General features: G+C 33.4%; 117 protein-coding genes and 3 pseudogenes (2 of these 120 cut by a window edge). 28 read left to right on the top strand and 92 right to left on the bottom strand.

From position 1 onward, the window contains the following. The 53 genes and pseudogenes from GQR94_RS20800 to GQR94_RS22525 form a co-directional block, all read right to left on the bottom strand. Positions 1-30: the start of a CHAP domain-containing protein gene (locus GQR94_RS20800; protein ID WP_158978832.1), read on the bottom strand. Its footprint begins 1,218 nt before the window's first position; the window shows 30 of its 1,248 coding nt (coding positions 1-30); the start codon lies at positions 28-30; its stop codon lies beyond the left edge, outside the window. A gap of 61 nt (positions 31-91) precedes the next feature. After that, positions 92-967 (bottom strand): hypothetical protein, encoded by an 876-nt coding sequence (locus tag GQR94_RS20795; RefSeq protein ID WP_158978830.1) that lies wholly within the window; start codon positions 965-967, stop codon positions 92-94. A gap of 64 nt (positions 968-1,031) precedes the next feature. Beyond that, the gene (locus GQR94_RS20790) at positions 1,032-1,655 is read right to left on the bottom strand and encodes a TIGR02594 family protein (protein ID WP_158978828.1); all 624 of its coding nucleotides are present in this window, start codon (positions 1,653-1,655) and stop codon (positions 1,032-1,034) included. A 158-nt stretch (positions 1,656-1,813) separates the two neighbouring features. Continuing rightward, complete coding sequence (locus GQR94_RS20785; protein WP_158978826.1) at positions 1,814-2,239, bottom strand: hypothetical protein; 426 nt, start codon at positions 2,237-2,239, stop codon at positions 1,814-1,816. Next, positions 2,240-2,659, bottom strand: coding sequence for a hypothetical protein (locus GQR94_RS20780; RefSeq protein ID WP_158978824.1), 420 nt, complete (start codon positions 2,657-2,659; stop codon positions 2,240-2,242). It abuts the gene before it with no gap. Between the two features lie 533 nt (positions 2,660-3,192). Beyond that, on the bottom strand, positions 3,193-4,206 hold the full coding sequence (locus GQR94_RS20775) for a hypothetical protein (protein ID WP_158978822.1): 1,014 nt from the start codon (positions 4,204-4,206) through the stop codon (positions 3,193-3,195). Positions 4,207-4,210: 4 nt separating this feature from the next. Beyond that, positions 4,211-4,750 (bottom strand): hypothetical protein, encoded by a 540-nt coding sequence (locus GQR94_RS22540; RefSeq protein WP_199271503.1) that lies wholly within the window; start codon positions 4,748-4,750, stop codon positions 4,211-4,213. Between the two features lie 92 nt (positions 4,751-4,842). After that, positions 4,843-5,226, bottom strand: coding sequence for a hypothetical protein (locus GQR94_RS20765; RefSeq protein ID WP_158978820.1), 384 nt, complete (start codon positions 5,224-5,226; stop codon positions 4,843-4,845). Positions 5,227-5,571: 345 nt separating this feature from the next. Then, positions 5,572-6,102: pseudogene (locus GQR94_RS23005) on the bottom strand (SH3 domain-containing protein); the annotation flags it as partial. A gap of 21 nt (positions 6,103-6,123) precedes the next feature. Beyond that, entirely contained in the window at positions 6,124-6,495 is a 372-nt protein-coding gene (locus GQR94_RS20755; protein ID WP_158978818.1) for a hypothetical protein, read from the bottom strand. A 435-nt stretch (positions 6,496-6,930) separates the two neighbouring features. Further along, positions 6,931-7,806: a DUF3828 domain-containing protein gene (locus tag GQR94_RS20750; RefSeq protein ID WP_158978816.1), complete on the bottom strand. Its 876-nt coding sequence runs from the start codon at positions 7,804-7,806 to the stop codon at positions 6,931-6,933. Between the two features lie 343 nt (positions 7,807-8,149). Further along, the gene (locus GQR94_RS20745; RefSeq protein WP_158978814.1) at positions 8,150-8,926 is read right to left on the bottom strand and encodes an SH3 domain-containing protein; all 777 of its coding nucleotides are present in this window, start codon (positions 8,924-8,926) and stop codon (positions 8,150-8,152) included. Positions 8,927-8,994: 68 nt separating this feature from the next. Next, on the bottom strand, positions 8,995-10,128 hold the full coding sequence (locus tag GQR94_RS20740; protein ID WP_158978812.1) for an Imm5 family immunity protein: 1,134 nt from the start codon (positions 10,126-10,128) through the stop codon (positions 8,995-8,997). Positions 10,129-10,295: 167 nt separating this feature from the next. Beyond that, positions 10,296-10,595 (bottom strand): hypothetical protein, encoded by a 300-nt coding sequence (locus GQR94_RS20735; protein ID WP_158978810.1) that lies wholly within the window; start codon positions 10,593-10,595, stop codon positions 10,296-10,298. A 56-nt stretch (positions 10,596-10,651) separates the two neighbouring features. After that, positions 10,652-11,293 (bottom strand): hypothetical protein, encoded by a 642-nt coding sequence (locus GQR94_RS20730; protein ID WP_158978808.1) that lies wholly within the window; start codon positions 11,291-11,293, stop codon positions 10,652-10,654. A 215-nt stretch (positions 11,294-11,508) separates the two neighbouring features. Beyond that, a complete protein-coding gene (locus GQR94_RS20725) occupies positions 11,509-12,075 on the bottom strand; it encodes a T6SS immunity protein Tdi1 domain-containing protein (RefSeq protein ID WP_158978806.1) in 567 nt (188 codons plus the stop codon). A 296-nt stretch (positions 12,076-12,371) separates the two neighbouring features. Next, positions 12,372-13,121 (bottom strand): hypothetical protein, encoded by a 750-nt coding sequence (locus GQR94_RS20720; RefSeq protein ID WP_158978804.1) that lies wholly within the window; start codon positions 13,119-13,121, stop codon positions 12,372-12,374. Positions 13,122-13,129: 8 nt separating this feature from the next. After that, positions 13,130-13,651 carry an SMI1/KNR4 family protein gene (locus tag GQR94_RS20715; protein WP_158978803.1) on the bottom strand — a complete coding sequence of 174 codons (522 nt, stop codon included), beginning with the start codon at positions 13,649-13,651 and terminating at the stop codon, positions 13,130-13,132. A gap of 1 nt (position 13,652) precedes the next feature. Next, a pseudogene (locus GQR94_RS20705) lies at positions 13,653-14,195 on the bottom strand (RHS repeat-associated core domain-containing protein). Between the two features lie 138 nt (positions 14,196-14,333). Then, positions 14,334-14,858: a hypothetical protein gene (locus GQR94_RS20700; RefSeq protein WP_158978800.1), complete on the bottom strand. Its 525-nt coding sequence runs from the start codon at positions 14,856-14,858 to the stop codon at positions 14,334-14,336. Next, positions 14,855-15,235 carry a hypothetical protein gene (locus GQR94_RS20695; protein WP_199271502.1) on the bottom strand — a complete coding sequence of 127 codons (381 nt, stop codon included), beginning with the start codon at positions 15,233-15,235 and terminating at the stop codon, positions 14,855-14,857. The genes GQR94_RS20700 and GQR94_RS20695 overlap by 4 nt, the downstream gene beginning before the upstream one ends. Positions 15,236-15,255: 20 nt before the next feature. Beyond that, the gene (locus GQR94_RS20690) at positions 15,256-15,771 is read right to left on the bottom strand and encodes an RHS repeat-associated core domain-containing protein (RefSeq protein WP_158978799.1); all 516 of its coding nucleotides are present in this window, start codon (positions 15,769-15,771) and stop codon (positions 15,256-15,258) included. A 263-nt stretch (positions 15,772-16,034) separates the two neighbouring features. Continuing rightward, the gene (locus tag GQR94_RS20685) at positions 16,035-16,466 is read right to left on the bottom strand and encodes a hypothetical protein (RefSeq protein ID WP_158978788.1); all 432 of its coding nucleotides are present in this window, start codon (positions 16,464-16,466) and stop codon (positions 16,035-16,037) included. A gap of 2 nt (positions 16,467-16,468) precedes the next feature. Further along, positions 16,469-16,993, bottom strand: coding sequence for an RHS repeat-associated core domain-containing protein (locus GQR94_RS22775; protein WP_158979739.1), 525 nt, complete (start codon positions 16,991-16,993; stop codon positions 16,469-16,471). Between the two features lie 215 nt (positions 16,994-17,208). Then, positions 17,209-17,727, bottom strand: coding sequence for an Imm26 family immunity protein (locus tag GQR94_RS20675; RefSeq protein ID WP_158978798.1), 519 nt, complete (start codon positions 17,725-17,727; stop codon positions 17,209-17,211). A 6-nt stretch (positions 17,728-17,733) separates the two neighbouring features. Next, complete coding sequence (locus GQR94_RS20670; RefSeq protein ID WP_199271501.1) at positions 17,734-18,303, bottom strand: RHS repeat-associated core domain-containing protein; 570 nt, start codon at positions 18,301-18,303, stop codon at positions 17,734-17,736. Between the two features lie 215 nt (positions 18,304-18,518). Then, complete coding sequence (locus tag GQR94_RS20665) at positions 18,519-19,145, bottom strand: hypothetical protein (RefSeq protein WP_158978797.1); 627 nt, start codon at positions 19,143-19,145, stop codon at positions 18,519-18,521. A gap of 2 nt (positions 19,146-19,147) precedes the next feature. After that, entirely contained in the window at positions 19,148-20,311 is a 1,164-nt protein-coding gene (locus GQR94_RS20660) for an RHS repeat domain-containing protein (protein WP_255451574.1), read from the bottom strand. A gap of 641 nt (positions 20,312-20,952) precedes the next feature. Next, the gene (locus GQR94_RS20655; RefSeq protein WP_084470753.1) at positions 20,953-21,561 is read right to left on the bottom strand and encodes a pentapeptide repeat-containing protein; all 609 of its coding nucleotides are present in this window, start codon (positions 21,559-21,561) and stop codon (positions 20,953-20,955) included. A 3-nt stretch (positions 21,562-21,564) separates the two neighbouring features. Further along, entirely contained in the window at positions 21,565-22,152 is a 588-nt protein-coding gene (locus GQR94_RS20650) for an RHS repeat-associated core domain-containing protein (protein WP_233268525.1), read from the bottom strand. Positions 22,153-22,450: 298 nt separating this feature from the next. Further along, entirely contained in the window at positions 22,451-22,930 is a 480-nt protein-coding gene (locus GQR94_RS20645; RefSeq protein ID WP_158978795.1) for an SMI1/KNR4 family protein, read from the bottom strand. A gap of 11 nt (positions 22,931-22,941) precedes the next feature. Then, positions 22,942-23,490, bottom strand: a complete 549-nt coding sequence (locus tag GQR94_RS20640) for an RHS repeat-associated core domain-containing protein (RefSeq protein ID WP_158979733.1) — start codon at positions 23,488-23,490, stop codon at positions 22,942-22,944. A 169-nt stretch (positions 23,491-23,659) separates the two neighbouring features. Then, on the bottom strand, positions 23,660-24,244 hold the full coding sequence (locus GQR94_RS20635) for a hypothetical protein (RefSeq protein WP_158978794.1): 585 nt from the start codon (positions 24,242-24,244) through the stop codon (positions 23,660-23,662). Between the two features lie 4 nt (positions 24,245-24,248). Continuing rightward, positions 24,249-24,887, bottom strand: coding sequence for an RHS repeat domain-containing protein (locus tag GQR94_RS22855; protein WP_255451529.1), 639 nt, complete (start codon positions 24,885-24,887; stop codon positions 24,249-24,251). A 341-nt stretch (positions 24,888-25,228) separates the two neighbouring features. Next, the gene (locus tag GQR94_RS20625) at positions 25,229-25,549 is read right to left on the bottom strand and encodes a hypothetical protein (protein WP_158978793.1); all 321 of its coding nucleotides are present in this window, start codon (positions 25,547-25,549) and stop codon (positions 25,229-25,231) included. Then, on the bottom strand, positions 25,550-26,173 hold the full coding sequence (locus GQR94_RS22530; protein WP_255451573.1) for an RHS repeat-associated core domain-containing protein: 624 nt from the start codon (positions 26,171-26,173) through the stop codon (positions 25,550-25,552). A 174-nt stretch (positions 26,174-26,347) separates the two neighbouring features. Then, the gene (locus GQR94_RS20615) at positions 26,348-26,938 is read right to left on the bottom strand and encodes a hypothetical protein (protein ID WP_158978792.1); all 591 of its coding nucleotides are present in this window, start codon (positions 26,936-26,938) and stop codon (positions 26,348-26,350) included. Then, on the bottom strand, positions 26,938-27,477 hold the full coding sequence (locus GQR94_RS20610; protein WP_158978790.1) for an RHS repeat domain-containing protein: 540 nt from the start codon (positions 27,475-27,477) through the stop codon (positions 26,938-26,940). The genes GQR94_RS20615 and GQR94_RS20610 overlap by 1 nt, the downstream gene beginning before the upstream one ends. Positions 27,478-27,740: 263 nt before the next feature. Next, entirely contained in the window at positions 27,741-28,172 is a 432-nt protein-coding gene (locus tag GQR94_RS20605; protein ID WP_158978788.1) for a hypothetical protein, read from the bottom strand. A 2-nt stretch (positions 28,173-28,174) separates the two neighbouring features. Beyond that, complete coding sequence (locus GQR94_RS20600) at positions 28,175-29,194, bottom strand: RHS repeat-associated core domain-containing protein (protein WP_158978786.1); 1,020 nt, start codon at positions 29,192-29,194, stop codon at positions 28,175-28,177. Positions 29,195-29,888: 694 nt separating this feature from the next. Next, positions 29,889-30,569 (bottom strand): hypothetical protein, encoded by a 681-nt coding sequence (locus GQR94_RS20595; protein ID WP_158978784.1) that lies wholly within the window; start codon positions 30,567-30,569, stop codon positions 29,889-29,891. Between the two features lie 34 nt (positions 30,570-30,603). Next, the gene (locus tag GQR94_RS20590) at positions 30,604-31,149 is read right to left on the bottom strand and encodes an RHS repeat-associated core domain-containing protein (RefSeq protein WP_158978782.1); all 546 of its coding nucleotides are present in this window, start codon (positions 31,147-31,149) and stop codon (positions 30,604-30,606) included. Positions 31,150-31,371: 222 nt separating this feature from the next. Next, positions 31,372-31,800 (bottom strand): hypothetical protein, encoded by a 429-nt coding sequence (locus GQR94_RS20585; protein ID WP_158978780.1) that lies wholly within the window; start codon positions 31,798-31,800, stop codon positions 31,372-31,374. Positions 31,801-31,812: 12 nt separating this feature from the next. Continuing rightward, the gene (locus GQR94_RS20580; RefSeq protein ID WP_158979729.1) at positions 31,813-32,337 is read right to left on the bottom strand and encodes an RHS repeat-associated core domain-containing protein; all 525 of its coding nucleotides are present in this window, start codon (positions 32,335-32,337) and stop codon (positions 31,813-31,815) included. Positions 32,338-32,598: 261 nt separating this feature from the next. Beyond that, complete coding sequence (locus GQR94_RS20575) at positions 32,599-33,078, bottom strand: SMI1/KNR4 family protein (RefSeq protein ID WP_158978778.1); 480 nt, start codon at positions 33,076-33,078, stop codon at positions 32,599-32,601. 11 nt (positions 33,079-33,089) lie between these two features. Beyond that, positions 33,090-33,602 (bottom strand): RHS repeat-associated core domain-containing protein, encoded by a 513-nt coding sequence (locus GQR94_RS20570; protein WP_233268519.1) that lies wholly within the window; start codon positions 33,600-33,602, stop codon positions 33,090-33,092. A gap of 181 nt (positions 33,603-33,783) precedes the next feature. Further along, a complete protein-coding gene (locus tag GQR94_RS20565) occupies positions 33,784-34,443 on the bottom strand; it encodes a hypothetical protein (RefSeq protein WP_158978776.1) in 660 nt (219 codons plus the stop codon). 15 nt (positions 34,444-34,458) lie between these two features. After that, positions 34,459-38,571 (bottom strand): RHS repeat-associated core domain-containing protein, encoded by a 4,113-nt coding sequence (locus tag GQR94_RS20560; protein WP_158978774.1) that lies wholly within the window; start codon positions 38,569-38,571, stop codon positions 34,459-34,461. A 15-nt stretch (positions 38,572-38,586) separates the two neighbouring features. Continuing rightward, positions 38,587-38,970 carry a hypothetical protein gene (locus GQR94_RS20555; protein ID WP_158978772.1) on the bottom strand — a complete coding sequence of 128 codons (384 nt, stop codon included), beginning with the start codon at positions 38,968-38,970 and terminating at the stop codon, positions 38,587-38,589. A 377-nt stretch (positions 38,971-39,347) separates the two neighbouring features. Beyond that, complete coding sequence (locus GQR94_RS20550) at positions 39,348-40,304, bottom strand: SH3 domain-containing protein (RefSeq protein WP_158978770.1); 957 nt, start codon at positions 40,302-40,304, stop codon at positions 39,348-39,350. A gap of 2 nt (positions 40,305-40,306) precedes the next feature. Further along, positions 40,307-40,885 (bottom strand): hypothetical protein, encoded by a 579-nt coding sequence (locus GQR94_RS20545; protein WP_158978768.1) that lies wholly within the window; start codon positions 40,883-40,885, stop codon positions 40,307-40,309. Between the two features lie 101 nt (positions 40,886-40,986). Beyond that, positions 40,987-41,745, bottom strand: a complete 759-nt coding sequence (locus tag GQR94_RS20540; RefSeq protein ID WP_158978766.1) for a YARHG domain-containing protein — start codon at positions 41,743-41,745, stop codon at positions 40,987-40,989. After that, entirely contained in the window at positions 41,745-42,419 is a 675-nt protein-coding gene (locus GQR94_RS22525) for a transposase (protein ID WP_199271499.1), read from the bottom strand. The genes GQR94_RS20540 and GQR94_RS22525 overlap by 1 nt, the downstream gene beginning before the upstream one ends. A 232-nt stretch (positions 42,420-42,651) precedes the next feature. On the opposite strand from GQR94_RS22525, the pseudogene GQR94_RS23000 reads away from it, so the two are divergent. Both GQR94_RS23000 and GQR94_RS20525 read left to right on the top strand, forming a co-directional pair. Next, positions 42,652-42,906, top strand: a pseudogene (locus GQR94_RS23000) (helix-turn-helix domain-containing protein); the annotation flags it as partial. A gap of 12 nt (positions 42,907-42,918) precedes the next feature. Continuing rightward, positions 42,919-43,239 carry a hypothetical protein gene (locus GQR94_RS20525; protein ID WP_158978764.1) on the top strand — a complete coding sequence of 107 codons (321 nt, stop codon included), beginning with the start codon at positions 42,919-42,921 and terminating at the stop codon, positions 43,237-43,239. Positions 43,240-43,344: 105 nt separating this feature from the next. Here the strand turns inward: GQR94_RS20525 and GQR94_RS20520 are convergent, their stop codons facing one another. From GQR94_RS20520 to GQR94_RS20490, 8 genes are all read right to left on the bottom strand, one after another. Beyond that, positions 43,345-44,268, bottom strand: coding sequence for a hypothetical protein (locus tag GQR94_RS20520; RefSeq protein WP_158978762.1), 924 nt, complete (start codon positions 44,266-44,268; stop codon positions 43,345-43,347). Positions 44,269-44,857: 589 nt separating this feature from the next. Further along, entirely contained in the window at positions 44,858-45,181 is a 324-nt protein-coding gene (locus GQR94_RS22765; protein WP_233268517.1) for a hypothetical protein, read from the bottom strand. A 15-nt stretch (positions 45,182-45,196) separates the two neighbouring features. Further along, complete coding sequence (locus GQR94_RS22760) at positions 45,197-45,415, bottom strand: hypothetical protein (RefSeq protein WP_233268515.1); 219 nt, start codon at positions 45,413-45,415, stop codon at positions 45,197-45,199. A gap of 120 nt (positions 45,416-45,535) precedes the next feature. Beyond that, a complete protein-coding gene (locus GQR94_RS20510; protein ID WP_074538135.1) occupies positions 45,536-46,414 on the bottom strand; it encodes an SH3 domain-containing protein in 879 nt (292 codons plus the stop codon). Positions 46,415-46,418: 4 nt separating this feature from the next. Further along, complete coding sequence (locus tag GQR94_RS20505) at positions 46,419-49,331, bottom strand: L,D-transpeptidase (protein ID WP_158978760.1); 2,913 nt, start codon at positions 49,329-49,331, stop codon at positions 46,419-46,421. A gap of 2 nt (positions 49,332-49,333) precedes the next feature. Further along, on the bottom strand, positions 49,334-49,798 hold the full coding sequence (locus GQR94_RS22995; RefSeq protein ID WP_158978758.1) for a PAAR domain-containing protein: 465 nt from the start codon (positions 49,796-49,798) through the stop codon (positions 49,334-49,336). A 12-nt stretch (positions 49,799-49,810) separates the two neighbouring features. Continuing rightward, complete coding sequence (locus GQR94_RS20495) at positions 49,811-51,643, bottom strand: type VI secretion system Vgr family protein (protein ID WP_158978756.1); 1,833 nt, start codon at positions 51,641-51,643, stop codon at positions 49,811-49,813. A 265-nt stretch (positions 51,644-51,908) separates the two neighbouring features. After that, positions 51,909-52,499, bottom strand: a complete 591-nt coding sequence (locus GQR94_RS20490) for a DUF4494 domain-containing protein (RefSeq protein WP_158978754.1) — start codon at positions 52,497-52,499, stop codon at positions 51,909-51,911. 233 nt (positions 52,500-52,732) lie between these two features. Here GQR94_RS20490 and GQR94_RS20485 point away from each other — a divergent pair, with 233 nt between their 5' ends. The 3 genes from GQR94_RS20485 to GQR94_RS20475 all read left to right on the top strand — a co-directional run bounded on the left by GQR94_RS20485 (position 52,733) and on the right by GQR94_RS20475 (position 54,571). Then, entirely contained in the window at positions 52,733-53,314 is a 582-nt protein-coding gene (locus GQR94_RS20485; protein ID WP_158978752.1) for a DUF6515 family protein, read from the top strand. Positions 53,315-53,441: 127 nt separating this feature from the next. Further along, positions 53,442-54,071, top strand: coding sequence for a TetR/AcrR family transcriptional regulator (locus tag GQR94_RS20480; protein WP_158978750.1), 630 nt, complete (start codon positions 53,442-53,444; stop codon positions 54,069-54,071). Between the two features lie 14 nt (positions 54,072-54,085). Further along, positions 54,086-54,571 (top strand): DUF962 domain-containing protein, encoded by a 486-nt coding sequence (locus tag GQR94_RS20475; RefSeq protein ID WP_158978748.1) that lies wholly within the window; start codon positions 54,086-54,088, stop codon positions 54,569-54,571. A 62-nt stretch (positions 54,572-54,633) separates the two neighbouring features. Here the strand turns inward: GQR94_RS20475 and GQR94_RS20470 are convergent, their stop codons facing one another. Both GQR94_RS20470 and GQR94_RS20465 read right to left on the bottom strand, forming a co-directional pair. Beyond that, complete coding sequence (locus GQR94_RS20470; protein WP_158978746.1) at positions 54,634-54,900, bottom strand: protealysin inhibitor emfourin; 267 nt, start codon at positions 54,898-54,900, stop codon at positions 54,634-54,636. After that, a complete protein-coding gene (locus GQR94_RS20465; RefSeq protein WP_158978744.1) occupies positions 54,897-55,916 on the bottom strand; it encodes a M4 family metallopeptidase in 1,020 nt (339 codons plus the stop codon). The genes GQR94_RS20470 and GQR94_RS20465 overlap by 4 nt, the downstream gene beginning before the upstream one ends. A gap of 221 nt (positions 55,917-56,137) precedes the next feature. Here GQR94_RS20465 and GQR94_RS20460 point away from each other — a divergent pair, with 221 nt between their 5' ends. Together GQR94_RS20460 and GQR94_RS20455 are read left to right on the top strand one after the other, a co-directional pair. Further along, positions 56,138-57,589, top strand: a complete 1,452-nt coding sequence (locus tag GQR94_RS20460; RefSeq protein WP_158978742.1) for a CotH kinase family protein — start codon at positions 56,138-56,140, stop codon at positions 57,587-57,589. A 236-nt stretch (positions 57,590-57,825) separates the two neighbouring features. Continuing rightward, positions 57,826-59,652, top strand: coding sequence for a monovalent cation:proton antiporter-2 (CPA2) family protein (locus GQR94_RS20455; protein ID WP_158978740.1), 1,827 nt, complete (start codon positions 57,826-57,828; stop codon positions 59,650-59,652). A 140-nt stretch (positions 59,653-59,792) separates the two neighbouring features. Here the strand turns inward: GQR94_RS20455 and GQR94_RS20450 are convergent, their stop codons facing one another. The 3 genes from GQR94_RS20450 to GQR94_RS20440 all read right to left on the bottom strand — a co-directional run bounded on the left by GQR94_RS20450 (position 59,793) and on the right by GQR94_RS20440 (position 63,128). Continuing rightward, entirely contained in the window at positions 59,793-61,190 is a 1,398-nt protein-coding gene (locus GQR94_RS20450; RefSeq protein ID WP_158978738.1) for an NAD-dependent succinate-semialdehyde dehydrogenase, read from the bottom strand. A 25-nt stretch (positions 61,191-61,215) separates the two neighbouring features. Next, positions 61,216-61,956: an SDR family oxidoreductase gene (locus GQR94_RS20445; protein ID WP_158978736.1), complete on the bottom strand. Its 741-nt coding sequence runs from the start codon at positions 61,954-61,956 to the stop codon at positions 61,216-61,218. Between the two features lie 287 nt (positions 61,957-62,243). Continuing rightward, positions 62,244-63,128, bottom strand: a complete 885-nt coding sequence (locus tag GQR94_RS20440; protein ID WP_158978734.1) for an AraC family transcriptional regulator — start codon at positions 63,126-63,128, stop codon at positions 62,244-62,246. A gap of 273 nt (positions 63,129-63,401) precedes the next feature. Between GQR94_RS20440 and GQR94_RS20435 the strand changes: the two genes are divergently transcribed. From GQR94_RS20435 to GQR94_RS20415, 5 genes are all read left to right on the top strand, one after another. Beyond that, complete coding sequence (locus GQR94_RS20435) at positions 63,402-64,769, top strand: NAD-dependent succinate-semialdehyde dehydrogenase (protein ID WP_158978732.1); 1,368 nt, start codon at positions 63,402-63,404, stop codon at positions 64,767-64,769. Positions 64,770-64,813: 44 nt separating this feature from the next. Further along, on the top strand, positions 64,814-65,446 hold the full coding sequence (locus GQR94_RS20430) for an alpha-ketoglutarate-dependent dioxygenase AlkB (protein WP_158978730.1): 633 nt from the start codon (positions 64,814-64,816) through the stop codon (positions 65,444-65,446). A gap of 214 nt (positions 65,447-65,660) precedes the next feature. Further along, positions 65,661-66,320: an oxygen-insensitive NAD(P)H nitroreductase gene (nfsB, locus tag GQR94_RS20425; protein WP_158978728.1), complete on the top strand. Its 660-nt coding sequence runs from the start codon at positions 65,661-65,663 to the stop codon at positions 66,318-66,320. A gap of 15 nt (positions 66,321-66,335) precedes the next feature. Next, positions 66,336-67,343: a zinc-binding alcohol dehydrogenase family protein gene (locus GQR94_RS20420; RefSeq protein WP_158978726.1), complete on the top strand. Its 1,008-nt coding sequence runs from the start codon at positions 66,336-66,338 to the stop codon at positions 67,341-67,343. Positions 67,344-67,469: 126 nt separating this feature from the next. Beyond that, entirely contained in the window at positions 67,470-68,681 is a 1,212-nt protein-coding gene (locus GQR94_RS20415) for a winged helix-turn-helix domain-containing protein (RefSeq protein ID WP_158978724.1), read from the top strand. On the opposite strand, the gene GQR94_RS20410 is transcribed toward GQR94_RS20415, so the two are convergent. Further along, a complete protein-coding gene (locus tag GQR94_RS20410) occupies positions 68,667-69,194 on the bottom strand; it encodes a glycosyl hydrolase family 28-related protein (protein WP_233268513.1) in 528 nt (175 codons plus the stop codon). The genes GQR94_RS20415 and GQR94_RS20410 overlap by 15 nt on opposite strands. Positions 69,195-69,531: 337 nt before the next feature. Here GQR94_RS20410 and GQR94_RS20405 point away from each other — a divergent pair, with 337 nt between their 5' ends. Next, entirely contained in the window at positions 69,532-70,305 is a 774-nt protein-coding gene (locus tag GQR94_RS20405; protein WP_158978722.1) for a polysaccharide lyase family 7 protein, read from the top strand. Between the two features lie 76 nt (positions 70,306-70,381). On the opposite strand, the gene GQR94_RS20400 is transcribed toward GQR94_RS20405, so the two are convergent. The 5 genes from GQR94_RS20400 to GQR94_RS20385 form a co-directional block, all read right to left on the bottom strand. Continuing rightward, complete coding sequence (locus GQR94_RS20400) at positions 70,382-70,936, bottom strand: heavy metal-binding domain-containing protein (protein WP_158978720.1); 555 nt, start codon at positions 70,934-70,936, stop codon at positions 70,382-70,384. A 110-nt stretch (positions 70,937-71,046) separates the two neighbouring features. Beyond that, entirely contained in the window at positions 71,047-71,652 is a 606-nt protein-coding gene (locus GQR94_RS20395) for a hypothetical protein (protein WP_158978718.1), read from the bottom strand. A gap of 4 nt (positions 71,653-71,656) precedes the next feature. Continuing rightward, positions 71,657-71,848: a YHYH protein gene (locus GQR94_RS22750; RefSeq protein ID WP_233268510.1), complete on the bottom strand. Its 192-nt coding sequence runs from the start codon at positions 71,846-71,848 to the stop codon at positions 71,657-71,659. Further along, positions 71,793-72,644 carry a YHYH protein gene (locus GQR94_RS20390; RefSeq protein ID WP_233268508.1) on the bottom strand — a complete coding sequence of 284 codons (852 nt, stop codon included), beginning with the start codon at positions 72,642-72,644 and terminating at the stop codon, positions 71,793-71,795. Before GQR94_RS20390 ends, GQR94_RS22750 begins: the two co-directional genes overlap by 56 nt. A 417-nt stretch (positions 72,645-73,061) precedes the next feature. Continuing rightward, on the bottom strand, positions 73,062-73,961 hold the full coding sequence (locus GQR94_RS20385; protein ID WP_158978716.1) for a DMT family transporter: 900 nt from the start codon (positions 73,959-73,961) through the stop codon (positions 73,062-73,064). Positions 73,962-74,749: 788 nt separating this feature from the next. Here GQR94_RS20385 and GQR94_RS20380 point away from each other — a divergent pair. Beyond that, complete coding sequence (locus GQR94_RS20380) at positions 74,750-76,369, top strand: thiol-activated cytolysin family protein (RefSeq protein WP_158978714.1); 1,620 nt, start codon at positions 74,750-74,752, stop codon at positions 76,367-76,369. 392 nt (positions 76,370-76,761) lie between these two features. Next, positions 76,762-78,021 carry a DUF2130 domain-containing protein gene (locus tag GQR94_RS20375; protein WP_158978713.1) on the top strand — a complete coding sequence of 420 codons (1,260 nt, stop codon included), beginning with the start codon at positions 76,762-76,764 and terminating at the stop codon, positions 78,019-78,021. A 126-nt stretch (positions 78,022-78,147) separates the two neighbouring features. Here GQR94_RS20375 and GQR94_RS20370 read toward each other — a convergent pair whose 3' ends face one another. The 6 genes from GQR94_RS20370 to GQR94_RS20345 form a co-directional block, all read right to left on the bottom strand. After that, entirely contained in the window at positions 78,148-79,116 is a 969-nt protein-coding gene (locus GQR94_RS20370) for an ornithine cyclodeaminase family protein (protein WP_158978711.1), read from the bottom strand. A 214-nt stretch (positions 79,117-79,330) separates the two neighbouring features. After that, positions 79,331-80,602 (bottom strand): cytosine permease, encoded by a 1,272-nt coding sequence (locus GQR94_RS20365; RefSeq protein WP_158978709.1) that lies wholly within the window; start codon positions 80,600-80,602, stop codon positions 79,331-79,333. A gap of 6 nt (positions 80,603-80,608) precedes the next feature. Next, a complete protein-coding gene (locus tag GQR94_RS20360; RefSeq protein ID WP_158978707.1) occupies positions 80,609-82,054 on the bottom strand; it encodes an aminoacyl-histidine dipeptidase in 1,446 nt (481 codons plus the stop codon). After that, complete coding sequence (locus GQR94_RS20355) at positions 82,055-83,323, bottom strand: cytosine permease (RefSeq protein ID WP_158978705.1); 1,269 nt, start codon at positions 83,321-83,323, stop codon at positions 82,055-82,057. After that, positions 83,323-84,378, bottom strand: coding sequence for a hypothetical protein (locus tag GQR94_RS20350; RefSeq protein WP_158978703.1), 1,056 nt, complete (start codon positions 84,376-84,378; stop codon positions 83,323-83,325). The genes GQR94_RS20355 and GQR94_RS20350 overlap by 1 nt, the downstream gene beginning before the upstream one ends. A gap of 67 nt (positions 84,379-84,445) precedes the next feature. Beyond that, positions 84,446-86,803 (bottom strand): TonB-dependent receptor, encoded by a 2,358-nt coding sequence (locus tag GQR94_RS20345; RefSeq protein WP_158978701.1) that lies wholly within the window; start codon positions 86,801-86,803, stop codon positions 84,446-84,448. Positions 86,804-86,936: 133 nt separating this feature from the next. Here GQR94_RS20345 and GQR94_RS20340 point away from each other — a divergent pair, with 133 nt between their 5' ends. Continuing rightward, complete coding sequence (locus GQR94_RS20340; protein WP_158978699.1) at positions 86,937-88,172, top strand: hypothetical protein; 1,236 nt, start codon at positions 86,937-86,939, stop codon at positions 88,170-88,172. Positions 88,173-88,204: 32 nt separating this feature from the next. Here the strand turns inward: GQR94_RS20340 and GQR94_RS20335 are convergent, their stop codons facing one another. The 9 genes from GQR94_RS20335 to GQR94_RS20295 all read right to left on the bottom strand — a co-directional run bounded on the left by GQR94_RS20335 (position 88,205) and on the right by GQR94_RS20295 (position 95,983). Further along, positions 88,205-89,326, bottom strand: a complete 1,122-nt coding sequence (locus GQR94_RS20335) for an ABC transporter permease (protein WP_158978697.1) — start codon at positions 89,324-89,326, stop codon at positions 88,205-88,207. An 85-nt stretch (positions 89,327-89,411) separates the two neighbouring features. Beyond that, a complete protein-coding gene (locus GQR94_RS20330; protein WP_158978695.1) occupies positions 89,412-90,518 on the bottom strand; it encodes an ABC transporter permease in 1,107 nt (368 codons plus the stop codon). Between the two features lie 89 nt (positions 90,519-90,607). Further along, positions 90,608-91,342, bottom strand: a complete 735-nt coding sequence (locus tag GQR94_RS20325) for an ABC transporter ATP-binding protein (RefSeq protein ID WP_158978693.1) — start codon at positions 91,340-91,342, stop codon at positions 90,608-90,610. After that, positions 91,339-92,244 (bottom strand): ABC transporter ATP-binding protein, encoded by a 906-nt coding sequence (locus GQR94_RS20320; RefSeq protein ID WP_158978691.1) that lies wholly within the window; start codon positions 92,242-92,244, stop codon positions 91,339-91,341. The genes GQR94_RS20325 and GQR94_RS20320 overlap by 4 nt, the downstream gene beginning before the upstream one ends. A 6-nt stretch (positions 92,245-92,250) precedes the next feature. Beyond that, positions 92,251-92,709, bottom strand: coding sequence for an OsmC family protein (locus tag GQR94_RS20315; RefSeq protein ID WP_158978689.1), 459 nt, complete (start codon positions 92,707-92,709; stop codon positions 92,251-92,253). Positions 92,710-92,728: 19 nt separating this feature from the next. Next, positions 92,729-93,199 carry a hypothetical protein gene (locus GQR94_RS20310; protein ID WP_158978687.1) on the bottom strand — a complete coding sequence of 157 codons (471 nt, stop codon included), beginning with the start codon at positions 93,197-93,199 and terminating at the stop codon, positions 92,729-92,731. Between the two features lie 10 nt (positions 93,200-93,209). After that, a complete protein-coding gene (locus GQR94_RS20305; protein WP_158978685.1) occupies positions 93,210-94,112 on the bottom strand; it encodes an HlyD family secretion protein in 903 nt (300 codons plus the stop codon). Between the two features lie 10 nt (positions 94,113-94,122). Further along, positions 94,123-95,367 carry a TolC family protein gene (locus tag GQR94_RS20300; protein WP_158978683.1) on the bottom strand — a complete coding sequence of 415 codons (1,245 nt, stop codon included), beginning with the start codon at positions 95,365-95,367 and terminating at the stop codon, positions 94,123-94,125. 1 nt (position 95,368) lies between these two features. After that, complete coding sequence (locus GQR94_RS20295; RefSeq protein ID WP_158978681.1) at positions 95,369-95,983, bottom strand: TetR/AcrR family transcriptional regulator; 615 nt, start codon at positions 95,981-95,983, stop codon at positions 95,369-95,371. A 298-nt stretch (positions 95,984-96,281) separates the two neighbouring features. On the opposite strand from GQR94_RS20295, the gene GQR94_RS20290 reads away from it, so the two are divergent. Further along, positions 96,282-96,659, top strand: a complete 378-nt coding sequence (locus GQR94_RS20290) for a DoxX family protein (protein ID WP_158978679.1) — start codon at positions 96,282-96,284, stop codon at positions 96,657-96,659. Here GQR94_RS20290 and GQR94_RS20285 read toward each other — a convergent pair. Continuing rightward, the gene (locus GQR94_RS20285) at positions 96,656-97,006 is read right to left on the bottom strand and encodes a DoxX family protein (protein WP_158978677.1); all 351 of its coding nucleotides are present in this window, start codon (positions 97,004-97,006) and stop codon (positions 96,656-96,658) included. The genes GQR94_RS20290 and GQR94_RS20285 overlap by 4 nt on opposite strands. Positions 97,007-97,311: 305 nt before the next feature. On the opposite strand from GQR94_RS20285, the gene GQR94_RS20280 reads away from it, so the two are divergent. After that, a complete protein-coding gene (locus GQR94_RS20280) occupies positions 97,312-98,463 on the top strand; it encodes an esterase-like activity of phytase family protein (RefSeq protein ID WP_158978675.1) in 1,152 nt (383 codons plus the stop codon). A gap of 110 nt (positions 98,464-98,573) precedes the next feature. On the opposite strand, the gene GQR94_RS20275 is transcribed toward GQR94_RS20280, so the two are convergent. After that, positions 98,574-99,416 (bottom strand): helix-turn-helix domain-containing protein, encoded by an 843-nt coding sequence (locus GQR94_RS20275; RefSeq protein WP_158978673.1) that lies wholly within the window; start codon positions 99,414-99,416, stop codon positions 98,574-98,576. A 225-nt stretch (positions 99,417-99,641) separates the two neighbouring features. Here GQR94_RS20275 and hxlB point away from each other — a divergent pair, with 225 nt between their 5' ends. Together hxlB and hxlA are read left to right on the top strand one after the other, a co-directional pair. Next, positions 99,642-100,226, top strand: a complete 585-nt coding sequence (gene hxlB / locus GQR94_RS20270; RefSeq protein ID WP_158978671.1) for a 6-phospho-3-hexuloisomerase — start codon at positions 99,642-99,644, stop codon at positions 100,224-100,226. A 47-nt stretch (positions 100,227-100,273) separates the two neighbouring features. Continuing rightward, positions 100,274-100,903, top strand: a complete 630-nt coding sequence (gene hxlA, locus GQR94_RS20265; protein ID WP_158978669.1) for a 3-hexulose-6-phosphate synthase — start codon at positions 100,274-100,276, stop codon at positions 100,901-100,903. A 72-nt stretch (positions 100,904-100,975) separates the two neighbouring features. Here the strand turns inward: hxlA and GQR94_RS20260 are convergent, their stop codons facing one another. Both GQR94_RS20260 and GQR94_RS20255 read right to left on the bottom strand, forming a co-directional pair. Further along, the gene (locus GQR94_RS20260; RefSeq protein ID WP_158978667.1) at positions 100,976-101,836 is read right to left on the bottom strand and encodes an RNA polymerase sigma factor RpoD/SigA; all 861 of its coding nucleotides are present in this window, start codon (positions 101,834-101,836) and stop codon (positions 100,976-100,978) included. A gap of 340 nt (positions 101,837-102,176) precedes the next feature. Then, positions 102,177-103,553, bottom strand: a complete 1,377-nt coding sequence (locus GQR94_RS20255; protein WP_158978665.1) for a right-handed parallel beta-helix repeat-containing protein — start codon at positions 103,551-103,553, stop codon at positions 102,177-102,179. Between the two features lie 308 nt (positions 103,554-103,861). Here GQR94_RS20255 and GQR94_RS20250 point away from each other — a divergent pair, with 308 nt between their 5' ends. The 6 genes from GQR94_RS20250 to GQR94_RS20225 all read left to right on the top strand — a co-directional run bounded on the left by GQR94_RS20250 (position 103,862) and on the right by GQR94_RS20225 (position 110,865). Continuing rightward, entirely contained in the window at positions 103,862-106,771 is a 2,910-nt protein-coding gene (locus GQR94_RS20250; RefSeq protein ID WP_158978663.1) for a DEAD/DEAH box helicase, read from the top strand. Between the two features lie 80 nt (positions 106,772-106,851). Then, complete coding sequence (locus GQR94_RS20245) at positions 106,852-107,283, top strand: Rrf2 family transcriptional regulator (RefSeq protein ID WP_158978661.1); 432 nt, start codon at positions 106,852-106,854, stop codon at positions 107,281-107,283. Between the two features lie 41 nt (positions 107,284-107,324). Beyond that, positions 107,325-107,771, top strand: coding sequence for a hypothetical protein (locus tag GQR94_RS20240; protein WP_158978659.1), 447 nt, complete (start codon positions 107,325-107,327; stop codon positions 107,769-107,771). Positions 107,772-107,832: 61 nt separating this feature from the next. Further along, a complete protein-coding gene (locus tag GQR94_RS20235) occupies positions 107,833-108,171 on the top strand; it encodes a cupin domain-containing protein (protein WP_158978657.1) in 339 nt (112 codons plus the stop codon). A gap of 20 nt (positions 108,172-108,191) precedes the next feature. After that, on the top strand, positions 108,192-110,411 hold the full coding sequence (locus tag GQR94_RS20230) for a nitric-oxide reductase large subunit (protein WP_158978655.1): 2,220 nt from the start codon (positions 108,192-108,194) through the stop codon (positions 110,409-110,411). 55 nt (positions 110,412-110,466) lie between these two features. Beyond that, complete coding sequence (locus GQR94_RS20225) at positions 110,467-110,865, top strand: group III truncated hemoglobin (protein WP_158978653.1); 399 nt, start codon at positions 110,467-110,469, stop codon at positions 110,863-110,865. 103 nt (positions 110,866-110,968) lie between these two features. On the opposite strand, the gene GQR94_RS20220 is transcribed toward GQR94_RS20225, so the two are convergent. Then, entirely contained in the window at positions 110,969-112,276 is a 1,308-nt protein-coding gene (locus GQR94_RS20220) for a hypothetical protein (RefSeq protein ID WP_158978651.1), read from the bottom strand. Between the two features lie 419 nt (positions 112,277-112,695). Between GQR94_RS20220 and GQR94_RS20215 the strand changes: the two genes are divergently transcribed. After that, entirely contained in the window at positions 112,696-113,511 is an 816-nt protein-coding gene (locus tag GQR94_RS20215) for a transglutaminase family protein (protein ID WP_158978649.1), read from the top strand. Positions 113,512-113,681: 170 nt separating this feature from the next. Beyond that, positions 113,682-115,343, top strand: the start of a protein-coding gene (locus GQR94_RS20210; protein WP_158978647.1) for a DUF2126 domain-containing protein. It continues 1,695 nt past the right edge of the window; the window shows 1,662 of its 3,357 coding nt (coding positions 1-1,662); its start codon is at positions 113,682-113,684; the stop codon falls past the right edge of the window.

Below are 115,343 nucleotides of genomic sequence, written 5' to 3'. Positions count from 1 at the left end.
AAAACATTCGCCAGTAGGTTCCTTACTCAATTTGGCACTCGTTACAAACGAGCGCTCATAAAACCATAAAATTGATTTTAGTACGATCGTGTTATCTACCTGAAGACTCTAATTTGTAAAGAGATATTTTACCTCGATGCTTTTTGAAATATAAATATAATATTTCTTCACCTAGTTCGCCTTCATCCAATTCTTCACTGGTTCTATTAAAAGAACAATATATTTCACATTTTAAATTGTCTGTACAATCAAGAATATTACTAAATGAAATTGTTTTTTTACACTTTACATCTTTTATATAATTCGAAATGACATCTATATTTATGTCATTATCGATATTAAAAATATCTTTTTCCTCACCATTTTCCGCGAAATCTTTGATCGCTTTAATATCTATTTTATTAAAACATTTTGAATTTGAAACTATAGGTGTTGCTTTTGATAAATTGTATTTATCAAATTTTACATCAACTAAACGTTCTATAATTTCAAAAGTAAATTTTTTAATATTATCTGATTTAAAATCAATGTCAGAAATATCAGTTGTAAAATTTATTTCTTCTTCTGAATTTTCAAAATAAACAGGCACTTCTATTTTGTGGATTGTCTTTTGATTATTCCAAATATTAATATTTAGTTGATATGGCTCTTCTCCATCACAACTATCTATTAATGCGAAAAATAAAGATTGATTTTTCTTTCCCTCGCTATCTATAACTTTAATGTTTTCCATTGGTAGTTTTAAATCACATAAAATACTTTGATTTTTAAAACTATATTTATCTAATAAATTACCTTTATTCAATATTAATACTTCAATGTTTTTTTTAAAACCATTATCTCCTAAAACCCCTTTCGTGTTTTTTGTAAAAACTGCTGTAAGTTTTCTGGAGTTATTTTGAAAAGTAATCTCTTTAAAAACGTTGTTTGTATCGTATGAATATGCTTCTTCTTTTTCTATATTCAAACTCAAATTACTTTTCTCGTCATTACTTTTTTTATTATTACAAGATGTAATTAAAAGTAAAGTACTAACGAGTAGTAGATAGAGATTCAAAGCCTTGAGATGTTGTCTTAATGTCATCATATATATAATCATTTTCTTTTGGTTCATAATTTGTTGGGATTCTAAAATAGTCTATTACGGATTTATCATATTTCCCAATACAAACTTTTCCTTTTGTGTTTTTTTTGTCGCCACCTGTTTGGTTACCTCCAAGTAAGTAAACACTATTGCCATCAACATTAACAACGAATCCTACGTGTCCTTTTCCATTATCGTTTTCTCCCCAATCAATTACAGCTAAAGCACCATACATTGGTTTCTCTTTTGAATCTTCTTTTCCCCAATTTTGCCAATTAGTCGCTTTTGCTGTGATTTTACCCGTATATTCTTTTGAGTTTTTGAATACCCAACAAGCAAAAGAGGAACACCAAGGCCAATCTCCATCATCGGTGATATGTGATTGGGTAAGTCCTGCTGATGCGTGATATTCAAGAACTCGTGGATTGTGATTTGATCCTACAATTTCTTCTGTCCATAATTCTCCATAGGCTATCGCTATCCATGATGCTCTTTCCTTCGAATCATAAGTGTTCGGATTGTTAACACATTCTGTATTAAATCTAAAAATAGCAGATAATTTGTTAAACATTTTTTTTCTGTGAACCCAACCATTGGGGTCGACTTCTAAATAATGTTTCTTAGAATAACCATTTAGTATTTTTGATTGTAACCAAAAATACTTAGAATCTTGATTAATAAGTGAAGCTAATTCTAATAATGTTTTGCCTAATCCTTCACTAAAATGGGCTACTTTCTTTTTTCTTCATTATCTGGTTCATAATGTTGACCAGAGACAGCTAAGATCTGCAAAACTTTGTTTTCTTTTACGGAAGTTAAAGATATTCCTCCAAAATCGCCACAAACTTGTTCACTAACAACAATTAGGCGATTATCTTTTAAAAGTAAATAATAATCAGGAATTATTTTATCACATATATATAAATCAATATTAGTAGGAATATCTTTTTTTTCAAGTTTTATCTTTTTTAATTTCGCTTTATAATTTTCATTAGTAACTATTATTTTAAGTTGGCTATTTGCAATACTTTCTTTTGATGCAGGAATATTATCAATCTCTAAAGTTATGTCATTAGAAGTCTGCTTTTGTTTGTTTTCTTGTGTTTGATTACATGAAAATAAAAAAGTAAAAATGATTAGGATTAGTGTTTTCATTTAAATTATATTAATTTTTTTTTCGCCTAAAAAGTCTTTTTCATTTTTGATAAAAAAAGAGTCTTTCTGATAAATAGACTCAAATTCTCTAACATCTACATGAACCCAAGAAATGGCTCCTGACCTACCATTATTTTGTATTTTAGGTTCCAAGCCAAAATGATTTTTCTTCCAACCATAACCATGTGTTTGGCCGGCCTCCTGCAACTCGTTTTCTTGAGAACTAATAATAAGATGAATATGACTACTCATATATACGTACGCATGTACGGTTAATCCTTTGTTTGCCATACAATAATTTAGAGAATCATCTAATATTTTAAAATAGGTTGGTCGAATAAATAAATCTACCCAATCAATTATTGTTATTGTCACAAATGTTGGAACGGTACTATCTATAACTTTATATCTCTGAGACATTGTTTAAAGAAATTGCATTGCAAATATTAAAGAAAATTAGACACACTTCACAGAAGTGCGCCAGGGTTGCGGATATGTCCCGCGAGGGGGTTAAACTCATCAAATAATTGTTCGCTATCAATCGTGCGAATATCCATATTCAAATTATCCATTATACAATATTTGTTACGCCCCAATGTATCCTGTTTAAAAGGAAAAAAAACATTGAGCTTTTTTAGGTATAGAATTTTTCTATTTTTGTCAAATTTAAAAAACATAGAAATATGATTTCCATAATGATCTTGTGTCGGTAACGAGCGAGACGCTTGCACCAGCTGGGGCATAAACGATATAGTTTCCTTACCTGAAAAAGATAAAGAACACATATTATACGCTCTTGATAGCTTATTACAAAACGTAAAAGCTAAACAAGCGTTCTCTTAAAAACAAAAAAAACCACAACACTAATGCTGTGGATTTTCATTATATTATATTTTACCGCTTACTCTGTGTAGGCACGGATTACAAATCCGCGCTATCGGGTTGGTAATCCTTTAAATTTCATTGTTTGAGTCATATACTTCATCATAAAACTTGTCAGAATCTATCTCTTTTATATCATAATTAATATTTTCTAGACGGTACTTAGTGATTTTTCCATAATCATATGATTGAGCTTCTGATTTAAATAATATTAATGTTTTTTTATTTTCATCTAAATACCAATAGGTTACCACATAGCTATTCTTACTATCTGAGTTTGTTAATTTAATGATTTTATTATCAATCAATTTTATTTTATGGTGATCTGTTTGAATAGCTGGATTCTTAAATTTAAAATCTAAACCATTAACTGTGATTAAATTTATAAATTCACCATCATTACCGTTAAGTCTAATTTCCTTGATAGATGTCGTCGATATCTTATCAAAATCAACAGAATTCGACTTTTCATTAGTTATTTTTCCTTCTTCAATTTCAGTAATCTTGATTTTAGAATTTAAACTATTAATAGGTAACTTATCTTCAAAGGAATATCTATGCCATTTTTTTTCTAATTCTTTTATGAATTTATCAGGTATATTATTACTTATTTCTATTATTCTACCTTTAGAATTCTTATCAAGAACTTGATCAAAATGATTTACACCAATGCCATCTGCAAAATAATTTACTTTTGTTTTAGTATCATAAAAAATTACTTTCAAGTTTTTAGCAAGCTCTTCTGATTTTGCATAATACTGGTAAGCGAATTGAATTTCTGCAAAAGAGTCATTGTTAATATCTGATATTTCGAAAGAACCATTTAAATAATCTATACCACATAAGGTTTCATTATTATTACAATCTGAATATGGAATAATAATTTCTATACTGTCAATGTATTTTTTGTTCTCTAAAATTTTAAAAACTGACTTTTCAGCATACCCTAATTTTCTGTTTTTTTTATACTTAACAATTTCAATATTAAATTCTCCTGTATTATTTACCACATTTTTTTCTTTTTTCTGACCATTACAACCCAGAAAACTTACTAATGAAATATAAATGATTAATTTTATCTGCATATTTTTATCTAAGAGAAGAAAATGTTTCTTCAGGATTATTAACATTAATAATTGGAAGATTGCTTTCATTTAATTCTTCCGTAACAACAAACTCTTTTGGTTTCATATAAAACGCAATACTACTTTTAGTATATGCTGAAAAACATACACTTTCATCACCGCCTGCTCCTTTTTCTTGATTTCCTATAACTCCATTTTGATTACCACCTAATAACACAATTCTTCCGCTAGAAGTTTTGCCAACAACAAAAGCAACATGGCTAGTTGAGATTACTGCTAATGCTCCCAAAAAAGGTTTTCCATAATCTTCCCCTTCTTTCCAACCTCCAATGTTTTTCCTTTTTGGATTTATATACCTATTGTTAAAAGGTCCCCATTCAAACGCTCTTACTTGAATGTCCTGCAACTCGTTTTCTTGAGAACTAATAATAAGATGAATATGACTACTCATATATACGTACGCATGTACGGTTAATCCTTTGTTTGCATTACAATAATTTAAAGAATCATCTAATATTTTAAAATAGGATAAATTGCATTGCAAATACTAAAGAAAATTAGACACACTTCACAGAAGTGCGCCAGGGTTGCGGATATGTCGCGCTAAGGGGGGTATAGCTTATTAAGGTTATTTTTCTATTCATTTGGTGAGTCACCCATTAGCTTTTTTTTACGAATCAGATAGTATATTCCATAGATTAAAATTAAAGAAAATTCGAATATTAGTATTAATAATATGGAACCGGTGTTAAATGAAATTTCTTTTCTAATAGCCCAAAAGAAATAAAAATTATAAAAACAGAAAGTTGCTACAAAAAAATATTTTATACTTTTCTTATTTTTAAAGCAGAAAGAAAAAGCGATATTTAAAAATATACTTGCAAGCATTAATAAAAAGCCAGGCCCAGGATCCCTTTTGTTAAAGGCTTCAACTGATTTCATTATAATTAATGAAGATATCATTATTATAAGTATAGAAATTAGAATATCTGTAATGTTATTTTCCGTTTTTTTTGACATATTATCTGTTAAATTTATTGCGATAAGTTATCGAATAGAAGGTTTAATTGAAAAATTAATGGTAATAAATGTATAAACCTATTGAATATCCGTATTATGTACCTAAGATAATACTAACACGTTATATTTTCTATTAATTAATTGTAATTCATTGTTTTGTATAATTTCTGGGTCTAAAATATCCTATCCAACCTCCCTGAATAAAAATCATTACGTAAGTGCGTGCATTACGCTCGTTACCAATTGAGTAAGATACATAAGAAGAAAAGAAATGAGTGATGAATATTATTATTAAAGCAGTAACGGCACAAGCGAGACGCTTGCGGGGGTATATTTGTAAAATATTTATTTATCACACTTGTATAGAAAAACTGGGTTTTGATTACTGATTAATGCTTCTGAATATTGTCTTTGACCATTTACCTTATTATAATAACCTAACCAATTTAATTTAATCTTAAAATTGTCTTTTCTCTCTAAGGTTACTACCGCACTATCATTTATATATGCTTTTGAAAAAATATCCTCACCAACAGACCCCGTTATACTTTTTAATCTATAGCTAATAATATCGTCATTACTATTTACTTTGGTTAAATAAATATAATACTGATTTGGCTCAACACAAATAATCAATTCTTTATTCTTCTTTATTTCGATACCAATTGGGTTTTCACATTCTGAATCAGCATTCCATTTCCCTAAAATTGACTCCTTCCCGTTTTTGTACCTAATCCTTGAATTATGTACATAACCTAATTTTCCTTCTTTTGTTTCTACTAAAAACCACTTGTCAGTATTGTCTATGATATCAATCTCTTCACCATTATTTATCGTTGTTATTATTTTAGAATTCGTGCTTTTTTCTCTTCTTAAATTTGTGTATCCATCAGAATCTTATATAAAACTTTTTTTTATTTTTCTGTTTAATTTTTCATTAATTAAATTGTAGATATTTTTATCTTGTCTAAAGAAAATAACAACATTTTCATCAATTTTTTTATTGTTGATATTTAAAAATTTTAAAAGCTCCTCCGTATCATAAATGATTGCATTTTTATATATCTCAGTGTAAAGTTCGGCATCTGCGCCATCGGTAACATTTTTTAGAGAATCTAGACTCTTATATGTCTTTTCATTGGTAGAGTTATTTTCAATTTCATTTTGAATTAAATTTAACTTCTCAAAGTTTGATATTGTTTTACTCACTTGTGAATTGCACGATATTAAATTAATCAGTGAGATTATCAGTATAATGATTTGTTTCATTTCTATATGCTTTTTTATGTATTATACTCTCGCTAGCGCTCATTTGTAACGAGTGTCGCCCTTAGTTATTGTAAGGAACCAATATCGTCAATATTTAGTTTTGTATAATCATTTTCAAAATTGTAGCCTGGTTATAGTTCTAATTTGTAGCGTTGCTAATAGGATAATAAAATAGACTTGCCATGTAAATACATATATCCAATATGCAGTTGCAAAAGAAACAAAAAATACAACCCTTGGATTATGAGATTTATGCTTTCTACTCATTACTTAAAAGTACAAAAGCTAACTAAAACATTTATAATTTTAATTGATGTTTTCTTACGCGATGCGGCACTCGTTACAAATGAGCGCTAGCGGGGGCGATTTGAAAATTCCTTAACTTAATGACATTTAATGAGCGCTAGCGGGGTTTATTTACAAATGCCTCTTAATCTATTCATCTTTAGAATAAAACACATCCATAAATGGTTTATTATTTATTTTCTTTTTGTATGAATCTACCCATTCTTTATAATAATAAGTTACAGTGACAACTTCTTTTTCTAATGAGTATTTTGCAAATGGTTTCCCTTTTTGAGGAATAAGTTCTTTAGACAAACCAAATGTTTCATTAAACTGCATATCATTAACACAATCCATCCCTATTTCTCCCCATATGAGTTCTACCTCAGTATCGTTTACTATTTTTATCGAAAAGGCATATATGCATTGCCCGTTGAATAAATATGTTAGATTATCAGTTGTTATGTGTATCTCAATATGATCATTTTGCCAACTATCTATAATTGCTTTTGATTTTGTTTTATTATTAGTAATATTATTTTTAAAATTCAAATATTCATCATTAAGAATGCTGTAAATTAATAGTTTGCCTTCACTATTGTTTTTTAATAACAAATCTATGTTTGTTCTTTTCTCATCACTATTAGCAAATCTAAAAAAGCTTACCCTATATTCATCCCTGTTTTTTAAAGGTTTTATTTCTATAGATTTCATAAGTATATTTTCATCCCAATCTTGCCCATAAATAAAAGGGTCATAATCTAACATAAGATTATCCTCTATAGTTAGACTATCCATTCTTTTTAAAATACGAGATGACACATACTCTTCTATACCTTCTCTATCTCTATATTCGCCATAATACTTTTTGTAGAATTCTGTTAAAATAACGACACCATCTTTATTGTTAGTAATGACAGAATCTATTTGGGCAGTTGAGTTTTGAATACTATCAGTATTCTTATTCGCTTCTTTACAGCTAATCAGTAATAATAATAAAGGGATGTACAAATTAAAATATTTCATTATTATTATTATTATTATTATTTATCTACGTTATTGCCATCTGAAAACATGATAATCTTTTTCATTATAATCAGTATGAACTATGATTGAATTTTGTTTAAAATCTGAAACCCACTAACTACCTGTCCACATGGAAATATGACCCCACTTTCTATCACCAGTTTTATCAAAAACTACAATATCCCTCAGCTAGTGCGAGTGTGAAGCTCGTAACAGAGTGAGTAAGATACAAAAGAGTAAAAGAAATGAGTAATGAAAATTATTATTAGCAAAGCAATAACGGCACAAGAGGGGTGCTGTGTTAGCATTCCAATACTGTGTTTTTTTTGTAGCAGAAAGTTGTTTACTTCACAAAGTCTTTACTAACATAACCTTCTTTACCATTTATCTCTATCTTAACCCAAGAATCTAAAACTTCTAAAACTCTTAAAGCATCTTTTGGGTAAGCTTTTTCTATAATATCGCTATCGCTATTGGGTATTGACCTTACATTCAAATAAGTTTCTACTTGTGCGTAGACAGTTGAACCTAACAAAAAAGGATTTTTTTTAATTTCTTCTTCTTTAATTTTTATATACTCTCCAATAGATGAAATTGAATATGTTGTTATTTTTTTATTTGTAATTTTTCCATATTCAGTAGTTACATCAGTTACAAATATATTATAGTTATTATCAATTGTAAATGAGGTCACTACTTTATATTCTTCTTCATTATCTGGTTCATAATGTAGACCAGAGACAGCTAAGATCTGCAAAACTTTGTTTTCTTTTATGGAAGTTAAAGATATTCCTCCAAAATCGCCACAAACTTGTTCACTAACAACAATTAGGCGATTATCTTTTAAAAGTAAATAATAATCAGGAATTATTTTATCACATATATATAAATCAATATTAGTAGGAATATCTTTTTTTTCAAGTTTTATCTTTTTTAATTTCGCTTTATAATTTTCATTAGTAACTATTATTTTAAGTTGGTTATTTGCAATACTTTCTTTTGATGCAGGAGTATTATCAATCTCTAAAGTTATGTCATTAGAAGTCTGCTTTTGTTTGTTTTCTTGTGTTTGATTACATGAAAATAAAAAAGTAAAAATGATTAGGATTAGTGTTTTCATTTAAATTATATTAATTATTTTTTTCGCATAAAAAGTCTTTTTCATTTTTGATAAAAAAAGAGTCATTTCTATTCAATAAATATTGTTTTCGAATTTTTTAATAATTTTCTCCACCATTCAGGGGTGTATTCTTTTGATCTTGGATAACTTTCAAATTCTGCTATAAAATTATCTGGCTGCTGCTTAGGCTCTGGAAGTAATTTTATAAGATCATAATTGAATCTATAACTATATGAATCATCGTTTTGTACCTCAATTTCATAACTAAGCCAAGCTCCATTGCGAGTTTCTTGTTTATACATTATATCTTTCAATTGTTCCATTAAGAAAACACTTGATTTTTCACCTGAATGTAAAAAGAAAGTTAATGGAATTTTTTGTTTATCAGAGCCCTTAAAATAATAAGCTCTCATTGATTTTCCTGTTTTTAATACTTCACCTTCTATTTGAATTTTATCCCATTTAGGATCATTCTTGATGTCTTTTTTAACGAGCTCAATGACACTTTTTAGTTTGTTTTCAATTATATCTTTTAAATCTGGAGCTATATTTCTTTTTATAATTTCTTGTTCATTAAAATCTACTTTTTTTAATTTAATAGAAGTGAAAATTTCATTTGGATTTTGTTTCATTGAACTTATAATGTCCAAATAGTTGAACCAAAATTCTTTCCTTTTCTTTTTATCACCTTCATTTAAAAATGGATTACCGCCTGAATATACATTGGATAATAAGAAATCAGGATTCCATTCCTCCCAATCAAAATCATTATCATCTTCACCTTCATAATTTTCTATATCTAGAATTAAGGCAGCATCGTATGTTAAGTTACTAAATAAAGATAAAACGCTCAGCATAATACCAGAAGTTGGCTGACTATCTATCGTTTCAAAATAGTTTCTGTATTTTTTTATAACCTTTTTGAAATCAACCTCCTTATCATTATATAAAAATTCTTCAGCTAGAAATAGTCCTTCATTAATAAAATCGTCATTGATTTTAAATTTCAAATATGCTCTTTTGCAACATTCTAAAAAAACTTTATTTATTGACTTAAACCCTAATGTTTTGGCAATTTCTACTCTTTCTTTTAATGGTAAATGAGAGTTAGATGATTTTTCAATTATTTTTTTGTAGCCACTAATCATTTTTCTTTGATAAATTAACTGTGTATAATTCTCTACATATTGAGATAGATTCAATAGTTTTTACTTAATTTCTAGGGTAACACTCAGATATGCTTTAAACATTATATTTTCTAATAAAAACAGATGTCAATTCCTATAAAAAACGAATACTATCAAAAGGAAGGATATTAATATTGAGATATTTAGAAGTGTGGTTTAGATAGTACTTTTCATATTTTCAGTTAAATACTTACCTTCTTTAAGCCTTCTATCCTTGTAGGAGAAAAACCAGAATACATTTGTTTTATTATCTCTACGCACTCATTATATGAAGCATATTTTTGTAATGTCAATCTATTTTTAATATCATAAGGAATATCTACAAGCCATTTATCTCGGGTTTCGTAAGCAAATTGTATGGGTTCTTTTTCAGTTTTAACACCAAAAAAAGAACCTTCTTCCTCCGAAATTTTATAGAATTCAGATAAAGCTTTTTTAAGATTTAATTCTTTGTCCTGAAACTCGTTTGAAAATATTTTCATTACGATGATATTTTTAGTGACTCTGTTGTTATAGCCGGAATTGAGATTCAGAAATGTTATATATTATAATATTTTCCCTTGATTGCCATTCCAGCAGCTTTAGTTAGTGGCTGATAATCAGACTCTTCTAGGCTTTTGGATAAAAACTCATGTACTTCCGGCAAACCTAACCAACCAGCACATGCAACTGCTAGTCCAACTCTAACATCAGAATATCCAATTTCTCGCTTAGGAGTGAAGCTATTAATAATACTGATGATTTCTATTTTTTCTTTATCCTTCGGAATTACTTTATCTATTGCTAATGATTTTAATGCGCCATTAACTACAGCGAAATTACCAAATGAAAGTAAATGTAGAACAGGCTTTACATCATTTTTATTGTTTTTTACAATTCTACAATATGCCGCAGCAGCACTTGCTGTTATCATATCGTGCTCTAAGTTTTTTTTGCAAATGTCATATAGAAAATCTTTTGATTTTACATAATTTATATCACCTAAAGTATTCGTGCAAGCCACTATCAATTGCCAGGATTTTCCTTTTTCATATTCTTTATTTAATAAATTAAATAAATCATCCCCTAATTCTGTTATTTTATTCCTTTGGATAATTTTTACAGCCTTATTTCTATCTGCTATTTTAGTTGACTTTAACAGTTCTTTCAGCTTATCTGTACTTACTTCAATTTTTGCCATTGTTCAATTTTTGATTTGGGGTAATATTTATTTCCACTCTTAACATCTGGTATATCTTATAATGTAATACCAAAATCTATCATAGACTCAAGTGATACTAGTTTAGCATGTTTTAACCTTATTAGCTTCTAAGAATAATTCGATATTAGCTCTTAAAAAACCAAAACCCTATGATTTTAATTCATAGGGGTTGACAATTATAAATTTATATAAAATTAATCTATTTTACCAGTGAATTGCGTAATTATGCTAAGGTGTTCAATAATATTTACTTTTTCTACATTTTCAACTTTTTCAGCACCACCTGCCGCTAATATAGGGACATAACCATAACATTCATCAAAGGCTAAACTTCCTAAGCGAGAAAATGTCTCTTTATATATTTGAATTTTAAATATATCATTAGCATAAGCATCATCAGCCAAATCCATATCAAAAAACCATGTCATGTCATCATCATTCTCTATAATATTATAGCTACCATACCTAAATTTAATCAGTCGAATGGCATCACCGGTCCACACTAAGTAATCTCCAAAAGCTGTAATGGCGAAAACTATTTCTGCGTTATTGGGATTAAGATAATTTTCATTAAGTGAACCTTGATAATTATTCGGATTAATAATTTTTAGAAATTCATCCATATATACACCAAAACCAAACTCAGCCCAAAATTTTAATAACTCGTCGGGTAATTTACCTTCAAAATCAGATATTAATTTTTCATAAACTTTTTGCTCAATCTTAAAATTAGGATACTTTGCGAAGAATACTTTAAACATTTGTGTGATACTAATTATTTAAAAAATTAATTATTTGCAGGAAGAATTATAGTTCTAAAAACATGCCTTTTAATTAAAAGATATTATTTTTTTATAGTCAACATAGATTTTTCGTTGCAAATAAAATAGATCAAGTTCTCCGTATATTTAGGTAGATTTAATGATATTTACTTAATTTATATTGGCACGAGTTACAATCTAGACCTAGTAAAGGCGACATTTATAAGTTTGCTATTATTTAAAATTTTGAGCAAGTGGATTATTTTTGACTATATCATTAACTGTTATAGGATAGTTTATTGCTGTATTTTTAAAAAATCGTTAACACTTAAAATTTGTTTTATGTTATTAGCTGTTTCTATGATATTTTCATCATTACCTTTTGGTTTATTTTCTATTAAACTGAAACATGTACCTTTATTTATTTTTTCTTTTTTGATGTTTTGATCTAATAAATCATATATATGTAAGTTTTTTAGATAAGTAATCCATCCTATCGTATAATGACCTCTCTGTCTTAATTTTCTGAAAATGTCGCTTGAAATTGCATTTGCAAATTTAACATCTACTGTTTTTGTTAATTCGTTAAATAATTTAAAAATATAATCCTGTATTAATTTATCTTGACTCTCTTGAGAATACTCAATTTTTATTGAAGATGTCATTTCTTCATAGCTTCCTTGTGTTATAAAGAGTGTGACATTTGGGTTATTTTCAATATTTAAATTGGAATTAAAAAAAAGAATGGATGAAAAACCAGACCATGACATAGAATTTTCAGATAATTCTTTATTTTTTATATCTGAGTTTTTATATGCAATATCTTTTTCTTCGTTAATTATTTTTTTTAAATTTTTTGAAGTAAAATCAGATAATTCATTATTAAATAAATAGCTTTTTTCTTTTTCAATGTCAAAGACATTTGGCGAATTAAATATTGAATCAAATGATTGTAATTGAAGAATTATTTTTTTACTAAAAAGAATGTATTCTTTTGCAGTCATTGTTTCTGTTTTGATAAAAAAATTTAATTTAATATTATCCATTAAATCACTTATTTAGAAGTTACGATTATATCAAAATCATCATAGGCATCTCCGTAAGGTTCAAAATCTTCTAGCCAATACCAGTTATAGCCACCTGATTCATATAGTCTTTCCAAAAGTTCTGTAAAACTCTTTGCAATAATAGCACTGTCTTCTGGGTTTGCATGAGTTTCCAAAAAGCTATCATAGCAATACCCGAAATTTCTATCCGATAAATCAATACTTATGTATTGACTTAATTGCTCGGAAGAAGCAATTAAGAACCAGTAATTACTTATGTCTCCCTCTAATTCTTCCCAAATAACATCATCTTCAGGAAATAATTTTTTATTTGTTGGAATTAATTCATCTAATGAACTGATTTTAATAGCATAAGATTTATTACTAAATAACTCTAAACTTTCATATTTCTCATAGAAGTACTTTAGATCATCAGGTAGGTTTATTTTATTTTCATTAGTATTCATTTTTGGCACAAGGTTGCAATTAGCATCCTTTCCAATTAATTCTAAAATATCTTGTATATTCATTTTATCCACATTTAGTATATGCGTACTTGTTGAACTGTTTATAAAATTCTCTTCTTTTGGCTTCGGGTACATTAGCAGCATCAAACATAACCTCTGAAAGTTCTTGCATTTGTTTAGAAGTCATGTCTTTTCAATTACCTCTGACTTTGCCAAAGGTATCCTTCATCCATTGTCTTTCTACTGTATGAGCTGCATCATGTAAATCTTTAGTTAATTGTATAGTTGGTTGTACAGATTGTCTACTAACATAGCCGGGTATATTATTTTTTGCCCAAGCATCCATTATATTATGGAGATTGAATAGGTCAGGACTTTTATTACCATAATTGACTATGTCATAAAGATTTCCTTGTAAACCGACAGGGTCAACCCAAATATTAGTATCATGTACATAAGAATATAGTCTTTCTCCAGCAGCAAGTCTAATCGGATCGTGATTTAAGCAAATACCTTCATCAGGAGAGTAGTATCTAAACCTGTTATAATACAGCCCAGTTTCTACATCCTCGTAATGTCCTTGATACCTAAAAGGGCAATCTGCCAATGAACCTGTTACAAGTTTACGTACTTTTTAGTAAATATCATAAATCAATAAATTTTCAAACAATAAAACAAAAACCACAACGATAGCTGTGGTTTTTGTTTTATTAGATGTGTTTCAGTTTCTTACTCAAATAGCAATTCAACCAAATGCATATACAGGTCTCATATTTATATCCGATTCATTTTCGTGTTTAGATAGCCTTATCCTTAATAATTCGTTATTCTCTGTTATTATTAATTCATATCTCAAATTAAGGTATTCAAATACAATTTGCTTTATTGTTTTTAAATCACTTATTTTATAAAAAACTCTAATATGTGAATAAGGTGCTAATTGTTTTTTAATCGAATTTAGATTAGAAAAGTCTTGATTAATATCAATTTTCTTTTCAAGGTAATTTATGCTATTAGGATTATTTTTTATATTTAAATCAATATACTCTATCCTTGGTGGAACTTTGATAGTTTCTGCACCAAAACCAATCATAATTCCTTTATCATCGATATCAATTGGATACTCATCTATTTCATCAAGCTCATAGTCTGCTAAAACTTCATCCAAATTTATTGCTAAAGAAATATTAATTAGTTTTTTAAAACTATTATCTCTTATATCTTTTAGAAATAAATCTGACGTTATTTTTTTTGAATTTCCCTTTGTCATAATAGATTGTTTTCTCTCAGTGAATCGTAGTAGTCACCGTCACTTTCTAATTTTTCTATAATCTTTTTTGAGACTTCATCAACCGACAATGTCGGTACTTCTTCTCTTTTGACTGGATGAATAGAAAAGTGATGATTAGAATTACTTGATTTTATAAATTTCAAAAATTCTATAGTGTCTATTTTGCTTAGAATGATATCCTTTCCAGAGAATTTTAAATATTCTTCCATATAATATTCATCCTGCCATAACATTAAAGTATCACTTTTGTCATTGCCTACAATCAATTGAAAAGTAGATTCAGATGTCACTGACTTGATAAAATTGCTCTCTCTTTTTTGATATTCTGAAGTTTGAATTTTTTGTTTTGCAATCATTTCCAAATAAATTTAAGAGTTTAATTACACTTTATTTTTCCTTTCTTTTTGCCCTTTTTAGATATACTCTCTCCTTTTTTATTCTTGGCTCCATAATCATCATACTTATGCTGTAATTTATGGTTTGCTTCTAAATTTAATTCTGAATACCTGTAATCATAACCTTTAGCACTTTCATAACCTCTAAAATGAGCGCGATCATAACCCGGTGGAACAGTCATTTTACTAAATGGGACAGCATTATTATATTGTTGTTTGAACCAACCCCTAATATGACTAGGTTGTTTTGGGTCATTCATTATTCCTTTGTGCAGAGCGGCTTTTCCTGCATTAGACCTTGCTAAACCAAATGGGTCTACCCAAGCATTACTATCATGCACATAACTATACAAATTAGGCATTCCACCTGCAAGCCCAATCGGGTCTTGTGAAATATATACACCTTCATCAGGAGAGTAATACCTAAACCTATTATAGTATAGCCCAGTTTCTACATCCTCGTACTGTCCTTGATACCTAAAAGGGCAATCTGCCAATGAACCTGTTACAAGTTTACGTACTTTTTAGAGAAAATTTTATTTTGCATGGCAAATTTGGACCTCTTTATTTCGCGCCAGTTGGTGATTGAGAATACAAAAGCTATCTAAATGTTTAGATAGCTTATATTATTATTACTTACTCGATATGGCACTCGTTTTAAACGGCGGTAGCAGGGTCGCTATTATCTTTCATTTCTAAGCATTCCAAATTTTCAAAACTTAAATAATTATAATGTTTTTGTTTATGGATTATAACTTTTTTATTCAGGATAATCTAAATCTTTTGAATAATCGACCTCTTCTTCTAACCAACCAATTTCATTACACCAATTTTTTATATCGGATAGTAATTCTTTTGAATCAATTTCTTTGAACTTATATTTTTTTAAGGAATCTTCTAAATAATTGTAAAAGGTATGACCTAAATCATGGCGTATTTCTGTCTTATACATCTTTTTATATTTTTCATAACTTGTGGCTATGTCTAAAGTCAAATAGGCATCATCTTTATCAAATCTTCTAAATGTTTTACGCCCAATTTCATCGGGTAAACATCTAAAAGCAAAACCAATTGTATTTGGTTCTTTAATATTCTTATATTTCTCATTTATTTTATCCCAAACAACTTCAAGTTCTTTTCTTAACTCAATAATAAAAGTTAGGTAAGTATCACAATTTACTGATATTCTCATAATTAATGACAAGCTTTATTTCCTGCTGGTAAAAATCCTTTCCAAGCTAAGTAGCCTTTTAATTTCATTCTTTCAAGCATTTGCATTAATTTTTTAGGCCCATTATGAGTTCCTACTTTCTCTAAATTCATTTTTTCTAACCATTTTAGGGAGTATCTTGTTTTTGGATTTTTTGTTTCTCCTAGCTTCCATAACTCACCCTCTTTCAAAAACATTTCGCCAATTGGCTGTTTTTTACCCCATTCCATAACTGGATACCAACCATCTTTTTTGGCTAATAAAGCATATAATTCTTTTAATCCAAAAGGGTCAATAAATGAATTCGAATCGTGTACGTAAGCATATATATTTGGATTAGCACTTTGTATACCTAATGGATCTTGACTTATATACGTTCCACTATCAGGCGAGTAATACCTAAACCTGTTATAGTACAGCCTAGTTTCTACATCCTCGTACTGTCCTTGATACCTGAAAGGGCAATCTGCCAATGAACCTATTACAAGTTTACGTACTTTTCCGTAAATATTTTATTTTGCCTGGCAAGTTTTTGACTTCTTTATATCGCGCTAGTCAATTTTTGAAAACAAAAAAGCTATCTAAATGTTTAGATAGCTTTTTTGTTTTTCTTATTAGGAATGATACAAACTTTGCAGAGCTGGCAGAATGTAAAAGAAATTCGTTTTATAAAAAATAAAAAGTCACTCCCTATAAAAAAAGAAAGTGACTCTGTTATATCTGATTAATTCACAAACAATTCTTTAATAATACGCTTTTCTAGTTGATTTGGTTGCCATACCTTCCAAGCTTCATATTGTTCAGCTTCTTTCTCAGATATTTCAGTTTCCTTATTAGCATAAAGGTTTTTTACTCTTAAATCATCATAAGTTCCAATAACAAGGTTAATTTGTTTGTAATCAGAGTCATTAATTTTGTCATAATCTTGATCTGAACTTACTAGTCTCCATCTTTTTTTTGTAAACTCAAGACCAGAAGTTGTAACTGGTGGAAATAATCTTCCCGATTCTTTAACTAAATCTTGATTATAATCTTTAAGAGTCATTGTTTTTTCAAACACTTCAACTAAAACACCGCCGCCAGCTCGATCTTCTATAAATCTTCCAAAAGCATATTGTTTATCTTCAGGATATTTTACACGAGTATAACTCTTAGTAGCTTTTTCTTTAGGGTCTATAAATAAGGGTATACAGAAGATATCACCTGCTTTTAGTATTCCTTTATAGTTATCGTTTCCTTTCATATTATTTTATCCACATTTAACTTTTGATTTACCTTTTCCTTTAGCGTTATCGTATTCTGCTTTTAACTTTTTACCTCTAGCATCGGTACGATTTTTATCAAATGAATTTATCTTATTACCTTTGTTATTTGGGCCAATTTCTTCACCAATAGTACCTGTTTTTGTACCGTGTTTTTCTATTAAGTGTTGTTCATTACCTCTTGCTTCAGCAAAAGTTAAATCATCTTTTAAAACTTTTAATTCTGTATCTACATCTGCTCGACCCGTATCAATATGCTCTCCTAAACGTCGGTTAGAATCATTACAAATACCTATGTAATATGGTTCTTTAGCACCTTCTTCAAATAAACCATATACGGAGAATCCACCTTGATCTAACGGGGTCAATCCCATTGGATCAACCAATAAATTAACATCTTTGGTATATGCATATAGATTGTCACCACCACTAAGTTTTATAGGATCGTGATTTAAGCAAATACCTTCATCCGGCGCATAATATCTTCGTCGTTTATAGTACAGCCCAGTTTCTACATCCTCGTACTGTCCTTGATACCTAAAAGGGCAATCAGCCAATGAACCTATTACAAGTTTACGTACTTTTTAGAGAATATTTTATTGTGCTTGGCAAGTTTTTGACTTCTTTATCTCACGCTAGTTGGTGTTTGAGAATACAAAAGCTATCTAAATGTTTAGATAGCTTATATTATTATTTCTTACTCGATATGGCACTCGTTACGGACGAGTGCTAGCGAAGGTTTAGGGCTAGAAAGCAACTTTTAGGTTGCTTTCTATTCAATAAGTAAATCGTAAAAATCTTTTAAATCCTTTTTAAGATGTTCTATATAGTCTTTGCTAATTTCTTGAACAACTTTAAATGCTTCTTCCAAACTTTCATCATTTATGTATGCAATACACATATACATTCGTAAATGATATTCTGTATAATTGTCTAGTAGATATTCCTTTAAAATTTCTGTATTCTGCAATTTGTTTTTTAATTCAATTGCTAAATCAGTAAAACGCAAATACTTCTCCCTATTTTCTTCAACTTCTTCAACGTTATCATAAGATTTAAACCAAAATCCAGTAATATCTATGTTGTGTTTGTTTAGTATTTTTTTCCAATCGGTTATTAAAAGTGCAGGTCGACTAAAATCTAATACCATATTCCCTTTTTTTTCTCTCAATTTATTATCAAATTTTTTAAATATTTTATCCAACTGTTTATTAGTGAATTCATATTTAATATGTTGAAAGCAACTATTACCTCTATTCTTTACATCAAAAACAAAATCTGCACGATAATCCTTGTCGTTATACTTATATAGACTAAGTGCCTTATTAGGTTTAAAACCATTTTTGTTTAAATTATCGCCTACTATTGATTGTATTTTTTCTAAAATGTCGTTTTTCATTTTTATCCTTTGGGATTTAGTACAATTGTCGTTATTCCATCTGTAGAAGTTCCTTTCAAATCTTTTGGCACAGAATCTCCAGTTCCAAAAGTTCCCTGACCACTATCAATAAGAGCATCTTTGTCTCTCTGTAAAGGACTTCTTCTTGCAGAATTACCTTTAACCTCTCCGTGATAAACTTTACCTGTTCTATTATTTCTGAACAGCGTATCCATATATCTGTCTCCTTTGGAAGTTTTTACGTGTATTTGAGTGCGAATTAAATCAACTTTAGGATTTTTTTCTAATTTATCCGCAATAATTTTCTCAAAGTCTTTTCCAGGCATTGAGTCATCTCCCCCTTTTTTCATAAACTTACCTTTAGAGTCTCTTGGTTGGCAATCCAAACCAAAAACATCTACCAAACGGTTAGGGTCTCCTACAAAGGCATAAAAATTAAATTCACCAGAATGTAACCCAATCGGATCTTGAGATATATAAATACCTTGATCAGGTGCGTAATACCTAAACCTGTTATAATACAACCCAGTTTCTACATCCTCGTACTGTCCTTGATACCTAAAAGGGCAATCTGCCAATGAACCTGTTACAAGTTTACGTACTTTTCCGTAAATATCATATTCAACTTGCCAAGTTTTTTCACCTTTACTATTGTACATTTCTACAGGTGTCCCTAAATAATCTGTAATAATAGAGTAGGTGTCTTCTTCTGTAATTTTGGCTGCGGGTTTAAAGCTATTTTCATCAAAAACCCATGTAATTAAATTTTGAATGGGTTCTGGTTTGCTTGTGCTCAGTAACCCAAATTCATCTACCACTAAATCTGGTCTGATTTTTAGTTTGTAGTGCCATTCGTGCAACGGTACATTACCATCCCAAACAAAACGGGTAATTGTACCTTGATTGCCAAATTTAGGCTGATCAATTTTAGCGGTTCTTCTGCCTAAAGCATCATACTCAAAACTTATTGTTTGTTGGTCTGGGCGTTCTACAGCTTTAAGCATTCCGTTGCCATACCATTGGTACTTATAAGTGCCTTTCGGGGTTCGTTTTATGACAAGGTTACCCTCTTCATCATAATGGTATTTGGTTCCATTAGCTTCTGCTAATTGCCCGCCCGCATTGTATTTACGGTCTGTTTGGTTTTTGTTTACGTTGCAAACGATTCATTTTTTGCCTTAAAATCCAATATTTTTTGTTGCAATTCTAAACTCGATTTTTTAAGTATTTAATGTTCGTTTTATTAGAATTTTACAGCGTTTTTAAATGATGGACTTATTAATAATTACGCCATTTTGGGGGGCTGTTTTTATTGCGATTTTCAATCTGATATTTGCATTTTTTAAATGTAATTTTTGACTATTATTTGAGTTTGTAAAAGTCATTATTTCTATAAAACGAAACGCTTTTTTAGATTTTCTTTTTAAACCGCTTTAGCGGTTTGGGGCTTTTTCTTGTTTGTAGTCTGTTTTTTTTGATATTATGTAGGCTTCCTTTTTTACTCGTTTTGGGGTTTCTGTTCGGTTTTTTTGTCTTTTTTTTGGGGCTTTTTTTTGTGTTCTTTTGGGACTTTTTTTGTGATGTTTTTGCCCACCAAAAAACCGCCTAAATACTACGAATACTGGGCAGAAAAAGAAAAAGGGGCAAAAATGGGCGGAAACGCCCTAAAATAAAAGGATTGAGAAAAAAGAGGTAAATATTAATAACTTTCTTTAAAATGGCTGAAAACAAAGTTTTTGAGTATAAAAAAGCAACCGTTTTGGTTGCCTTTTTATGATTTTTCCTTAAAATTGTTTTAGAAGTATTGTCAGAATTGAGGAACATCCATTTTTTCAAACTGCTCATCTTTGGGTTTGTTTCCCTCAATTTTAATTCCTCTTAAATCACAATTAACGAATTTTGTGTTAGTAAAATTGCAATTGTAAAATCGAGAAGCTCTAAATTCTTGATTTCGGAATACAGCATCTGTAAAATCACAGTTGTAGAACTTGGTTCTTCTTCCTCCGTACTCGTAGCCATAAGTTCCAATCCCTAATTTTGCATTTACAAAACTACAATTTTCAAATATTGTATCGTCTGCATTGATTACTAATTTTGCTTCTTGAAAATTACATTCTTTGATTTGAGATTTATTTATTGAACATCTGTCCAATTTTGCTTTCGTTAGAATTACTTTTCGCCAATCGCTTTGATTTGCTGAACCTGAAATAGTAGAATAAGATAAATCAACATTTAATAATTTTGATTCAAATAAATAAGACTTTCTTAATTGTTCTACTGGCGATTTGTTGTCTATTACAATTCCTGACAAGTCCGTATTACTTATTTGTGCTCCTTTTTCAGTTAGTTTAGTAATAACCTTACTCATTTCTACTAAAAACTCTTCATCTAACCACTTTTCTTTTGTTTTCTTCATTCTTTACCAAATTATAGGTTCTACAATATCTGCTAAACCATCGTATTTTCCTATTCCAGTTGTCTTTGATGAACCACCGATATCAAATATGGCAGATTGACCATCTAAATCAGGAAAGTAAGCATCGGGTCTCATTCTTCCAGAACCTGGAATTGTTTTATCAAAACTTGAAACTGGAAACAAATCTTCATATTTCCCTTTCATCCACTTATTCATTCTTCGGTCAATAACTCTACCTTTTATCAACTTGGCAAAATTGGGGTTTGTACCAGCAAAGTGTCTGTAGGCTTTAGCCCATTTAGTATCACTTGATTTTAACCACCGAGTTACAGCAGCCGAGACTGATGAAGTTTTTTGAGATATTTCGTTTTGAATTTTTTTGGCTTTAGAACAATCCAACCCAAAAGGGTCAACTTCGGAATTGCTATCAAAAGTGTACGCATAGAGATTCGGATTGTTTCCAGCAAGCCCAATCGGGTCTTGAGATATATAAATACCTTGATCAGGTGCGTAATACCTAAACCTGTTATAGTACAGCCCAGTTTCTACATCCTCGTACTGTCCTTGATACCTGAAAGGGCAATCTGCCAATGAACCTGTTACAAGTTTACGTACTTTTCCGTAAATATTTTATTTGGCTAGTTTTTGACCTCTTTACCTTGTGCTAGTTGGTGTTTGAAATTAAAAAGCTATCTAAATGCTTAGATAGCTTTTTTGTTGTTTCTTACTTTATATGGCATTCGTTGCAAACGAGCTAGCAGGAGAAGTTTTCATCATAAAAAAATCCAAAATATTTTTATATTTATAGCTTTATAATTTTCTTATTTATATTGCCATTAATTACAAACTAGTAATAGAGCCATACTATATGGTAAAGCGGGCTCATATACTATCTCATCTCTTCTTGAATTTTATTACAAAAATCTAAAAATGATGGTGCAACATTGGTTATATTTTTTGGGTTCTCGTGTTGGATATAAACAACAACACCAGTTTTTGACTCAATACAGAACAAATTTCCACTAGAATCATTACCAAAAGGTAAGTATTTAGAACTGATATCTTTTGCTCTCAAATCTGCCTTAAATGATTCCCACATTTTTAATATAGAGTTTTCCGAGTTAGAAATCTCAAAAAAAGCTCCTACGTCCAACAAATTATATTCATCCCTCCTAACTTCATAAAAAGAATCTCTATAAAAAAATGCTCCAAATGGAAAGACAACACCATTATATTGAGTGTAAAATAAAATAAAGTCTTTTTTTCCTTCAAAATCAAAAGGAATGCTCTCTACAATATCCTCTTCAACTAAAGTTGACTTAGTTTCATTAAATGTTAAATTAGGGTCGGTAAAAAATTTACTTTTCATTCTTTATAATTTTATTTGCAAGCTTTGGCAATTTTAGATGCATCATCTGTATTATATTTTACTTTGTGATGATTTTCAAAATCATTAACACCACCTATGTGACTTTTTTTATGTGCTTCAAGTGAAACTAATTGCATTCTCATGTCACCAGTATCTGGGTTATAACTTACATGGTGAGAAATCCATTTACTTGAATCAAAGCTTTCCTTTAATCCTGCTGATTTATATAAGGCTACTTTGTCTGCATGATGGTAACCTGTCGCTTTAACCGTAAAAGTCCCTTGTGCTTTGGGATGTAAAGATTCATTCGGAAAAGTTATATGTTCAGCCAATCCAAAAGGATCTATCCAACCGTTAGAATTGTGCACATAGCTGTACATATTGGGCATTTCACCTTCAAGCCCAATCGGGTCTTGGGATATATAAATGCCTTCTTCAGGAGAATAATACCTAAACCTGTTATAATACAACCCAGTTTCTACATCCTCGTACTGTCCTTGATACCTAAAAGGGCAATCTGCCAATGAACCTGTTACAAGTTTACGTACTTTTCCGTAAATATTTTATTGTGCTTGCCAAGTTTTTGGCCTCTTTATCTCACGCTATTTGGTGTTTAAAAACACAAAAGCTACCTAAATGTTTAGATAGCTTTCAATGTATTTTCTTATTTAGACATATTACTCGTTTGCAACGAGTACTAGAGATGCAATTAATTAAATTATTCCATGTTTACATCTCAGCAATGTTAAAATCATATTTATCATCTTCTCTAGGGTCTTTATATCCAAATAATTCTTCCACTTCTTTTAAAATAAAGGAAAAACCAAAGTTAGCATTAGGATATTCTAACTCTTCTTTGCGCTTGTAACCTATTACATCTACTAAATATTTTCCTTTGGTGATATCAAATCTAAGAGAACCATAACACAATTCTCCATCTAAGGTTTCATAGGAATTAAAATCTTTATCGCTTGTGTAATCTTTTGACTCCCAATTATGGAGATTACTCAATGAACCTACCCATAAACTATTATCTTCTCCAACTTCTAAGTTAAACCCTTCTATCCTATGAACTTCAATCCAATCTTTATTTAATGTTTTGTTAATTTCAATTGTGTATTCTACAGAATCTATAGGTAAAATTGGAAGCCAAGCACCTTGCCCTATTGACTTCAGATACTTATTATGATTATTTTGGAAGAAACTTAAAATTTTTTTACTTCTTATTTTTTCTTCTTTTAAAAATGAATTTATCTTATCTGTTGAAGAAAGATACAATCCATAATCGCTTACTTCTAATTGTCTATTTTTCATATTATCATTTACAAGGGATTTTAGCTTTTTTATGTAATTCTTGTAATTTCTCTATTCCCTCTAAAGGTGTTACATTTTTAAGTAGTTTGTTATCTGTGCCAGGTATTTTCATAAAACCTTTTATATTAATATCCTTGTATGCTTTTTTAGCAGCTTCAAAAAATTCGTCTACACTTCCTTTAAACTTACTTCCATGATAAGGTATTCCTTCATCAATTAATTTCCTGTGAAGTTGTTTATGTAAATCTGCTGTTCCAGCACCTTTATTAGGAAACCAAGAGATAGCTTTATTGGGAGATAACTCTCCTATTCCAAGACTTTTTGCTATACTTCTAGGCATTAAATGGTGCCCCAATCCTGAACCTAGTAAATCTGAATACAGTCCAAATTGGTCAACCCAAGCATTGCTGTCGTGAACATACGCATATATATTTGGCATTCCACCAGCCAACCCAATTGGATCCTGACTGATATACGTTCCACTATCAGGTGAATAATACCTAAACCTGTTATAATACAGCCCAGTTTCTACATCCTCGTACTGTCCTTGATACCTAAAAGGGCAATCTGCCAATGAACCTGTTACAAGTTTACGTACTTTTCCGTAAATATCATAGAGTAATAAATTTTTGAAACAATACAATAAAAACTGCAGCTGTTGCTGTGGTTTTTGTTGTATTAGTTGTGTTTCTTACTCATGCTTGTCACAAGCAAGATGCTTGCGCTAGCGGTGGAATACTACAATGTTAATAACTTTTAGGTTTATAGCTAAATACAACGTTTTTGAGCAATAAAAAAACCACAACGCTTACGCTGTGGTTTTTTCTGTTTTGTTATTTCTTACTCTTACGGGCACGGATTACAAATCCGCGCTAGCGGGGCAACTAAAAATCACAACTTTTACATTTTAGATTTGCTCTAAGTGTTTTTTTAATCTATGACCTAATTTAGGGCATTATCTCCTTTACCCTTTGCGTAGTTGATTCATTCCCATCTACGAACAGCTGTATTATCGTAAAAATAATTTAATTGTTTTTCATCAATATATTTATTATCATGTAAATAATTAATTATATCATCTGCGATTTCTTGGTCTTCTGCACACCCTGTAGATTTTGCTAAAACTAATAATGCTTTATTTATAGCATCATTATTTAACTTATTTAAATCTATAATTAAGTGTTTAATTTTTTCCTTGATAAGTTTATTTGTTTTGTAATCATCATTACCTTCTTCAAAAGAATTTTCATAGTAATTTTGAACTTCTTTTTCTATTGCTTCAATTTTTTTAAAATAATCTTCCATCTATTTACAAATTTTATATGCTCCTTTTGGTATAGCTCCTTCAACTAATACTTCTGCATCCTTAGTGGCATATCTTAATGCAGGCATTTTTAACTTTTTACCTGTTTGAGGGTCAACCCCACTAGACATGTCAAAAACTTTTGATGAGCTTAACTTATCTGTATCTATGGCAATTATAGTACTAGGGTTTACTTTACCTCTTTTAGGGTTTGGTTTTGCATAAAATTCAGCAGTCCCTTTTTTCTTGGTAGTAGATATGTATTTAGTTTGTAGACTTCCATCGTCTATATGCTGTTGTATAGTATGTGTTGAACTAAGGCTCTTAGGCTGAATAGCTTCCCCTGCCAAGGCACTAGCTTCTTGACCACCATTTAATGCTCTAAAAATAATTATTAAACCAAAGGGATCAATTTGAGAGTTACTATCAAAAGTATACGCATAAAAATTCGGATTATTTCCTGCTAATCCAATTGGGTCTTGTGAAATATATACACCTTCATCAGGTGCGTAATACCTAAATCGATTATAATACAACCCAGTTTCTACATCCTCGTACTGTCCTTGATACCTAAAAGGGCAATCTGCCAATGAACCTGTTACAAGTTTACGTACTTTTCCGTTAATATTGTATTTTGCTTGGCAAGTTTTTGACTTCTTTATCTCTCATTAGTCAATTCTTAAAACACAAAAGCTACCTAAATATTTAGATAGCTTTTATTATTGTTTCTTACTGTGTACGGCACTCGTTGCAAACGAGCACTAGCAAGGGTTTTCAATATTTCAAATAACCTTTGATTATTAAAACGTTTGAATTTCTATAAACTTCAACGTATCTATTCCTTCGGATTCGATTACTTTTTTAAACTTCTCTGACACTATTATGCGATTCATATTGCTAGGTATAAATAAATCTATATCTATAGGATTCTCTAACTTATAAATAGAATCTTCACTTTTTATTAAATCGATTGTTGCTTCTTTTATTTTGATGCTATAAAATACACTTAATTCATTGTGTAGATTAGTATCGTCCTCTCCGTCTTCTATATAATCAATCGGCTCGCCTGTTTCAGGAAAAAAGGCAGGGTCTTCATGTTTTTGATTCCAAGATTTCCAATCAATATTGACTATCTTTTTAAATATTGTATAATGAAATTTATCTATTCCAGTAATATTGTTTTTAAGTAAAACAATTTTAACGTTTTCTGATAAGACGAGATTAGTGGAATTTACACAATATATTTCTGGAATGTATGAACCAGTTCTTTCTATTTCGTGAATATCAATATCATTATAATCGTCATCCATAACGGTTAAAAGGCCAGAAAAAAGAATATCGCCATAATCGCCCCAAGGCATTTCTCTATTTTTTAAAATATAGTATTTCATTATCCTTTACACTTAAATTTTGTTTTTGTTTTACGTTTATATTTTCTAGCAAAATTCCTTGAAGATTTAGGAATATTATTATCTTTCATCATCTTCTTTAATTGGTTTTGAAGCGATTTTTTATTGAATTTTTTATTGTCAGCTGCCCAATCCTTAAATGTATCATTCCATTTTCCACCTCCAGCACCTTTATGAATTGCTTTGTGTAAACTTTCTTCAACAAAAGCTCCTTGTCTGTGAATATAATTTTTAGCGTTGCCTCCAGTTATCTGGTTTAATTGTTTCATAAAAGAAGGATCCTTAAACATTTCTTGTGGAATCAAATGATGCCAAGGCATTCCAGCTTCTCCAAATGGGTCAATCTCGCTATTGCTATCTCTTACATAAGAATAAAAATTAGGTTCTCCACTCTCAAGCCTTATCGGGTCTTGACTTATGAATACCCCTTCCTCAGCATTATAATATCTAAATCTATTATAAAACAGTCCAGTTTCTACATCCTCGTACTGTCCTTGATACCTAAAAGGGCAATCTGCCAATGAACCTGTTACAAGTTTACGTACTTTTTAGAGAAAATTTTATTTTGCATGGCAAATTTGGACCTCTTTATTTCGCGCCAGTTGGTGATTGAGAATACAAAAGCTATCTAAATGTTTAGATAGCTTATATTATTATTACTTACTCGATATGGCACTCGTTTTAAACGGCGGTAGCAGGGTCGCTATTATCTTTCATTTCTAAGCATTCCAAATTTTCAAAACTTAAATAATTATAATGTTTTTGTTTATGGATTATAACTTTTTTATTCAGGATAATCTAAATCTTTTGAATAATCGACCTCTTCTTCTAACCAACCAATTTCATTACACCAATTTTTTATATCGGATAGTAATTCTTTTGAATCAATTTCTTTGAACTTATATTTTTTTAAGGAATCTTCTAAATAATTGTAAAAGGTATGACCTAAATCGTGGCGTATTTCTGTCTTATACATCTTTTTATATTTTTCATAACTTGTGGCTATGTCTAAAGTCAAATAGGCATCATCTTTATCAAATCTTCTAAATGTTTTACGCCCAATTTCATCGGGTAAACATCTAAAAGCAAAACCGATTGTATTTGGTTCTTTAATATTTTTATATTTCTCATTTATTTTATCCCAAACAACTTCAAGTTCTTTTCTTAACTCAATAATAAAAGTTAGGTAAGTATCACAATTTACTGATATTCTCATAATTAATGACAAGCTTTATTTCCTGCTGGTAAAAATCCTTTCCAAGCTAAGTAGCCTTTTAATTTCATTCTTTCAAGCATTTGCATTAATTTTTTAGGCCCATTATGAGTTCCTACTTTCTCTAAATTCATTTTTTCTAACCATTTTAGGGAGTATCTTGTTTTTGGATTTTTTGTTTCTCCTAGCTTCCATAACTCACCCTCTTTCAAAAACATTTCGCCAATTGGCTGTTTTTTACCCCATTCCATAACTGGATACCAACCATCTTTTTTGGCTAATAAAGCATATAATTCTTTTAATCCAAAAGGGTCAATAAATGAGTTAGAATCGTGTACGTATGCGTATATATTTGGATTAGCACTTTGTATACCTAATGGATCTTGACTTATGAATACCCCTTCCTCAGCATTATAATATCTAAATCTATTATAAAACAGTCCAGTTTCTACATCCTCGTACTGTCCTTGATACCTATAAGGGCAATCTGCCAATGAACCTATTACAAGTTTACGTACTTTTCCGTAAATATCATACTCAACTTTCCAAGTTTTTTCACCTTTACTATTGTACATTTCTACAGGTGTCCCTAAATAATCTGTAATAATAGAGTAGGTATCTTCTTCTGTAATTTTACCTGCGGGTTTAAAGCTATTTTCATCAAAAACCCACGTAATTAAATTTTCAATGGGTTCTGGTTTGCTTGTGCTCAGTAACCCAAATTCATCTACCACTAAATCTGGTCTGCTTTTTAGTTTGTAGCGCCATTCGTGCAACGGTACATTACCATCCCAAACAAAACGGGTAATTATACCTTGATTGCCAAATCTAGGCTGATCAATTTTAGCGTTACGCCTACCTAGGGCATCATACTCAAAACTTATTGTTTGTTGGTTTGGGCGTTCTACGGCTTTAAGCATTCCGTTGCCATACCATTGGTACTTATAAGTGCCTTTCGGGGTGTATTTTACGACAAGGTTACCCTCTTCATCATAATGGTATGTGGTTCCATTAGCTTCTGCCAATTGCCCGCCCGCATTGTATTTACGGTCTGTTTGGTTTTTGTTTACGTTGCAAACGATTCATTTTTTGCCTTAAAATCCAATATTTTTTTGTTGCAATTCTAAACTCGATTTTTTAAGTATTTAATGTTCGTTTTATTAGAATTTTACAGCGTTTTTAAATGATGGACTTATTAATAATTACGCCATTTTGGGGGGCTGTTTTTATTGCGATTTTCAATCTGATATTTGCATTTTTTAAATGTAATTTTTGACTATTATTTGAGTTTGTAAAAGTCATTATTTCTATAAAACGAAACGCTTTTTTAGATTTTCTTTTTAAACCGCTTTAGCGGTTTGGGGCTTTTTCTTGTTTGTAGTCTGTTTTTTTTGATATTAGGCTTCCTTTTTTACTCGTTTTGGGGTTTCTGTTCGGTTTTTTTGTCTTTTTTTTGGGGCTTTTTTCTGCTTTCTTTCTGCTTTCTTTTTGGTTTTTTTGTGGTTGTTTTTACCACTTCAAAACCGCCTAAATACTACGAATACTGGGCAAAAAAGAATAAGGCGGAAAAGGGCGAAAACACCCGAAAATAAAAGGATTGAGAAAAAAGAGGTAAATGTTAATAACTTTATTTAAAATAGCTAAAAGCGAAGTTTTTGAGCAGAAAAAAAGCCAATCTTATAACAAATTGACTTTCTAAATTCTGTTTATTTGATATTTTCACCTAAAATAAGTATCCAATATTTTCTCTTTATTCTCTTTTCCGCCACCACCCGACATAATCTCAATGGCGATTTTATAATCTTTAGGGATTTCTCGATTAAATTTCAAATCTTTAGTTGGGTCTACATTTTTTCCTGCCTTATAGCATAAATATAAACGTTCATTTGTTAAAGGGAACACCGCTAATCCCATTGTTTCGTGATTATCTATAATATCATCCGCATTTAATGGAATATCTTCAACAATAACTTTATCAAAAAGACCGCTTGGGTGATTGTAAATACCTCCTTTGTTTAAATCCATTTCAACTAAGCTTCCTCCAGCTTTTGAACCTAGAATATAAAACTCTTTTTCATATTCCTTACCAATCCAAGTTTTAACTTTACGATTTCCTGAATGTCCTTTTATCCATATATCAGAATCTTCCCTGTCTAAATCAGGTATAGCTGTTTTTATTACCGAAGTATTACTATGCTTTAAAAATACTCCTGTAACTGCTTTAGTAAAAAGCGTTTCAAAAATACCAACATCAACTTTCCCCCAGTTTTCATCTTCTCTAAAGGCATTATAGAACCTTAAAAAAGGAGATTTTAACATTTGTGCCAACACAAATACTCCTTTACGTGTTTCTATACTTATTATTTTACCTTCTTTCCAAGGCGTTGCTCTTTTAGCCATATATTTTATCAATTTATTTTAACCGCTACAGCCTTTAACTTTCATTTTTATTATGGGCATCTGCTTTATCTAAATAATTTTGTCTATTCTTATTATTTGGACCAACAGGATTTTGTGCATTAGAAGTTCCTTTTAAACTTCCATCAGCTTCAAAACCTCTTTGTTCTAATCCTCGTGCAGTTTGTTTTCCGTCAACACCTTTTCCTATATAATCAGGTTCAGGCGCAACATCAAAGTCATCAAAGTTATTCCCATAACGTCTTTTTATAATAGCTTGAGCAGATAAATTATCTTTTGTTGGCGCACTTGCATAGCCGTGATAAGGCTTACCGTCTTTAATTCCTGAATATTTTACGTGTGTACGCCCTGAACCTGTGGCAACATCATTAAGTCCAAATGGGTCTATCCAACTATTTGTATCTGGAACATAGCTGTAAAAATTTGCCCCACCTTCAAGTCCAATCGGGTCTTGACTTATATATGTCCCGCTCTCGGGCGAATAATATCTAAACCTGTTATAGTATAGCCCAGTTTCTACATCCTCGTACTGTCCTTGATACCTAAAAGGGCAATCTGCCAATGAACCTGTTACAAGTTTACGTACTTTTTAGAGAAAATTTTATTTTACTTGGCAAGTTTTTGACTTCTTAATCTTGAGACAGCTAGTGCTTAAAAACACAAAAGCCATCTAATTTTAGATAGCTTTCATTGTTGTTCTTAAAAGATACTAGCGCTAGCGTGTGCTATTACCTTTCATTTCTAACCATTATAAATATTTAAAACTCAAATAATTATAACTTTTTTATTCAGGATAATCTAAATCTTTTGAATAATCGACCTCTTCTTCTAACCAACCAATTTCATTACACCAATTTTTTATATCGGATAGTAATTCTTTTGTATTAATTTCTTTGAATTTGTATTTTTTTAAAGACTCTTCTAAATAATTATAAAAAGTATGACCTAAAGCGTGACGTATTTCTGTTTTGTACATTTTCTTATACTCTTCATAACTTACCGTTATATCAAGTGTCAATTCTTTATCCTTATCGTATCGTCTAAATGTTTTTCTGCCAATTTCGATAGGTAAACATCTGAAAGCAAAACCAATTATTTTTGGCTCATTTATACCTTTATATTTATTATTTACCTTATCCAATACTACTTCAAGTTCATCACTTAATTCAATTATGTAAGTTAAATAAGTATCGCAAACTATTGAAATTTCCATATTTATTTTATTCTAATGACAAGCTTTGTTTCCTGGTGGTAAGAAACCTTTCCAAGCTAAATATCCTTTTAATTTCATTCCTTCAAGCATTTGCATTAGTTTTTTAGGACCATTATGCGTTGCTACTTTTCTTAAGTTCATTTTTCTTAACCATTTTTGAGTATACCTTGTTTTTGGGTTTTTCGTTTCTCCTAATTTCCACAGCTCTCCTTTCTTTAAAAACATTTCTCCAATTGGATTTTTCTTTCCCCATTCCATAACTGGATACCAACCGTCTTTTTTGGCTAATAAAGCATAAAGTTCTTTAAGTCCAAATGGGTCTATAAATGAGTTAGAATCGTGTACGTATGCGTATATATTTGGATTGGTACTTTCTATACCTAAAGGGTCTTGGGAAATATACATCCCACTATCAGGTGAATAATACCTAAACCTGTTATAGTACAGCCCAGTTTTTACATTCTCGTACTGTCCTTGATACCTGAAAGGGCAATCTGCCAATGAACCTGTTACAAGTTTACGTACTTTTCCGTAAATATTTTATTTGGCTAGTTTTTGACCTCTTTACCTTGTGCTAGTTGGTGTTTGAAATTAAAAAGCTATCTAAATGCTTAGATAGCTTTTTTGTTGTTTCTTACTTTATATGGCATTCGTTGCAAACGAGCTAGCAGGAGAAGTTTTCATCATAAAAAATCCAAAATATTTTTATATTTATAGCTTTATAATTTTCTTATTTATATTGCCATTAATTACAAACTAGTAATAGAGCCATACTATATGGTAAAGCGGGCTCATATTCTATCTCATCTCTTCTTGAATTTTATTACAAAAATCTAAAAATGATGGTGCAACATTGGTTATATTTTTTGGGTTCTCGTGTTGGATATAAACAACAACACCAGTTTTTGACTCAATACAGAACAAATTTCCACTAGAATCATTACCAAAAGGTAAGTATTTAGAACTGATATCTTTTGCTCTCAAATCTGCCTTAAATGATTCCCACATTTTTAATATAGAGTTTTCCGAGTTAGAAATCTCAAAAAAAGCTCCTATGTCCAACAAATTATATTCATCCCTCCTAACTTCATAAAAAGAATCTCTATAAAAAAATGCTCCAAATGGAAAGACAACACCATTATATTGAGTGTAAAATAAAATAAAGTCTTTTTTTCCTTCAAAATCAAAAGGAATGCTCTTTACAATATCCTCTTCAACTAAAGTTGACTTAGTTTCATTAAATGTTAAATTAGGGTCGGTAAAAAATTTACTTTTCATTCTTTATAATTTTATTTGCAAGCTTTGGCAATTTTAGATGCATCATCTGTATTATATTTTACTTTGGGATGATTTTCAAAATCATTAACACCACCTATGTGACTTTTTTTATGTGCTTCAAGTGAAACTAATTGCATTCTCATGTCACCAGTATCTGGGTTATAACTTACATGGTGAGAAATCCATTTACTTGAATCAAAGCTTTCCTTTAATCCTGCTGATTTATATAAGGCTACTTTGTCTGCATGATGGTAACCTGTCGCTTTAACCGTAAAAGTCCCTTGTGCTTTGGGATGTAAAGATTCATTCGGAAAAGTTATATGTTCAGCCAATCCAAAAGGATCTATCCAACCGTTAGAATTGTGCACATTGCTGTACATATTGGGCATTTCACCTGCAAGCCCAATCGGGTCTTGGGATATATAAATACCTTGATCAGGTGCGTAGTATCTAAACCTATTATAGTATAGCCCAGTTTCTACATCCTCGTACTGTCCTTGATACCTATAAGGGCAATCTGCCAATGAACCTATTACAAGTTTACGTACTTTTCCGTTAATATTGTATTTTGCTTGGCAAGTTTTTGACTTCTTTATCTTGCGCCAGTTGGTGCTTGAAAATAAAAAAGCTATCTAAATTTTAGATAGCTTTTTAGTTGTTTTTTAGTGTGTAGGGCACTCGTTGCAAACGAGTGCTAGCAGGGTTTTAAGTATTTTGTATAAAAAATAAACCTGCTTCATCACCTGATTTAAGCTTTTTTATGCTTTTATCGACATAAAAATAACCTATTCCTGTTTGGAAAATTTTAAAATCCTTTTCAATATCTTCTTCTAAGAGTTGTAAGTAAAATTGATATTTAGGGCTAGGATTAATAATATCTTGTTCAAAGTAAGGAATACTTTGTAGTTTTGAAATATCTAACCCCATTCCATTCTCTTCAAAGAATACGTGTTCTTTCTCCATGTATTCTTCAGTGTCTGGTATAATCTCAAAAAACTTTTTCTTCAGAACTATTTCCGATAAATTTAATTCTTCATCATTCGTATGGTCGTAAATTAAAACTTTGCTATAACCTTCTTTTAAAATTGCTAAGTCATTTTTTTGATTAACTGTATATTTCGATGTTAAAGAATCCTTTACACCTCCTAAAAAATGGTTTTCGAGTGAAATAAAAATAGAAATATTTTTATTTTCTGCTAGACTTCCATTTCTGAAAAAATTAGAGAAAAATGTACATAAATGTGTCTGATTTATATTTGTATCCGGAATTTTAGGCCAAATATTATTGGGCATTTGAATACTTCCTCCACCAACAAAACCTATACTATTTTCTGTTTTATGGTCAGTAAAAATTAATTGTGACATTTTAAATATATTATTTTAGTGACAGCCTTTTGACTTAGCAAACTTTTCAGCCTGTCGTTTCATATTTCTTAATTGCTCTTGACTAATTACACCTCCATCTACTAAGACCTCTTGCATAGCTTGATACATAACCCTTATATTATGTTTTGCTCTTTTAAAATATTGATTTCTCCCCATTCCTTTAGCTGCTTTTATTCTTGCTTCAGCATCATGCACCGCTCTATGCAAAGATTTATCTAAAGCCATTGCAGGATTGCCTTTTGCACCTGCTCTAGTAGTAATATCTGTTAAAGGACTATCTTTTAAGAATGCATTTCTTAACATTTCGTGAGCGTCTAAACCGTCACCTACGTGCGCTTTTGAACCATAACCGGCAACTTCTCCGATACCTAATAGTCCTAATGGGTCTATCCAAGTATTAGAATCACTCACATAAGCGTATAAGTTAGGTTCGCCACTCATCAACCCAATTGGATCTTGACTTATATAATTCCCAACCTCCGCATCATAGTACCTAAACCTGTTATAGTACAGCCTAGTTTCTACATCCTCGTACTGTCCTTGATACCTATAAGGGCAATCTGCCAATGAACCTATTACAAGTTTACGTACTTTTCCGTAAATATCATATTCAACTTGCCAAGTTTTTTCACCTTTACTATTGTACATTTCTACAGGTGTCCCTAAATAATCTGTAATAATAGAGTAGGTGTCTTCTTCTGTAATTTTAGCTGAGGGTTTAAAGCTATTTTCATCAAAAACCCACGTAATTAAATTTTCAATGGGTTCTGGCTTGCTTGTGCTCAGTAAACCAAATTCATCTACCACTAAATCTGGTCTGCTTTTTAGTTTGTAGCGCCATTCGTGCAACGGTACATTACCATCCCAAACAAAACGGGTAATTGTACCTTGACTGCCAAATTTAGGCTGATCAATTTTAGCGGTTCTTCTGCCTAATGCATCATACTCAAAACTTATTGTTTGTTGGTCTGGGCGTTCTACGGCTTTAAGCATTCCATTGCCATACCATTGGTACTTATAAGTGCCTTTCGGGGTTTGTTTTATGACAAGGTTACCCTCTTCATCATAATGGTATTTGGTTCCATTAGCTTCTGCCAATTGCCCGCCCGCATTGTATTTACGGTCTGTTTGGTTTTTGTTACGGTATAAATTACCTACTTCATCGGGTAATTTATAATCCATATCATGGTTTTCATATTTAGCTGTTGCTAAACTTCCAAAATTGTCATAGCTGTAGGTAACTTGGCCTTGTGTTAGTTGGTTGACCATTCTGCTAAGTCTATCATTAGCATTCCACGCATAAGTACGGTGTCGCATTTCATTACGCCCACGCTTTACAACATGTTGTATGGGCCTGCCTGCTTCATCGTATTTTTTTGTGGCTTTAATACCGCCAGGCAACATCCGTTCTACTTCCATACCTACAGAATTGTAAGCAAAATTAGCGGTCCATGGCGTTGCTACTTTTGTAGTATTGGGTGCTACATTAGCCTCTTCAGGTACATTTAATTGGGCATTCATAGCTTCAATTTGCCCAATTTTATTTCTGTCAATAGTTATATCAGCCCCTAGGCTACTGCTTATTTTTGTACGGTTGCCTAAATTATCATAGGTACTTTTTACCAAATGCCCATCTTGGTATTCGGCTACTATCGCTCCACTAGCGTTCCGAATAAATTGAACTTTAGTATTTAGGTTTACAGCTTCAATTAATTGTCCGTTTTGGTTGTAACTATACGTTTCCCAAGTACCATCGCTATGTTCTGCTCTGGTAATTCGGGCGTTATTGTCATATTCATAATCGGTAAATCTACCTTCGGGCCTGTTTATGCGTTGTACTTTACCTGCACGGTCGCGTTGGTAAATTCTGGTTAAGCCATCAAAACCAATTTCTTGAACTATAGCGCCATTTGCATTTCGTTTAAAACGGTAGCGTTCGCCATGTTCATTATCTATATAACGTAATTGCTCTTCGGTATCATAATTAAAAAACACTTTTCTGCCTCGTTCTTCACGCATTTTTAAACTCCCCATGGGAGTGTATTCAAACCTTACCTTGCCATTGCGTTGGTGCATTTCGGTTACTTCATCGTAGGCGTTGTATTTTAACAGAATTTGGTTGTGGTCTGGTTCTACCACTTGGCGTACTCTATCTAAATCGTCATACACAAAGCTCTCTTCGTAACCTTCGGCATTTACTATTCTAATACAACGCCCCCATGCATCATATTCCCACTCGGCAACTGCTTCATTGGGCAAATGCATTTGTGCCAAATTATAATCTGCATCATAGACTAACTCTGAAATATTTCCGGCATTATCGCGCACCTCTTTAATTAATCCTTTGTTATTATAATCAAAAGAAGTTACCCCTCCATCAGTACCTATTACGGCATGTAATTTATCTTTTTTATACGAACGAACTATGGCGCCACCTACGGGGTATTTGGTAAGTACTAATCTATCTTTTTCATCATAAACAAATGTGACTACAGCCCCGTCTGGTTGGTGAATACTGGTAAGGTTTCCTTTCTGGTCGTAACTGTAGCCTGTAATATTCCCTTCTTCGTCAATATCACGATAAGGCTCCATAAACTCAGTATATTCATGAAAAATATGTCCACCTAGAGGACCTGTAACTTGTGTACACAGGTTTAAATTATTAAAATAATAAATTGTTTGAGCCCCCAAAGAATTGGTTATGATATTGTAATTTTTTCTGTACTCCAAAGTTCCAGACAGAATATCACCGTCTCCCCAAGTTTCGATACATTTTGCACCTGTTTTTTTACCATCGTATTTCCAATAGAATGCTTGACCATTTCTATCGGTTTTTTTAACCATAAGATGGTTCTCATACTCCATAAGCGTATGTTGGTCTACTGCGTCAGTAATTCTTATTAAATCACCTTCTTTATTATAACCATACGATAGTAATTGCCTTACTTTGCCCTTATGTGTAATTTGTATGTTTGTAACTCTTTTGTATTGATCTAAAGCCAACTCTAAAACACGACCAACACTATCTTGAATAGCGGTAAGCGTATTGGCACTGTTGTATTCTAAGGCTAATTTAAAGCCATCAGCATTTATAATTTCAGTTGGTTTGTAAAGATTGGGGGTACGCCTTTTATACACATACGTTAGTGATGTGTTTTTATCTTCAAGCTCATAGGTGTATTTATCTACATAGCGCAATGTTAGCTTTTCTTGCCGATTATAATATTCTTCTTCTGGAATATGAAGCATTGGCATTGCGGTAACGCGCCCGTCAGGTAGTCGTAACACTATGGTATCTTCTTCGGGTACTAGATGCAAAGAAAGATCGTAATTGCTATGAAAGCCATGACCCATTAGTCCTTCATAACCAGAATCTGAATACCAATTACGTTCCCATTGAATAGGGATAGGTCCTGGAATGCTAAAGTCTTCACCATCATACACCATACGCCCTGTAATTAAATCTACGGGCTCAAAGCCCATTTTGCAGAATTTTTTACTTAAACCCTCTGTTGATTTAAATTTTTTGAGCACGCCATGATTAAATTTTTTTAAAGCTTTGCCTCCTAATTTCATTAAAGACCCAAAACCATAACTCATAACAAGCCCCATTAAAAGCCCCATAAGATCGGGAGCGTAAGGACCACCCACCATAACTGTTTTACCCATAGGTAAGGGTATACTCATAGAAGTGGGTAAATACATACTAGGTATTGGTCGCATTTTTTTACCCGGAGTTAGTGATAATGGCATCCCTATATCACTACAAGTCATTAGCATATGCCCAGACGGTGAAAAATAATTGTCTTCAGCATTCACTGTTGTACTTCCAAAAAAGTTCATAGAATCATGACCAATCATTGGAGCCATTAAAAATGGTCCGCCCATAGGAATATGAAAAAAAGTACCCAACATGCCTGCTGTTTGGCTATTGCCTTTTGGTACACTATTTACATTTACTGTAGAACCTATAAAAGGAATATAGTCCATAGGATCCATTACCATCCCAATAAACGGATGCGGTAAAGGTGTAGGTACTCCTAAGAGTACTACAATATGTATGTCTATTCCTAAAACTGGTGTAAAATGCTTGTTAGCTAATAACATACGTTTATATTTTTTTTAAACTACAATTCCTCTTTTAAAATTTGCTTGCTCTGTTTTTAATTTTTCTTTCCAATCTTTGCCTTCTAAATGAGTCATAAACTCATCTATAGAGAATTGAATTTTTTTATCAGAAAAATTATAATATTCTAAAGCAATAATATTTAAGGAGCTTGTTTTTAGTTGTTCTATGCTAAGGGTTTTTCCAAATTCGTAAGCCTGTTGAACTATTTCTTTATACCGCTTTTTTAATTTCTTTTGAATCAAAGTGTATGCAGTAATATATGCCGCCAATGCTTGTTGTACCATTTGAAATGAGATAGCTAACTCTGCTTGCTTACAAAACAAATCAGCAGCAGCATCTAGTTTTTTCTGAAGTTGCATATGTTCTACAAACGCCATTGGATGAAAGTGCAAAACATTTTTTTGTGAAGTTTTAAAATTTCTTATATTTTTTTTATCTGCTTCTTTTTTTTCATCTTTTGTATAATAACTATAGACAATAATAGCTAAAAATGCCCCTGCTGTTAAATTAGAAAAAGAGTTTTTGTTTTCTTGTTCTCCTTTTTCTACCTTATCCCAAAAACAGGTGTTTTTTACACGTTTTTTTAATAAAGCTATATTTTCATCCTGTTTTTTCTCTAGATTTTTCTTCTTATCTCCAGTAGCTTGATTTAATCCTATTTTATAATATTCTTTTATTTATTTTTCAATTTCGGACTCAGTATAGCACGAGTAGCTGAGTGGCAATGCTATGTTTTATTTAAACAGAAAGTTCTTTACCTAACAAAATCTTTACTAACATAACCTTCTTTACCATTTAACGCTATCTTAACCCAACCCTCTAAAACTTCTAAAACCGTTAATTCATCTGTTGGGTAAGCTTTCCCTACTTTCGCGGCTGTTGCATTAGGCAGCGCTCTTAAGTTTAAATACGTTTTTACTTGAGCATAGACTGTTGAACCTACTTCTAAAGTACTGTTTTTCTTCTCTGAAATTGTACCATTGTATAATACAGTATACTTATATAACTCTGAAAAGGTCTCTTTTATATTTCCGTCTTCACCCTCTTTATTCCTGTAATAATTAGTGTAAATATTTAGATTTTCATCTAAATAAAATAGTTTTACGAAACTCTTTGTTTCTGTTTCATAAAAAAAACTAAGAGTGAATTCATTCAAAATATTTAAATTTTCATCAAAAGAAACTAAATACCTGATAGGTTTAATAAAATTCTCATATTCTTTATCATAATTAAAATTCACAAAAAAAACACATAAGTATACCCCATCTTTATTTTTTATAATATTTTCTAGTCCTGAAGATTTAATACCTACTTTTTGAATATAATCTTTATCATCATATAAAGGATATTTATCTTCTTCAACTGATGATAAAGTTGTCGGCTTATAAAAGTTATGGAAATAATCTTTTAAAATTTCACCTTTTGAAGAATAAATAAATTCATTATTTAATTCTATATCTGTTCCTTTTTTAATATAAAAGCTATTTTTATTTCTAAACTCTTTATCAGTAATCTTATCATTTCCTAATGGTAACTGACTTAAGTTGAAATTAGATAATTGTTTTACTCTTAACGAGGTGCTATCTGTTAATTCTACTTTTATTTCTACTAAGTTATTATCTTTTAATTTTTTTTCGCTATTTCTAGATTCAAAACAACTAGTCAATAAACCTAATATACAAAATATTTGTATTAACATTAATTTATACATTTCTATTTATATTTTGGTTTTAACACTCCTGAATACAGATGCGAATTGTGATGAGATTTAGCAGTCATATGATCAAACTTCTTCTTTGCATGACCTCTAAGCTGACCGTCAAATCCAAATTTATTCATAGCATTTATAAAGTTTTGTTCTCTAGTATCATCATCTAAATAACTAGTATCAACACTTTGACCATTATTGTGTGATATACTAGGAAAGCATGTTCCGTCCTCTTCACACATTCCTCCTGAAACAATATCAGTATACCCCACTTCTGTTAAAGCACCTATAAAACAAGCAAAATGTTCGGGTCCACAATATGTTCTTGCTGTAGATGTAAATGCAAATTTCACAGATTTATTATTTACTTTTTTATTTAGTCCATTAGGAAGTTTAACTATGTGTTTCTTTCCTGCACCTTTATTATAAACAACTCGCCTAAATTCCCCATCATATTTCCCATAAGTTCTAATGGTTCCATCTGGATAAGTGTATTTTTTACGAGAAGATGCGTGTGCATAAGTAACAATATTATTAGCATCATATCCTGATTTAACAGTATGAGATTTATGCTTTCTACTCATTACTTAAAAGTACAAAAGCTAACTAAAACATTTATAATTTTAATTGATGTTTTCTTACTCGATATGGCACTTGTTACAAACGAGCGCTAGAGAGTAAAAATTTACAACTTAACTAAACCTGTATCTGTAAGCTTGTATTTTTCAACCTTAGTTGATACTTTTTTGTCTCGTTCCCAATCTTCTATAGTAATTTCTAAATCCTTGTGATTTAATACAAAATCATATTCTTTATGATTGTCATAAGGACCAAAACTACCATAAAGTTTTTTGATTTCAATCAAGTCACCAATAACTAAATATGAGTGTAGGTTTTGATTTGGATATGCTGTAATTATAAATCTATATTTGTTAGGGTTTAGACAATCAAGATTAAAAATAGATCCATCAAACAAAATTTCTTTTATTTGCGGTTTAAGGCTGTTATGACTTAATTCAATATCAATTAGTCCGTTTGGAAGTTCATCATTTTCTATTCTAGAACCCGACAAGGGGTATACCTTTGAATTATTATGATCATAATAATTAATACAATTAACTATTGAGTAATCATTTTCTACCTCTTCTAAAGTCTTTATTTTAGAGGTATAACTACTTTCTTTTTCAGTAAATGATAAAGAAATATTTGGATTAGGTTTATACCAAGCTTTTTTATTGAAATATTCAATTAAATCTTCACTTTTAAAAACATGTCCTTTTCTAGCAAAAACTTCATTTCTAAGTAAACGTAATTCTTTTTTAGATTTTGTTTTTAATATTTCTTCTGTTAAATACTCAAATGATGAAACTACTTCTTTCGATTCTGTTTGTCCTTTACAGGACAAAATACTAAATAGTAATATAAATAATATAAATTTTTTCATTATAATTGTTTTACGTAATTTTTAGGTCTAAAATATCCTTTCCAACCAGCATGACTGGCTAAAGCTCCACCATTTTTTTGATATACAGAAGTACGGGTACAATTATATCCTTCATAGCCTTCATTTTCGTTATTATAGTTTTCATCCGAAGAACCATTCATTCCAATAGATTCTACTCGTGCCACATCTATAATCACAGAACCTCGCGCGCTTTTGTAAAGCGTGACTAATTGTTTTCCTATTTCAAATGACCATAGAGGGTGTGCTTTAACCGAAGGGATTTCTGAATTGTCTTCTTCATAGATTGCATAGCTACTGTTTTTCCAATCTCTTTCATGATAAACTAATTCTGAAGCCACAGAATTATAATGTATATAATTTATACGTTGTTCTATTTTTTTGCTAGTATCTAAAATTACGGGATGATACCCATCTTTCCAAACCTTATAACTAACACCTTTCTTTACACGCTTTGCTGCATAATTAAATTTAGCTAAAAGCCATTCCCTTCTACTTTCAGGAAGTTCTTTTATCACTTTTATAAATTCCTTAGAGGTGTGTTTTTTCAAATCGCGAATAATGTCCTGCAACTCGTTTTCTTGAGAACTAATAATAAGATGAATATGACTACTCATATATACGTACGCATGTACGGTTAATCCTTTGTTTGCCATACAATAATTTAGAGAATCATCTAATATTTTAAAATAGGTTGGTCGAATAAATAAATCTACCCAATCAATTATTGTTATTGTCACAAATGTTGGAACGGCACTATCTATGACTTTATATCTCTGAGACCTTGTTTAAACATTATAAATTGCATTGCAAATACTAAAGAAAATTAGACACACTTCACAGAAGTGCGCCAGGGTTGCGGATATGTCGCGCTAGGGGCTTCATCCTTCTATTATTGGACGCTACGAAAGAGAACAAGCTAAACCAACGATTGATGTTGTTAAAAATATTGCTAAAGCATTAGATACAACTGTAGGGTATTTATTAGGTGAAAATGAAGATGCAAATCTTTTAAAAGATACCGCAATGCTTAAACGTTTACAGCAACTTAGTAAACTGCCTGAACACGACAAAAACTGTATTTTATATACTATTGATAGCTTATTACAAAACGTAAAAACTAAACAAGCTTTTGCTAAATAAATTATAAAACTTATGAGCTATTTTTTTCTTATTCTTAATACTATTACCCGTCTGGTTCAATTGAGCTTTGACCTCCATAAAAACCCGAAAAAAGCTAAAACTTATAGCCATTTAATTACCTATAAATATTCTCCTTTTACTATTGCTGCTTTTATGCTTATAACAACAGTCTTACTTGTGGGTATTTCTCCAATTTCTTTTTATACAAAAGCTAAAATTGGTGGTATTGGTTATGGGTATTTTGCTTTTAGTATGGCTATAAGTATGGCCATTATATGTTTTCTTTTTGCAAGACATTATTATAATGAGTTTAAAAACTATAAACCTCTTTAAAAACTAAAAAACCACAGCGTTTTAAACTGTGGCTTTTCTTATATGTTTTTATAGCTTACTCTTAATTGCCACTAGTTACAAACTAGCGGGAGCGGGGCTGGGAACTTATTCTACTTTATAAACATTAAATTTCTTTAAATCTAAAAAATTAAAATCACCCAATTCTTTAGTTATTTCATCATCTGAATCTAATTTCCCAAAGTTTTTGGTCACTTTTTGTAGTTTCATTCCTTCTTCGTTATTTTTAAAAATGTATGTATTTGTATCCCATTCGTTTAAGTTGTTATTTGTTCTGTTTGTTGAAAATGATAAAGTTCCATTATCTAACTTTAAATCATAATACGAATAGTCAGCGTCACTATTCCATTCCTCACAATTTAAACATGGTAATATTGAACTAGATTCAAAAAATAATTTATAAAGACCTTTTTTTGATGACTGCAATAGTATTGTTAATAGATAATGCTCTGAATTATTATTCTTATCTCCTATGTCAGTAACTATTATAGCATCTTCTAAAGCATCGTTGTTAAAATCTCCTTTTATAGTTTCTAATGTTTTTTTATCTTTATAGATGAACTCCTCAAGAGCTAATTCATTATTTTGTTTTCTCAACAAATCACATTCTTCCTCTGAAAAACATTCAGAGCAAGGTTCTTGTATTTTTTCTATTGTATTTGAAAACTTATTTTCTACATAAATACGTTCATTAATTTTCCAATAATGTTTTTTTGAATCAATTAATTCAAAAGTATAATTATTATCATTTTTTAATTTAAAGTTGATAACATTTTTTTTTATTTTTTTGTTTAAAATCTCTGCTCTAATTGTTTCTTGACCAGTAATTTCTTCAATAAAGCCGCCAGTTAATACTATTGTGTTTATGCTTGCGGAACAAGGATATAATAATATGTCTTTTTCATTTATTTTTGATACTTCTATAAAAGTCCCTTCATTTAGTTTAATGTCTTGACCTGTGCAACTACACAAAAAAAACAGTAAGAAAAAATAGTTAAAAAATTTAATCATTGTCATTATTATTTGTTTTTTCTTACTTGTGTAACTGTTAATACTGTGTTTTTTTTATCTTCAGGTTTAATGCCTACTAATGTGTTATCTTCTTTTAAATATAATTTATTTTTAGTTGTAACTCCTTTTAGTACTTTATTACTCTCAAATGTACCAACTTCAAAGTATCTATAGTAGATTTTACCATTTTCACATTTTCTCCCGGTGATTACGAAGAAATGTTCTGTACTGTTATCTTTATTGTAAGTCTTATTTTTACCTTTATCAACACCAACTAATACAGGTTTCTTTTTAGATAATTGACTGTCAATATATCTAACGCCTAAAAGCTCATCTCCTGTTTTCTTAAGAGAGCCATCAGTTAAGTTAATGACAGTTTGAATAACATTACTGTATTTATAGGTTCCATTATCATATGTCTCAGGAAGTTTATTACCTAAACTTCCGCCTTGAACTTCATAATTTTTAAGAACCTTAACACTTGTTCTCCAACTAAAATAGTATTTCCTTTTTCTACTCGGGCCACATCTATAATCGCAGAACCTGGCGCGCTTTTGTAAAGCGTGACTAATTGTTTTTCTATTTCAAATTACCATAGAGGACGTACTTTAACCGAAGGGATTTCTATATTGTCCTCTTCATAGATTGCATAGCTACTGTTTTTCCAATCTCTTCTTTCATGATAAACTAATTCTGAAGCCACAGGATTATAATGTATATAATTTATACGTTGTTCTATTTTTTTGCTAGTATCTAAAATTACGGGATGATACCCATCTTTCCAAACCTTATAACTAACACCTTTCTTTACACGCTTTGCTGCATAATCAAATTTAGCTAAAAGCCACTCCCTTCTACTTTCAGGAAGTTCTTTTATCGCTTTTATAAATTCCTTAGAGGTGTGTTTTTTCAAATCGCGAATAATGTCCTACAACTCGTTTTCTTGCGAACTAATAATAAGATGTATATGACTACTCATATATACGTACGCATGTACGGTTAATCCTTTGTTTACAATACAATAATTTAGAGAATCATCCAATATTTTAAAATAGGTTGGTCGGATAAATAAATCTACCCAATCAATTATTGTTATTGTCACAAATGTTGGAACGGTACTATCTATAACTTTATATCTCTGAGACATAGTTTCAAGATAATAAATTGCATCGCAAATACTAAAGAAAATTAGACACACTTCACAGAAGTGCGCCAGGGTTGCGGATATGTCGCGCTAGGGGGTTACGCGCTATCGGATTATAATAAATCAAAAACCTAAATAAACATATTTTTTCAATAATTCTCCTTTATCTAAAACAAATAGCACGTTATAGTTTTCGGAAGCATTATTATCTGCTCCTGTCATTGAAATAATTATTTGTTTATTACTTTTTTTGTAAACAATGACTTTCTCAAAACTAGGGTCTAATAAATTATAGAATTCTTTTGATGATATATTAAAGACTTCTTTATAAAGCGTAATAACAATACTTTGTATTATATATTTAGGATTTGCATATCCACCATATACACCGTCTCCTTCTTTTGTTTTTACAGATAGATTACCTCCATCATTAACAACATTATAATCATCTAAATTAAATTCATTTTTAGATATTTCTATTTTAATATCCTCTTCGGAAAAAAGAATTGTATTGTCACTTTTTTCTTGTTGATTTAATCTAGGGTAAATTAATTCTTTAATCAAAAAAGGTGTCTTTTTATTTAAAGAATTAATATTAACAATAGTGTCTTTGTCATACGAAGAGTCTGATGGGTCAATACTATTTATAGTAGCACAAATCTGCTTATTATTATTAGCATTATTTATTCTGCTTTTGTGCACATAACCCTTTAATCCCTTTAATGTTTTTACAGAATACCAATTGCTATTAGATATTGTATAAAAAAAATATTCATTTTTAGAAATAGTACCAACGACAAGAGATTCAGAGTCTGGTTTTAATCTAACGTTAGTATATCCATCTGGATCATTAATTAAACCTATTTTAGTAGTATATTCTTCATTATTAGGAGAATAGTATTTTGTGTCTTCAACATGTACTACATTATTTACTTTGCTTACTTCTTTATCTTTACATGAAAAAAAAGCAAGGAATATATATATAAATACCATTCTTGTCATAACATTATTGATTAGCGGATCTAGCTCCTCTTGATTTGTCTTTTATATCTCTCTTTAAATCATAAAATTTATAAACATCATTAATATCTCCATCATGGTCTTCTATATAACAATAGATTTTTTTTCCTTGACTTTTTAAATCAGAATATAATTCTCCTAATTTTTTCATTTCATTATTATAAACTCTTATGCATCCATGTGTACCCATTAATTTACCTATATCTTCTAGTGATTTTTTATAATACCCAGAAGTGTGACCACAATGAATAGCTATACCAGCTCTTCCATTACTAGTAGCTTTTTTAAATTCACCTTCTAAACCTATCAAATCTATTAAACCATAATTACCATAACTGTATTCTCCTTTATGTCTTATTGAGTCATAGGAAGTGCTGGCTTTTCCTGTTGGAGTATCACCATTACCACCACCTGTAAATCTATCACTGCTAGATCCTCTACATAATGAATGTGTTTTAAATAATATGCCTGAACTATCGAATACCACCAAAGGGCCTTCTAAATCTCTACCTTTTGGAGTTATAACATTAATATAAACTTCATTTCCTGTAGCCTTATACTTATTATCAAATGTATGATTAACACCTCCGGTAATGAGTTTCATTTGTTCAATAAAAGCAATTGGATGAAAATGCCAAACATTTTTTTGTGAAGTTTTAAAGGTTCTAATGTTTTTTTTATCAGATTCTTTTTTTTCTTCATTCGTAAAATAATAATATATAAAAGCAGCAGGCAGTAATGTTAGTGTTGATAAATTTGAAAAAGTACTTTTAGTTTCTTGTTCTCCTTTTTCTACCTTATCCCAAAAACAGGTGTTTTTTACCCGTTTTTTTAATAAAGCTATATTTTCATCCTGTTTTTTTTCTAGATTTTTTTTCTTATCTCCTGTAGCTTGGTTTAATCCTATTTTATAATATTCTTTTATTTCTTTTTCAATTTCGGACTCAGTATAGCTCCATTCACTTTTATGTTTGCAAACTAATTTGCTAAACTGTGATAATACTTTTGTATTTTTTGCTCTATTCCATTCATTTTCATCGATGATATTATCATTATTTTCATCAATAGTTTTCCATATTTTTTCTAAAAAAGGAGAGGTTTCAATGTTGTTTTCTACATCTTTTACACTATAACAATATTCGTCACCAGCGTCCATAGTTTCAAAACCAAATTCTTCCCAATTAAATGCTGATATTTTTTTTATTTTGGTATCATCCGTTTTAATCCATCCTTCTTTTTTATTATATGTTATTTTATAATATTGTTTTTCACCATCTTTATGTTTAGGTATACTAGCACTATTAATTCTCAAGATTTCTTTCGTGATAATAGTATCACTTTCAGTACTAGGTTTTGATATATAATACTCTTTTATATCTTCGGCTAAAATAAACTCATCATTTTTTACAGGTTTTATTAATGTACTTTCTGCATTTTCTTTTTGTATAGCAGTATTATTTTTTACCCAAAAAGTTTGATCATGATGTTCAGGCCGATATTCAGCTTCTCGTTTTTCTGTGTTTTTATAAATGCTATAATTTTTACTATATAATTTGGAGTCTGCTGTTAAATATTTACCAAAAGAGGCTTTTATAATTTCATAACATTTAATTTCTTTTTCAACTCCATCTATAATTTCTGTATAATCAGCTTTAATGGTATAGTGGCCTTTTCCATCATCATATCCATCATAAAGGTGTTTGTGAAATACTTCTGCACTTGGTTTAATTATTTGTATCTTACAATAATTGTCATCAATTTCTAAAATTTTTACTGGAGTGTGTTTTTTTATGGAAACACTAATTTTTAAATTTAATTGTAGTTCAGCTCCTTTATCAATTTTTAAGAATTTTTTATTCTCTTCTTTCTCTGCATCCTTTCCACCTTTTAAAAAATCTTTTGGATCTTCAAAACTAAAAACCTCAACATGTGCCGCTCTGTATTTTGAAATGCTAGGCGAATCAAACAAGCCTGTATGACCTATAATTGTTCCCGCTTTAAGCAATCCATCTGATTTTACTACCTTATCAAAAATAAGGTTATCTGCATCAATTGTTTTTGTTTTTGTTAGATTATCATCATTTTTAATAAATCCTTCTTCATCTTCTAACTTTAACCATTCATTAGTACTCTTTTTTTTATCTATTTTGATTTTCGTACTTTTTGTGTTTTTCTCTATTACTCTCAATTGTTCTGAAGTATCTTTAGCTTCTTCATAAACAATAACTCCCTTCTTAGGTGACTTGTCTCCTTTATAATTAGCCTTGCCATTTACTATAAGACCCTTAGAAACGTAAACATCACTATGTGTGTTTCCTTCATAATCTTTGCATTCAATCTTTTTATATCTTTTATCTTTTTCTAATAATATTTCTTTCCCATTATTGGTTAATGTATCAACAGTTGTTTTATATTTTAAAAAAACAGGATTTGTTCTGTCTAATTCCTTTTCACTATTTAATTTGTAAACTTCTAATCCATTGATAGCATCTTTAGCCTGGTCTGATACTATATAAGAAAATTCAGCGAGAACGTCTGGTATTTTTTTCTTGCTATAGTCATCTTTTTCGTAGTCTTTTTTACTCATTAAATGATTGTACAGACTATAAAAAGTAAACTCTAAACCCTCTTCGCTCTTATAATAGTGTTGCATTAATACAAAACCATTAGAATATTTAGGATTGTCTTTTCCCTTTCCTATATCTTCATAGAAATATTTAGTTGGTATCCTGTATGCTATAACCCTACCATCAGCTATGCATTTTACATGTGAGTCACCTTCAATATGTATTCCTCCATGCCATGCATTAAATTTACCAATAGGGTATATACCAAATCTATTACTAGATTTTAAACTGTCTGTTAAAGATTTTATATTGTAAGGATATTCTATGTTCATAACTACATACTAAATGAAAAATCGTTTAAATACCCATTTTTATCTGCTTCTTCACGAAGCGCCTCTTGCTTAGCAATAGCCTCAGTTAGTTGTCCTCTAAGGTTTGAATTAATAGTAGGGAATGGTATTTTATGTAGGGGCATAATTGCGGTTGCAGCACTTGTACCTGTGCCAATTAGAACAGTAGGTTCTCCTGCTGAAATAGCTCCTCCGTGCGCAGTAGAATCTCCCATTGTAACAGCGGGTTTTCCGCCGATTAATACAGTTCCTTCACCCATTACTATAGTATCAGGTGGCCCTGCACAGGTGCACAAATCGCCAATTACTGAAGCGGGTTTACCTCCAATTAAAACTGTTGGTACTCCGGGCCCAGATATTGGTCCTCCAACATGAGGTGGAGGGGGTGTTCCTGGGTTTAGCATTGGGCATACATGCATGCTTCCTACTGTTGCTGCTGGTCCTGGCATACTATTATGTTTTTAATTTATTTTTACGATTGCGCCAGAAACTTCTGTTAGCGCACTACCTGTTACTTTTGTTTGTGCTCCATTGAGTTCAACAGATACTTGCCCCTCAATTATAGTGTTAGTACCTGATATTGTGGTGTCACTTGTAGCTTCAATTGCTATATTAGAATCGCTATTAATTGTAGTATCTAATGCAGATTGTAATGCTAATGTACTTTCGGATATAATACTTGTATCTCCTTCCGATGCTGTGTTGATATCTCCTTGAGCTTGAATGTCTATATTTTCTTCAGCTATCATTTTTATATTTTTTGCTTGAAATTCAATATTTTCAGTAGCGGTTATATATAATGATTTGGCTTGTGTATCAAATGTAATTATGCTTCCTTCATGATCATAAATGTTTATTTTTTCTTCGCCATCAGTATCATTCAATTCTATAGTATGGCCACTACGGGTACGAATAGTTTTCAGATTATTATCTGCATCCGCCATACCACTTTTGGCACTGCTATTAAAACCAGCACTCAATACATAGGGTTTTTCTGGATTGTTGTTTTCAAAACCTACGAGTACTTCTTCGTCCAGTTCAGGAATAAAGTAAAAGCCTTTACCGTTACCACCATATGGGGTATTCATTTTTATCCATGGGGTAGAAGTGCCCATTCTGCGCTGCCAACCAAACTGTACTTTTATACGGCCTAATCCGTCAGGGTCATTGTTATCTAAAACAACACCACGTTGTTCTTCTGCAGACGGTGTGGCAAATACCGCACTATAATGTGGGTGTTCTGTTCCTTCTGGTACGCCTTCAAAATGATTTTCATAATTACCACTATGATCAAAACGGTGCGCTACTTTGGTAACCATATAGGATCCAAACGCATCTCTACGTGTTTTATCAGAAAAACTAACGCCTTCAATGGTTAAATTATCACCCACACGTAAACCGACAATTTCTGAAGATCCGTTGGCAATAATCATATTTGCCGCTTTAGATAAGGTATCAACTTTTGCTACATGATCTAAACCTTGTTGTCCGCTATATTCATTCTGATTGTGATTCCAAGAGTAGTTTTCTTTCTTGGCAAATAAACCTTCTGATTCTCTTTTTACATTCCCAGCATACATATGTCCGCTTTGTGCACTGTACGATGAAGAAACGGATTCTAATTCACTATCATTGACCCAATCTTTAGAAGTAAAGCCGCTATTTTGGGACTGTAGGGTAGTGGAGAGGCCAAAGGTTTGAATATCCTGACCATACACCCCATTAAATTGCTTGTCTCCCGTGCGTCCTACGCAAAAGGTTCTCCCATTGTCATACATCCAAACGCCATAACGAGCACACATACGTTGTAAGAAAGAAAAATCGGATTCGTTGTATTGTACGGTATAAGGCAAACGGATGTTAGTTCCATTTCCTATTTCCATTTTTAATAAATCTGTGGAGTGTCCATTAAAGGTATCACTCACTACTTGGCTAAAAGAAGACCCTTCTTCATAGCTAAAACATTGTACGGAGCGCGAGAGTAAAATACTAGCCCCTTGTCCTGAAAGCACAATAGCGCCAGAAGCGCCAATCCCTTTTTGTAAAGCTACAGAAGTAATGATCCCTACATATTCTAGCTCACCATCATTAACCCCTATAGATAGTTTTTTACCGGAATAATTAATAGAATTATTCATGAGTGTACCGCCGTACCCTTCGGTAGCATTGGTTTGAAAAACCACACTAAAAGAGCTGTGGGTACCCATGGATTGTTCTATAGTAACCTTATAACCAGATTTAGGAAGAAAACGTTCTCCATCGATAATAAGCGTAGGGGTAATCATTTTAGACATGGCGGTAGTTATTTAAAGGAGGTTAAAATAGACACAATCCCTGAGGTGAACAAAAAATACCGCTGTATTTCGATGAATTACCTTAAAAATTATAGACTATCATCTATAATTTTTAATCCTTAAATATAGGTGTAACCCGTCAATACCAAGAAAATAAGGGTGTTTAAGGTAATTCTCTGAGCAAGGAGAGATGGACAATTAGAAAAGCATAGAAACAAAAAAGAGGGCTAGAAAGCCCTCTTTTTTTATTGAATTTTAAAGAATTTTATTCTTCGCCAGTTCTAGGCTCAAAATCTGTTTCTGTTTCAGATGCTAAAACGTCTGCCAATTCTAAATCGTCATTAAGTTCTGCTACTTCAGGAACAGATGCTTTTACTTCATTGAATTTTTTTATGCGTTCCATATCACCTTCTTCTCCAGAGAAATATGGGAATACATCCATAATAGGAGATTCTGTAATCGCAGGAATAGAATACTCACCCATAGTGTCTTTCATAACAGAAACGGTATTGTCGTAAGCTTCTTTTACATCATTTGCTTGTATCAATAAATACATATTGGTTTTGCGTTCTTTACCACTCTCTTCATCAAAAGCAATTAAAGATACTTTCGATTTAAACCAACGATCAGAATTTTCAAAAGGATGTATTTCAGAATAGTTTGCTACTTTAATATTGGTAATTTTTATATCATCACTATCACTAAGGTAGGCAGCCATTTCTTCGGTAATTCTACTTTCCGCTTCGGTATACGAAATAGCATCTACCAAATAAGGTTCCGTAGCTACTTTTTGCATTCCACTAGCTTCATCTAGCTTTCTATATTTTATTTTACACTCGTACCATGTTGCACTCATAATGTCATTGTTTTGGGGTGGCAAATATAGGGCTTCTCTTAGGTAAGATTTATATAAATGAAAGAATAGATATTCACAATTTTAAAATGAAAGAGGTATTGTGTTTATATTTAAGGAGTTGCAAAATAGAATCTCTAAGAATCTATTTGTTAAATGCTAAAGTTTTCTAAAAGGATTAAACTATTGATTTAAAATGTAATCAAAGAAGTATAAACCCTAAAACAATAATCATTATGAAAAATAATAGTAGAACATTCGCTTTGATAGGTATGGCCTTAATTGCATTTTCATTTTCAGGAAATGCGCAAACTAGGAGTACAAAATCAAAATCTAAAACAGTGGTGGCAAAAACAAGTACACGTTCTCGTGTGGTACCACGTAAGACTGTAGTGTATAAGACCCCTAAAAAGAAGGTTACCACGTATAGATCAGTACCTACGAATGCTAAAGTAATTAAACACAACAATCAGAACTATTACTACACTAACAATAAATATTATAGAAATTATAATGGACGCTATATCGCTGTAGCTCCAAGAGCAGGAGTGCGCGTGACTAATTTGCCTACAGGCTTTCGTCGTGTGAAATTCGGAACTAGAAATTACTATAATTATGATGGTGTTTTCTATATTCAAATTCAAAATGAATATGAAGTAGTGGCTCCAGAAGTAGGAACAATAGTTTATGAATTACCTGACGGGGCAGAAAGGGTAGAAATAGATGGAAGTATTCTTTATGAATATAATGATGTGTTGTATGAAAAGATACAATATGATGGAACTAGAGCTTATGAAGTTGTAGGGATGATTGAGTAAATAATTAAATAGTACATATACAATACAAAAAGGGAGCATTTTAAATGCTCCCTTTTTGCTTTTTAGTAACTAGTTACTAAAAAAATTCTTATATTAGTAAGCTTGTATTTTTTTTATAAGTTGCAATATGAAAGAAGAAATAAAAAAAGAGGCTATAAAATTGTTTAACATTCATGGGATGTCTAATGTTTCTATGAAACAAATAGCGGATAGCCTTTCCATGAGTGCGGGTAATTTACAATACCATTTTAAAAGCAAAGAAATACTCTTAGCGACGATTTATTTTGAAATGTATGAGGAAAATAAGAACTACATTCTTCCTGAAAATGCATACATCACTTTATTTCATTTTGAAGAGATGATGCGTAATTTTGATAGTCTACAACAGCATTATAACTTCTTTTTCAATGATATTGTAAACATCAACAAAACATATCCTGAAATCGCAGAGCATTATAAAATTACGAATTTAAACCGATTTAAAGAAGGTAGAAAATTAATTGATTACTATGTAGAAACGGGAAGAATGCTTCCAGAATCTGAAACAATTAATTACGATAAAACGATTCATTTAATTTGGATGGCTAGTACTTTTTGGCAAGCACAAAAACTAGTTATTACAGCTACAAACTACGAAACAAATAAATGTGGGGCTGTTGAAATGCTTTGGACCTTGCTTTTGCCTTATTTAACAGACAAAGGTTTGGAAGAGTACCACCAACTTAGGCAATTTGTAGCCTTACCAAAAACGAACTAATTTATACCCCCCTTATGAGAAAAGTAGACACCCTGTTGGCGGAATATAGTGAAAGTCACCAAACAAAATTTAATATAGCCATTCATTACATTTGCGTTCCTGTGATTTTTTTTAGTTTGATAGGCTTATTAGCAAGTATTCCGGTATCCGATACTATCATACAGGCTTTTCCAGAATTTTTACAACCTTATGTTCATGCTGGTACTTTAGTAATTGTATTGGGCTTGTTTTATTATCTAAGTCTTTCTAAAACCTTATTTGTAGGTATGCTTCTTTTTTCTATTCTTGTTTTATTAGGGATTGATGTTATTCAAGTGAGTACAAGCTTAGCACTTTGGATTCCCATGTTGGTTCTTTTTGTAATAGCTTGGGTAGGGCAATTTATTGGTCATAATCACGAGGGTAAAAAGCCTTCGTTTTTAAAAGACCTACAGTTTTTAATGATTGGACCGGCTTGGACCATGAGTCATTTATTTGAAGCCTTAAATATTAAATTTTAAGCCTATGAGTACTAGCGCGTAATGCGCCATTTGACAATCTACATTGAAAAATGGCTATAAAATTAGTTTTGATTTAAAATAGTGCTAATCAAATTTCTTATCGTTGGGGGTAGATTTGAGTCGTCAAAATTTGCCTCATAATTTTGCGTGTTTTCCTCTAGCTGCAAATGGTATTGAAGTCCGTCTCTTAGATTTTTATTTTTAGGTATTGAGGAAACTTTAAGCGTCTCTAGTATTTTTTTTTGTTCTGCGTCTGCTAAACGCACTTCTCCTGCATATTTTTTCGGAATTCCGGTAATGCCACCAGATATACTTAAAGAATACTTCATATCAGTACTTTTTGTGGTAATCCTACGGCTGTAAAACTAGTCTCAATTGCTATGGTTGCAGTTTCAGGGAGCTTATTTTGAGAAATTAAGGTTTCAGCTGTAGTTAAGAGTACCTCTAGCATATCACTAAAATTAACGGTACGCCAAAGAAATTTTAGGGTTTCAAACCACAGTAAAGCGCAATTATCAATTCCGATTTCTAAGCAACACAGATAGAAAGCTTTGTTTGGTATTCCAGAATTGATATGAACTCCTTGATGATCCTCAGGACCGGCATAATAATTATCCATATGGTCTGGTTGTGTATCAAAATCATTCGAAGTTCCTGGCGCTTTCATAGACCTAAGCGCTACACCAGGAAAGGTTTCAGTCACAATAGTATCTCCAATGAGCCAATCTGCTTCGGTTACACTTTGGTTTAAATATTTTTGCTTGATAATAGTGCCAAAAACATCAGAAAAATGCTCGTTCAACGCGCCTGGTTGCCCTTCGTATTCTAAATTAGCCATAAACTGAGTGATACCATGGGTGAGTTCATGAGCGACAACATCAATGGCGCTTGCAAAATCTTTAAAATCGACCTGATCACCATCGCCATAAGTCATTTCATCACCGTCCCAGAACGCATTATTGTATTTTTCTCCATAATGAACGTTAGACACCAAATCCATGCCTTCTCCATTCACAGAATTTAAATTAAAAGTGTCCTTAAAATAAGCGCGAACAAACCCCGAAGTATCATAAGCACTATTTACAGTAGCATCATCGGTACTATCATCACCTTCGTTGCGACTTAAGGAAACACGTTGCTGGAATTTGTTTTCACAATCATAAATAATCCGATCTCCTTTTCCAATGGCTAACTCTTGTTGCAACAGGCCGTTTAAAAGTGTATTTCTCTTTTCTAAAATACGACGCGTATCATTCAAGGTTCTTTTACAATTTTTACTTCCGCGTTTTGCTAAGGCAGCTAATATATGTTCTGGAACAATATAACATTGGTGTTTTTTGCACATGAGTATAGATTTTAGGAAATTCTAGTCCCTAATATACGAGCATTTAGACTATAAATAGCAACAAATTAAGTTAAGCTTATGAAATTTAAAAGAACGGTTTATTTTTTAAAAAGGTGCATAGGACTGGTTCGCTGATTACTAGGTACAATTCACTGAAAGTAATTAAATGATAACCAATAAAGTAGCAAATTAGCGCACTGTTTAACACAATAGCTAATAATATGAAAAAATTAAGCACCTTATTTATTTTACTGGTTTGTTTCTCATTTTTTAACGCTTGTTCGGAAGATGATGTTAATACAACGACTGTAGATGTTGAAGAAACGGATGACTCTACGAGTGATGAGGCCTATGTAGAAACCTATTCAGATACCGATTTTGACACGGTAGATTGGACGGATGCAACACACAGTAAATCTGCTGACCCTGATATTGAAGAAATTTTTGAAGATGAAGCTGTGAAGCGTCTTGATATTGTAATTTCTGAAGCACGTTGGCAAGCGATGTTAGATGATATGACTTCATTGTATGGTGCGTTTGGAACAAGTACTTCTGGTGGCGGACAAGCTGGCGGGGGATTGGTAGAGACTGATGAAGATCCGGTTTTTGTTCCTGCAGAAGTATTTTACGAAGATAAGGAATGGTATAAAGTAGGTGTCCGTTTTAAAGGGAATTCTAGTTTACAATCTACTTGGTCTAGCGGAAACTTAAAACTATCTTTTAAGTTAGATTTTGATGAGTTTGAAGATGAATATCCGCAAATAGATAACCAACGTTTTTATGGTTTTAAAAAGTTAAGTCTTAAAAACAATTACAATGATAAGTCTATGCTTCGAGAAAAAGTGGCTACAGATATTTTTAGAGACTTTGGCGTAGCCAGTTCTCATGCTGGTTTTTATACGGTATATGTAGATCATGGAGACGGACCTGTTTATTTTGGAGTATATACCTTAGTAGAAGAGGTAGACGATACGGTAATTGATACTCAGTTTTCTGATAATGATGGTAATTTATACAAGCCAGATGGCGATGGAGCTTCGTTTGCAGAAGGAAGCTTTTCTGAAAGTGTCTTTGTAAAGAAAACAAATGAAGATGAGGCCGATTATTCAGACATAGAAAGTGTTTTTGCAGCTTTGCATGCAGATACGAGAACCACAGACCCTGCCGCATGGAGAGAAAGTTTAGAAAGTATTTTTGATACGGATACCTTTTTGAAGTATTTGGCGGTAAATACCGTTATTCAAAACTGGGATACCTATGGTAGAATGACGCACAATTACTTTTTGTATAACAACCCCGATACAGCCCTGTTATCATGGATACCTTGGGACAATAATGAAGCTTTACAGACAGGGAATATGCAAGGTTCTTTAGCCTTAGATTTTTCTGATTTAAATGCTACAGAATGGCCGCTTATTGGGTATCTATATCAAGATGAAGTTTATCAAGAACAGTATGACGGGTACGTGCAAGATGTTGTGAATACCGTATTTAATGCTTCTCTTATGCAGCCTAAATATGCCATATATTCTTCATTAATAGAACCTTATGCAAGCGCTGAAGTTTCAGGATACACGTTTTTGAATTCAAGTTCAGATTTTCAAGCTGCAATTAGCGAACTAAATAGTCATGTAGAGCAACGTGTTAGTGCAGTATCCAATTATTTAGAATAATAGTAGTCACCTTAAGTAAAAAACCCTGCTTTCTTTTCAGAAAGCAGGGTTTTATATTTTTTGGCCAATTCTGGAGTAGATTTCTATGCGATAACCATTGGTTTTATAGTAGTTTCATACCCGTTCTGCGTAAATTTTAGGACTTCTTTTTAATCTTCTAAGCGTTCTAGTGTGACTCCAACAATAGTATGCGTTTTATGTGTATTTTTGCGCCTACCACCGAACTCCAGTAGGCTATGAATGAAGATATACTTTTTGAAGTAATTGTATTTTTAGTAGGGGCCATTATATGTGTGCCCATTGCGAAAAAATTAGGGTTAAGTTCAGTTTTAGGTTATTTACTGGCGGGTGTTTTAATAGGACCCTATCTTTTAGGTTTTATAGGAGAAGAGGGCGATGATATTCTTCATTTTGCAGAATTTGGTGTGGTTATGATGCTCTTTTTAATAGGATTAGAGATAGACGCTAAGAGTTTCTGGAAAATGAGAAAAACCATTGTAGGTATGGGCGGTACGCAAGTAGTACTCACCAGTGTCATTTCCTTTGCAATTCTAATAGCTTTTGGTGTTTCATGGCAAGTATCTTTAACCTGTGCTATGGCAATTTCAATGTCTTCTACAGCCATCACCCTACAAACCATAAGTGAGAAAAATTTAATGAATACCACGTATGGCGCTTCTTCATTTGCTATTTTGCTTTTTCAAGATATTATAGTAATCGTTATGTTGGGGCTATTGCCGTTATTATCTACAGTAGATGCTTCAAAATTGGACGGAGAGGGAAGTTCTAATATTCTAGAATCGCTACCGCTAGGTTGGCAAGCTTTAGCAACTATAGGTTCTATTGTGTTAATTGTTATTTCTGGGCGTTACCTCATTATTCCAATGTTACGACTAGTGGCCATTTCAAAAGTACGAGAGTTGCTCACCGCATCAGCCTTATTGATTGTTTTAGCCATTACATTTTTAATGGAGTTTGTAGGGTTAAGTCCGGCATTAGGAGCCTTTCTGGGGGGTGTGGTTTTAGCTACGAGCGAGTTTAAACATGAGTTAGAAAGTACACTTGAACCCTTTAAGGGATTGCTCTTAGGTTTGTTTTTTATTACAGTGGGTACTACCATAAACTTTGTAGTTATTGCAGATAATCCATTGGTAATAAGCGGATTAGTGGTAGGGATAATTATAGTAAAAGGATTGGTATTATATATCGTTGCCACGCTATTTAAATTAAAAATAAATCAGAAATTTCTCTTAGCAGTTGGCTTGGCTCAAATTGGAGAGTTTGCATTTGTGATGTTATCTTTTGCGTTGCAATTGCACATTTTAGACCAAAAACAATTAGATATTATGTTGGTTGTTACTGCACTAACAATGGTCTTAACACCCATATTAGGACTGTTGAGCGAAAAGTTAATACTGCCAAAATTTGGAACAAAACGAGCCGAAGAAAAACCAGCAGATGCCATAGAGCGTTCCGATAAAATTATATTAGTAGGTTTTGGTCACTTTGGAAGTACAGTGGGTAGATTTTTAAGGGCACATGGTGTAAAAACGACAATTTTAGATCAAGATTCTAGTCGGGTAGATCTTTTGAGAAAAATGGGTTTTGAGGTGTTTTATGGCGATGCCACGCGTTTAGATCTCTTAGAATCCGCAGGAATTGCGAATGCCGAAATTTTAATTTGTGCTATAGACAATCCGGAGGTGACGCTTAGTTTAATAAAAAAAATAAAAGAAAAATATCCGCATTTAAAGCTTATGGTTAGAGCTAGAAATAGGAATGATGCTTATGATCTACTAAATAATGGTGTAGATGATATTTACCGTGAGTCTCTTGATACTTCCATAAAATTAGCGAGCGATGTCCTAGAGCATATTGGTTTTGATGCCGAAGCAACTCGAGGGCAGGCAGATAAATTCATTCGCTTAGATGAAGAAAGCATGCGTAGGTTGGCACGTGCTCCTAAAACAGGGAAAGAGTATGTATTTAAAGCCAGAGAGGAAATGGAGCAACAAGAAAAATTGCTAGAAGAAGATCAACAAGTGGGAAGTAGTCAGCTCTAATTACGGCTTAACCTTTTATATGTTGAGGCGTATAATTGTTATGTATTAAAATAGTGATCTTAGAACAGGTTACTTTAATCTGGAAAAAAGTAAAAAGCACCCTAAATAGGGTGCTTTTTTTATATCAAGAATGTTTCAAATTAATCTTTGCGGATCATAATCGATTTTACATTCACGAATTCTTTCATACCGAATCCACCATGTTCGCGACCAAAACCAGAATCTTTTACACCACCAAAGGGCATGGTTGGTTCTGCTGTTCCGAAGGAATTAATAAAGATCATTCCGGTGTCAAAATGCTTTTCGGCTAGTTCAATAGCTTTCTTCTCATCCTTAGAGAAGATTCCGCCACCAAGACCAAACCTGCTATCATTTGCAATTCGCATAGCATCTTCATTGTCTTTAGCTTTAATTAATGATGCTACAGGGCCAAATAATTCATCTTCATAGGCAGGTTGTCCTTCCGTAACCTCATCCAATACAGTAGCCGGATAGAAGTATCCTTCACCATCTGGGATCTCACCTCCACAAAGTAATCTTGCACCTTTATCAATACTCTCTTGTACTTGCTCGTGAATTTTTTCTCGTAAATCTTTACGCGCCATTGGGCCTAATTGCGTTTCTTCCAATTTAGGATCTCCCAACTTTAAAGCTTTCATAGCAGTCACAAATTTTTCTTTGAACTCGTCATATACTTTTTCAGTGGCAATAAATCGTTTCGCGGCTATACAGGTTTCCCCGTTATTGTAAATTCTTCCCATCACACTTTTTTCAACAGCTAAATCTACATCTGCATCATCAAAAATTAAGTACGCATCATTACTCCCTAATTCTAAAACGGTCTTCTTAAGTTGAGCCCCAGCTTTTGCACCAATATTTTCCCCTGCTGCAGGACTTCCTGTTAACGTCACTCCACGCACTAATTTGTGCGCTATAATAGCATCAGATTGGTCGTGGTCTATTACTAATACATTGAAAAGTCCGCTTGGCAAACCTGCTGTATCAAATATAGATCTCAATAACTTAGCAGTTCCTGTTACATTAGAAGCATGTTTTAAAAGAATACTATTACCAGCCATCAGGTTGGTAATGGTGTAACGAATAACTTGATATGAAGGATAGTTCCAAGGTTGAATTCCGTAAATAACACCAATAGGAGCATAGGCAATTTTTCCTTTTCCACCATTTAATAGTTCCCGTTCTTCGCTCTTTAATATTTTTGGCGCATTCTTAGCAGAATAGTCGCATATGGCAGAACAAATATCAACCTCTTGGTGACTTTGAGAGAGTAATTTTCCCATCTCATCGGTCATTAGCTCAGCTAACTCTGACTTGTAGTTTTGCAATTCTTTACCTATCGCAGAAATAACCTTGCCACGCTCTTCTATTGATTTAGTTTTCCACTCTAGAAACGCTTTTTGTGATTCTTGAATGCTATCTTCTACCTGGCTATCGGTCATATATTCATAGGACGATAGGGTTTTTCCCGTTGTTGGGTTTGTAGTTTTAAATGTATTTTGTTTTGTTGTTGTAGACATAATTATATCTTTTTAATATTATTGTTTATTGCTGATCACTAGGCACAAGATATACGTCATTAATATTTACCCGATCTGGTTGGGTAAGGGCGTAATAAATTGCATTTGCAATATCTTCTGCTTCTAAGGTTTCCATCTCGAACATTTTTTTCATCATTTCTTTGATGTCATCATCAGTGATGGTACTGGTAAGATTAGTGGCTACTGCTCCTGGTTCTATAGAGGTTACGTTAATGCCGTATTTAGGGGCCAACTCTTGGCGCAAGCCTTCAGAAAACATTTTTACAGCAGCCTTAGTAGCACAGTAAACTGCTCCCCCTGGGAAGTAGCGGTGTGCAGCCATGGATGAGATATTAATAATATTACCTCCTTTATTTGCTTTTAATTCTGGCAATACTGCGGCAACCCCGTTAAGCACTCCTTTGATATTAACATCCACCATTTTATCCCACTCATCAGTCTTTAACTTTTCTATAAAGGATAAGGGCATCAATCCAGCGTTATTGATGAGTGCATTTACCGTTCCAAACTTCGCTTTGGTTTTGGTCACTACATTCTCGAAGTCTTCCATTTTGGTAACATCTCCAGTAACGACTAAAGCTTCTCCGCCATTTTTTTCAATCTCCGTTTTTAATTTATTTAATTCATCCTCACTTCGAGCCATAAGAACCACTTTAGCTCCGTTTTCTGCTAATTTATGTGCGGTTGCTTTACCAATTCCACTTGATGCTCCTGTGATTATTACTATGCTATTTTTTAATTTCATAAGTCTTTTTTTTTGATACACTCAAATGTAGTGTGCATACAGGGTGTGTATTGACCAGAATCAATTTAGAATTGATCGATATGCTTTTGTAACCAATAAGGTTGCGTGAGTAAGAAAAGAAAGGGAATAAGATGAAGTATAATAGTTCTTTGGGTGAAGCTATTATAACAATAACCTATTTAACCTCGTATGTGAGATGAAATAGGGCTTGGAAAAAGAATTTGAAAAGATTAAAACCGCTAATAAAATTATTTCATGTTAGGATAAAATAAATCTTGATGTATTGGCTAGCCTTTACAAACAGTTCGTTTCAATAACATGTATTCTCCATTAGTTTTAAATTCCTTTATAGAAGTCCCAGAGTAACGTTTGAAGGTTTTAGAAAGGTGACTCACATCTGTAAACCCTAAATCATCTGCTATTTGTGTTAAGGTAAAATCTGAATTTAAGAGTCGGATTTCTACGAGCTTTAATTTTGCTTTGATGATATATTCTCGTAAAGGCATATGCACTTGCTTTTTAAAATACTCACTCACGTAAGTAGGAGACATCATGAAAACATCAGCCAGATTTTCGACTTTCAACAACTCCGTTTTATCGATATTCTCATTAATATAGGTGAGCATTTTTGTAATCCTATCCTCTGCATTTTTTTTGGGCACTTCAAAATAAGTTCCTTTTTTTATATTCCGAATTAAGATTTCTAGAATACTAGTCATTAGACTTGTAATTAAACGAATAGATGCTGCACCATAATTTCTAGACTCCTGCAAAATCATGCCCACTAAGCTTTCTAAATGATTCCGGTCAATATCGTTTTTAATAATATCCCCGGGTAATTGGTTATAATTAGAAAGGATGTACGATGCTTCTTTAAACCATTCATTCCTATCTATAGTCATCTGGTTTACATTCTTAAAAAAGGAATCGGTAAACTTTAAAAAGACAAATTTGGTAGGTTTTTCTATCGCAAACGAATGACATTTTAAAGGAGGTAGTAAAAACATGCTCCCTTTGGTATATGGATAGTGGTTGTAATTTATACATTGTGTACCATCACCAGCATTAATTAAAACTAACTCAAAAAAATTATTTTTAACAGGGCGTTGTTTCCATGTTGTTAATTCTATTTCTTGTATTTCAAAAGGTTTGTAAGCTTCTAATACTTGCATATATCATAGGTGTAATTCTGTAAATTAGTGAATACTGTTTAATGCTTGTAAATTTAGCATAAAAAACCTTTTTATATACATAATAAACCTTTCAGGGTACAAAGGAATCTTGTCTAATTTTTAAATATTTGTATGTATTCCATCTTTATGTATTAGCAGGCTATTATATTTAAAGGAGTTAATATAATAACTATTTCAAGCAAATAAAACCCAATAAATATTAGAACTTGCATTCTTCTATTAAGACATTCATTAATTTAAAATAAACACCTTATGTCAAGCATCACTACAACCAATCCAGCAACAGATAAAAAGCTTGCTACCTATGTGAGAATAACTTCAGGAGAAGCGCAATCAAAAATAGCTATTGCGAAACAAGCATACACAAGTTGGAAAAACAAAACATACGAAGAGCGCTCAAAATTGATGCATAAGCTGGCAGATTATTTAGAGGAGCACAAGGAAGAATATGCACAACTGGCGACTAGAGAAATGGGTAAAATCATTGGTCAGTCTAGAAAAGAAATAGAAAAATGTGTTTGGATTTGCAGGTATTATGCAGATCATACAAAAAATTTACTAGCAGACGAAGTTGTAGCTACTGAAGCTAAAAAAAGCTACGTTACTTTTCAGCCAATTGGTGTAATCTTAGCGGTAATGCCTTGGAATTTTCCATTTTATCAGGTGATTAGATTTGCAGTTCCCGCTTTGATGTCGGGTAATGTGGGGGTGCTAAAACACGCTTCAAATGTTCAAGGCTGTGCTTTTGCCTTAGAGGAAGTTTTTTTAAAGGCTGGCTTTCCTGAAGGTTGTTTTACAAATTTAAACTTAAGTTCTGAGCATGTTAAAGATGTTATTGAAGATAAAAATATTGTTGCAGTAACCCTTACAGGTAGTGATCCTGCTGGGCGTTCTGTAGCAGCTATTGCAGGACAGAACTTAAAGAAAACGGTACTAGAATTAGGAGGGAGTGATGCGTACATAATTCTTGATGATGCTGATCTGGAAAAAGCAGTAGAATTGTCAACCTTTGGGCGCTTACAAAACAATGGTCAGACCTGTGTTGCGGCAAAACGTTTTATCGTATTGGAAGGTATTTATGATGATTTTTTAGCAGCGTTTAAAAAGAAAATGAAAGCAGCAAAAATGGGCATACCTACAGATGAAGATACATATTATGGACCTATGGCACGTAAAGATTTGAGAGATGAATTGCATGCGCAGGTGCAAAAAACAATTACTCAGGGTGGCCGGTTAGTGCTTGGAGGTGAAATTCCTAAAGGTAAAGGTGCTTATTACCCTGCTACCATTTTAGCAGATTTGAAACCAGGAATGGAAGGTTTTGATAACGAGTTATTTGGTCCTGTTGCTTCTGTGATTAAAGCAAAAGATGAGCAAGAAGCTATAGCATTGGCAAATAACTCTCAATTTGGTCTAGGTTCTGGAGTATTCACGAGTAATTTAGAAAGAGGGGAGCGCATTGCGTTGCAATTAGAAGCTGGGAGTAGTTTTGTGAATAAATTGGTAGTTTCAGATCCAAGATTACCCTTTGGAGGGGTTAAAAATAGCGGTTACGGGAGAGAGCTCTCAGGATATGGAATTAGAGAATTTGTAAACACAAAAAGTGTATGGATAGCGTAAGTTTTTCGAACTAATAAATAGTGCTCACATTACAAGTTATTTCCATGGACTTATTTACTCAAACAGACCTGTTTTCAACAAATGAAGTACATAAAACGGAACTTGATTTACCAGGAGCGGATATTGTTTTATTCGAAAATTTTTTCAGTATAGAAGAAAGTAACAAACTGTTCAATAATTTATTAAAAAATACGCCTTGGCAACAAGAGCAGATTACCATTCACGGTAAAGAAGTAGATTACCCTAGATTAACCGCTTGGTATGGTGATATTAGCAAAGACATTCAATACACAAATACCAAAAGTAAAATTCATGTTTGGAATGCTGATTTACTTTTTATTAAAGAACGAATAGCGCAGGAGGTAGCTATTAAATTTAAACGCTGTCTCCTAAATTATTACAGAGATGGTAAAGACAGTGTAGATTGGCATCAAGATTATAAAGGAGAGCAACGTAAAAATACGGTGATTGCTTCAGTCACTTTTGGAGCGACTAGATCTTTTCAATTAAAACATGCCACGTGTAAAGATTTAAAACGGGTAGCTATTCCGTTAACCCATGGTAGCCTACTTTTAATGCAAGGTGCTACGCAAGAGAATTGGAAACATAAGATTTCGAAAACAACGAAAAAAATTAAACCTAGAATAAATCTCACGTTTAGGTGGTTGCCAGAATAGTGATTTTGTATAATTAAAGGATAAAATAGTTTTTAAAAGCTTAATATTCACTTTAAATTCGGGTACAATACTTTTTTCATTCATATTTCCATAAGAACCCTCTTAAAAACCTTTTTTTATACCTTAATCTCCTTTTTTTGTACTCTTACTTTAGTGTTTTGTGTATATATCTTTGTTTTTAAATAAGAATCAACGGTATTAAAAATATAAAAAGATGAATTTACGAGAAACTTTAGATTGGAGATATACAACTAAGGAATATGACACCACCAAGAAAATTTCTGATGCAGATATGGCAGAAGTCAAAAACTTGTTAAGAATGAGTCCTTCAAGTGTAAACCTACAACCTTGGCATTTTATAGTTGCTGAAACTACAGAAGGTAAAGCACGCATTGCTAAGGGGACTCAAGGTTTTTTTAGTTTTAACGAGCCAAAAGTAACTAATGCTTATGCTGTTGTTTTATTTTGTTCAAAAATTGATGCAGATGATGCGTACTATCAGCATATTGCAGATACAGAAGATGAAAGCGGAAGATTTCCTAACCAAGATATTAAAAACGGATTTTTAGGTGCTGTAAAAGCTTTTACAGGTATTCATAAATACGATTTAAAAGACTTACAACACTGGATGGAAAAGCAAGTATATCTTAACATTGGAAACTTTTTACTGGGAGTTGCAAGTTTAGGAATTGATGCTACACCAATGGAAGGTATTGATGTAAAAGCTTTAGATGAAGAATTCGGATTAAGAGAAAAAGGATACACTTCTTTAGTAGCTGTTTCTTTAGGATATAGAGCTGAATCTGATTTTAATTCAACTGAAAAAACACCAAAATCTAGATTACCAGAGAGTGAAATTTTCACGGTAATATAATAACACGAAGTTAACATGAAAGCAATAGGATACAAGGAGAACCTCCCAATAGCGGATGTAAAATCGCTACAAGACATCGAAATAGATACTCCAAAAGCAACAGGGAAAGATATTCTTGTGGAGATCAAAGCAATATCGGTAAATCCGGCCGATTATAAAGTACGCGCTGGGATGCCTGTAGAAGGCGATGACTGGAAAGTTATTGGTTGGGATGCTACTGGTATTGTAAAAGAAGTGGGGGAAGAGGTTTCTCTCTTTAAGGATGGAGATGAAGTTTGGTATGCAGGAGATTTTACCCGTCAAGGAAGTTATGCGCAGTATCAAATTGTAGACGAACGCATTGTAAGCAAAAAGCCAGCGAGTATTTCATTTGTAGAAGCTGCTGCATTACCGCTAACCACACTTACGGCATACGAAATGTTGTTTGATAGGTTGCAAGTTGCCAAGGATGATGCTGCTAAATCTATTCTAGTGATTGGTGCAGCCGGTGGTGTAGGTTCTATTTTGGTGCAGTTGGTTAAAAAATTGACAAAATTGAACATTATAGGTACGGCTTCTCGCCCTGAAACTACAGATTGGTTAAAAGATTTAGGAGTAGATACCGTGATCAATCACAGAAATAAATTGAGTGAAGAATTTGAGAAGTACAAGTTACCAGCTCCTGATTATGTGGTGAGTTTAAATGCTACCGAACAACATGCAGACGAAATTGTAAAGTTGATAAAACCACAAGGGAAATTTGGTTTTATAGACGATCCAAAAACGTTCAATGTGATGCCTTTTAAAAGTAAAGCAGTGTCTACACATATCGAATTTATGTTTACGCGCTCTATGTTTCAAACGGAGGATATGATGGAACAGCACAACATTTTAAATGAGGTTGCTAAATTGATAGACATGGGTACCATTAAAACAACTTTGGGAGAAAATTTCGGAATCATTAATGCAACAAATATGCGTAAAGCTCACGCTTTCTTAGAAACAGGAAAAGCTAAAGGTAAAATTGTTTTAGAGGGCTTTTAAACACAATGGGTTAGATGTTTGAAATCTAGGTGGTTAGGAATTTATTTTTTGTTCTAAGAGCTTACCAATTTAAAAAGGATAATTTTACACCTTTATTCAAGTTGATTCAAGAACGAGACCACAAACATGAGTTCAAACAAAGAAAACCTTTCCCTTCAAGAAGCCCAAAAATTAGTGCTGTTATCACAAAGGCTACCTGCTCCAAAATTAGTGGGTACAGCTAGAAATGCTACACTCTCTGCAATAGAACATTTGGGATACATACAAATAGATACCATTTCGGTTATTGAGCGCGCGCACCATCATACGTTATACAATCGTAATCCTGGGTATAAATCTGCTCATATTCAGGAATTGATAGCGGATAAAAAAGTGTATGAATATTGGGCGCATGCGGCTTCCTTTCTTCCTATGATCGATTATCGTTTTAGCCTACCTCGCAAGAATGCGATTGCTTCGGGGAAACAAAAACATTGGTTCAAGCAAGACTTAAAACTTATGAATTTGGTGACAGCGCGTATAAAAGCCGAAGGTCCTTTGATGGCGAAAGATTTTGATAAAAAAGGAATCAAATTTGGTGAATGGAAGACGGCTCCTACCAAACAGGCCTTGGCGAACTTATTTATGCAGGGTGATTTGATGATTACAAAGCGAGTCAATTTTCATAAAGTGTATGATGTCACGGAGCGCGTATTGCCAAGCACCATAAATACGACAACCCCCACGGAGGAGGAATATGGTCGGTTTTTGATAACGAATTATTTACGTGCCAATGGGCTGGGAAAATTAATAGAAATAACGTATTTACTTAAGAATACAAAAACACTAGTTACAGACACACTTAAGCAGATGCTCGTACATGGAGAAATAGTGCAAGTACGTGCTGCCGATAGTGATTATTATGTGTTGCCGGAGTCTTTTGAACTATTAAACAAACCTTTAGCCCGAAAAAAACTCCATATTTTATCTCCGTTTGATAATTTATTGATCCAAAGAAAACGCACATCTGCTATTTTTGGTTTTGACTATCTTTTAGAATGTTATGTGCCTGTGCATAAAAGAAAGTTTGGCTATTTTTCACTGCCCATTTTATGGAATGGAAAATTGGTTGCCAGAATGGATAGCAAGGCCGATAGAAAAGATATGGTTTTTCATATTCACGAATTAACATTAGAAGCTAGTTTAAAGAACACCGAAGAATTTGCAGCTGCATTGCATAAAGAATTGAAGTCGTTTTTGAAATTTAATAAGTGTACAGCGGTTCGTTTGCATAAAACTAGTCCTACCTCTTTTCAAGAATATTTTGAGCAGTCTTATCCTGATTTATTGTCTAAATGATGTTTGTGGGGGTAATCTATAAAAATTGCGATCATTTAGGGGCATGTTCAGATTTTGTTGAGTCTTAATTTTGTCCTCAGTTTTATTAGCAAAATCAAAAATTCTATGGTTCTTTGCAGGTGTCAGTCCTTTTGTAGGAAATATTACAGTACCTTTTTCAATTTCTAAATGCACATTAGAACGCATTCTAATTTTATTGAAATAATACGTTCCTTTTGGAATAGTTAAGACACCACCGTTATTAGATAAGTTTCTAATAGCATTATTTAATTTGTCGCTATCATCATTTGAGTCGGAATTATTAGCTCCAAAATCAGTCACTAAATTCTTCTTGTTATTACGAACTGCGGCATTGGGTGGCGTGTAAAATCTAGAGGCGGATACCTTTAAAACAGATAAATCTTCTGAAATTTCAGCTTCATTTAGATTTTGAGTTTCTTCATAATTTTTTGAACAGCCCATGGCAAAAAGCGCAATGGAGGCTAGGTAAATACTTTTTAAATGTACTTTCATTGTAAGATTTTTTAAGGTTAAGCAGCAAAATTAGAGTCTTTGTTCAGGCTTTAGTATGTGTATTTTATCCCCGTTAAGTAGTATTTTATCCTATATAGAGTGTGTTCTACAGCGTTAAAAAAATAAGGAGGGTTGTGAGCTCCTGCGTTTATTGTATTTGTTATTTTTTAAGGTTTAAATATTTAATATTTAGTAAATGTTTAATTTATTGTGAATTTGTAAATATTTTGTTTTAATTTTTGTCAAATTGATTTTGTATAGATTTTTTTCGTAAAATTGGTGAACCAAAATGGTAAACCAATTTGGACCCCAATTTTATTAATTTAAATAATTACACATGAAAAGAATGACCAATTACAAATTTTTAGCAACGGGTATTTTCTCCGTTGCAGTATTTTTAACAAGCTGTAGCCAATCCGAACAGGAAGAAGTAGTATTAGCTCCAGAAGCTTTGGAAGCACCAAAACTCAGTGCCAAAGTGTATCAAATTTCAGATTTCTATATTGAGACGAGTTGGCTCAGTGGGGAGAATAGTAGATCTACAACATCTTTTAGTTCTACGGGGACGGATAACGAAAGTTGGTATGATAAAAATTCCAGTGGATATTACATTATGAAAAGTTTAGCTACAGACGGTAACCGCACAGAATGGAAAGAGATTGAAGAATCTTCATTGACAAACGGTAAAAGTATGATCTATAAAGCAAAAGTGGAGTCCATACCTGAAAACGGAGTGACCATAGCACAAATTCACAATAGAGGGAATAATGTAAACAGACCTTGGTTACGTGTTTTTATAGATGACGATCGTAAAATTAAGATTAAAGTAACTACAAATAATCCTTCTAACAGTTCTGGAACGTATCAAGAATATACGGGAGCTACATATTCTCAGGGAAGTGATTATATTTTAGCGATTACGTATAATGGCGGTGGCGCTAATGTAAAAGTTACCACATCTAGTGGATCAACTATCATTAATAAAACCATATCACCCTCTAGTTCATGGAACAGCTATTCTAACACCTACTACTTTAAAGCAGGGGTGTATACTGAGGGAGATGACAAGCAGCCTAAAATTACATTCAACTATTTCTATTTTAATGACTAAAAAGTGATGTAATAAAAAATAAAAGACCACCCTAATCAGGTGGTCTTTGTTATTAGAAATAGTGGATTGCAATGCGCTATTTGTTTTTTGAAGCACAATCGATACAAGTACATTTCCCTGATTCGCAGATGCATTTCCCGTCTTTATTCATGACGCAATCTTTATTCTTTTGGTGTTTTTTGCAATTTTTGTCGGTACACTTACCATCTTCTCCTATTGTACAGGTCATTTTTTTTGCATGTTCTTGGCAATTTGCACATGCACAGGTATCGCCCTCACATTTACACTTGCCATCTTTATGCATTTCACAGGTCATTTTACCAGCATGTTCTTTACAATTTGCACATATACATTGCTCACCCTCACAAGAACATTTCCCGTCTTTATGGGCTTGGCAAGTGGCACCAATTTCTTTATCGGTTAACATCAAATCCATCTTACATACAGGGCAACTCCCTGCTTCATGGTATGTTTTACCATCTTCACAATTCATAGGACAACTATAAGTTGCTTCAGCAATTTCTGAAATTCTATCAGGTTTAACTTCTTCTTTTTTGTCTTTACAAGCAGTAAAAATGCTTAGAGTTACTAGACAAATTACTATCGGTAGTAGAATTACTCTGAATTTCATAAGGATTGATTTTTTTAATAAGGTAAGTTATTTGTGTTTATAATAAAAGTAAATAGACAATCAGATCGTATTAGTTTGACAACAAAAAAAGTGATTAAAAAACAATTAAACTATATTTTTTTCTTCTTTGACCAATAAAAATAGGCGAGACTTAGCAGTACTAAAATAGCTAACAGCAGTCCTAAGTGCTTGGTGCCACGATAAGACTCTTTTACGAGTTTATTATTTTCAACATGAAGCGTTGCTTTATAGTCATTGTCTACATTTAAGATTACTTTATCTTTTAGTGTACCTAAGGCAACAGAAAATATAGTTTGATGTTGATCATTCTCTCCAAACGCATCAATGGAAATAGCAATAGTTCTTATATCTTTAGGAAGATTATCTGTTAGAAATTTAAAATCAGTTTGGTGATTCCCTAATTTAATCCCTCGATCGTTCAATAAAAAAACTTCATTATTAAGCGTTAAATCAAAATGATCTTTGATGTAACGCACGGCTAATTCCTTGTATTTTTCTGTCGTAATTGTTGTAAAATCTTCTGTTAGATACTGCTTTTTTAAAGCTTCATTTAGTCCGTCTTGACTTACACTAATGCTTAGAATGCCTAAATTATCCTTTAGTTCTAAATAGTATAGTGCAGATAATGGATTGTGAGCTAGGAGAGAAGAGAAGCTTAGAACAGTAAATAGCAAGAATAACATGTATTTTTTCATCTTTTTATCTAAACTTAAAACCACGTGTTGCTGCAACTCCTTTTAAGCATTTAGGAACATTTGGAGCTCTAGTTGTACTGGCAACATAATGGTAAATTCCATTAGGATATTCTGCGGTATTCGCTGTTCTACCACCGCAATCATCTACATCTGAAGGTTCCTGTGCATACGCATAGATAGGGAAACCATCTAGCAAAACCAATTAATTTTACCGTTGACACTTGTTCTATTAAGGTACATGATACTTCTGTAATATGATGCGCCGCTAAAACTTGGTTCATTACTTCTGGTACAAAATGCCAATGGTAATATCCAGCAGGATCATTATGACCGCCACAAGGATCTAAAGAAGGGATGTTACCTCCGGTAGCATTGGGCATTGGCGGACCATTGATTACCGATGGTGGGTTACCATTAATGGGAACACCATCTAATGAAACGCCCACTAATTCAATAGTTTCAATAACATTATTGGTACCTGATAGCTTTGGTGCTGCAGGAATTAGGAACGTAAGTTTTAAATCGTTATCAGGAGCTGCAGCCAAACAATACTCAAAATTAGTATCTGGTCGCCCAGAATTGAAATCATCCATTCGGATATTTCCTTTATCATCTATAATATCATATCCATCGGCTTCCATAGCATGAAACAAACTAGCCCTTAACACTTGAAAACCCGGGTTTGTTGCGCCATCATAAGTACCTAAACCACCTATATCTTCAATAGTTTCAGGACAGTAAGGTCCATCTTCTACTGGGTTGCTAGAAAATACCAATTCATAACAATCTCCCGTAGTGCCATCTTCTAAGGTACAAGCTACTTTATTATAGGATAATAAAGAGGTCGCATTAAAATAGCTTTTTTTAATAATATCATCCTTGGAGATTATCAAATCTGAATAGAGAACCGGATTGTTCGCTCCAAAAATAAAAAACAGGGGCGTTAAAACTAGTGTGGTGCATACAGCTATTATTAGTTTGGTGCGTTCCATAAATAATTTTCAGGATATTGTGTAGTAATCGGTAAACATCCAAAATTAAAAAATAGTATAAAAATGAAATCAGTGAATAACCTGTTTTAATCAGTGAAATAGAATTTAAGATACAAACGCTATTTTTTTTTCTGTTGATGCTCTGTTTGTACTTCCGTCGCGTATGGTAACGAGTAAAATAAAAAAGCGATACTCCTGAGAATAGTCCCATCTCTGATAATGGCACGGTATTGTTTAATTTATCCGCAATTCAAAAGAGTTATACTTATGGGTCTGGATTAGGTTGTATTAACCGGATGCAGAGTTACACACAGGATATAAATATTCTCTTTTGATCCTAAGGGCCTTATGATGATCAGTTTCAAAGGAAGTTACAATATAATTAGAGGTTGATGTTCCAATATTCAGGGCACTATCTTAAGAATATAAAATCAGAAATACACCAGCCATGATACCTACTAACGGCACAAGCTTTTTCCGCTTGTTTTGTTCTTTAAAGATAATACCACCAACTACTACGGCAATAATAATCTGACTCCGTTTTATGGCTGAAAGTAACATAATTAAAGCATCAGGATCTTGTAAGGCTTTAAAATAGAAGTAATCTGCTATTTGCAACAGAATCCCTACAAGAGGAATAGACCAACGCCATTTAAACGCTTTTCTTTTTTCTGCATTTGGAAACCAGGTAATGCTTAAAATTACCAATAGAATAAGAACCGTATACAAACAAAACCAGAATTGTAGTGTCTGCGGATTTAAGTGTACGGTTTGAATTAAAAACTTATCATACAGACCACTAGAGGCACCTAAGAAAGTAGCACCGATAATGGCAAAAATCCATTTGTTGCGTTTAAAATGAATGCCTTCTTTTTTTCCTATTTTGGAGTAAAGCATTACTGATAAGATGATCAGAAAAAAACCAATCCATTGGTAAAAGTTGGGTTTCTCTTGATAGATGGTTATGGCGCCAATAAATGTAAAAAACGGACCAGCAGAACGTATGGGAGTTACAATAGTTATCGGTAAATGTTTTAGGGCTTGATACGCTAAAACCCATGATGCCGCCATGATAGCAGATTTTATTGCGATAAAGCCATGTGTTTTCCAGGGGATAGCTGTGATATAGAAGTCCATTTTCACCATCTCTTCTTTAAAGAAATGAGAACCAATATAAAAGGGGACGATCAATAAAAAACCTGAAGAAATAGTACCCAAGAGTACTGGAAAAACTTCGTTTCCTTGTACGGCATGTTTTTTACATAAATTGTGTAAACCAAGAAATAAAGCTGCTAAAAGACCAAGATACATCCACATAATGCGCGCGAAGATATCGATTTATTAAACTTTAGCTAGAATTTATAAGACCAACATCATTATGGAATTTAAAAATTTCCCTAATAAAAAATCTTTTGGTTGGGTGCTAATATCTTCACCCTAGTTCTTGGGTGTATAAGAAAATAACTATAATTAATTACAATCTAGAAGATATCAATGCATGAGAGAAAGAAGCTTTTATAAGTAAACTAGTGAGTTCCATTAGTACCGCAATTACATGCTATGCTATTTTTTAAATTACTGGGGCCTACTTTATAACTTCATTGGTTTTAGGTGCCATAATTTATCAGTTTTTAAAAAGGAAATGTATTCGTTTTGCTTCTAACACCTCGTTAGCGTAGTACAAGTATAAGTGCATGAAATTTTGCACTAATCATTTATTTTAAAATTTTAAAGCAATGTATGTCTTCAGAAAAACCATAATCCAGTATATGCCATGAGGCTTTCATCAACAGAAATTGCAGCATAATAATGTACTTCACCCAGAACAATTTAAATCATAGCAGTAATAGTATCGCTAAATTAAATACTTCAAGCCAATAAATTACCTCAATAAAACAATGGATAGAGGACTACAAAGCTCTTCTATTGCATATCAGTTGCAACGCTTTTTTCCCGAAGTTTAAAACTAAAACCAATTACGTACCCTTACGCATTATCTTACAGACCTACGTATTTCGAGAGAACTACGAATAAAATACCTTGCAGATCTTTAAGGAGCCGCAGTTCAATTGATCGTACAATTTTATAATAACAACAATAACATTATGAAAACATATAATAATTCATTTAACAACCATTTATCGAATTGGCATTTCGGGTCTATTCTTTTTTTCACCTGCTTCCTTAGTGTTCTTTTTAATGCCTCATGTAGTAAAGAGGAGGAATCACAGACGTACCCTGCCATGACAAATGCGGCCAAACTAACGGCATTTAATGCGGAGATAAATACGCTTTCGCCCTTTGAAAACCCAATAGTTATTGATCCTCCAGAAGAGATTTCATCGGAACCAGCTGAAGAAACAGGTGATTATTTGTGCAGTACAAAAAGATTCAAAGCAGCTCCTGAATATAATGAAATGCTTTTGTTAGATCCAACAACTAGTGTAATATACCCTGGTGCATTGATTAGAGGAGAATCTATAGCCACTGGAGAGTATATTCCTATAGTTGCCAGTCGTAAGCCTATTTCTATTTCTGTTTCGTTGCAGAATATTACAGGTAGTCCAAGCCGTACCGTAGAAGATCCAAAGCTCTCTACAATTCGCGAGGCCATAAACGATATATTAAGCACAGAGGTTACGGGAGCAACAGCTTCTAAATTATCTTTTGAGGTTTCCAATGTGTATTCAGAAGAACACCTTAAAGGTTCAATAGGGGCAAATTATAATAGTACGACAGTAGATGTAGGGAGTTCTTTTGATTTTTCATCCGAAAAAGTGGAAAGTAGAGTTGTGGTTAAATATGTACAAAGTTATTATACCATTGATATGGATGCTGTTGAAAATCCTAGTGATTTATTTACAGAGCTACCTGAAGTAGCTTCTCTAGGAGCTACTTTACCAAGTTATGTTTCAACGGTAACGTACGGTCGAATGATTTTATTTACCGCTACCTCTAGTTATTCTAATACAGAAATGAACGCTGCTTTTAGTGCTGCTTTTGAAGCTGGTATTTCTAGTGGAAATGTACAAATAGATGCTTCCTATCAAAATATAATTAATAATTCATCTATTAAAGCCTTTGTTATGGGAGGATCTGGAGCAGAAGCGGTACAAGCAGTAACAGGTATTGAGGGCGTGAAAAGTTTTATTTTAAGTGGTGGTAATTATACCAAAGATTCGCCTGGAGCTCCATTATCCTATACCTTAAGAAATATAAGTAACAATGCGATATCTAATATTGTATTAGCCACAGAATATAGCGTACAACAGTGTGAAAAAATTAGATCTAGATTTAAAATAACCCTTTCGGATCTTAATTGTTCCGGAGTTAAAGGGGAGACCGATGGTATTGCTGAAATGTTTGGATCTGTGACACTATTGACTCAAAATGAGCATGAGTCACTCCTACAAGGAATTATTAATTTTGGCACTTATTTGTGGGGTCCATATGATAGCGGCAGCTATCAAACAACAAGTAATTTTCAATTAGCTATAAATTCCTCAATAACTGTTGTTCTTGAAAATCCAGGACCCGAGAGTTACATTTATCTATTGGGAGTGCTTAAAGAATATGATCCTACCATTTTTGATGCGGACGAAGATCTAGGATCCGATAGTAAAAAACTATTTCTTGCCGATTTATTATCGGGGAGTGCCACTTTAAATTTTAATGGGGATGGAGATTTTGCAACAGCCAATTTCATCATAGAAGCTTTAAACTAAAATAATTAGGTGAATTTTCGGAGTGTTTTTTCATGGTTCATCAGAAGCCCTAACAAAATCGTTAGGGCTTTTGTATTTTTAAATCTATCTAGGTCATAATTAGTAAACCTTGTACTGCCCTAAAATCAAGGGAGCCCATTAATTTCTAAAACAACCTGCTTTGTGGTTTAGATTTTGAAGATACATTGAGTAAATTTGCAGAGAAGAATAACTAAATTTTAGACCTTTAGTCGCATTGGTAATTATATTTACCACATTTTTAATCCTGATAAAAGGGTTGCAAGCGCAAAACATAAACCTATGCTGATTACCAAAAGTGGTGTTGCTGGTGTTTTGTGAAATGGCCTAAAAAGTAGATGTAGTATGGCGACAAAGATGAAAACCGAAGTAGCATGAAAAACGAAACTCAAATAAAATGCCCTAATTGTGGAACATCCATAGACGTTCAGGATATTTTATCGCATCAATTAGAAGAAGAAATAAAGCAGAAATATCAGTCTCAAATTGCAGAAGAAAAGAGAAAATACCAGCAGGAGCAGGAGAAACTGAAACAAGAAAAAATAATATTCGAACAAAAGAAGAAACAAGAAAATGAATTGTTTCAAGAGCGCTTAGATAATCAACTAAAAGCAGGTAAAAAAGAGATTGAAGCCAAGCTTAAAAAGAAACTAACAGAAGAACAGTCGGAACAGTTTAATGCTTTACAAAAAGAATTGAATGAAAAGTCAGAACAAGTAAAAGAACTAAATCGCTCTAAAGCCGAAATAGAAAAACTCAAAAGAGAAAAAGGCGAATTGAAAGAGGCGGCTGAAGCAGAAGCTCAAAAAAAGCTTAATGAGATTCTTATTGCTGAAAAAGAGAAGATTAAGAAATCGGAAGAAGATAAAAATGAATTGCGTTTTAAGGAAATGCAAAAACAATTAGAGGACCAAAAAAAGCTTACGGAAGAAATGAAACGTAAGCAGGAGCAGGGTTCCATGCAGTTACAAGGAGAAGTACAAGAATTAGCGATAGAAGAATGGTTGGCAGCTCAGTTTCCTTTAGATACCATAGAAGAAATAAAAAAAGGAGCGCGAGGAGGCGATTGTATTCAAATAGTGAATACGCGAACGGAGCAGCATTGTGGAAAAATCTACTACGAGAGCAAGCGTACCAAGGACTTTCAGCCTAGTTGGATCGAGAAATTTAAAAATGATATCAGGGAGAGAGGCGCCAATATTGGTGTTTTAGTTACTGAAGTGATGCCTTCTGATATGGATCGAATGGGACTTAGAGAAGGTATATGGATTTGCAATTATGATGAATTTAAAGGACTCTGTAAAGTATTGCGAGAGTCAATTATCAAAGTAAATCTAGCACTTAGTACCCAAGAAAATAAAGGAGACAAAATGGATATGCTTTATGATTACTTAACGAGTAATCAGTTCAGAATGCAAATAGAAGCCATTGTAGAAGGGTTTACTTCTATGAAAACTGCCCTAGACAGTGAAAAAAGAGCCATGCAGCGTATCTGGAAAGAAAGAGAGAAACAGATAGAGAAAGTAACCAACAATACGATAGACATGCATGCGGCTATAAAAGGAATCGCCGGGAATGCTATTCAATCGGTTAAAGCTTTAGAACTTCCTGGAGGCGATGAAGCATTTTTATAACGAATAGCCGATGCTATATAATTTGCATTATAACGCACAATAGGCGTCTTAAAGTAAAGGACGAAAAAAAAGGGTATTAGGTAGATGGAACAATCTTCCTAATACCCTTTTTCAATGATGGATAAATTAATCTTTTTGTTCCTTGTTAAACTTTTTAAATACTTCATAGGCAAATGCTAAATCTTCAATGCCAAGACCCAAGGAAGCAAAGACCGATGGCATGTTTTGATAGCTTCTGTTATTCTGTGAGACCAAATCAAAGACGCTTTTTTCAATAAGATCTTTTGGTGTCCTCTCCATTTCATTTGCGGCAATAATAAGCTCGCCTTTTTGTTGCTCAGCAGCATAATAATTATCTACAATAACGGCTGAGTTTAAAACAATATCAGAAGCGAGTTCTCTATTTTTAGGATCCCAGGCGCCAACGGCATTTATATGTACATGACTACGTAATCCTTTTTGTGAAATAAGAGGCATTTTTGCACCGGTAACGGTACACACTATGTCAGAAGCGTTAGCAGCTTCTTGTGCTGTGCTACATTTTGTAAATGTAATACTAGGGTAGAGGTCAGTTACCTTTTCTATAAAATTATTTAGATTTTCTTGATTTCTTCCGTACACAAAAACAGATTTAATTTCGCGAACTAGCAAAATAGCCTGTAGATGAGAATAGGCCTGTGTCCCTGTTCCTAATATTCCTAAACTTTCAGCATTAGGGAGAGCGGTATAATCTGTAACTAAAGCGCTGACCGCAGCAGTTCTCATTTCTGTCATGGTGTGGGCATCAAAATTAGCGAGAAGCTGTCCTGTCTCCGTTTCAAAAAGATGGAATATTCCTTGATGAGAACTTAGCCCTTTTTTATGGTTGTCAGGAAATATACTTAATATTTTTACGCCCATAATGTTATAGGGTTTAAAGTAAGCCGGCATTAATCCCATGATACCATTTGCGGGTTCTGGAAGTTCCATTTTAGAGCGTAGAGGGTTCAGTATATTTTCATCAGAAGCAATCTTAAAAAGAGCTCTCATGACCTCGATGCATTCCTTCATACTAATTAATTCGTGTATTTTATGTTGATCGAAATAATGAACCATAAGTATCTATATTTATAAGGTGTGAAGGATGGTGTTAAGACTAAATTGTCTGCACCTTTTGTGTAAACGAAGGTATTGATTTCTTACGTAATGGCAGGGAACGATGAGCGTTCTTTTTGTTTTAGAAAAGCGAATTACTGTACGTCTTTTAAGAAATAATCAACGCCTTAAGTGGTAAATAAACAGGAGTCAACTAATATTGTTACGCAAGTAATTAGTCTGTTGCCCTAGAGTTGAATATAGCTTTCCAATTCAATACACCATATAATAATCCACCAAGTATAAAGGAATCTATAAAATAAGCGTGTGTGAGTTGAAAAATTTCCAAATACGTAAATAGGGTGATAATAGAACTAAGCACCCAACTGATTAAGGCCTTAGGTTGCCATTCTGGAATTTCATCCAATTCATAGCGTTGTTTTTTTACCCAATAAAAATTGATGATGTAAATAGCGGAAATGGATGGCGCTAAAACACCCAGAAAATTTAAAAAATCAAATAAGTATTCGGAGAATCCCAATAATGCGAATAGAATCCCAAAAACACTTGCGATCAGGACTATTTTTTTAAAAGCCCATTCCGTTTTTATAGTGGAAAATGTCAATACTGTGGAATATAAATTACTCGCATTACCTACCCAAGTAGATATCAATAATAAAACGAAGGCTGGAATGACCAAACCTAATTCCTGCATTACTTTAATAATATCTACTTCCCCTGTTTGTATCGAAGGAATAGCACTAAATAAAAGTGCAACAGGAAAGCCAATAGTAATCCCTAATACTGCAATCATACTCTGCTTATCATTATAGATAAATCGTGAGAAGTCTGCCATCATCACAGGAAAAAGAATGGAAGAGCCCACCAGTATAGAAGTGGCTTCAAATAAGGTCATTGTAGGATTATCAGGAACAAAATTTATTACCGCTGTAAGTGACATCCCTTCGTCAAATGAAACATAAATAACATAGCATAAAAAAAGGGTAAGCACGGGTACCGCAAAATTTGCCAAACGCTCTAAACTTTTAATTCCATAGAGTGTAGTACCGGTGATCATGGCTCCCATAATGATGATGATGGGCCATTGTGGAAGCGCTACTGCAAAGGTGTCAAGCGCCGTATCTACTACAGCAACAGATAGTAATTCTAGGGCTACTGAAAACCATCCTAAAAGTGTAATTCCGAAAATAAAATTCATGATTTTGGCGCCCTGCCTGCCAAAACTAAAATGAAGGATCATATACGTAGAAAGCCTAGATCTATTCCCAATTTTAGCTGTTGCTAAACACATCAACGTTAATACAACGGTACTGATACCAAAAGCCCACAAAGCATCTTTGAAACCAACACCTAAAGCCACTTCAGAACCCAAAAATAATATAGGAAGAGTCAGGCCTGTCCCAGCTATTATAATGGCGATAAGCCAGCCAGAAGTAAAATCTTTAGGCTGTACTTTTGTATTTGCGTATTGGTTGTCTTCGGCCATAATTGGTTATTCTAGTTGCTTAAGAAGTGTGGTCAATAGTTTCCAGAATTTCTGAGTAGAACTTATTTGTAAACGTTCTTCTGGCGAATGAGCTCCAAGGATATTTGGACCAAATGAAACCATTTGCATCGTAGGGAAAGTACCTGATAATATACCACACTCTAATCCGGCATGGATAGATTTTACAAGTGGCAAGGCTCCATTAAGTTCGGTATAACATTTTTTGGTAAGATGTAACAATTCACTTTCAGGATTAGGCTCCCAACCTGGATAGGGACCAACTTCGGTAACCTCTGCAAAAGCAAAGCACTCTTTTATTTTATTAGCGAGTTCATTCCGCTCTTGATCAACAGAACTTCGGGTATGACAGGCTGCATGAAACTTGCTGTCTCCAAGATGTAAAATAGCAATATTGTTAGACGTTTGTACCAAGTCGGCAATACCTTTAGTCATGGAGTATACGCCATTCGGGATAGTCAATATAGCCTTTAGGAGCTGATTTTGAGTTTTAGTGTCTAAAACACCTGTAGTATTTTTTGTTTTTATATACTCCAATTTTAGACCTGGGTCTGTAGCGCTATATTTCTCTTTAAGCTGCGTTGAAATGTCTGTAAACGTTTGCGAAAACACTTCACATTTATCTTTTTCAACGGCCACTATGGCCCACCCGTTTCTAGGAATTACATTGGTTAATGTACCAACATTTATACTATGAATGCTACACCCTGTTTTTAAGGCCAACTGGTCTAAGCACTCCGCCAATACAATAATTGCATTTGCTTGGTTTAGGTGAATTTCTACACCAGAGTGACCTCCTGCCAATCCACTAAGCTTAATTTCAAATAAACTATAATTCTTGGCATCTAAAAGTTCTAAAGCGTAGGTGCCATCTATAAGTACATCAACACCACCTGCACAGCCAATGGTAATAATATCATCTTCTTCTGAATCCAAATTCAATAGCATGGTTCCTTTTAGTTGCTCTTTAGTCAAAGCCATAGCACCAGTCATACCCATTTCTTCATCTACTGTAAACAAAGCTTCAATAGGAGGGTGTTCTAAGTCTTTAGAAGACAATACTGCCATAATTGCTGCAACGCCAATTCCGTTATCAGCACCTAATGTGGTTTCTTTTGCTTTGACCCAATCTCCATAAACAAACATTTTAATCCCTTGCGTGTCAAAGTTGAAATTTGAATTTGGTTCTTTTTGATGCACCATATCCGTATGTCCTTGAAGTACGATAGTTCTGTGATCTTCCTTACCGGGAGTACCTGGTTTTCGGATGATGACATTTCCAATAGCATCAACAGAGGTCTCTAGGTTTAGAGAGGTGCCGAAGGCAATCATAAATTGAGTGATTTCCTCTTCCTTGGTAGATGCTCTTGGTATGGCATTTATAGCTTCAAAATGCTGCCAAATAGCTTTAGGTTCTAAATTAGTAATAGACATTTAGTTACGTATTTTCTTTAAAATTAGATATAAGGTAAAGGCGACAATAAAAGAGTCGAAAAATGATATAGAGGTTAAGGTAATATAATCAAAAGCCCCTAAGTAGGCTACAATACAAGCTACGATCCAACTAACTAATGCAGAAGTATCCAACTGGGGTAATTCGTTAAAACGTGCTAACTCATACTGTTGCTTTTTTACAAAGAAAAAGTCAGCAATAAAAATAGCAGAAACAGGAGGGATGAATATGCTAGAAATATTTAGAAAATCAATAAAATGAGTGGCAACACCAAAAAGAGCCAATAGGGTTCCAATGCAACTTGCTACGATACCCAATTTAGCATCTTTTGTTTTAGTGAATACCGTAGATAAGGTAAGTTGGGTAGAGTATAAATTTGCGGTGTTCGTGGTCCAAGTTGAAAATATGAGGATACACAAGGCTGGAATCGTCAAGCTTAGGCCTATCATAATTTTCATGATATCAATTTCTCCTGTAATAAGGCTCGGTATTCCACCTGCTAAGAGTACTAAGGGGAACCCGATAGTCAGCCCCAAAATTGAAATTAAACTATCCTTATCTGTTTTAGCAAATCGGGAATAATCTGGCATTAATACAGGCGTTAAAATAACCATACCCACTACTGCTGAAATGGCTTGCGTGGTTGTCATAGAGGCATTTCCGGAAATTTGCAAAAGTGTGTTCATGCTATTCTGGGAAGTAGTGATATAAAGTACATAAACTACAAACAAAAGCATTAAAGGTACTGCGACAGATGAGAAACGTTCAATAATCCGAAACCCATAAATGGAGGTTAAGGTCATTAAGATACTACCCAATATGATACCGATCCAAACAGGAAAAGATACATTGAAAAGTTGCGCAAATGCATCTGTTAATGCTTGTCCGAATATTTCTACGGTCACCGCATACCAACCTAAGAGTGTAATGGCAACGAGCAAGTTGATGAGTAAAGCTCCTTTTTTTCCAAAGGAAAAATGAAGGAGCATATAGGTAGATAAACGGGTTCTGTTCCCAATAATAGCGGTCACCGTGCAAAGAATACTTAGCACGAGGCAAACGCCCATAAAGACCCAAAAGGCTTTTTCTAACCCTAGGGCCTGAGTTACTTCTGAACCAACAAAAAAAACGGGTAATGTTACGCCAATACCTACGATAATAGAAGCAATACGAATGCCGTTGACTGTTTTATCTTCAGGAACTTTAGTTCTTGAATAATCATCGATAATCGGTGCTTCTTTATCTAGCATTAATACGTTCCTATTAGTTTTTCAGCCAAGGGCTTCAGGGTAGGGTGTGTGTACACACCATCTTCTACTATTTGTATATCATCTAGGTAAATACTTACTTTATTCACAATCCCATCAAAATGAGATTTAGCAACTTGCCCTAGTGGTGGCATATCCATAGGACTTGTATGACCGAAGCCAAAATCTACACCACCCCACACACGCTCGTCTTCAACAATTTCTCCACACATTTTTCGTACACTAGGGTTAATCCCAAACATATTATGAGATATTTTATACATGTTGGGGTCATCGAAAGAAGCTAAATATTTTTTAAATTTTTCAGCTTCTTTTTCTGTGCCTTTTACATCGACGATAGTACTGTCTTTCATTGTAAATGCTACGCTATTATCATTTCCATAGATATCGGTATGTTGTAATAAATCAAAAACAATGGTCCCGTTCATACTTCCTATTTTGGGTACGATATTTACATATCCGGGAGCAGTCCCAAATTTAGGCATTGAAAAATCACCATCATCAATATCAAAGGAATAATCTAGATTAATATCATACGATACATCCGTACCGTTGGCACTAGTTATACGTATGGTTTTGCAATCAAGAATCATATCTTTTACCTTGTTGAGCATTTTACCTAAATCAGGTACGCTGTACCCTGTAAATGTTCTTTTTAAGGATTGTACGCTAGAATCAGCAATGATTAAATAACGTAATTTTTTATTATTTTTAAAAGCATTTTCCCAAATATCAGAATATAAAAGAACGGTAGAATTACATTCTAACCAAACATCTACATTACTCAAAGTGGCAGTCAATGCAGCTGCTGGCCAATCTTTGACTCCTGCTTGTCCGTCTTCTTTTGCTTTTGGCGTCCAGATCAGTAGTGGCAATCCGCCAATTTCAGAAGCAGCGTCTGCAAAGGCTTGCATAAGTTGTGGATCAGAACCAGAATCGGCCGTAATGGCAACAGATTCCCCTGCTTTTACCTTAAACATATCTTGTATTATTACCTTGGCAACCAAGGTGCAGTCTAAATTCGTATTAGTGCTCATAGTATTTGTGTTATATAAACGTAAGGAGTAATATTTTTAAGGGTATCTTCTTTTTACTAAAAAAATATTAGAAATTGATTGAAACTGAAGCACCGTATGTTGCCGGTCTGCCTCTCCATCCAAAGTCATCAAAACCACCAAATGTTGATCCTGGAACATACTCTGTATAGTATTGTTTATCTAATATGTTATTTCCCCAGATGGTAAATTTTAAGTTGTCAAAAGAAATAGAAGCACGTGCATCTAGCAATTGGTAGGCATTTGTTGTAAATGCATCTGAGTTATTTTCATCCCAATAAGTTTTTCCTGTGCTATTTAGGTTAATAGTGCCGTCAAAATTTATTTTTTCGGTCAAAGCAAAACTAGATTCTAAACCTATATTGAAGTTATTTTGGGGAACAAAAGGAGTCTTTTTACCATTAAAGGCATTAAGATCTGTTGCGGTACCATCAACACCACCTGTAGTACCACCTTCTGTAATTTCAGAATCAACAAAACCATAATTAGCTAATAAATCTAAGAACTTAGACAATCTAAGTTTTGCATCAAATTCAAAACCAATAATTCTACTCTTATCATAATTGTAGTTTCCAGGAAAAAAGGTGTCTAGGTCAAATATATACTGCTGTTGGTTAGAGAAATCTGTGTAAAAAGCAGAGCCATTTAAAATAAATCGGTTGTTCCACATAGAAGATTTGAAACCTAGTTCAAAATTATCCGTCAATTCATCTTCATAATCTCTGTTAAAACGATCGGTCACTGCAGGATTAAATCCACCTGTTCGGTATCCTCTTCCGTAATTAGTATAGACCAAAACATTCTCGGTAGCTTGATACGATATAGAAGCCTTAGGTTGTACTATATTATTAGAGCGCTCAAAAGTATCCCCAGATAAATGATCTTCTTGTTTGAAAGTATCATTATCGTATCGGAAACCTGCCGAAGCCGTAAGTTTGTCCGTTAACTTATAATCTATAAAACCAAATAGGGCATAGGTTTTTGTTGTGTTGATAACATCTGCAGCTACACCATAAAACAATTCATTTAAATCAAAATCACGACTCAAGCCATCTTGAAAGAAAGGCTTTTCTATATCTTGATAAAAACCACCAGCACTCCAATTAATTTTTCCCTCAGAAGCGACATTATTAAAGCGTAGTTCTTGATTAAATGTTCTGGTTTCAGCGGTTTCTCCTTGTGTAAAATCATCAAAAGGAATAAAGTCTAAATCGCCACTCAAAGAACGATCAACATAGTTGTAGGAAGTAATACTTTGCATTTTAACTTTGCCAGGAGTATATTCTAAAGAAAGGCTTCCAAAGGCATTGTTGATATCCGATTTTCCAGGTTCATCATGGTTGATAACATTATTGCCGTCTTCTGGGTTTGGAGAAAGTGTTCCTCCAGGAGCGCCATCTACAAAGATATTTCCCGTAGGATTTACGGAGTAGTATGCGGCGCCGCCACTTACATCAATAAATTGTAGTGTAGCACTGGCTTTGAAATTGTCTGCAATTCTAGCGATAATCTGACCTCGAACATTGAATTCTCTAGAGAAATCTACTTTTTCATTAGTATATTCATTCGTTAATAAACCGTCGAAGTTTTTAAACTGCGTAGATAAGCGGTAGAATACTTTATCTTTTTTAATAGCACCTGAAGAAACAAATTGCGTTAATAAAGCATTTGCATTTCCATAGCCTAAGGTTAAATTGTTTTTGTTCGTATTTACAGGTTCTTTAGAGTAAATGTTAATAGCTCCTCCAATGGCATTTTTACCATAAAGTGCCCCTTGAGGACCTTTCACTACTTCTATCAAAGCCAAATCAAACAATTCTTGATTTAATAAACTTGGATCTGGAATGGTAACACCATCTATAACAAAAGCCACAGGCGCATCTGCATTTCGTATTTGAGGAATACCTCTTATGGTTAAGAAGTTAATTCCTGCAGCTTGTGAGCTGTTTAATTTTAGGTTAGGTACCAATTTCGCAAAATTGGTAACATTGTTAATGCCATTTTTCTCAATGCCCTCACTGTTTAAGGCGGTTACAGATTCTGGGATAGACTGTATTGATTCTGTCCGTTTCCGAGCCCTACCAACAACGCCTGTAAACCCTTGGACAACAACCTCATCTAAGGCCTTAGCATCTTCTTCCATAGCAATACTAAGTACAGTTTTACCTGTTGTAGGTACTTCCTGATTTTTAAAACCGATATAAGAGAATTCTAATAGTGCGCCTGTAGCTACAGAAATTTGAAAATTTCCATTAAAGTCGGTAGTCACCCCATTGGTGGTTCCTTTTTCTATAATATTGACGCCAGGTAAGGCATCCCTGCCATCTGTGACCACACCACTAATGGTGGTGCGCTGTGCCAAGCTTAATAGGGGTAGTAATAATAGTGTAAATAGTACATTTCTCATAGTCCTCAGTTTTTTGAAATAATTACGCTTTGGTTAGTTTTATGTGTTATAAATTTAATCTTCACCTATTAATTATGATTATTTATACTTATTAAAATATTATTTAATAATTTTATAATGAAAATCGGAATTTATGAAAAAACAGGAAGTAGACTCTTTACCACTGACTGCAGCATACTTTGAACTATTACTAGAAGATCTATATGCAAAATTTAAGGAGAATCATAAACTAAAAGAACTTCCTAAGTCCATGCAGTTTTTTGGTTACGGTAACTACAATACAGAGAAGCCCAACCTTAAGAGTGATCTGGAACAAATAGGGAGCGATTTTATTAATGGTAAATATTTATATGATAAGGAGAGAGATTATCATAAAGGAAAACCAATCATAAAACTCAATAGGTATTATAAGGCTATCGTCTTATTATATCTTGGATATGAATCCATTGATCATTTTTTAAGTAAGAATACCTTAGGCGATGTAAGCGAAAAGAAGCAACTAGATCTGTTGTATGATGCTACTGCGAACCAAACCTACTACTATGTAAATTATTATTTTGGAGAAGAAAATTTAATTCTAAAAGGAGAGACGGTAATTTCTAATAACTGGAAAAAGGTGAAGCATACCTATGTGTACCCCAAGGAAGACGGGAGTATTGAAACTCACTATAATTTTGGCAATATTATTCGCCGTGAAGATACTTTGCATATTAATTCTAAGACCTTATTAGATGGTAAGTTGGTAGAAGGAGCTAGTGAAATTTATTATGTAGGACACAATGATCTTGCTTCTTTAAAATTTTTAATTGGTACCTACTGTACTTTTGATAATTATACCAATACCGTAGCGGGGGAAGCAATTTGGGAAAAATGTGCTTCTAAGGAGGATATGGAAGAACGGGTAAAAGATCCGAGGATTCCGCCCTATATTGCCATGGAAGTAAGGAATAAGCGCATCGTAAACAAGAGTATTGTACCCACTCAATTTTTAGAAATTTCTAATCACAGTCCCTATGCTTCTATCTATGAAAGTCTAACAGGTACGTATGAATTTAATTTCTTAATAGATGGCGTAGGGGTAGAGCAATTAAAATTTAAGATCGCGCCTAATAATTATAAGATGATTCCGCTTACGGAGAATGTGTATTTTGAAAATGATAGTTTAAAACTTTTGAATAAAGGTTCCGTAGTGCATTTTAGTTTTGATTTTACAGGGATTATCGCTTTTGATCAAGTGCAGATGTATTTTAAAACCTATTTTTTAAAACCGAATAGCGAAATACAAAATGGTACATTTAGTGGTATTGATAATGAAAATAGATTAGTAAATGGGGAAGTAAGTATTCAATTTGAAGCGAATGTTTTCTAGGAGAACAATCTTAGAGTTTAATATATATTAAGTTATGTCGATTTTTTATAACTCCAAACCGCCAAACCATTCATTATAAATGCGTACAATACGGTTTTTAATAATTGTGGAAGAATATCCATAAAACCAGATCCTTTAAGCATCACCATCCGCATCACTTCCACAAAGTATTTTATAGGGTTAAAGGCCGTCATCATCTGTGCCCATTTTGGCATACTTTCAATAGGCGTAAACAAGCCACTCATTAATATAAAAATAACGGTAAAAAACCAAGCGATAAACATGGCTTGTTGTTGAGTGTCTGTAAAATTTGAAATAAACAATCCAATTCCTAATATCACTAAAATATAAATTCCCGTATATAAATACATGAGGGGTAAGCTGCCTAGCATAGGAACATTAAAGATACCTTTAGCAATAATAAGTCCAACAGTGAGTAAGCCCATTCCTATAACCCAAAACGGAAAGAGTTTGCCTATAATAAACTGACTTTTCTTAATGGGTGTTACATTAATCTGTTCTAAGGTGCCTATTTCTTTTTCGCGCACAATATTCATTCCTGAAAGAAATAGTGTAATCATGGTAACCAATAGCACTAAAATGCCAGGTACCATAAAGGTTTTGTAATTTAAGGTTTCATTGTACCAAAATAAAGGAATAGTTTCTATACGTGTTGTGGTTATAAGTTGGTCTGAGGGCTGTAATAAATCAACTTTTATATGTTGATTAAAACTTTGAATAATCTGTGTAACATACACATTTTCTACACCCGCTGCAGCACCATCAATAGCATTTATGGTAACCCCTAAAGTGTGGTATTTTTCCGTTTGTAAATCACGTTGAAAATAGCTTGGTATTTCTAAAATCACATTTACTTCTCCCTTTAGCATAGCGGCACTCGCTTTTTCTTGAGAAGGATAATTGGTCAGTACATCAAAATAAGTAGAGGCATTAAATTTTTCAATTAATGCTCTGGAAGTAGCCGTATGATCATGGTCTATAGCTCCAAATTTGATGTTCTTTATTTCGAAAGTCGCAGCATTTGATAAAATGATTAATTGGAGTAGGGGTAAAACAAAAATAATAGGCAGCATCCCTTTATTTCTAAAGATTTGCTTAAACTCTTTTTGTATGATGTATAGTATTATTTTCATATTATTTCCCATAAAATCGGGAATCTCTTTTTAGCTATTAATACTCGCGTTCTACTGCTGTTTTTTTATTTTACTAGGTGCTGTTTCATTCTAGTCTAATTTTATATTTTTTGACACTCAAGGCTATGAAAAACACCGTCATTCCTAATAAAATAAGAGTTTCTTTCCATAAATACTCTATACCTACCCCTTTTAGCATAATGCCTTTAATGATAAGAATAAACCATTTGGCAGGAATAATAGAACTAATGACCTGCAAGGGTACTGGCATGCTTGAAATAGGGAAAATAAAACCCGAAAGTAAAATAACGGGTAGCATTAATCCCATTAAAGAAATCATCATGGCGGTTTGTTGTGTTTTAGAAATGGTGGAAATTAAAATTCCCAATGCCAAAGCACTCACAATAAAAAGGATACTCTCTAAAGCCAACAGAAATAAGCTACCTTGTACCGGCATGTTAAAGATGAAAATACTCAAAACTACAATGACAATTGCGTTTATGATGGATAGAAAAATATAAGGAAAAACCTTGCCTATAATGACTTGAATTGGTTTTATCGGAGAGACTAACAATATTTCCATAGTACCCAATTCTTTTTCTTTTGTGATAGAAATAGACGTCATCATGGCAGAAACGAGCATAAGGATAATGGTCATGACTCCCGGAACAAACATATACACGCTTTTTAATTCTGGATTATAGACCATTCGGGTCTCAGGAACTATCTGGTATGGCGTGCTGCTGTCTTTGTTTAATTCTTTTTGGTATTGCTGTAGAATAGCATTGACATAGTTACTGATGGTATTCGCGGTATTCGGGTCCGTTGCATCGGTAACAATTTGAACGCTAGCTTTATGCTCTTTTATAAGGTTTTTGCTAAAGTCTTTCTCAAAATTTAATACAGCCTTTACTTCGCCTTTTTTAAAAACAGCAGCAATGTCTGCTTCTTTAGTGATAACTTGTTTAATACTAAAGTATTTTGAGGACCCTATTTTTGAAATAATTTCGGTGGTGTTTGCATCTTTTGAATGGTCTAGAATAGCAATATCAACATTATTAATTTCATTGGTTATCGCGAAGCCAAATAATAAAATCTGGGCAATAGGCATTCCAAAGAGGATAAACAAGGAGCGTCTATCTCTAAAGATATGGTAAAATTCTTTTTCTATGAAGCCTATAAATCTTTTCATTTTTGCTATAATTCCCTAATGGGATAATTTTTCTAGTTTTAATTTTGATGCTATTTTTAATAGTAAAGTCTTCTTTTTCTTAGCAGGAGTTAGGAGGGCACTCTGGCAAGTTTTAGAAACACATCGTTCATGCTATCTGCTTTGTATTTTTTTTTAAGGTTTTTAGGGGTGTCTAAAGCTTCTATTTTGCCATTCACCATAATGGAAACGCGATCGCAATATTCTGCTTCATCCATATAATGGGTAGTTACAAAAATGGTCGTTCCTTGATGTGCGGCTTTGTAAATCATTTCCCAAAATTGGCGCCTGGTAATAGGATCCACACCACCAGTAGGCTCATCTAAAAACACAATTTTTGGATCGTGAAGTAAAGCTACCGAAAATGATAGTTTTTGTTTCCAACCCAAGGGTAATGCGCCTACCAATTGATGATCTACATTTTCTAGCCCTAGTTCTTGGATTAATAAAGCAGACTTTTCTCTGATTTGTTTTCTTGATAAACCATAAATACCGCCAAAGAAAGTAATATTTTCTTGAACCGTTAAATCATCATACAAGGCAAATTTCTGACTCATATAGCCAATGTTTTTTTTGATGTCTTCTGCTTGTGTCAATACATCAAAACCTGCTACTTGTGCCTTGCCAGACGTTGGATTAGAAATTCCGATGAGCATTTTCATAGCCGTTGTTTTTCCAGCCCCATTGGCCCCTAAAAATCCAAATATTTCACCTTTATGCACATCAAATGTAATGGCATTTACAGCGGTAAAATCTCCAAATGTTTTTGTTAACCCTTCTACGTGTATGACTTTGTTGTCGTTCATTTTTTTGCTAATTCCATAAAAGTATCTTCAATGCTGGCAGTCGTTTTTTCTATAGTGATCTCCGAGAGGTTTTTAGCCGCCAAATATGCTTTTAAGTCCGCCGGATTAAAGTCCGATCTTTTATCAGTATAATGAACAAACTCGCCAAAAGGATACACGCTATGCTGGTGCTCATACGCTTTTAAACTATTGATGAGTTCATACATCGAATGGGCTCCCACATTGTAAATCTCTTTAGGATAGTGTTTTACTATTGCTCCTGGCGTATCTATCTGTAAAATTTTCCCATCTTGCAGCAGTGCAATTCTGTCACACAAGGCCGCTTCATCCATATATGGAGTAGATACTAAAATGGTAATTCCTTTTAGTTGTAAGCGTTTTAACATCTCCCAGAATTCTTTTCGGGATACCGGATCAACTCCCGTGGTAGGTTCATCTAAAAAGAGCACTTTTGGTTTGTGAATTAAGGCGCAGCACAAAGCTAATTTTTGTTTCATTCCCCCAGAAAGTTTTCCTGCCCTACGAGTTTTAAAAGGCTCAATCTGAACGTATATTTCTCTAATTAAATCATAGTTTTCTTCTATTGTAGTTCCGAAAATAGTAGCGAAAAATTTTAGGTTTTCCTGAACCGTTAAATCTTGATACAATGAGAATTTCCCAGGCATATAGCCCACACAGTTCCTAATTTTTTTATAATCTTCAACCACATCATATCCTGCGACTGTTGCAGTACCTTCATTGGCGATCAATAGGGTCGTAAGAATCCGAAATAAACTTGTTTTACCCGCACCATCTGGACCAATTAGACCAAAGAGTTCTCCTTCCTTCACTTCAAAAGAAATATCATGTAAGGCGGGTATCTTTTTGTAGGATTTACCAATATGGTTTACGGTGATGCTCATTTCATATTAATTTTGAACAGTTATTTTCGTTTCCATTGTAATTTTTGACGTAATTGAATTTGAAATTAAACAGGCTTTCTCAGATTTTTCAAGAATGCGTTCGGTTCTTTCGCGCTTGGCTTCATCGGCAATAACCACTTCAGGAAATAAGAGTACTTCACTAATGACAAACTTGCCATCTACTTTCTCTAAAATACCTCTAGAGTCACATTTGAAACTTAGGTACTCTAATTTTGAAAATTCGGCAATAGCCAAAAAAGTAGTCATTAAACAACTGCTGACCGCTGCCGTAAACAAATGTTCTGGCGACCAAATATTTGGCATTCCTCCGGGAAATTCTGGGGGTGTGGCAACTTCTAAACAATTAGATGCATTGGTTTCCTTATTGTGAAGCTCAGGAGAGCAAAGCAGACCTTTTCGGTCTTTCGTCCAACGAACATTGACATTATAAGTATGTTTTTCCATGGTATTTATTTTAAGATTGTTATTGAAAATAAGTAGCGTAAACCTTGAGATGCTCTTCGATACTTTGTTTTAATTTTAAAGCCTCTTCCAAGCTTTTAACTTCCGAAAGCCCTTTTATTTTTTTTATTAATGGATAAAGCCATAGGTGTAAATTATCATGAGAAGCACCTTTCATAGTACATTCTTTTACAATTTGGTTTTTTACTACGTTAAGTTTGCTGGCTAAGTGTACATATTCTTCAATAGTATGTGTAGTTTCAGATTGTAAAAGGGTTTGCATTTTAAGAACACCTTCCGTAGTTTCCTTATTCGCTTCCCATTTACGGCCATTATTCAAACTAAGGTCATTCATCCATGCTGTTTCAAATAATGCATCTGTCTGCGACGTCGTGGAGTCCGTTGAAGTATCTGTTGCTGTTTTTTTGTTTGTATTTTTACAGCTTGCCGTAAGCGTTGTGATTACGAATAAAAGCCCTATTATTTTTTTCATTTTCTAGGAATTAATTTTGGGTCTTATTTTTTAACCATAGTTCTGCGGGCATACCAATTTTTATACGACCATCATTTTCTACATCTATTTTTACGGCATATACTAAGGCAGTACGCTCTTCTTTTGTTTGAATAATTTTTGGTGTAAATTCAGCCTCAGAAGCAACCCAGCGAATACGTCCTTTATAGGATTTCATAGCAGCTCCATCATCTATTTTTACGGTAACTTCTTGGTCTATTTTTAAGCTTGCTAATTGCGTCTCACTTACATAAACGCGCAATTGCATCATCTTTAGGTCCGCAATTTTATACAGCGGTTTTCCAAAACTTACAATTTCATTAGGCTCCATATATTTGGTTAATACTGTTCCAGCAATAGGATTAATAATTTTACTTTTTTCTATTTGATCGTCGAGCTGTTTTAACTGCACATCAATGGCCTTAAGTTCATTCACTACGGGGGCATTCTGGATTTCTACACTTCTTATCTGACTTTTAATAACCGCTATTTCTCCCTGCACGTCATCTAGTTGTTTTTGTGTACCTGCATTATCACGAATCAAATGCTGCATTCTATCTTTATTAATGTTTCCTGTTTTTAACTTGGCATTTAGTACATTAATTTGAGATAGAACTCCTTTAGATTTTGAACTAATTATCGCCTTAGAAACCTGTAATTGTTCCCGTTTTAAAGCAAGTGGTATGGTATCAATATAGCCTATAAATTGAGCCTTACTAAGTGTATCGCCTTCCTGCACATCAAACTGCAGTAGTTTTCCGTTATTTTCGGCAGAAATGGTAATTTCTGTAGCTTCAAAATTACCATAACCATCTGCTGTACCGCTAGCATCGCTGCAGGAAAATAGGGTAGTGGCACTCATGCTGATCGTTAGTATAGCGTTGTATTTTTTCATTTTTAAATATTTAAAGTCCCTTGATAACATTATAATTTACTTTAGCGAGTTGCAACTGAATTTTGTGCCGTACCCTCGTATTTTCATCTTCATATAAATTGGTGAGCTCTGTGAGGTACGCAGACGCTGTTATTACGCCATTTTTTAGTTGAGAACTTGCCGTTAGTAAGACGTCTTTTCTTAAGTCTATTATGGCATCATCTGCCGTGATAATCGCCTTCATCTTATCAATTTCTTGCTGCTGTTTGTTCAGTTCAATATGAGTATTTAGCTTAAAAATTTCGACTTCAGTATCTACGAGGTCTTTGTTAATGGCTAATGATTCACGTTGTTTTTTGTTCGCATTCCAATCAAATACATTCCAATGTAATTTTATCCCAGCAGTGTAAAAAGCCTGAAAAGAATTATCTAGCATGTTTAACCCTGGGTTGCCATATCCACCAGTAGCAAAACCATGTAATTTAGGCGCATTTTGTTTTCCTATAAAGCGTTCTGAATGCGCTATTTCTTCTTTTTTATATTGAAACAATTCTAATTCCGGTCGTGTTAATTCTGGCTGTATTTTAATTTCAATCAGCGGGTTTTGAAATTGGATAGCCCCACTCAGTGGTTTTTTTATTAAACTCCCAAGTGTTTCTATCAAGCTATTTTTACTGCTTTCTAGTTCTTGATATTGTTGTTCTATTTTTAGTAATTCTGCTTCCAGTACTTTATCGGAAGAGGGCATAAGCATACCATAGGTAACCCCTGCACGTACTTCATCAAGTTTTGCCTGTAGCTGTTCTTGTTTTAATTTTACTAATAGTTTAGATTCTTGTGCTAATAAAATAGAAAAGTACAGTTGATTAATTTGTTGTCTTAGTTGATATAAGCTGACTTCTATTTGTTTTTGATTTGTTTTTAATTGCGCAGATTTAAGCGCTAATGAAGCGCCGGTTGCACCACCATTATAGAGCAATTGATTTACCGAAAATGTAGCGCGGTATTGGTCTTTATTCAACGGATCAATACTCGATATTGGAATTTCGATCACATCAGATTGATAAGTGGCTTGGGCATCTAAACTCAATTGTGGCAATTTTGCATTAGAGACTACAGCAACCTCTAAGGTATTTTGAGCTTCTAACAATTGGACTTGTTTCGCTAAAGGGTAGTTTTGTGTGACTAGCTCATAACACTCTTTTAAGGAGATGCTTTGTTGTGCGCTACCAGAGAATGCGGTTATGCTTATCAGAATACATAGGAAACGTTTCATATTAAGTGTTCTTTATTGCATTGATAATGAAATTTGCGGCTTCTGTTTTTCTATCTTCCATTAATTTCTGGTACGCTTGATTATCGAGATCAGTAAATGCCATGATTAAAGGTTGTGCTACAAAAGGAAAAATATTAAGCGCTAAAATATTAATGAATAATTGTTCTGCGCGTATAGGTTTTATAACCCCTTGTTGCACTTCTTCAGCAACTTTCTTTTTAAATTTCGTGATGTCAGGAAACCCCTTATTGTTTTTAAATTTTAATATAAATTCAGGATTCCTGTTTAACTCCTGAATGATAAAGTTGGGCAAATACGGATGCTGACTAATAAAAGAGATGTAATTTGACGTAAAGTTTTTTATCTTTTCTTCAATAGAAGAATCATCATTTAGAATAGCATTTAATTGCGGCGCTAATAATAAAAATACATTCTTAAAAACGGCTTCAAATAACAGTTGCTTACTTCTAAAATAATAATGAAGCATCGCTTTATTTATACCCGCTTTATCTGCTATTTCTTGCATTCGCGCGCCATCCATTCCTTTGGCTTGAAATACACTTTTTGCAGCAGCAAGTATTTGTTCCTCCGTGTTTTCGTCTTTTGATTTTTTCATAATAAACTATATGGTTTAACCATATGGTTAACAAAGGTACAAAATATTTGATTCCGGTAGGTAATCAATCTGTAAAACTTTAATATTCAATGGGTAAAGCGTTTGAAAAGGCGAATTAGAGTAGTGTTTATTCTAAAAACTCTTTAGCCTTTATCAGGGTTGGGTCCTTAATAAAACTAGGAATAGGGTAGCATATATAAGCAATTTGCTTTTGTGTTATTTAAAGTGCTAATTGGGCAAACATTAGTTTATTATTTGTTGTAGCTTTATGAAAATTGCCAACAACTAAAAATAACAAATGGAAGTAATGGAATATGTGAGTATAGGGCTAAAGATAATAGTGGGATTAAGTATTCTAAATGTGTGGTTGCTTCAACCTAAGAAAGCTACAAAGTGGCGCGGTGGTAATGCCACAACTATCAAAGAAGAGTTTAAAGTGTATGGCTTATCCGAAACTTTCTGCTACGTAATTGGGTTTTTAAAAGTTAGTTTAGCGCTGATGCTATTAGCTTCCATAAAATTTGAAGGATTAACTTTAATTAGCAGTTTGGGCTTAGCAACACTTTTGTTAGGTTCTATTATCATGCACTTAAAAGTAAAAGACGAATTGTTTAAATCTTTTCCAGCCTTTTTGTTTATTGCTATGAATTTAGTGATTGCCTCTTTGGCCTATTAGAAATACGTATAGAAAGTTTTAAAGGCTATATATAAGTTGAGGCCTGCAAAAATAAAAGCAGGAGAAGATTTAATGAAATTATCTCTAATTTTTAGTCGCACTATAAACCCTGCAAGCATTAATAAAAATAATCCTGTGGAAGCGCATACAACTACACCTGCATTAAAATAAAGTCCGAATAACAATCCTGCTGCTCCCAGCAGTTGAAGGTAACCGGTAGCGCGCCGATACTTCGCTAAATTATAGCGTACAAACTCCGAAATTATAAAGTCGGAATAAAAACAACTCATTCCGAAATACACGAAGGCTAAGCTTGAAAACCAAATTAAGAGGGTTAAGAGATCCAATTTTTTTAGTAAAGTTACTCATTATCCTCTACATAGCGATAGAACTACTCCTATAGAAAAGCGGAGTGTGGTTTGTATTGCACCTTTTGGCATGTCTTAAACTTTAGTTTTAAATGCCCTTTTTTAATTGAATTAGCGCAACCATTTTATATAATTATAATCTTCATTTTTAAAAAAAGGCTCTGAATGAAATAAAGTGATCGTAAACTAGTACATTAGTGCCCCAAAACTTACTGATTACATACTGGTAATACAAGATAAAGCAACATTAATTGCTTGTCTGATAAACGAATGAAATGAATAGAATGATGATTAAACTATGTGCATTTGCAGTCCTCTTGGCTGTAGGTTCTTGCGGATCTGTTGAAGGACAAGAAAAAAACGAGAATCAAAATCAAGAAACCAATCCGCTTTCAGAAGAACATCAGACAATTACGCAATTGCGTTTTATTGATGAATATATCATTCCAGATGGGATGGTATTCCAGAATACAATAGTTGGGGGGATATCAGGTATAGATTATGCCAACAACACCTGGTATATGATTAGTGATGATAGAATAACGCCCCACTTTTATACGGCAGATATTGCGTTGAGTTCAGAAGGGATTACCGCTATAAACTTCACCGGAATTACCAATTTTAAAGATGCTAATGGTGCAAATTTAGAGGAAAGTATCACGGATCCAGAGGCGATTCGTTATGGGAATGAAAATGTCGTTTGGACCAGTGAAGGAAATATTGACAAGGGAATAGCTCCTTTTTTGCGTACGGCATCTTTAGACGGAACTTTTGTTAGCGAAGCTACATTGCCAGAACGATACATGCCCAATGCAGCTAGTAGTTTTGGACCACGACAAAATGGAGTATTTGAAGGTCTTTGTGTAAGCTATGATCGTAAAGGGTATTGGGTTTCTATGGAGCTCCCATTAAAGCAAGATAGCGAAATGCCCACTTTAGAGGATACAGATGCTAAAATACGAATAGCCTATATCAACAAAGCTACAAATGCCTTTGAAAAAGAAATCGTCTATGATCTTGATCCTGTAGCGCGCCCAGCACTATTGGGAACTACGTTTGAAGTTAATGGCGTCGCAGAATTATTTGCTTATGCAGAACACAAGTTTTTAGTACTAGAGCGCTCATATTCAACGGGGTATCTTGATGGTGGGAATACGATAAAAATTTATGACGTAGATGCTACGAATGCTACTGACGTGAGCGGATTAGATAGCCTAAAAGGAGCGGAGTATACGGAAGTAAGCAAAACACTGTTGCTTGATTTTGATACCATCCGAAGTGAGCTTACGAGTGGTATTATTGATAATATAGAGGGAATTACTTTTGGTCCCCTTTTAGAAAACGGAAATAGGTCTTTAGTTCTTGTGGCCGATAACAATTTTAGTTTTTTTGGTCCACAATTAAACCAATTTATTTTATTAGAAATAGAACAGTAATCTTTACTTTTAATAATCCAAAAACACCTCTTTAATTTTTAATTAAAGAGGTGTTTCTTTTCCTGTTATGCGCTAGTAAAGATGCAGAAATTACTTCAAAAAAATAGGAACTAACTATATAAGGTGTTGTCATGTGAAATGACATGCTCCTTTACATTATTTTGGAATTCCTGTGGCGTTTGTGCAGCGTGTTGTTTGAAAAAACGGCTGAAGTAGGAATGATCCTTAAAATCTAAATTATAGGCTATTTCTTTAATTGTATTCTCGCTGTGTATGATTTGACGTTTTGCCTCCAGTATTACTCGGTCATGTATTAATTGAACCCCAGTTTTGTTTAGTTTTTCTTTTAATATCTGATTGAGCCGTTTTGCGCTTATGCCCAATTGTTCCGCATAAAAATTAGCGGTACGCTCCTCTTTGTAATTATTCTCAAGCAATAGCATAAATTCATACACACGCTTTTCATTAATATCCTGTAGTGTAAAATGCTGTTCTTTTAAATGAATCAACTTTAATAAAAACACTTTTAATAGGGCTTTTATCATAATCAAATTCACCGTGGGTTTGTCATAATCTTCTTTTAAAAGCTGAAGTACAGATACCAAGCTTTTAGAGGTTTCTTCGTTGACTTGTAAACAAGAAAATTCTCCTTGGATATTGAACATACGGAAAACATCTAATAAGAACTCTTTTAAATCTCCTTCCAATAATTCTTGCTTAAAAGAAATTAATACGCCATTTTTTCCCGCCTTGTTTAATTGATGTACACGGTAAGGTGGAATCAAATAAATCCAATCTCCTTTTAGGGTTTGAAAATCGTGTTGCGGAACATGAAGTGCATCCTCATTGCGCAACCAAACAATCTCAAAAAAATCTCTTCGTGCAGGGTCATTTAAATAGGCTGGAGGGCAATTCCCTAAATCTCGAATATATAAAACTTTATCACTAAGCATACTAGTTTTTTTATGGCACTACATTGGGGTTTGTAAGTTGCCTATTACCCCTTAAAAAATGACAGTTTCCAAAATGTACCACAAAAATAGTGAATAACACCACCCTTTTTTAGGATAAGGGCAAATTGTACCAGACATCTGTCAAATTGTATAACTCTTTAGTTCAGGAGCGTCCCTAATTTTGCCTTCGATATGGAGAAGCAATAGCATAAAGGAAGATTAACGATGGAAAACATACTTAAAAATAAGGAAACCCAAGTAGTAGAAAATGCCATGAATACGATTATTAATGAGCATATAAAACTAATACATACTCTTAAGTATGAAGAAATAGCAGCATTGATCCCTGTGATAAACAATGCAGATCGGCTATTTGTTATGGGAGCAGGGAGAACGGGCCTTATGATGAAAGCTGCGGCCATGCGCTTAATGCATCTAGGCTATAAGGTTCATGTGGTAGGAGAAACTACTGCGCCCGCAATAATGAAAGGAGATTTACTTATTGCAGGTTCTGGTTCTGGAACCACTAGCGGGATTGTTAGGGCGGCAGAAACTGCTAAAAAAGTAGGTGCAGCTGTCCTTTGTTTTACTACCAATACGGAATCGCCTTTAGCACAAGTGGCAAACCAAACGGTAACGATACCTGCTGCACAAAAACAAGAACGGGTTGAAGCTGTATCTAAACAATACGCGGGAAGCCTTTTTGAGCAATCGTTGCTTTTAGTTTTCGATGCATTAATACAAAGCCTTTGGGAAATAGAAGGCACTTCGGCTTCCGAATTATGGAAGCGTCACGCAAATATGGAATAATTAAGAAGTACTCAAATATAAATTAAGAATAGTTTAAATATACAATTATGGCAAAATTACAAGTAGCAATAGATTTATTAAGCATAGACGACGCTATCGCATTAGCAACAAAAGTAGCTCCGTACATAGACATTATAGAATTAGGTACTCCGCTTATTAAAAGTGAAGGTTTAGCAGGAATAAGAAAGATGAAAGATGCTTTTCCTGATAAATTAGTTTTGGCAGATTTTAAAACGGCCGATGCAGGGGAATTAGAAGCAAATATGGCTTTTGGCGCCGGAGCAGATTATATTACAGTTTTAGGAGCAACAGGAGATTCTACCATTGTTGGAGCGGTAAAAGCAGCTAAGGAACATGGTAAAGGGGTTGTTGTAGATACCATCGGGGTAAAGGATAGAGTAAAACGTGCACAAGAAGCTATTGCTTTAGGCGCGGAGTTTGTAGAATTACATGCAGGTTTAGATGAGCAGGCAGAAGAGGGATATTCTATTCAAGTATTGATAGACGAAGCTGCAAGAGCCGGCGTTGCCGTATCTATTGCTGGGGGTGTTAATTTAAAGAGTATAACGGCAGTTAAAAATTCAGGTGTTCTTGTTGCCGTAGCTGGCGCAGCCATCTATGGTGCAGAAGATCCTGCAAAAGCCGCTAAAGAATTACAGGCATTAGCAATGGCTTAAGGCTGAAAAATTTGATATAAAAAAAATCCGACCTTCTCAGGTCGGATTTTCAAGTATTAAGTTGAGAATATTTTACAAGTATGCTTTCAATACCTCTTTTTGAGATTTTCTACGCAATACTCTAATGGCTTTTTCTCTAATTTGTCGTACACGCTCTCTGCTAATATCAAAAATTTCACCAATTTCTGTTAAACTCATAGGCGCTTTTTCTCCTATTCCATAGTACAAACGGATGATGTCACTTTCTCTACTTGGTAATGTACTTAATAAATCACCGATATCCGAAGTAAGCGATTCTTGCATTAAGTTCGTATCTGGACTATTGGCTTCTTTTGATTGTACCACATTGTACAAGTTAGAAGACTCTCCTTCTGCGAAAGGCGCATCCATAGACAAGTGTTTGCCTGTGTTTTTCATGGCAAGCTTTACTTGTGACGTGCTCATGTCTAATTCTCTAGCTATTTCAATAGCATTTGGCGGGCGTTGTAGGCTCTGTTCTAAATAAGAAAACACCTTATTTATTTTACCAATCTCTCCAATTTTATTTAAAGGCAGACGGACCATACGTGATAATTCAGATATCGCTTGTAAAATAGATTGTCTTATCCACCATACAGCATACGAAATAAATTTAAAGCCTCGGGTTTCATCAAAACGTTTGGCTGCTTTTACTAGTCCAACATTTCCTTCATTAATCAAATCAGAAAGTCGTAAACCACTTCCTTGATATTGCTTTGCCACTGAAACTACAAAACGCAAATTAGCATTTACTAAGGTGTTAAGTGCAACTTGATCTCCTTCACGAATTTTTATGGCCAGTTCTACTTCCTCATTAGCGGTAATCATGTCTAATTTTGATATTTCTTGGAAATACTTTTCTAATGATTTTGTGTCTCTGTTTGTAATTTGCTTAGTGATCTTTAGTTGCCTCATATATATGTTTTAGTTATTATTTCTTTCCTTATTATACACTTTTTTCTACGTTATTCCTAATAAAAAGGCATATTTTATCAAAAAAAGGCTCAAAATGGCTATTTTTTGACGAAAAAGGGTGTTTTTTCGTCATTTCAAGGAAAATAGGAGTGTAGTAAAAAACGTTTTTGCCCTATTTTCTATTCGTTTACCTGTATAAGCGGACGGTGCAAACAGGCGCCAAGCGTTGTATTCTTTAAAGGATAGTAGTGGCATTTCTTTTCTAAAAACAGGTATACAAAAAATGCCTTTCTGAAGAATATTTCAGAAAGGCATTTTTTATTTCGTATCGACCCTAAGCCTACCACCCATCTAAAACACATTGCATAGTATACGGTTCTGTTTCTGATAACGGAAGGTCTTGCAGTTCATCCTCTAAATAATTTCCACTAGCTGTACCCGTAGCTTCTTTAAAACGATAGGACCAGCAATACCTAAGATTCGTATGTTCTTGAGAATAGGTTACTAAATTATCTTCTAAGATTAAATTGTCAAAATCTGAGAATGCTGCAAAGTAGCCATAGAATTTATTTCTACGCACATCGGCATCAGCACTTTTATACATATACATGCCACAATTGTTCATGACATTATCATGTACATAAGTAGCACGGCTATGGCCTTTGTCGCCACCGCTAGAGTATTGTATGTATCCTAACCTACCATTTACAGAACCACTAAGCATGGTAATGGTATTTCTTGCAATAATATTGTGGGTTTTATGCCAAGACACAAGTGGACCATCTATATACTCATTGCCTTCTCCTTGTTCTAAAACATTGTCTAAAATGTATACATTTTTACCACTAGTATTCACAATATCTCCACCCGTATTATGATGAAAATAATTGTTCTGGATCAGGATATCTTCATCTACACGCCCAGCACCTTCTATATCTATTCCAAATTGCGGACTCGTACCATTCATATGGTGTATTTCATTATCAGTGATGGTAATGCGGGTGCCGCCCACTACAGAAATTCCCTGTCTGCGGTTGTTGTAAATGGTGTTGTTGGTAAAAGTAACATCCGTAGCTTCTAAGACAAGTGAACCATCACCAGTGGTATTTCTAATAATCATATGGTCAATAAGGACAACGTTACTATCGTTCCAAACACAAATTCCATGGCCTTCATCATGTGCTACCTTATTATCACTCTCGCGAGGCGTAAATACATGGGTGTCTCTATCGCCTTGGATAATACCGTCTCTAACAATAATATTATCGCCATCTAAACTAAGTACGCAGTAGTTCCATTTATCATTGGTGTCTATTTCTAGAATAGCCCCTTCACCAAACACAAACTCCGTATTCTCGTGTATTTCTATTCCCCCTTGGTAAATGTCATTTTTCTCTTCGCCTACCAAATAAGTGCCTTCCGGAAGCGTAACGGTAGCAAAACCTTCCGCATGTGCCCAATCTATAGCTGCCTGTAAATTGGTGGTGGTCGTTGCCGCATCGGTGCCATCATTAGGAATATTCCATTGTGCTATATCTATAGTATAGGCTTCGGTGCTGGTCATTGCAGGAAGGACAGAGCTAAAGGTAAGCTCGGGCAAACCACCCTCATCTAAATTTTCTGTAGTTACTGTTTCCAGTACGTTGAGCTCGTCTTGCTTGCACGACAAAAAAGTTAATAACACAACTAAGAAAAGTGAATAGTGGGTATTTTTCATATTATTTTTTTAGAAATAATTTAAAATGTAAACGGACATGCTACCCTTAATTTTTAGGCATAGCTCACCCATTAGATAGTAAACAGAATTTTTTATGAATTAGTATAGCACTACCGCACTAGTGTCTTGTTGCGTAGTGGTAAATACTTTTTTTTGAATGTTACTCGCAATACGAAAGAGGAAAGCAAAGCGCCATACGACAATCTTTTTTCTTGATACTGCGGGAAACCGCAGTGGGGTGGATCTTAAAATTCACTATATTTATTTTTCCCTCCTAGAATATAATATTTAATTTAAAACAAAGTATAATGTCTTTTTTTATAAAAAATAAAGATCAATTTAAATTAGAGGTTGATCAAGATGAAATTGGTTTTAGAAAATGTCAATTAGGAGCTATTTGGGCTGTTAAAAGTCACTATACTAAGAGTAATGCACCAGCTTTAATTAGTATGCCAACAGGTTCTGGTAAAACAGCTTTGATGATAGCAATATGTTTTGAATTGAAGATTAAAAAAGTATTAATAATTACTCCATCGGTTGTTATTAGAAAACAAATTTTTGATGTTTTTAGTGGAATGGAAATACTAAAGACCTTGGGTGTTTACAAGAATGAAGTTAAGCCTAATGTAAATAATCATATAGGATATTTAAAAAATGAAAATGATTGGATAGAAGCAACAAAATTATATGATGTGGTTGTTTCAACTCCACACAGTTGTTCTTCTGAAATGAAAGAAAACATAGCTCCTCCAAAAGATCTATTTGATTTAATAATTATTGATGAAGCACATCATACACCTGCAAAAATTTATAGGAGTGTGTTTAAAGATTATTCAGATTCGAAAATTATTTTGTTAACTGCAACTCCTTTTAGAAGAGACCGAAAAAGAATTCCTGGAGATTTAATTTATCATTATCCTATGGCTAAGGCTATAAAGGATGAAATATATAGACCTGTTACCTTTAAAAATGTAGACACTAAAAATGGAGAAAGTCAAGAAAAAGATTCACTTTTGGCAGATGCTGCGATAGAAAATTTGAGGAAAGAACAAGAAAAAAATCCAAATGCTCAATTATTAATCAAAACTAAAAAAATTGATTCCGCTGAAGAATTAAAAATATTATATGAAGCTAAAGGAATATCGGTTGGTTTAATTCATAGTGGGAATACTACAAAACAAAATGAAGATTGTTTGATTAAATGTAAAAAAGGTGAGTTAGAAAGTTTAATTGCTGTAGGTATGATTGGAGAAGGTTTAGATATACCGACATTGAAAATAAGTGTACTACATGATATTCCAAGAACACTACCTACAACAATTCAATTTATTGGTAGAATTTCCAGAATACATAAAGAACAAATTGGAAATGCAATTTTAATTGCAGATAAAAACTATGTAAAAGGTGAAGTTAAGAAGTTATACTATTTTGATAAGTCTTGGGATTTACTAATTCCTGAATTAGTAGATAAAATTGTCACGAATTCACCTTTGTTCCCTGATTTAGAATCAAGTGAATTAAATCCATTAGGTTTATCTCCTGATGATTTGAAACCATTCTTTAGTACCAAGATCTATAAAACTAAAGTTGGCTTTGAGTTTATAAAAGGATTTCATAAAAAAATGCCTTCAGGAATTGAATTAGTATTTACACATCAAGATGATGTTAATTCCCCTTTAATATTAATTACAAAGCATAAGAAAACATTGCCTTGGGGAAAAGATTTAGCCTTGTTTCAAGATAATTATGATTTGCATATTTTATATTTAATTGATGATTTTTTATTTGAAAGTACGACTTCTGATTTGGTCTTAAATTATATGAAATCTAAACTATTTGACACAAAAAAATATGAAATTATCCCAGCATCATATATAAGAAATGGATTAAGTGATAATACCATTGGGCAGTACTTTATGGTTGGAATGTCAAATATTTATGGAAGTGGAGCATCAAATCCATCATATAAAATGTTAATGGGTCTTGAAGTGGAGTCTGCAGTTAAACATTCTGATGGTTCTGTATTTTCTTTTGGTCATGCATTATCAAGAATAGACGAAAATGAAACTAGAGGTATAGCCGTAAATAATGGTCGAATATGGGCAATTAAAAGGAAAAACCTTAGAGAATTTTCGTTTTGGTGTCAACATATTCATTCCCTAATTAAATTAGGAAATAATGAATCAAAAATTCCTAGGATGTCAAATTTAGCAGATTTCAAAACTGTTGAAATATTCGAAGATAATCCAGTTTCTGTTCTATTTGATAATGTTATATTTCAAATTGCTATTGTGAAAATTATAAAAGGGGATAAAGATTATGAAGGTTTTACTCCTGAAATACTTTTTGAGAAATTATCAGAAGAAAAGAAAAAAATTGAATGCGCACTTTTTGTTAAAAAAGATGAGCTAGCGAAAATCCACTTTAACTTTGATGATGAAAAAAAATGGGTAGTTACATCAGATAAAGATATCCATATTATAATGGATATTCCTTTTAAAGATCCAATTAATATTAGTTTTGAAGACTTTATTAATGATTATCCGCCGTTAATAATATTTCAGAATGCAAAGACATTAAAAGGCTCTACCTTATTTGCGCCAAAAATTAAAGAACAAAAATTTGATATTGATTTATTCAAAAATATTGAGAATGGATGGGATGATACTGATGTAACAAAGGAAGCAAAGCCACCAAAAAGAGGAAAAAAATATAATGTTCAACAAAAGACTATTAAAGTGATTACTGATAATCCCGATTACTCTGATAATGATATTGTAGTAATTGATGATGGAGCTGGAGAAATGGCTGATATAATATGGTTTTCTGAAAAGAAAAAAACAATTCACTTTTTTCATTGCAAATTTTCATATACAGATAATCCTGGAGCCGATATGCGAAATATAACTGAATTATTCCAGCAGGCTATGAGAAATTGTATATGGATAAGGTCCAGTTTTATAATTAAACAGTTATTATATAGAGTAACAAATACTCAAAATTCAACAATTTTAGATAATAAGTTAGATGAGTTGAACGATTTGCATAATGATTTTATTCCTACAGATTGGGATTATAAAGTTTATCTTGTTCAACCAGGTCTTTCAAAATCAGCTGTTTTTAATGATAAAATGACAAATGTCGAAAAACTTCTTTTAATTTTACATGACAGACTTAGTAGTTCGGGGTGTAATCTCTCAATTTGGGCATCAGAATAAGAAAATTTTTAATTTTCTTATAAAGGATATTTTTATCCTCTATAAAAATTATATATCTTTGGCATCTAAATAGGGGAGTTATGTTTTCAAAATCGTGTGAGTATGGACTTAGGGCAGTACTTTTTATCGCACAACAGAGCGATAAAGATATTAAGGTGAGTATGACCACTATTTCTGAAGAAATAAACTCTCCACAGGCATTTACCGCAAAAATATTACAGAAGCTTACGAAAACACAGATTGTACATTCCTTAAAAGGACCCTATGGAGGATTTAGTATTTTACCAGAAAAGATGGATACAAAACTAAGTGAAATTGTCACCATACTAGATGGGGACAGTATCTATAAAGGCTGTGCCTTGGGCTTAAAACAATGTGATGCCAATTCGCCTTGTCCACTTCATTTTAAATTCGTTGAAATCCGTGATAATTTGCAGGATATGCTAGAAACCACCTCGATTAAATCGGTTGTGAATGATCTAAGTTTAGAAAGCATCATACTCAAACGCTAAAATTTAATTTAATAGAAGATAAAAAGGTCTTTTAATCCGTTATGAAAAAACAGAAGTATAGTATTGCCATCACATTTATCTGGGTAGGGTTTATAGGCGCCATCAGCTTTATGGAGGCATGGTTAAAATTTAGGGCTCCAGGCATAGATACTGCATTGGGTTTAGGCATTGGGCAATTGGTCTTTAGTGCGTTGAATAAAGTAGAAATTACCAGTGCCATAGTTATTCTGGTATTAAGTGTAGCCTCCAAAGAAAAAAATTCATTGCGCCTACAGGGATTGTTTTATACAGCAGTAGCCATTTTGGTATTACAAAGTGTGTGGTTATTGCCCGCTTTAGATGAGAGAGCCAATTTAATACGGGAAGGCGTAGTGCTAGGAAAAAGCAAGTTGCATCTGTGGTACGTGCTCGTAGAAATCATAAAGATAACTTGTCTTATTTTATTTGGATTTAGGAGCTTTAAACATTTAAATACAAACAAGCAATAGGAATACGTAAGTTCCTCTAATTAAGAACATTAAAATTAAAACAACAACAAATATATATACTATGAAAACAGCATCAATAACAGCGAATCTTAACTATTTGGAAGACCGACCAGCAGTGAGTGTTTTATTAAAAACAAACAGCACAAAAGAGGTGCGAATCCTCATGAAAAAAGGACAACAGATGAAAGAGCATAAAGCTCCTTTTCCAATAGTAGTAGAACTCTTTGAAGGCCTTATAGATTTTGGCGTAGCTGGAGAAAAACAGCAATTAAAAAGAGGAGATTTAATTGCCTTGGAGGCTAGTGTTCCCCATGATTTATTTTGTATTGAAGACGCGATTATCCGTTTGACCATTTCTACGGCAGATAGTGTAGACCGTGTAAAAAATGTAGCCAACTAGGAATTGAAAAAGAAACAACCATGAAAAAAGTTTGGATTGCATTTTCTAGCGTTGTTATACTCTCGTTTATAGCCTTAATATGGGTAGGAACAGAAGTATATCAAACACAACCACCAATTCCGGAAACCGTTACGATTAAAGAAACGGGAGAGACGGTTTTTACAAAGGCCGATATACAAATAGGTCAGAATGTATGGGAATCTATAGGAGGGATGGAAGTAGGGTCCATTTGGGGTCATGGGAGTTATGTGGCTCCCGATTGGTCTGCCGATTGGATTCATAAGGAAGCCGTATTTATGTTAGCGGCATGGGCTAAAAAAGACTTTAATTCTACCTACGAAAACCTAGATGTTGAAAATAAGGCAGCGCTAAAAGCGCGGTTAATTAAAGATATTAAAACCAATAGCTACAACCCAGAGACCGGAGCTATAACTATTTCTGCCGCACGTTATGCTGCAATTAGGAGCAATACTGCTCATTACACCCGTATTTTTTCTGAAGGTTATGAGCAATATGCCATTCCAGAAGGGGCACTTACAGATCAAGTAAAACTAGCACAGTTAAATGCTTTTTTGTTCTGGACCTCTTGGGCAGCGAGTACCAATAGGCCTAATGAGAATTATACCTACACCTCTAACTGGCCGCATGAACCTTTAATAGGGAATACCATTACGCCAGAATCTCAAATTTGGTCCGGATTTTCTATTGTACTCCTGTTATTATTTATTGGCGCCTTGAGTTATTATTACATCCGCAACCATGAAAAAGGAGATGCGGTAATTCACCCTAAGCAAGACCCTTTAGATACCTTGGTGTTAACCAGATCACAGAAGGCGGTATTAAAATACTTTATTGTAATCTCTTTATTGATAGCGCTACAGGTTGTTTTAGGAGCACTAACGGTGCATTATACGGTAGAAGGGCAAGCCTTCTTTGGATTTGATTTGTCTAGTTTCTTACCCTATTCCATTACCAGAACATGGCACACCCAATTGGCGGTATTTTGGATTGCGGCTACATGGCTTGCTACTGGTTTGTTTCTAGCACCGATGATTAGCGGTAAAGAAATGAAGTTTCAAGTATTCGGGATCAATTTTTTATTTATCGCCTTAATTATAATTGTATTAGGATCGATGTTAGGGGAGTGGTTAGGCGTACATCAGTTTTTAGATTTAACCACCAATTTCTTTTTTGGCCATCAAGGCTATGAGTATATGGATTTAGGTAGGTTTTGGCAAATATTCTTGGGCATAGGTTTAGTATTGTGGGTGTTGATGGTAGGTAGACACGTAGTTTTTGCAATTAAGAGGAATGATGATTCTAAGCACTTGCTAATCATTCTACTCATTTCTGTAATAGCTATAGGGATGTTCTTTTTCTCTGGATTAATGTATGGCGAAAACAGTAGTTTGCCGGTAATTAATTATTGGCGCTGGTGGTTGGTACACCTTTGGGTAGAAGGTTTCTTTGAAGTATTTGCGACGGTAATAATTGCTTTTATCTTCTTACGGATGAAAATTCTATCCGCAAAAACAGCAGGAAAAGCGTCCATTGCTTCGGCGACGATTTTTCTAGCAGGTGGAATCATAGGAACCTTACATCATTTATATTATTCGGGCACACCTGTGCAAGCCATTGCATTAGGAGCTACGTTTAGTGCACTAGAAGTAGTACCGCTAACGCTCATGGGTTTCGAAATTCGTGAAAACTGGAACCTTTTAAAATCCAATGAATGGATGCAAAAATACAAATGGCCAGTATTCTTTTTTATTGCGGTAGCCTTTTGGAATATGGTAGGCGCAGGGGTGTTCGGGTTCTTAATTAATCCGCCTATTGCACTCTATTACATTCAGGGTTTAAATACTACCGCAGTACATGCGCATACCGCTTTATTTGGGGTGTATGGTTTACTGGGAATGGGCTTTATCATCATCTGTTTGCGTTTCTATTCAGACCGGGTGTGGAATTCTGTAAAATTGAAAAGAGCCTTTTGGTTCTTGAATATTGGATTAGTAGCCATGGTGGTCTTAAGTTTATTACCCATAGGAATTATACAAGCGTATACGTCTATTACTAAAGGATATTCTTTTGCTAGAGATGCAGAATTACTATATTCACCAACCGTACAAACCTTAAAATGGATGCGTATGATTGGCGATATCATATTCTCTATAGGAATATTTTATTTCTGTTGGTTTACCATTCAAGGAAGTGTGTATTGTATCAAAAAGAAAAATTAATTAAAAATCAACACAGCCTAATATTTAGTCTGTGTTGCATTTTATAACATGTAAGATGAAAGACATAGAAAACAGAGCAGAGATTACTTTATTGGTACATACTTTTTATGCTGAAGTTAGAAAAAACGATTTGTTAGGACCAATCTTTAATGAACATATCGCAGCAGCGCAATGGCCGGCACATTTAGAAAAACTAACCGATTTTTGGGAAACTGCATTATTAGGAAATGTCTGTTTTAAAGGCAACCCTAGCGAAGCACATTTAAAAGTAGATGCCCATATGAAACATAGCATTGAACAAACCCATTTTGATACTTGGTTGCAATTGTGGGCAGCAACCGTAGATACTTTATATGTGGGTACCGTAGCAGAACGCGCTAAAGAAGGCTCTAGAAGAATGGCTATTGGTCAGTTTCAACATATTTCTAAGAACAGACCAACCTGCATGCGATAATAGGGTGCTAAAATATAATACGCTATTATTTAGAAGGGTATAAGAACGTAAATTTAAAAAGATAGGTCTAGCCGCTACAGGAGCATGCTAGACCTTATTTTATTTACGGATTAAAAGAAGGGAGTTCTACGACGTAAGATTCAACAGACTTGCCATCTTCAGAACCGCTCCAGTCAGAACCAAAAAGGACTCTGGTTCCTGTAGGGCTGATTACAGCATGCGGTTCTCCCCAATAATCAAATTGGTCTTCATCGGCTCTGTGGTGTCCAATTCTGTACACCTCAACATTCCCAGGTTCAACACGTGCAATCACTAATTCTTGATCTAATAATGCTTGTCCGTCTTCATCAAAACCAATCATTGAAGCAGCAATCCACCCCGGGTTTTTATGAGCAACTGCAGAAATATGGGTTCCTGTTTTTGGATAAGCATACCCTTGAGCTTCAGAAATCACAGGAAGACACTCCCCCGTGTTTAAATCGAAAGCAATAATATTCCCTTGACAACCACCATTAGGTCCGCCATCAAAACTTACCGAATAATCAGTATCCGTTCCATCGGTCATTTGCCCTAAACAAGAATGCTCTGGTTTGCTTTTATTAAGTCTAGCCACAAAATTACCATTGGCATCATAAGAAGACACATTATGGTAAAATAAGGTGCCACTAGGTGCAGGCATAACGGCTGCATAGTTTACATCATCAAGATTAAAGGGGGTTAGGTTCTGAGTAGAGAAACGATACGAATAGGTGGTGCTATTATCACATCTAAAGCCTATCACATCAGAATCCCAAGACATCATTTGCACATCACTGCCCATACTAATACTACCATCACAACCTGTGACGTCTTTTAAATTGACTAAAATCTCTTTCGTTGAAGATGAAATACTGTATTTAATAAAATCATCCGTACTCGCATCTAAATAATACAGGACATCTGCATCATTGAAATCCCAGAATAGTTGCTCTAAATCATCCGGGCGCAGGTCATCAAGATTCCGAATGAATTCATAGGTCATGCCATCTAGCAATTGATGTACACCGTTTGTTTGGTCGTACAGAATCATTCTAGTTTCATCGGCATTCCAAGCTTGGATGGTACTGTACATAGGTTTTATAACCCCACCGTCTCCAGCATTTGATATTCTACGAATGGTTGTTCCGAAAGAAGGATCTACGATAGTTTTTAAATATTCGGGTCTGGCAATATCTTGCATAGGGTGTGGTTCAAGATCATTGGCAATCAATGTGGTAGCAACAGGGTTTTCTTCATTAGGCTCTTCTTCATCAATAGGGGTTATTGACTCTTCGGTTTCACTAGGAACAACAACCTTGGCATCATCACTAGTACAGCTATATAAAGCGAAAACTAGGTATAGAATGCCTACGTAAGATTTTAAATTTTTCATAAGATTCATGTAATGGGGTTTAAGGATGTACGTAAATAGTGACCCTATAGTTGTTTTTGTTTCCTTTTTTTGTTTAATATATGCGGTGTAAAGTCTTAGCAGTGTTTAACTTATGTGTTATTACAACTGATGGCTACAGTGCAATTAGAAAGGGGAATGGGTGCTTTTCCCGATATCTTCGCGTTCCTATTTTTGTAAGATGCTTATAAATTGTCACCCTAAAATCAAAAGATTATCCGCAGGTTTTTTATCTAATTAGGAAATTAATAGTACTAAAAGTTACGATTCATAAATAATACCTAATCAACTAAAATAGAACTCTTTTACTACCTAAATAATACTTAAATTGGTTGGGCATTGGAAAATACCCTGTAGCTAAAAACAAACCTATTTTCACGTATTTTATAAAACACTTCCCTATGGTATTGCGAATTAGTTTTTTTTTATTGTTTGAGTTAGAAGTACCTACGCCGTTTATATTAATGCTGCGCCCACGAAGTAATGCAGCACAATGGGTAGAACGCGAAGAATACAAAATTTCGCCCATGATACCCGTGGTTGAACATACAGATATTGCGGGTAACCTTTGTCAGCGACTGATTGCTCCTTCGGGAAATTTCTCCATTAGTACCAAGGCAGAGGTACAAGTTCCAGATGTAGTTGCTGTTCATTTTGGGGCTCCATTTGTAGAGATTCAAAATTTACCAGATTCAATCTTACGTTATTTATTACCGAGTAGGTATTGTGAATCAGATCGTTTTAATGATTTGGCTGTATCTATTACAGCAAATGAATTACCAGGATATAACCAAGTTGCTGCTATTGAATCTTGGTTGCGTAATACAATCAGCTATATTCCAGGGAGCAGTAATTTCCCTATTTCAGCGGTAGACGTTAACTATCGACAATCTGGGGTTTGTAGAGACTTAGCCCATTTAGGCATTGCCTTATGCCGCAGTATAAGCATTCCTGCTCGTATTGTTGTGGGATATTTACATAATTTAAAACCGATGGATATGCATGCCTGGTTTGAAGTGTATGTAGGTGGATGCTGGTATACGTTTGATGCCACACAATCGGACAAAAAAGGAGGTTATGTTGCTTTAGGCTATGGTACCGATGCAGCAGATGTTGCCGTTTTTAACCAATTTGGTCCAGGTGTTGTTCCTTTAAAACAGGTGGTAACTGTTGAGAAAGTAGCGGAAGAACAGGAAAATTTCTACACCAAATTTTAGTACCTACAGCTAGAAATAAAAAACAAATGAATGATAGTATATTTCATAAAAAATCGCTTTCTTATGTTTTTGTTGTAGGTCCGCCTAAGCATTACGAATACGAGTCTAAATAAATAACATCTAATAGTTAATTTTGCTCTTAGATAATTTTCACATTAATTTCTTAGTCGATGTCAATACAAGTAGCCATAAGGCATTACACAGAATACAAATATGATAAGCATATTAAATTATCGCCACAGGTAATTAGGCTACGTCCTGCACCACATTCTCGTACCCCGATTAAAGGATATAGTTTAAATATCAATCCTAAAAATCACTTTATCAACTGGCAGCAAGATCCTTTTGGAAACTATATGGCTAGAATTGTTTTTCCAGATAAAGTAGATCATTTTTCGGTAGATGTAGAGGTTATTGCAGATCTAGTGGTGATTAATCCTTTCGATTTTTTTATTGAAGAATATGCCTCAAAACCAGGTTTTACCTATGAAGAAGGCTTATTACAACAATTATCGCCTTACTTAGAGATAAAAGAAAAAGATGCCTTGATGCTCAATTTGGTTAAGGAAGCAAAAGCGCTTTTAACCGATGATATGAATATGGTTGATTCTTTAGTCGCCTTAAATCAGTTGATATATAATCAATTATCCTATAACATCCGCTTGGAAGCAGGAGTACAATCCTGTGAAGAAACCTTGCAGTTAAAATCAGGCTCTTGTCGTGATTTTACTTGGGTATTGGTACAATTGTTACGTCATTTAGGATTGGCATCACGTTTTGCATCAGGGTATTTGGTGCAATTAAAACCGGATGTTAAATCGCTTACAGGACCCTCTGGAGCCGAGGAAGATTTTACAGATTTACACGCTTGGGCAGAAGTTTATGTTCCAGGAGCTGGTTGGATAGGTTTAGATGCTACCTCAGGCTTGTTTGCTGGGGAAGGACATATTCCTTTGGCGTGTACTCCTAATCCAGATAGTGCCGCCCCAATTTCAGGGCTTGCAGAAGCAGCAAAAACCGAATTTCATTTTGAAAATACCGTAACGCGTATTGTAGAAAAACCCCGAGTGACTAAACCTTATTCCGATGAACAGTGGAATGATATTGTGACCTTAGGAGAACAAGTTGATGCGGTATTGTTAGCGAAAGATGTGCGGCTAACCATGGGAGGAGAACCCACGTTTGTTGCTACAGATAATCAAGATGCACCAGAGTGGAATTCTGCAGCAGATGGCGCACAAAAGCGTAAATTATCAAATGAACTTTTTCATAAACTAAAAGATGAATTTGGTACGGGAGCTTTAATGCTGTACGGACAAGGAAAATGGTATCCTGGAGAGCCTTTGCCTCGTTGGAAATTAGGATGTTATTGGCGTAAAGATGGCTTGCCAATTTGGAATAATGATACGCTTTTAGCAGACCTATCTCACGATTATAAATTTACGGTAGATGATGCGGATACGTTTATGAACGCTTTAGCAAAATCCTTACAACTAAACCAAGAATGTATACACCCTGCGTATGAAGATCCCTTTTATTTTGCATGGGAAGAAAGTAATATACCTATAGATGTAGATCCTTTAAAACTCGATTTAGAAGCTCCATTAGAACGTCAGCGTTTATCAGAATTGTTGCAACACGGTATGAATAAACCTATCGGTTATTCTATACCAATTGCATGGAATTTTGAAAATAGTACGTGGGAAACTTGTGCATGGAAATTCCGTAGAAAAAACCTATTTCTAGTTCCTGGGAACTCTCCTTTAGGCTTACGATTGCCGTTGAAATCTATTCAAGCATTTGATCACGAAGAAGTGAAAGTGAAGCCAGAG

Source organism: Cellulophaga sp. L1A9, from assembly GCF_009797025.1.
Lineage (GTDB): Bacteria > Bacteroidota > Bacteroidia > Flavobacteriales > Flavobacteriaceae > Cellulophaga.
This window is presented reverse-complemented; position numbering and strand designations above follow the sequence as displayed.

Excerpts from the sequence above, each read along its gene's own strand:
- GQR94_RS20790 (WP_158978828.1), bottom strand. The coding sequence starts at position 1,655 with ATGTTTAACAAATTATCTGCTATTTTTAGATTTAATACAGAATGTGTT.
- GQR94_RS20785 (WP_158978826.1), bottom strand. The coding sequence starts at position 2,239 with ATGAAAACACTAATCCTAATCATTTTTACTTTTTTATTTTCATGTAAT.
- GQR94_RS20780 (WP_158978824.1), bottom strand. The coding sequence starts at position 2,659 with ATGTCTCAGAGATATAAAGTTATAGATAGTACCGTTCCAACATTTGTG.
- GQR94_RS20775 (WP_158978822.1), bottom strand. The coding sequence starts at position 4,206 with ATGCAGATAAAATTAATCATTTATATTTCATTAGTAAGTTTTCTGGGT.
- GQR94_RS20765 (WP_158978820.1), bottom strand. The coding sequence starts at position 5,226 with ATGTCAAAAAAAACGGAAAATAACATTACAGATATTCTAATTTCTATA.
- GQR94_RS20755 (WP_158978818.1), bottom strand. The coding sequence starts at position 6,495 with ATGAAACAAATCATTATACTGATAATCTCACTGATTAATTTAATATCG.
- GQR94_RS20750 (WP_158978816.1), bottom strand. The coding sequence starts at position 7,806 with ATGAAATATTTTAATTTGTACATCCCTTTATTATTATTACTGATTAGC.
- GQR94_RS20745 (WP_158978814.1), bottom strand. The coding sequence starts at position 8,926 with ATGAAAACACTAATCCTAATCATTTTTACTTTTTTATTTTCATGTAAT.
- GQR94_RS20735 (WP_158978810.1), bottom strand. The coding sequence starts at position 10,595 with ATGAAAATATTTTCAAACGAGTTTCAGGACAAAGAATTAAATCTTAAA.
- GQR94_RS20730 (WP_158978808.1), bottom strand. The coding sequence starts at position 11,293 with ATGGCAAAAATTGAAGTAAGTACAGATAAGCTGAAAGAACTGTTAAAG.
- GQR94_RS20725 (WP_158978806.1), bottom strand. The coding sequence starts at position 12,075 with ATGTTTAAAGTATTCTTCGCAAAGTATCCTAATTTTAAGATTGAGCAA.
- GQR94_RS20720 (WP_158978804.1), bottom strand. The coding sequence starts at position 13,121 with ATGGATAATATTAAATTAAATTTTTTTATCAAAACAGAAACAATGACT.
- GQR94_RS20715 (WP_158978803.1), bottom strand. The coding sequence starts at position 13,651 with ATGAATATACAAGATATTTTAGAATTAATTGGAAAGGATGCTAATTGC.
- GQR94_RS20700 (WP_158978800.1), bottom strand. The coding sequence starts at position 14,858 with ATGACAAAGGGAAATTCAAAAAAAATAACGTCAGATTTATTTCTAAAA.
- GQR94_RS20695 (WP_199271502.1), bottom strand. The coding sequence starts at position 15,235 with ATGATTGCAAAACAAAAAATTCAAACTTCAGAATATCAAAAAAGAGAG.
- GQR94_RS20685 (WP_158978788.1), bottom strand. The coding sequence starts at position 16,466 with ATGAGAATATCAGTAAATTGTGATACTTACCTAACTTTTATTATTGAG.
- GQR94_RS20675 (WP_158978798.1), bottom strand. The coding sequence starts at position 17,727 with ATGAAAGGAAACGATAACTATAAAGGAATACTAAAAGCAGGTGATATC.
- GQR94_RS20665 (WP_158978797.1), bottom strand. The coding sequence starts at position 19,145 with ATGAAAAACGACATTTTAGAAAAAATACAATCAATAGTAGGCGATAAT.
- GQR94_RS20655 (WP_084470753.1), bottom strand. The coding sequence starts at position 21,561 with ATGAAGAAAACAAAAGAAAAGTGGTTAGATGAAGAGTTTTTAGTAGAA.
- GQR94_RS20645 (WP_158978795.1), bottom strand. The coding sequence starts at position 22,930 with ATGAAAAGTAAATTTTTTACCGACCCTAATTTAACATTTAATGAAACT.
- GQR94_RS20635 (WP_158978794.1), bottom strand. The coding sequence starts at position 24,244 with ATGAAAAATAGACAATTAGAAGTAAGCGATTATGGATTGTATCTTTCT.
- GQR94_RS20625 (WP_158978793.1), bottom strand. The coding sequence starts at position 25,549 with ATGGAAGATTATTTTAAAAAAATTGAAGCAATAGAAAAAGAAGTTCAA.
- GQR94_RS20615 (WP_158978792.1), bottom strand. The coding sequence starts at position 26,938 with ATGAAATACTATATTTTAAAAAATAGAGAAATGCCTTGGGGCGATTAT.
- GQR94_RS20605 (WP_158978788.1), bottom strand. The coding sequence starts at position 28,172 with ATGAGAATATCAGTAAATTGTGATACTTACCTAACTTTTATTATTGAG.
- GQR94_RS20595 (WP_158978784.1), bottom strand. The coding sequence starts at position 30,569 with ATGGCTAAAAGAGCAACGCCTTGGAAAGAAGGTAAAATAATAAGTATA.
- GQR94_RS20585 (WP_158978780.1), bottom strand. The coding sequence starts at position 31,800 with ATGGAAATTTCAATAGTTTGCGATACTTATTTAACTTACATAATTGAA.
- GQR94_RS20575 (WP_158978778.1), bottom strand. The coding sequence starts at position 33,078 with ATGAAAAGTAAATTTTTTACCGACCCTAATTTAACATTTAATGAAACT.
- GQR94_RS20565 (WP_158978776.1), bottom strand. The coding sequence starts at position 34,443 with ATGTCACAATTAATTTTTACTGACCATAAAACAGAAAATAGTATAGGT.
- GQR94_RS20560 (WP_158978774.1), bottom strand. The coding sequence starts at position 38,571 with ATGTTATTAGCTAACAAGCATTTTACACCAGTTTTAGGAATAGACATA.
- GQR94_RS20555 (WP_158978772.1), bottom strand. The coding sequence starts at position 38,970 with ATGGCGTTTGTAGAACATATGCAACTTCAGAAAAAACTAGATGCTGCT.
- GQR94_RS20550 (WP_158978770.1), bottom strand. The coding sequence starts at position 40,304 with ATGTATAAATTAATGTTAATACAAATATTTTGTATATTAGGTTTATTG.
- GQR94_RS20545 (WP_158978768.1), bottom strand. The coding sequence starts at position 40,885 with ATGAGTAGAAAGCATAAATCTCATACTGTTAAATCAGGATATGATGCT.
- GQR94_RS20540 (WP_158978766.1), bottom strand. The coding sequence starts at position 41,745 with ATGAAAAAATTTATATTATTTATATTACTATTTAGTATTTTGTCCTGT.
- GQR94_RS22525 (WP_199271499.1), bottom strand. The coding sequence starts at position 42,419 with ATGGCAAACAAAGGATTAACCGTACATGCGTACGTATATATGAGTAGT.
- GQR94_RS20525 (WP_158978764.1), top strand. The coding sequence starts at position 42,919 with ATGAGCTATTTTTTTCTTATTCTTAATACTATTACCCGTCTGGTTCAA.
- GQR94_RS20520 (WP_158978762.1), bottom strand. The coding sequence starts at position 44,268 with ATGATTAAATTTTTTAACTATTTTTTCTTACTGTTTTTTTTGTGTAGT.
- GQR94_RS22760 (WP_233268515.1), bottom strand. The coding sequence starts at position 45,415 with ATGTCTCAGAGATATAAAGTTATAGATAGTACCGTTCCAACATTTGTG.
- GQR94_RS20510 (WP_074538135.1), bottom strand. The coding sequence starts at position 46,414 with ATGACAAGAATGGTATTTATATATATATTCCTTGCTTTTTTTTCATGT.
- GQR94_RS20505 (WP_158978760.1), bottom strand. The coding sequence starts at position 49,331 with ATGAACATAGAATATCCTTACAATATAAAATCTTTAACAGACAGTTTA.
- GQR94_RS22995 (WP_158978758.1), bottom strand. The coding sequence starts at position 49,798 with ATGCCAGGACCAGCAGCAACAGTAGGAAGCATGCATGTATGCCCAATG.
- GQR94_RS20495 (WP_158978756.1), bottom strand. The coding sequence starts at position 51,643 with ATGTCTAAAATGATTACCCCTACGCTTATTATCGATGGAGAACGTTTT.
- GQR94_RS20490 (WP_158978754.1), bottom strand. The coding sequence starts at position 52,499 with ATGAGTGCAACATGGTACGAGTGTAAAATAAAATATAGAAAGCTAGAT.
- GQR94_RS20485 (WP_158978752.1), top strand. The coding sequence starts at position 52,733 with ATGAAAAATAATAGTAGAACATTCGCTTTGATAGGTATGGCCTTAATT.
- GQR94_RS20480 (WP_158978750.1), top strand. The coding sequence starts at position 53,442 with ATGAAAGAAGAAATAAAAAAAGAGGCTATAAAATTGTTTAACATTCAT.
- GQR94_RS20475 (WP_158978748.1), top strand. The coding sequence starts at position 54,086 with ATGAGAAAAGTAGACACCCTGTTGGCGGAATATAGTGAAAGTCACCAA.
- GQR94_RS20470 (WP_158978746.1), bottom strand. The coding sequence starts at position 54,900 with ATGAAGTATTCTTTAAGTATATCTGGTGGCATTACCGGAATTCCGAAA.
- GQR94_RS20465 (WP_158978744.1), bottom strand. The coding sequence starts at position 55,916 with ATGTGCAAAAAACACCAATGTTATATTGTTCCAGAACATATATTAGCT.
- GQR94_RS20460 (WP_158978742.1), top strand. The coding sequence starts at position 56,138 with ATGAAAAAATTAAGCACCTTATTTATTTTACTGGTTTGTTTCTCATTT.
- GQR94_RS20455 (WP_158978740.1), top strand. The coding sequence starts at position 57,826 with ATGAATGAAGATATACTTTTTGAAGTAATTGTATTTTTAGTAGGGGCC.
- GQR94_RS20450 (WP_158978738.1), bottom strand. The coding sequence starts at position 61,190 with ATGTCTACAACAACAAAACAAAATACATTTAAAACTACAAACCCAACA.
- GQR94_RS20445 (WP_158978736.1), bottom strand. The coding sequence starts at position 61,956 with ATGAAATTAAAAAATAGCATAGTAATAATCACAGGAGCATCAAGTGGA.
- GQR94_RS20440 (WP_158978734.1), bottom strand. The coding sequence starts at position 63,128 with ATGCAAGTATTAGAAGCTTACAAACCTTTTGAAATACAAGAAATAGAA.
- GQR94_RS20435 (WP_158978732.1), top strand. The coding sequence starts at position 63,402 with ATGTCAAGCATCACTACAACCAATCCAGCAACAGATAAAAAGCTTGCT.
- GQR94_RS20430 (WP_158978730.1), top strand. The coding sequence starts at position 64,814 with ATGGACTTATTTACTCAAACAGACCTGTTTTCAACAAATGAAGTACAT.
- nfsB (WP_158978728.1), top strand. The coding sequence starts at position 65,661 with ATGAATTTACGAGAAACTTTAGATTGGAGATATACAACTAAGGAATAT.
- GQR94_RS20420 (WP_158978726.1), top strand. The coding sequence starts at position 66,336 with ATGAAAGCAATAGGATACAAGGAGAACCTCCCAATAGCGGATGTAAAA.
- GQR94_RS20415 (WP_158978724.1), top strand. The coding sequence starts at position 67,470 with ATGAGTTCAAACAAAGAAAACCTTTCCCTTCAAGAAGCCCAAAAATTA.
- GQR94_RS20410 (WP_233268513.1), bottom strand. The coding sequence starts at position 69,194 with ATGAAAGTACATTTAAAAAGTATTTACCTAGCCTCCATTGCGCTTTTT.
- GQR94_RS20405 (WP_158978722.1), top strand. The coding sequence starts at position 69,532 with ATGAAAAGAATGACCAATTACAAATTTTTAGCAACGGGTATTTTCTCC.
- GQR94_RS20400 (WP_158978720.1), bottom strand. The coding sequence starts at position 70,936 with ATGAAATTCAGAGTAATTCTACTACCGATAGTAATTTGTCTAGTAACT.
- GQR94_RS20395 (WP_158978718.1), bottom strand. The coding sequence starts at position 71,652 with ATGAAAAAATACATGTTATTCTTGCTATTTACTGTTCTAAGCTTCTCT.
- GQR94_RS20390 (WP_233268508.1), bottom strand. The coding sequence starts at position 72,644 with ATGGAACGCACCAAACTAATAATAGCTGTATGCACCACACTAGTTTTA.
- GQR94_RS20385 (WP_158978716.1), bottom strand. The coding sequence starts at position 73,961 with ATGTGGATGTATCTTGGTCTTTTAGCAGCTTTATTTCTTGGTTTACAC.
- GQR94_RS20380 (WP_158978714.1), top strand. The coding sequence starts at position 74,750 with ATGAAAACATATAATAATTCATTTAACAACCATTTATCGAATTGGCAT.
- GQR94_RS20375 (WP_158978713.1), top strand. The coding sequence starts at position 76,762 with ATGAAAAACGAAACTCAAATAAAATGCCCTAATTGTGGAACATCCATA.
- GQR94_RS20370 (WP_158978711.1), bottom strand. The coding sequence starts at position 79,116 with ATGGTTCATTATTTCGATCAACATAAAATACACGAATTAATTAGTATG.
- GQR94_RS20365 (WP_158978709.1), bottom strand. The coding sequence starts at position 80,602 with ATGGCCGAAGACAACCAATACGCAAATACAAAAGTACAGCCTAAAGAT.
- GQR94_RS20360 (WP_158978707.1), bottom strand. The coding sequence starts at position 82,054 with ATGTCTATTACTAATTTAGAACCTAAAGCTATTTGGCAGCATTTTGAA.
- GQR94_RS20355 (WP_158978705.1), bottom strand. The coding sequence starts at position 83,323 with ATGCTAGATAAAGAAGCACCGATTATCGATGATTATTCAAGAACTAAA.
- GQR94_RS20350 (WP_158978703.1), bottom strand. The coding sequence starts at position 84,378 with ATGAGCACTAATACGAATTTAGACTGCACCTTGGTTGCCAAGGTAATA.
- GQR94_RS20345 (WP_158978701.1), bottom strand. The coding sequence starts at position 86,803 with ATGAGAAATGTACTATTTACACTATTATTACTACCCCTATTAAGCTTG.
- GQR94_RS20340 (WP_158978699.1), top strand. The coding sequence starts at position 86,937 with ATGAAAAAACAGGAAGTAGACTCTTTACCACTGACTGCAGCATACTTT.
- GQR94_RS20335 (WP_158978697.1), bottom strand. The coding sequence starts at position 89,326 with ATGAAAATAATACTATACATCATACAAAAAGAGTTTAAGCAAATCTTT.
- GQR94_RS20330 (WP_158978695.1), bottom strand. The coding sequence starts at position 90,518 with ATGAAAAGATTTATAGGCTTCATAGAAAAAGAATTTTACCATATCTTT.
- GQR94_RS20325 (WP_158978693.1), bottom strand. The coding sequence starts at position 91,342 with ATGAACGACAACAAAGTCATACACGTAGAAGGGTTAACAAAAACATTT.
- GQR94_RS20320 (WP_158978691.1), bottom strand. The coding sequence starts at position 92,244 with ATGAGCATCACCGTAAACCATATTGGTAAATCCTACAAAAAGATACCC.
- GQR94_RS20315 (WP_158978689.1), bottom strand. The coding sequence starts at position 92,709 with ATGGAAAAACATACTTATAATGTCAATGTTCGTTGGACGAAAGACCGA.
- GQR94_RS20310 (WP_158978687.1), bottom strand. The coding sequence starts at position 93,199 with ATGAAAAAAATAATAGGGCTTTTATTCGTAATCACAACGCTTACGGCA.
- GQR94_RS20305 (WP_158978685.1), bottom strand. The coding sequence starts at position 94,112 with ATGAAAAAATACAACGCTATACTAACGATCAGCATGAGTGCCACTACC.
- GQR94_RS20300 (WP_158978683.1), bottom strand. The coding sequence starts at position 95,367 with ATGAAACGTTTCCTATGTATTCTGATAAGCATAACCGCATTCTCTGGT.
- GQR94_RS20295 (WP_158978681.1), bottom strand. The coding sequence starts at position 95,983 with ATGAAAAAATCAAAAGACGAAAACACGGAGGAACAAATACTTGCTGCT.
- GQR94_RS20290 (WP_158978679.1), top strand. The coding sequence starts at position 96,282 with ATGGAAGTAATGGAATATGTGAGTATAGGGCTAAAGATAATAGTGGGA.
- GQR94_RS20280 (WP_158978675.1), top strand. The coding sequence starts at position 97,312 with ATGATGATTAAACTATGTGCATTTGCAGTCCTCTTGGCTGTAGGTTCT.
- GQR94_RS20275 (WP_158978673.1), bottom strand. The coding sequence starts at position 99,416 with ATGCTTAGTGATAAAGTTTTATATATTCGAGATTTAGGGAATTGCCCT.
- hxlB (WP_158978671.1), top strand. The coding sequence starts at position 99,642 with ATGGAAAACATACTTAAAAATAAGGAAACCCAAGTAGTAGAAAATGCC.
- hxlA (WP_158978669.1), top strand. The coding sequence starts at position 100,274 with ATGGCAAAATTACAAGTAGCAATAGATTTATTAAGCATAGACGACGCT.
- GQR94_RS20260 (WP_158978667.1), bottom strand. The coding sequence starts at position 101,836 with ATGAGGCAACTAAAGATCACTAAGCAAATTACAAACAGAGACACAAAA.
- GQR94_RS20255 (WP_158978665.1), bottom strand. The coding sequence starts at position 103,553 with ATGAAAAATACCCACTATTCACTTTTCTTAGTTGTGTTATTAACTTTT.
- GQR94_RS20250 (WP_158978663.1), top strand. The coding sequence starts at position 103,862 with ATGTCTTTTTTTATAAAAAATAAAGATCAATTTAAATTAGAGGTTGAT.
- GQR94_RS20245 (WP_158978661.1), top strand. The coding sequence starts at position 106,852 with ATGTTTTCAAAATCGTGTGAGTATGGACTTAGGGCAGTACTTTTTATC.
- GQR94_RS20240 (WP_158978659.1), top strand. The coding sequence starts at position 107,325 with ATGAAAAAACAGAAGTATAGTATTGCCATCACATTTATCTGGGTAGGG.
- GQR94_RS20235 (WP_158978657.1), top strand. The coding sequence starts at position 107,833 with ATGAAAACAGCATCAATAACAGCGAATCTTAACTATTTGGAAGACCGA.
- GQR94_RS20230 (WP_158978655.1), top strand. The coding sequence starts at position 108,192 with ATGAAAAAAGTTTGGATTGCATTTTCTAGCGTTGTTATACTCTCGTTT.
- GQR94_RS20225 (WP_158978653.1), top strand. The coding sequence starts at position 110,467 with ATGAAAGACATAGAAAACAGAGCAGAGATTACTTTATTGGTACATACT.
- GQR94_RS20220 (WP_158978651.1), bottom strand. The coding sequence starts at position 112,276 with ATGAAAAATTTAAAATCTTACGTAGGCATTCTATACCTAGTTTTCGCT.
- GQR94_RS20215 (WP_158978649.1), top strand. The coding sequence starts at position 112,696 with ATGGTATTGCGAATTAGTTTTTTTTTATTGTTTGAGTTAGAAGTACCT.